The sequence below is a fragment of the Sphingopyxis sp. EU05-FHT14B03 genome (genome assembly GCF_058790875.1).
This window is the reverse complement of sequence record NZ_JBYTDC010000002.1, coordinates 1,324,776-1,437,649: the sequence shown is the minus strand read 5'-3', so window position 1 is coordinate 1,437,649 and position 112,874 is coordinate 1,324,776. Positions and strand designations below refer to the sequence as shown.

Sequence of the window (112,874 nt, the reverse complement as noted above, 5' to 3'; positions counted from 1 at the left end):
CGACGATCGTTTCTACGTCGCCAACGACGATGCCGGCCGCGCCGCCTATCTCAAGCTGGCGGGCGACTATCTCGACCGCATGCGCGCGCGGCTGCCCGAACAGTTCGGGCGGCTGCCCAAGGCCGACCTGATCGTCAAGCGCGTCGAGGCGTTTCGCGAGGAACCGGGCGGGGCGGCGCATTATTCGCCCGCCGCGCTCGATGGCTCGCGCCCGGGCATCTATTATGTCCACCTCGCCGACACGCGCGCGACCCCGATCTACGAGATCGAGGGCACGACCTATCATGAAGGCCTGCCCGGTCATCATATGCAGATCGCGCTTGCGCAGGAAATGACCGGCACGCCGCAGTTCCGGAACAATTATTTCTACGGCGCCTATGGCGAGGGCTGGGCGCTTTACGTCGAGCGGCTGGCCAAGGAGATGGGCTTCTACACCGATCCCTACAGCGATTTCGGGCGGCTGGGGCGCGAGATCTGGCGCGCGATCCGCCTGGTGGTAGACACCGGCATCCATGCCAAGGGGTGGAGCGAGGAACAGGCATTCACTTATTACAGCGCCAATTCGCCGCAGCCTACGGCCAAGATCCGCTCCGAAATCCGCCGCTATTTCGTGATGCCGGGGCAGGCGACCTCGTACAAGGTCGGCATGCAGCGCATCCTCGCGCTGCGCGAAAAGGCGAAGGCGGCGCTCGGCGACCGCTATGATCAGAAGCTGTTCCACGAGATCGTGCTGGGCCGCGGGTCGGTGCCGTTGCCGGTCCTCGAGGCGCAGGTCGACCGCTGGATCGCGAGTCCCGCCAAAGCATAGAACATCTTCGGTTAACTATATGCGGTCAGCTTTGTTTAAGATCCGGGGCACAGTGTCCCCGGGTCGACATATGATTGCCTGACTGCCCAAAATACTGATGACGCGCCTTATTTGCCGAACCGTCGCTCCACGCGAACGGTTCATCGCTCTTGGCGTATTCGTCCAATAGAGTCCGGGCCGACCCATGGTAGCCTGAGGCTCAATCAAAAAAGCTTTGGTCGCACAAACTTCGTCGCTTGCGTTTCGGCAAAGGGAGGTTGTGCAGTTATGTCCCAGAAATTCTCATGGTCGTTCAGCGGGGGCGCGCCCTCCGGTGCCGGCGTCAACAACAGCGGCAGCGCCGAGATCGACGCGATCACCAGCGCCGCGGTGACCCTCGTCAAGGCGATGCCCGCCGACCGCGATCTCGCGCTGCAGATCGACGATGTCGAAAAACTCGCCTTCTTCATCATGACCTCGTCGCTCAACGACGGCTCGGTCGATGTGAAGGCCGACAGCGCGACGCGTACCAAACTCACCGGCCCGCTGATCCTTTATGGCGAGGCGATCGCGCTGTTCGCGGGCGATCTCCAGACGCTCAGCCTCCGCAACAGTTCGGCGACCGACGCCGCCGAGATCACCATCCTGATGGGCTTCAAGCTCGACTGACTAGTTCGGTCCCGTGAGGGGCCGCCATCCGACTGGCGAAAAGGGAGTGCTGCCATGCCCGTGTCCGTGACCTATCCCGGTGTCTATATCCAGGAACTGCCATCGGGAGTGCGCACCGTCAGCGGCGTCGCGACCTCGATCGCGGCCTTTGTCGGGCGCGCGCTGCGCGGTCCGGTGAACCAGCCGCTGACCTGTTTCAACTATGGCGACTTCACCCGCCGCTTCGGCGGCCTGTGGGCGAGCGGGCCGATGTCTTATGCCGTCGACGATTTCTACGGCAACGGTGGCGGGCAGGCCGAGATCGTCCGCCTGTTCAAGCCCAACGCCCCCGATGACGACGGCATCGCATTGCTCGAAATCGGCGCGTTGGCGCTGCGCGCCGCAAGCCCGGGAAGCTGGGGCAATGCGCTGGCGGGCACCGCGACCCATCCCGATATCGCCGACCCGGTCGGTGCGGCGGCGGCGGCCCTCAAATATGGCCTCGACGTCGCCGACCTGTTCGACATCCGCGTCGAGGACAAGACGACCGGCGCGGTCGAAATCTTCCGCAACCTGACCGTCAAGGCCACCGGCGGCGCGCGCCGTTTCGACCGCGTGCTCGCCGCCGAATCGAGCCTCGTCCAGTGCCAGCTCAACATCGACGGCACCCCGAAGCTCGGCAACCGGCCGTCGAACAATGCGACCGGCGCCGGCGCCGACGGCAACGACGGCGCGGCGTTGCTCGACACCGACTATATCGGCGACGCCGCGACCAAGACCGGCATCTATGCGCTGAAAAAAGCCGACATCTTCAACCTGCTCTGCATCCCGCCCGACGAGCGCGACGGCACTTTGCCGCGCACGGTGAACGAGAAAGCGGCGCAATTCTGCAAGGACGAGCGCGCGGTCCTCATCGTCGATCCGCCCGCCGACTGGGACGACAAGCCCGACGAGGCGGCCGGGCTGGTCAAGACCAAGCAGCTCGACGGCGCGACCTCGGTGCTGTCGCTCTCCTTCGCCGACAATGCCGCGCTCTATTTTCCGCGCATCCTGCGCCGCGATCCCAAGCGCGGCGGCCAGATCGACAGTTTCGTCCCGTGCGGCGCGGTGGCGGGAATCATCGCCCGCACGGATACCAACCGCGGCGTCTGGAAATCGCCCGCCGGCATGTCGGCGACGCTGGCGGGGGTCGAGGGGCTGTCGGTCAAGCTGACCGACGAGGAGAACGGCCTGCTGAATCCGATCGGGGTGAACTGCCTGCGCAGCTTTCCCGGCACCGGACTGACGGTGTGGGGCGCGCGCACCCTGCGCGGGTCCGACCAGCTCTCCGACGACTATAAATATCTCGCGGTCCGGCGCCTCGCGCTGTTCATCGAGGAAAGCCTGTATCGCGGCACCCAATGGGTGGTGTTCGAGGGCAATGACGAACCTTTGTGGGCGCAGATCCGCCTGTCGGTCGGCACCTTCATGCAGCGATTGTTCAAGCAGGGCGCCTTTCAGGGGACCAGTCCGCGCGACGCCTATTTCGTCAAATGCGACGGCAGCACGACGACGCAGGACGATCGCAACCAGGGCATCGTCAACATCGTCGTCGGCTTCGCGCCGCTGCTGCCGGCCGAATTCGTCGTCATTTCCATCCAGCAGATCCGCAACGCGGCCTGACCCATAGGGGAGAGCGATCATGGCACCACCTTTCAGCGTCAACGCCGAGCGGCGCGACCCGTACAAGACGTACAAGTTCCGCCTCCGCCTGCCCGACGGCGCCTATCTCGCGGGGCTCAGCAAGATGAGCGCGCTCAAGCGCAGCACCGAAGTCGTCAAGTTCCGCGAAGGCGGCGACCCGTCGACCTCGCGCAAGTCGCCGGGCCAGACCGAATATGAAGCGGTGACGCTCGAACGCGGGGTCACCCACGACACGACGTTCGAGCAATGGGCGAACAAGGTGTGGAACTTCGGCTCGGGGCTCGGCGCCGAGGTCTCGCTCAAGGATTTCCGTAAGGACCTCGTCCTCGAAATCTACAACGAGGCGGGGCAACTCGCGCTCGCCTACCGGCTGTTCCGCTGCTGGCCCTCGGAATTTGTGGCTTTCCCCGACCTCGACGCCTCGGCGAGCGCGGTCGCGATCCAGACGCTCAAGCTGGAGAATGAGGGCTGGGAACGCGACTATGACGTCGCCGAGCCTGCCGAGCCGAGCTTCACCGAACCGACGTTGTAACCGATGCGCCGGTTCACCGCCCTGGAGCTGATCGAGATCAGCGAAAGCGGCGCGTCGCTGGGACCCGCCGGCCGCGGGCTGTTGTTGCTCGCCGCCGGAGGCTGGCCCCGCGATGCGGCCGAAGCGCTGCCCGTCGGCGCCCGCGACCGCGCCTTGTTCGCCCTGCGCGCCGCGCAGTTCGGGCCGCGGATGGAGGTCGCGCAGGCCTGCACCCATTGCGCTGAGACGATGGAGTTCGCGCTCACCGCCGCCGATCTCGGGCGCGACGCCGCGGCGGACGCGGGCGCCCTTGTCGCGACGGTCGATGGTGTCGCGGTCCGCGCGATCAGCGCCGGCGACCTCGCGGCATGCGAGCAGGGGGGCAATGCCGAGGCGGCGCGGCAAATCCTGCGCAGCCGCATCGCACCCGATGGCGACAAGATCGACGACGACCGCCTCGACGCCATTCTTGCCAATCTCGACCCCGATACCGAACTCGACATCGCGGTCGCCTGCCCGGCGTGCGGCGCCGAACAGGCGCTGGCCTTCGATATCGCCGCCTTTTTCTGGGACGAACTGATGCTGCGCGTGCCGCGATTGCTCGACGATGTCGCCGACCTCGCGCACGCCTTCCACTGGTCTGAACGCGACATCCTGGCGCTGACAGCGTCGCGGCGCAGCTTTTACCTGTCGCGGGTGCGCGCATGACCGGCCTGCTCGCCCGCATGGCGGCGCGCGCCACCGGAGACATGCCCGTCGCGGCGCCGCGCATCCCGACGCGCTTCGAACCGCTGCCCGAGGATAGGGGGCTGCCCCAACCCGCGTCCGCGCCGGATGAGGCGCCCGGGCCGCCGACGCTGCCATCCCCCGCCGCCATCCGGCCGATCTCTCCCGTGTCGGCGCCCGCGCCGGCGTCTGTCCCTCCCGCAGCGATGGCTGCCGAATCCGTGCCGCTGACGCCCGCTTCGATGCCCGCCGCCGCGTCGCCAGCTGCCATTCCGGCGGCGCCGATCGCCACGCCGGCCCCTGCGGCAGCGGTGCAGCGCCGCGCCGCGCCCGCGCCCCATGCATCCGGCCCGCCGCCCGCGCCCGCCGATGCACCGCGCCCGGTCGCGGGTGAGGCCCTCCCGGCGGTCGAAGCCGCGTCGTTGCCCGATGAGCACGCGCGTCCGCGTGCTGCGGTGCGGGTAGGGAGCACCACGATAAAGCCTCCCGCAAGCCCGGAAATGCAGCCATCTCCCCTCGACGCGGCCCCCTCTGTCGATCCGATTTACGCCGAAAACCGTCTGGTCCCGCCCGCCGCTGCCTTGTCGGATGCGGTGCCGCCGCTGACCGTCGCACCGGCGGGGCGAGACGCGAACTCGCACCATGACGCGCCCGAGTCCGCCAACCGCATCGTGCCCATCGAGATGTCGCGCCCCACCGATCGCGCCCCGGCGTTGCCCACACATCCCGCCGTTCCGCGCGCCGCTTCGCCGGCGCCCGTCGCCGCCCCGCCGGTGGTCGAAATCCATATCGGCAGCGTCGAGGTTCGCGCTGCGCCGCTTGCCGCCGCGCCCGCCGCGCCATCGGCACCGACATCGACCTCGCTCGACGCCTTCCTTGCGCAGGGGAGGGGACGATGAGCAATTTTCGCGCCCTCGCCGTGGTCACCGCGACGCTCGAACATGTGCTGCAGGATGCCGCGAACCAGGCGGTCGGGCAGGCCGATGTGCGCGTCGGCGCCCCGACCGCGAAGCTCGCCGAGGACGGCAGCCCGCTGATCAACCTCTTCCTCTTCCGCGTCCTGCCCAACACCCAGCATCGCAACGACCATTTCCCGTCGCGCGACGGCGGCGGCAATCAGCGCACCCGCGCGCGCATCCATCTCGACCTTCATTATGTGCTCAGCTTCTATGGCGATGCCGCCAAGTTCGAACCCGAGCGGCTGTACGGCGCCGCCGCGCTCGCGCTCGAACATGCGCCGGGCCTGTCGGTCGCCGCGATGGAGGCGGCGAGCGCCGATGCCGCGAACCAGACGATATTGGCCGCCGCCGATCTCGCCGCCGAGGGGCGGGCGATCGGTCTCGAACCCGAACAACCCTCGCTCGAGGACTGGTCGAAGCTGTGGTCGGTCTTCTTTCAGGTGCCCTATGCGCTGTCGGCGACCTATGTCGTGCGCAACGTCGCGATCGAGACGCAGGACGATCCCGGCCCGCCAACCCCGGTCGCGACCCCCGAAATCTTCGCGGCGCCGATGGGGCCGCTGCAAATCCGCAGCATCGGACCATCAGAGGGCCAGACCGGCCCCGCGCCATGGGGCGGCACGCTGCACCTCACCGGCACCGGCATCGCCCGCTTCGGCAACAGCCTGCGCATCGACGGCCAGCCGTTGACGCTCGATGAGGATGCGATCTCGGGCGACGCGCTCGCGCTGCCGCTCGACGCCGCACTGTTCGGCGGCGTCGTGCCCAGGGCGGGCGCGCATCAGCTTGAGGTGGTCGCTGCGCCGGTCGATCCCGCGATGCCCGAACGGCTGCGGCGCGGCTCGAACGTCGTCGCCTTCGCGATCCTGCCGGTTATGACCCAGGTCGCCGCGACGACCGGGCCGGGCAGCGTTGCCGGGCTGCGTTCGGGGACCGTTACCGTCGACATCGATCCGCCGCTGCGCGCCGGCCAGTCGGCGACCCTGCTGCTCAACGCCTTCGGCCCCGGCCAGCTCGGCAATGCCGCGATCGAGGTGGTCGCGCCTGCGGCCTTCCCAGCGAGCCAGCTAGACTTCGCCTTCACCGACCTCGTCGCCGGGGATTATCTCGCCCGCGTCGATGTCGACGGTTTCGCCTCGCAGCCCGAGGTCGGTATCGACCCCCAGCAACCCAACTTCGGCCGGATCATCGGCCCGCTGGTCGACCTGTCGTGACGGCAACGGCGAAATTGCGGCCGCTCGCCGATGCCTTTGCCGCTGTGGCGGGCTGGCTCGACGGCGGCAAGGCGGCGCCGCCGCGCACCCGCGCCGATGTGATCGCCGAACGCTTCGGACTCGACGCCTTCGGGCGCAACCTGTTGCTGCTCGGGGCCTGGGCCGCGCTCGATCCGGTCGCGGGCGACAGGATCGCGGCGCTGCACGGCGACCCGGGCCGCACCGTGCCGTCGCTCGGGCTGGCGCTGGTCAAACTGCCCGGCGCGAACTGGTCGGCGCTCGGCGCCGACGCGCCGCTGCGCGGTTTCGGCCTGATCCGCATCGACAGCCGCGAAGGACTTGGCGCGACACCCTTTTCGCTCGCCGAGGCGCTGCTGCTCGCGCTCGTCGACGCGCCGTCGCTGACCGAGGCACTGGCGCTGCAGGCGCGCCGCGTCGATCCGCCCGCAACCCTGTCGCCATCGCGCCAGCGCCTCGCCGATGCCGTCGCGCTGCGCATCGTCGGCGAACCCGACATGACGCTGCAACTCTGCGGCGCCGACCCGCTCGGCAAGGAACAGGCCGCCGCCGCGGCGCTCAAGGCGGCGAAGCGGCCGCTCTACGCCATCGGCGCCGCGGTGCTGCCCGGCGCGCCCGCCGATATCGCGCGGCTGGCACAATTGTGGCGCCGCGACCTGATGCTGACCGGCGGCGCGCTGTTCGTCGATGCCGACCGGCTGAGCGACCCCGCATCGCTCACGCTCTTCGCCTCGCTGGTCCAGCAGCCGCTGATCGTCGGTTCGCCCGACGCGCTGGCCCTCGGTCAGGCGCCGACCGTACGGCTCGACATGCCGCGGCTGACCGCGCAGGAACAAGTGCCGTTGTGGCGCGACCGGCTTGGTCCCTATGCGAAGAAGCTCAACGGGACCATCGAGCGGCTCGCCGGCCATTTCCCGGTGTCGCCCGAACTCGCCGAGAGTGTCGCCGCCGAACTCGCGGTGCTCGCGCCCAACCCGGCGGCGAAGCCAAAGAAGGGCGCGGCCAAGCTCGAGGACATCGCCTGGGATGCCGCGCGGCGCTTTGCCCGCCCGCGCATGGAGGATCTCGCGCGCCGCATCGACAGCGAGGCGAAGTGGAACGACCTCGTCCTGCCGCCGGCGCAAAAGGATGTGCTGAAGGCGATCATCGCGCAGGTCCGCAACCGCCCGACCGTGTACGAAACCTGGGGCTTCGCCAAACGCAGCGCCGGGCGCGGGCTGGGGATCAGCGTGCTGTTCTCGGGGCCGTCGGGGGCGGGCAAGACGCTCGCGGGCGAAATCCTCGGCGCCGAACTCGGGCTCGACGTCTATCGTATCGACCTGTCGTCGATGATGTCGAAATGGATCGGCGAGACCGAGAAGAACCTCCGCCGCCTGTTCGATGCCGCCGAGGAAGGCGCCGCGATCCTCCAGTTCGACGAGGCCGACGCGCTGTTCGGCAAGCGCGGCGAGATCAACGAAAGCCGTGACCGTCACGCCAATATCGAGGTCAGCTACCTGCTCCAGCGGATCGAGGAATATCGCGGGCTGTCGATCCTGACGACGAACTTCCGCTCGAACATCGACAGCGCCTTCCTGCGCCGGCTGCGCTTCATCATCGATTTCGATTTTCCGGGGCAGACCGAGCGCGCCGAAATCTGGCAGCGCATCTTTCCCCAATCGACCCCGCGCGCCGCGCTCGATTTCGACCGCCTGTCACAGCTCAACCTGTCGGGCGGCTCGATCCGCAACGTCGCGATGGGCGCCGCCTTCGCCGCCGCCGATCGCGGCCATGACGTCGGCATGGCGCATATCCTGTCCGCCGCGCGGCTCGAATATGAAAAGAGCGGGCGCTCGCTGACCAGCGCCGAACTCAAGGGATGGCTGTTGTGACCGCGCCGCAGCGCATCCGCCTGACGATCGACCGGCTGACGCTCGTCGGCGTCGCGCCCGGCGATGCGGCGGCGGTGCGCCGCGCGCTCGTCGCGGCGGTCGAGGCGCGGCTCGCCGGCGCCGATCTGGCGACGCTGACCGGCGACCGCTCGCGCCTGTCGCTGACCATCGCGCCGGTGCACGGTCCTGCCGCGCTCGGCCATGCGGCGGGACGCGCGATCGGCGGCCAATTGATGGGGGCGGGGCGATGAGCACCGCCCACGCCGTCGCCGCGAAGACCCATGCCGCGCCGAAAGCGGCCCCCCCGGTGATGCGCGCCGCCGCGCCGCAAGCCCGCTACGCACCGCCGCCGATCGCCTCGCTCGCCGCCATCCCCGCGGTGCAGCGCGAATGCGACGCTTGCGAGGCCGAGGACAAGGAACCCGGCCTTCAGCGCCGTACCAATGCGGCGGCGAGCGCGGCCTCGGTCCAGCGCAAATGCGCCGCCTGCGACAGCGAAGAGCAGGAAAGCGGCGTCCAGCCGCGGCTCGAAGTCGGGCCCGTCGGCGACCGCTACGAACAGGAAGCCGACGGCATCGCCGCGCAGGTGATGGCGATGCGCGATCCCGACACCGCGCCGGTGGATGCCTCGACGACCGGCGGCGCGGTGCAGCGGGCGTGCGGCGCCTGTTCCTCCTCGTCCGAAGAACCCCGCGCCCGCCGCTTCGCCGATCCGGAGGAGGAAAAGGCGGGCAAGGTCCGGGCCCGCCGCGACGGCGGCGACGAAACCATCGCGGCGTCGGATACCCAGCTGACCAGCGGCGGCAGCGAACTGCCCGCCGCGACGCGGAGCTTTTTCGAAAGTCGCATGGGCCGCGACCTCGGCGACGTGCGCGTCCACAGCGGCGGCGATGCGTCGGCGAAAAACGCCAGCATCTCGGCGCGCGCCTTCACTTACAAGAACCATGTCTGGCTCGGCGCCGGCGAAAGCGCCGCGCCCAGCTTCACGATGGCGCACGAACTCGCGCATGTGATGCAACAGACCGCGCCGGGGCCGGTCGGACCGGGCGTGGCCCGCCGTCCCGCCAGCGCGGCGCACGCGCGCGTCCGCCGCGCCAGCGTGCCCTTCTGGCTCCCCGCCGAATTCACGCTGCCGGGCGCGGCAGAGCCGGTGTCGGCGCTGATGACCAACACCGGCAAGCATCATGCCGCGGTCACCGCGCTCGCCAAGGCCAACAGCGGCTCGAATATCCTGACCGAGGTCATGATGCCCAACGCCAAGGCCGATGGCGCGGGTTGCGGACTCTGCGGCTTTGCCGACCTCTATCGCTCCGATCAGGGCACCGTCCCCGGCGTCGAGCTCGATTGCGGCAAGACCGAACCGCCGACCGCACCGAAAGCGGCGGCGGGCCTGAAAGTCTTCGATGCCACCACAACGTCGAGCTGCGCCTTCGCCGCGAAGGGAGCGGCGGTCGCGGGGGCCTCGACGGGCAGCGGGCGGGCGCCGACGCTGGCCGCCGGCGCGCCGGTCGGCAGCATCTCGGGCATCCAGCTTGCCGACATGAAGCCCGGTCACAATGAATCGGCGCGCGCCAAGGGCGTCGAGCAGATCAACAGCTATTTCGACGGCATGACGCTGGTGCGCGACAAGGCGCGCGCGGCTGGCGGCGCCAGCATCTACCAGTTCGGCAATCCGAAATTGATGCCGCAGACGCTGATGCCGAACATCCCGGGCAAATGGGATCCCAACCAGACGGGCGGCGACTGGCCGGTCAACAATATCCGGCTGCACATGGGGCCGCTCAACGATTTTTCGCCGCCGGGAATCAAGGGCCGCTGGTCGATCGCCAAGGACCCGATCAACAGCGGCATCTGGACCTATTTCCTCGCCCCCGAACCCGCCAGCCTCGCCGCCGCGATGAAGACGCCCGAGGCGAAGAAACATGGCGTGAAATCGGCCAAGGCCAAGATCGACAAGATCATCGGCTGCCTGACCGCGCCGCCGTCGAGCCGCAAGGCGGCGTGCAAGCGGCCGCTGCCCAAGGCGCATCGCCGCCCGCTCGCCCGTTCGGCCGCGCCCGTTCGCGTCCAGCGCAAGACCCCGGTGCCCAAGACCGACCATTTCAACCTCGAAAACTGGAACAATCTGCGCCGCGGCACGGCGGGGACCGGCAAGGGCGTCAGCCTCAAGACCCAACTCGACAAGGATTTCAAAAAGGACGTCCGCGAAAAGATCCGCTTCCAGGGGCGCGCCATCGAATCGATCGACTGGATGAAGAAGTCGCTCGGCGTCGAACGTCCCAAACCCAAGGATTCGGACGCCATGGTCGCGGGCCGCGACCTGCTCGAAAAGATGATGTTCTGGGCCGGCGAAACCCCGGTGGGCGACGTCGCGCGGATCTTCGGCGTCCTGCGCAAGACGCTCGGCGGCGTGTTCATCAAGGCGGCGCAGGCCTATGAAAAGGTCAAGGCGAAGTTCCACGCGACCTTCAAGGGCGCGCCGTTCAAGACGTCGAACAGCTCGCCCGCGGCGCAGGCCGCGATGCGGGTCGCCAAGGCGGTCTTCATGACGATCGGCAAGATCGTGATCGCCAAGACCACCTCCGCCGTCGTCAAATGCATCGAAAGCGGCTTCGTCAATTTCATCAAGTCCAAGGTCGAAGGCGGGCTCGAGGATCTTCTGGCCCAGGCCGCCGAAGCCGAAAAATTCATCACCCAGATCAAGGACGATATCTTCGCGACGATCGAGACCGAGTTCGGCGCGATCATCAAGCCGTTCAAGGACGAACTCGACGAGATCGTCAGCGGTGCCAAGATGATCGCCAGCATCACCGGCGCGGTGGTCGAGGCTATCAAGGTCGTCCGCCTCGGATTCTGCCTTGCCGGGCTTGGTGCGGCGGGGGTCGGCGCGATCGTCACCTGCATCCTGTCGCTGGCCGACTATGTCGCGTCGAAATTCGGCTATTCGCCGCTCGACTGGCTCGTCCAGCGGATGATGAAGAGCTGCCCCGCGCGCCAGGTCATGGCCAAGGCGATCCTCGCGGTCGACACGGTGCGCAAGCTGCCGACCGTGCTGGCGCAGAAGATCCTGACAAAACTCAAGGAGATCTTGCCCGCGCCGATCCAGCCGATGCTGTGCGACATCGACAAGATGGTGGCCGAGGACGTCGAGCTGAAGGACTATCAGTGCAAGACGGGCGCCGGCGACGAGTCCGACGGTGAAGGCGAAGGCGGCGGCAGCGGCGACGGCGGCGGACCGGCGGCACAGGAGGGCGATGCCGCCGATGGCGGCGGTAGCAAGGGCGAAGAGCAGGGCGGCGAGACGCCGGCCAAGGACAGCGGGCAAAGCGGATCGACCGGCACCCCCGGCATCGCGGGCGGCGGCGGCGAGGCCGAGAGCAAGGGCGGCGCGTCGCCGCCCGCGGGCACCAGCTCGGTCAAGGGCGGCACCGTCGTCACCGGCGATCCCAAGGTCGGTTCGGGCTTCATCGAATCGGGGATCAACTGGCAGCGCGCCTACAACAATGAAAATGTGAAGGTCCGCATCACGATCAACCTCGGCGACCGCATCATCCGCGACCAGCCCTGTACGATCCGCGTCGTCAACCTCGGCCCCGCCGAAGGCGGCGGCAAGCTCGCCTATTTCTACTTCCCCGACGATGCCGAACTGAAAAAGAGCGAAGGCACGTTCGTCATCACCTTGCCGGGTCAGGATCCCTATAACTGGAGCCCCAATCGCGGGCCCAAGCACAGCGCGGCTTTCCCGATCCGGGGGAGCGGGAAATGACCAACTTCCCCGGCTCCCCCAAAACGATCAAAGGCGCCATCGTCGGGCTCGACCTGTTCAACCCGCTCGCCTCGGTCGCGATCTTCCAATATAATCCCGAACAGATTTCACGCAGCCTGACGCCGCAATATTCGGAGGCCGGGGGCGGGCGTGCCGAGGCGCTGCGGCTCGCCGGGCCGCCGACCGAAACGATCAGCGCCAACCTCAGCCTCGACCTGATCGACCAGATGGAACGCGGCGACGCCGGGCCGCTCGGCGCCGGCATCACCGGCTATCTCGCGGCGATGGAAATGCTGGTCTATCCCAAATCGCTGCTCGTCGCGGCGAACCAGATATTGCTGCAGGTCGGCACGATGGAGGTGATCCCGCCGGTCGCCCCGCTCACCCTGTTCATCTACGGCTGGAAACGCGTCGTGCCGGTGAAGATCGAAAGCCTGTCGATCACCGAGACGATGCACGATCCCGACCTCAATCCGATCCGCGCCGACGTCGCCGTGTCGATGAAGGTGCTCACCTACAATGATCTCGCGGTCACCCACCCCGGCTTCTGGGCGTTCATGGCGCACCAGGTGGTCAAGGAGGTGCTCGCGACCGTCGCCAGCGTCGACAATGTCGGCGCGATGCTCGGCGGCGATGTGAAACTGTTCTGAAAGGCCACACCGCATGTTCACGCTCACCAGCCGTTATGCCCATCAGCCGGTGCTCGCCGCCGACCGCGGCGACGGGGTGACGGTGCGTTACGTGCTGCCGCGCATCCTGCCCGACCCCGCTGACACGCTGATCGCGACGCGCCACCGCGCCGTCGACGGGGACCGCATCGACCTGCTCGCCTGGCGCAACCTCGCCAGCCCGACCGCCTGGTGGATGATCGCCGATGCCAACCGGGTGACCCATCCCGCGGCGCTGCCCGGTCAGCCGGGCGACATCACGCTGATCCCGGTGCCGGGGACGGGAAGGGTAGCCGGATGAGCCTGCTCGGCAACATCCTCGGTATCCGCCTCAACCTGTTGATCGGGCCCAGCCCGGTCGCGCTGCCGGCGCCCGCCGACGTGATGAATGCGATCGCCGACCTCGAGGTCAAGCTGACCGACACCACCGAATCGGGCTTCAAGCTGTCGATCAACACCGGGCGCACCGGTCCGACCGATTTCCTCGAATCGCCGCTGATCATGCACCCGCAACTCCAGCGCGGCTGCCGCGCGATCGTCACCATGATCTTCGACGTCATTCCCTATGTGATCTTCGACGGGCTGGTGACCAAGCGCGAATATACGCCGGGCAACGGTTCGCGGTCGGGGGTGCTGACGCTGTTCGGCCGCGATCTCAGCATGGAACTCGACAAGGAGGTCAAGCAGACCGAGCATCCGGCGATGGACGAAACGATGATCGCGACGCTGATCGCGGTCTCCTATCCGCAATTCGGCATGCTGCCGATGGTGCTGCCGCCCAAATTCATCGACCCGCCGATCCCGATCGACCGGGTGCCGCAACAAAGCTGTTCGGACTGGGCCTATCTGCACCAGATGGCGCGCCGCCACGGCTATGAAACCTATATCGACCCCGGCCCGGTGCCGGGGATCAACACCCTCTATTGGGGGCCGCCGGTCAAGCCGGGGGTGCCGCAACGCACGCTGACGGTCGACATGGGACCGGGGTCCGACGCCTATGACGTCACGACGTCGGAGGACGACACCGTGCTGACCTCGGTCGAGACCAAGGTGCTCGACCGGATCACCGGGGTCGAAATGCCGGTGATCGCGCTCGTCGGCAGCAATCCGCCGCTCGGCGCAATCCCCGAAACCGTCGCGCGGTTCGGTTCGACGCGCAGCGAGCCGATCACCACCACCGGGCTCAACATCGGCCAGGCGATGGGGCAAGCCCAGGCCAAGATCGACGAAGGCGCGAAAAAGGCCTTCACCGTGTCGGGAACCCTCGATTCGACCCGCTACAACGCCGCGCTCAAGGCACGCGACCTGGTGTTCCTGCGCGGCGCCGGGCTCAGCTATGGCGGGCTCTACAAGGTGTCGGAGGTCCGCCACCTGATCAGGCCGGGCAGCTATGAGCAGCAGTTCATGCTGACCCGCGGCGACCGCCTGCCGATGGCGCCGATGGTGCTGCCATGAACCCCGCCGACGCCTGCCCGACCTTTTACGGCAAATATCGCGGCACGGTCGAAAACCCCGCCGACCTGCAGGGCATCGGCCGCATCCAGGTCAGCGTGCCGGGGGTGCTCGGCGACGGCACGCTCGCCTGGGCGATGCCGTGCCTGCCCGGCGCCGGCCCCGGTGTCGGCCTCTACGCCATCCCGCCCAAGGGCGCGAAAGTGTGGGTCGAGTTCGAGGGCGGCAATCCCGACTATCCGATCTGGTCGGGCGGCTTCTGGGATCTCGGCGACACCCCCGCGCCGCCGGGACCGGTCGGTTTCCTGACCAAGGCGTGGAAGGGGGAGAATTTCAGCCTCGAAATCTTCGACATCCCCGGCGCCCCGACGCTGACGCTCGAACTCACCACCGCGATGGGGCCCGCGAAGATCGAGGCCGATGCCACCGGGCTGACGATCACCCACGGCGCCAGCACGGTGAAGCTCGCGATCGACGGCGTGTCGATCAACGGCGCCAATTTGAAGATATTGCCATGACGATCCCGCTCGTCACCATGGCCTCGGTCGCCCAATGCCCACATGCCATCCCCGGCACCCTGCTGTCGTCGGCGTCGAAGGTGCTGGTCGTTGGCGCGCCGCCGCTGGTGATGGGCGACAAGGGCATGGTCGCGGGCTGCCCGTTCCAGCTTCCCGCGGGTCCGACGCCGTCGCCCTGCGTCACGCTGCAACTGCTCGGTGCGTCGAGCAAAGTGATGGTCGAGGGCAAGCCCGCGCTCAAGATGAACCCCGGCGACCTCGGCATCGCCGCGACCCAGGCGCCGCAGGGTCCGGTCGTGTGGGCGAGCGTCCAGACGAAGGTGCTCGCGCTATGACCCACTTCGGCTTTCCCTATCGCATCGACGCGAATGGCGGCACCGCGGGCGCGGCGCATGAGGCGCATATCCGCGAGATGATCGAGCTGTTGCTGTTCACGCGGCGCGGCGAGCGCGTCAACCGCCCCGATTTCGGTGCCGGGGTCAACGACCTTATCTTCTCCGAAAACGCGCCCGAACTCGCGGCGGCGGCGCAGCATATGGTGATGGCGGCGCTGCAACAATGGCTGTCGGGCGCGATCGAGGTACGCGGGGTCGAAACCGCCGCCGAGGACAGCCGCCTCGCGATCACCGTCCGCTACCGTCCGCTCGACGAGGCGCGCGAGCGCGTCGTCACCGTGGAGCAGGTGTTTTGACCGCCGCCTTCCAATATTGCGGCACCGAGCGTCGCCGCCAGCGCGTGGCCGAGGCTGCGATCGACACCGGCGGCGGGGTGCTGCTCAACGGCATCGACTATCTCGAGGTCGTCGACCGCGACGCGCCGACTCCTGAGCTGCGCCAGCGGCTGCTGACGCTCGTCTTCCTGCGCGACGACGGCGTTCTCGCGGCGGACGTGCCGTTGCTCGACGCCGACAATTTCCGCATCGACGGCGGCACCCGCGTCACCGGCATCCGCGTCACCGACGTCGCGGCGGGGCCTGTGGCGCACAGCCTGACGCTCACGCTCGACGCCGCGGGCGATTATTCGCCCTATCGGCTGTCGGTGCGGCTCGGGGCGGTCAATGACACGGTGCCGCCCTTCCTCGACCCGATGCTCGCCGCGCTCGATTTCAGCTTCAAGGCCGAATGCCCCTCGGCCTTCGACTGCGCCACGCCCGATGGGCCCGGCGCGCCGCGCGCCTTCGGCCCGCCGATCGACTATCTCGCCAAGGATTATGACAGTTTCCGCCAGTTGATGCTCGACCGCATGGCGGTCAGCCTGCCGGGCTGGACCGAACGCAGCCCCGCCGATCTTGGCGTCACGCTCGTCGAGGCGCTGGCCTATGCCGCCGACCAGACGAGCTGGTTTCAGGACGCGGTGGGGACCGAGGCGTTTTTCGGCCGCGCCCGGCTGCGCCAGTCGATCCTCCGCCACGCCCGGCTGCTCGGTTACAGCGCGTCCGAAGGCTGCAATGCGCGGGTGCCGGTGATGGTCACCGCGCGGTCGAATGTCACGCGTGCCGCGGGGCAGCCGCCGATCCTGCCCGTCGGCACCCGCCTGCTGACCAGCCCGACCGACCTTCCCGCGACCTTCGCGCCGGTCCAGCCGCGCGATCCCGAGATTTTCGAGGAACTGGTCGGCGGCGGCGCGCTGGTCTTCGAAACGCTGCAGGACCTGCGCTCGCTGCGTGTCGCGCGCAACGCGATGCGCCTCCACGACTGGGGCGATGCCGCCTGCTGCCTGCCCGCCGGGTCGACGACCGCCTTCCTCGTCGGCACCCGCGCCGCGCTCGGCCTCGCGCGCGGCGACCTCATCCTGTTCAAGGAACGCATCCCTTTCGGCGGCGGTGAGGCCGACCCGCCCGACCCGGCGCACCGCCAGCTCGTGCGGCTGTCCGCCGATCCGGTCGATGTCGTCGATCCGGTGATGGCCAAGGCGCTGGTCCGCATCCACTGGTTCGCCGACGACGCGCTGACCTTCCCGCTCAACCTCACCCCCAATGGCGCGCTGGCGCATGGCAACATCATCCTCGCCGACGAGGGGCGCACGATCGACTATGGGCTGACCCCGGCCCAGGCGCGCGAGGACGGTATCGCGGTCGGTGGCCCCGACCGCTCGGGCCTCGCGCCCGACGACGGCCCCGGCGCGCTGCTGCGCTACCGTCTTGCCGCCGACGCGATTGTCCATGGCGTCGGCTACGATGGTGAGGCCGCGCGCGGTCAGTCCGCGCGCGCGGCGCTTGCGCCCGCCGGCCAGCCGCTCGCCGCGGTCGAACTGGCCGGCGACGGCGAAAGCTGGCGCGCGGTGTCCGACCTGCTCGCCTCCGATCCCTTCGCCCCCGAATTCGTCATCGAGGCCACCGACGCCGCCCATTATGCGCGCTTCGGCGACGGCTCGGCGGGGCGGCGCCCCACCGACGGCGCCGCGATGACCGCGCGCATCCGCCATGGCGGCGGTCGGCGCGGCAACATCGGGATCAACGCGATCGCCCATGTCGTGACCGACGACGGCGGCGCAATCGCGGGCGTTCGCAATCCCTTGGCGGGTATCGGCGGCCGCGACCGCGAACCCGCCGCCGCGATCCGCATCGCCGCTCCGCAGCACTTTCGCAAACAACGCCGCGCCGTCACCCCCGCCGACTATGTCGCCGCCGCCGAGACGCACGCGCAAGTGCAGCGTGCCTATGGCGAACGGCGCTGGACGGGCAGTTGGAACACCATCTTCCTCGCGATCGACCGCCGCGGCGGCGGCGCGGTCGACGAGGCGTTCGAAGGCGCGCTGCGCGACCATCTCGCCGGCTATCGCCTCGCCGGCCACGACCTCGAAATCGTGCCGCCGCGCTTCGTGCCGCTCGACATCAGGCTTTTTGTCTGCGTCTGCCAGGACCATTATGCTGGCGATGTCGAGCGCGACCTGCTCGACATTTTCTCGGCGCGGCTGATGCGCGACGGGCGGCCCGGCTTCTTTCATCCCGACAATTTCAGCTTCGGCGACAATATCCTGCTCTCGCCGATCATCGCGCGCGCGATGCAGGTGACCGGGGTGCAATGGATCGGCACGCGCGACGGGGCAGGGTCGGTCAAGGGCCGCTTCGGGCGGCTCGACCAGCCCGCGATCGATTTTGCCGACGACGCCGAAATTCCGATCGCACCCAACGAGGTCGCGCGGCTCGACAATGACCCGACCTTCCCCGATTTCGGGCGCATCGCCTTTCTGATGGCGGGAGGACGCTGATGGCGCACAAGCCCCCCGCCAATATTTGCGGCGCGACCGATCGCGACGAAAAGCGCCCCGACAACCGCCCGGGGCTGGCCTCGATCGCCTATCGCATCGGCACCTATCCCGAATTCATCGACCGTATGTTGTGGCAATTGCCGCGCCAGACCGTGATCGACCCCGACAGCAAGGCCGCGCTCCAGCCGCTGGCGGATTTGCGCACGCGCGCGACCGACGATCCGACGATCGCGCTGTTCGACGGTTTCGCGGCGACGCTCGACGTGCTCAGTTTCTACAGCGAGCGCGTCGCCAACGAAGCCTATGTCGGCACCGCGACCCAGCGACGCTCGCTCGTCGAAATGGCGCGGATGATCGGCTACGAGCCTGCGCCCGGGGTCGCGGCGTCGGTCGCCTTGTCCTTCACCGTCGAGGCATCGGATGACCCTTATCGCGCCGTCGATATCCCGATCGGGGTCCAGGCGATGTCGGTGCCGACGCGCAAGGGCGAATTGCCGCAGGTCTTCGAAACCGTCGCCCCGATCACCGCGCGCGCCGAATGGAATGCGATGCCGGCGCGCACGCTCTACCAGCAGCCGCTGGCGCTGTTCCACGATAGCGGCAATCCCGCTCATGCCGACAACGGCAATATCTTCCTCTTCGACCTCGACAATAGTTTCAAGCTGCCGGTGCCGGGCGAGCCGCTGGAACCCGGGCAGGTGGCACCGCGCCTGTTCAGCGACGTCGCGGCGCTGGCGCCCTATCATCCGATCGAGGGCGACACCGACCTCGCCGGCGAACTCGCCGAACGGATCGCCGCCCATGCGCTGAATCCCGAGGTAGAGCCGGTGCTGCGCGCGCTGCCGGTCGACGAGATATATTTGCGCGGCACCGGGCTGGGGCTGCGGCCCGGCCAGCGTATCGTCGTTGTCGGGGTCATCGTCGCCGCCGATGACACGCGGCAGGTCGCGGCCTCGACGCTGCGCGTGGTCAGCGCGATCGACGATCGCGACTTTGGCGTCACCCGGCTCATCGCGACGCGCGGCGGCGAAACGCCCGACGCGGTGAAACGATCGCCCGGGCGCCGCTCGCCGCGTTTCAAACGGCTGGCGATGCCGACCGTGCGGCTCGCGTTCACCAGCGACACGGTGAAGACTGTCGTGCGCCAGGCGGTGTGGACCGGCCCCGCGCTGACCGCGCTGGTCAAGAGCCAGTCCTGGTCGCGCGTCAAGCTGATGCATCTCGTTCGCCGCCAGAAACAGGTCGACGCGCCGCAAACCTCCGAAGCGCGGCCGGGCCTCTATGTGCTGCGCGACGATTGCAGCTTCTTCGGCTCCGCCGCGCCCAAATATGCCTCGCTCCCCACCGGTCATGGCCATGGCGCCAGCTGGGATTCGGCCGACGTGGCGATCTGGACCGACAGCCAGGGCAACCTGCTGACCGGCGCCCATGTCTTCCTCGAACGCGAGGTGAAGGAGATCGTGCCCGACGGCTGGGCGGCGATCGAGACGCCCGACGGCGAGGCGATGGTGTTCCGCGTCGCGGCGGTGGCGACGCAATCGCGCGCCGACTTCGCGCTCACCGGCAAGAGCAGCGGGGTCAGCTTCCGCCAGCCCGACGGCAGCGCGCTTACGATCCCCGCGGCGGGCGACGCGTCGCCGCTCAACGACTTCCTGTTCCGCACCGCGCATCTCTTCGGCGCCAGCGCGCCGCTCGCCCTCGCCGGTACCCCGATCCGCGACGACATCGCCGCGGGCGCCGACGCGATCGACCTGGACGCTCTTTATCTCGACCTCGTCGATGGCCAGACGATCTCGATCGCCGGCGACCGCAGCGACGCCGACGGCCTCGCGGAAAGCGAGACGCTGACGGTCAGCGACGTCGTCCATATCGGCGGCTTCACCCGGCTGCTGCTCAAGAGCGGCCCCGAATACAGCTATCGCCGCCCGACCGTCACCGTGAACGCCAACATGGCCGCCGCGACTCATGGCGAGACCTATGAGGAGCAATTGGGCTCGGGCGATGCCGCGCAGATTTTCCAGCGCTTCAAGCTGACCAAGGCGCCGCTGACCTATGTCAGCGCCGAGACGCCGACCGGGCGCGCCTCGTCGCTCGCCATCCGCGTCGACGGGCTGCTGTGGCACGAGGTCGCGACGCTTTACGACGCCGGACCCGAGGACCGCGTCTATGCGGTGCGCGGCGAGGACGACGGCAACACATGGGTGCAGTTCGGCGACGGCCTCCGCGGCAGCCGGCTGCCGACCGGACAACTCAACATCATCGCCAGCTATCGCGCCGGCATCGGCCTCGCGGGCGAGGTCGCCGACGAGGCGATCATCCAGTTGAAGACCCGCCCGCTCGGCATCCGCTCGGTGGTCAACCCCAGCCGCGCGAGCGGCAGCGCCGCGCCCGAAAGCCTCGCCGACATTCGCCAGGGCGCGCCGCGCGACGTCAAGACACTGGGCCGCATCGTTTCGCTGATCGATTATCGCGATTTCGCCGCGAACTTCGCCGGGGTCGGCAAGGCTTTGGCGGCGCAGCTCTGGTCGGGCAGCCGCCAGCTCGTCCTGCTGAGCATCACCGGCACCAGCGACGTCATTCTCGACGACGACGCGCCGGTCATCGCCAACCTCCAGGCCGCCGCCGACGCCGCGCGCGACCGGTCGCACCGGCTCGTCGTGCTGCCCGCGGCGCGGCGCTTCTTCCAGCTGGCGGCGCGATTGTTCCACCACGCCGACCATCGCGCCGAGGATGTCGAACTCGCGGCGAGGGCGCTGCTCCTCGACACCTTCGGCTTCGCGCGCCGCAATATCGGACAGGTCGTCAGCGCCGCCGAAGTCATCGCGGCGCTGCAGGCGGTGCCCGGCGTCGTCGGGGTCGATCTCGACCAGCTCGCGCTGATCGTCGATGGCGGTGCGCCGGTCGGTGCGGCGAGCCTCGCGACCGTGCTCCCGGCACAGGGCGCGCGGCTGTTGGCCGCGACCGAAAACGCCGACTTCGCCGCCGCCGAACTCGTCACCCTGCTCGAAGCCGGCATCGCGCTGACCGTGGAGGCCGCCCGTGCATAATCGTCCGCCCGTGCCGCTGATCGAACTGCTGCCACAGCATCTGCGCAACCGCGACGCCGGCGAGGGCCGGGCGCTCGAAGCGCTGATGGGGCTGCTCGCCGGCGAGCTCGCGGTGGTCGAGCGCGACCTCGACCAGCTCTACGACAATTGGTTCATCGAAAGCTGCGAACCCTGGGTCATCCCCTATCTCGGCGCACTGATCGGCGCGCGGCCGATGCGCAGCTTCGGCGCCGGCGAGGTGGGCCTGCGCAGCTATATCGCCAACACCCTCGGCTATCGCCAGGCGAAGGGCACCGCCGCCGCGATCGAACAGATCGCGCGCGACGTCACCGGCTGGCCGGTCGTCGCGGTCGAATTTTTCCAGACGCTGATCTGGAGCCAGCACGTCAACCATGTCCGCCCCGGCGCGCTCGGCACCGCGTCGATCCGCGATGCCGAGGCCGCGCGGCTGACCGAAGGGGCGTTCGGCACCGCGTGCCACAGCGCTGCCGCCGGACCCGCGGACAGCCTGTCGGGGCGCCACGCGATCCCGCATGTCGGGCTGTTCATCTGGCGGCTCGACGCCTTTCCGCTCGGCTTCCTGTCGAACGCGGCGGCGGGCTATGTCGGCGGGCTGGTGCCGCGCGCCTCGGCGATCGGCCCGGGCTTCCGCCATTTCGACCCGCTCGGCGCCGACCGCGCGCTGTTCAACCGGCCCAAGGCCGACCGCTCGATCGCCGGGCGCGTCGATATGCGCATGGTCCCCGCGCCGCTCGACCGGCGGCTGCTCCACCGCGACCTCAACCGGCTCCGCGACGGCGGACAGAGCGGCTGGTTCGACGAAGCGCCGGTGCTCCGTATCCGCCTCGGCGGCGCCGAGGTGCCGCCCGAGCGGCTGCACAGCTGCAACCTCGAAACGCGTGACGATGGCGGCGGCAACCCGACCTGGCGGCGGCCCGAACAGGCCGGGCACGTCCTGTTCGACCCCGAACTTGGCCGCCTCGCGCTCCACGCCAGCGATCAGGGCAAGAGCGTCGAGACGAGCTGCGCCTTCGCCGCGCCGTTCCCCATCGGCGGGGGGCCCTACGACCGGACGGCCAGCGTCGCCGCCTGGCGTGAGGAACTCTTTGTCGAAGGCGCTACAGCGCCGTGGGTGATCGGCGTCTCGGCGCGCGCCGAGGACCAGACCGATAACCCGTTGCAGGGCGGGGTGGTGGTCGCGTCGCTCGCCGAAGCGATCGCCCGCTGGAATGCGGCGTCGGGCGCGGGCACGCGCGGGCTGATCCTGATGCTCGACAATGCGAGCTATGCCGAGGACCTCAGCGATGCCGCGCATATCCTGAAGATTCCAGCGGGCGCGCGGCTGGCGATCGCGGCGATGGCCTGGCCGACCGTCGAACGCGCCGGCGGGGTGATCGAACGCGACCTCACGGCGCTCGCGCCGATGTATCGCCGCCCGCATATCCGCGGCGACCTGCGCGTGCGCGGTATCGCGCCGGGGGCGGGGCAGGAGGCGGGACGGCTCATTCTCGACGGTCTGCTGGTCGAGGGCGAGGTGGCGATCATGGCGGGTGCGCTCGGCTCGCTCGATCTGCGCCATTGCACCATCGGCGCCTCGGCGGCGGGGCTGGCCAAGGGGCTGCGCGTCCTTTCGCAAAATGGCGAGCTGGCGATCGCTGTCGACCACAGCATCGTTGGGTCGCTCGCGCTCGGTTCGGCAGGGGGCGGGCTCAACGTCGCCGACTCGATTGTCGGCGAGGATCGCGACCTTCAGGCCGATCCCGACCTGCTCGCCCTCGCGGTCGATGCGTCCGCCGCGGACGCGGACATCGCGCGCAGCACGATCTTCGGACGGACCATAGTCCGCTCGATCGAGGCCGAGAACAGCCTGTTCCTCGGCACCGCGCGCGCCGCGCAGCGCCAGCGCGGCTGCGTGCGCTTCTGCTACGCGCCGCTCACCTCGCGGGTCCCGCGCCGCTACCGGTGCCAGCCCGACATGGTTATCGCCGACGCCGAGCAGGGCGCCCCGGCGCCCTTGCCCGAAGCCGAGAAGCGGCGCCTCGCGCGCAGCGTGACGCCGATCTTCACGGCCAGCGCTTTTCCCGCCAGCGCTTTCGGACAGCTCGCGCTCGCCTGTCCCGATGCGGTCGCGGCCGGCGCCTTCGGCGGCGCCGAAATGGGCGCCGGTTTCAGCGCCGGCGTGCCGTTCCGGCGCGCCAATCTTGACGACATGCTCGACGAATATCTGCCGTTCGGACTGGTGGCGGCACCCCTGTTCCAGACCTGAGGACAAAGACGATGACTGGCGATTTCACCCGCGACACCTTCCGCCCCGCCAAGGGGTACAGCAGCGTGCGGATGCAGCAGGGGCGGCTGTTCACCGACGCCGACTGGAATGAAGAGGGCGACATCCACCGCGGCGCGCTGCGCACCACCGCGCGCTCGGTGATCGGCGCCAGCGGTTTTCCGGAGGATGCGCCGGGCTTCGCCATCCTCGCCGGGGCGGGCGCGCAGACGTTGCTGATCGGCGGCGGGCAGGCCTATGTCGACGGCATCGGCCTGTCGCACGCCGCGCCGGTTCGGCTGGCGCTGACGCGGCAGTCGGGGGCGGGCGCGGCGACGCGCTGGCGCGTCGACAGCGGCGCGCGGGTGGCGGTCGGCGACTATCTGGTGCTCGCGGGCAACACGCTCGCGCAGGCGGTGCGCGTCGCGACGCTGCTCGACGATGTCGACGGTCTCCAGACCTTCAACGCCGCGGCGGCGCTGTCGGCGGCGAACGGCATCGCCGCCGACCTGTATCGCAGCGCCGAAAGTCAGCCCTTCTGGCCCGCCAATGCGCTGCCTCAGGCGCAGGGCGACTATCTCGCCTATCTCGACGTCTGGGAACGGCCGGTCACCGCCGCCGACGATCCGCTGATCCGCGAGAGCGCCTTCGGCGGCCCCGACACCGCGATCCGCGACCAGATCGTCTGGCAGGTCAAATTCGCGAGCTTTGCCGATCTGATCGCGGCGAATGCGGCGACCGCGCCGATCAGTTGCACCAGCTTCGCCCCCGGCTGGTCGCCCTTCGGCCCCGCGGCGGCGGGGCGGATGGCGGCGCGCGCCCGCGCCGCGGCGGCGGTAGCCGATCCGTGCGCGCTCCCCGCGACCGGCGGCTATCGCAGCCTCGAAAACCATCTTTACCGCATCGAGGTTCACAATGGCGGCGCGGCGGGCGGGCGCTGGAAATGGTCGCGCGACAATGGCACGCGCGAGGCGCGCTATGCCGAAATCGACAATGGCGCGTTGATCCTCGACAGCCTCGGCCCCGACGAGCCGAGCGCTCTTAAGCGCGACGATTGGGTCGAGATCGTCGACGAGGCCCGGCTGCTCAGCGGCCAGCCGGGCTTCTTCGCGCGCCTTTCGGATATCAACGGCACCCGCGCCAGCCTGGGCGAAATACGCCACCCCGACACGCTCGTCGCACTCACCGACGGATCGGGCGCCCCCGACCTTGGCGGACTGCCGGCGCGCGGCATCGTCCGGCGCTGGGAGGGTGGCTTGCCGGTCGACATCGTGCCCGGCGGCTGGGTGGCGGTCGAGCAGGGGATCGAGGTCTTCTTCGCCGCCGGACGGCTCGCGACCGGCGACCATTGGCAGATCCCGGCGCGCTCGCTCGCCGCGACGATCGAATGGCCGGCCGACGAGGCGACGGGGGCGGAGGCGCTGCTGCCGCCCAGGGGGATCGTCCATCATTATGCCGCGCTCGCGCTGGTCAACCGCGCGGCGAACGGCACATGGTCGGTCGGCAGCGATTGCCGCAACATCTTCCCGCCGCTCACCGCGCTGCGCAGCTTCCTCTACCTTGGCGGCGACGGGCAGGAGGCGATGCCGAACCCGCTCGCGCCAGCGACACGCCTGCCGCTCGCGGCGCCGTTGCGCGTCGGGGTGATCCGGGGCAAGACGCCGTTGCCGGGACTCGACGTCGAGTTCGAGATCACCGGTGGCGACGGTCGCCTTGGTCCAGAGGCCGACAATCTGAAGATGCGCAAGGCGACCACCGGTCCCGACGGGGTCGCGACGATCGACTGGTCGCTCGATGCCGCAATGCCGAACCAGCGCGTCATCGCGCGCCTGCTCGACGCCGCGGGCAATCCGACCCACCTGCCGATCCACTTCGACGCCAACCTCAGCACCGCCGCGGCGACCTCGTTCGATCCGGTGAACACCCCGGCGCTGGCGGGCGAGAATACGGTGCAAAAAGCGATCGAAAAGCTCGCGACGCTGACGCAGGTCGGCTGCTCGACCTATGTCATCACCGAAGGCAGCGACTGGGTCGCGATACTGAACTCGATCAAGGATGAAGAGGACGCCGCCATCTGCTTCCAGCGCGGCACCTATGAAACCGACGCGCGGGTCGAACTGACGGGGAAGGGGCACCTCACCATCCATGGCGCCGGTGCGGGGACGCGGATCGTCGCGCGGCGCGCCGAATGCGCGCTCCATTTCGAAGGGTGCAAGAGCGTGACGCTGCGCGACCTCGATGTCGCGGCGCCCGACGGATCGGGAGCAATCGGCAAGATCCAGTTCCGCCAGGGTGTGGTGACGATCCTCGATACACCGACGGTCGAAGTTTCGGGGCTGTCGCTGCGCTGCGGCGGCGGTGCGGAGACCGAGCGCACCGGCCTCGCGATCCGCGGATCGGACGAAAAGCCGCTCGATTCGGTGCATGTGACCAACAACCGGCTCGCGATCGGACTGGCGCAGGACGGCATTCTCGTCACCAATGCGGTCAGCACCGTCATCGCCGACAACGAACTGGCGGTGGTCGCCGGCAAGGCGGGGCTGACACCAGGGCAGCAGCTCGAAAATGCGCGCTGGCGCAAGCATGTGATCAACCTGCTCGTCGCCAATGCCGCCGAGGTCGAAGCCGAGGGTCGCGGGGACAAGCGCTTTTTCCGCGTCGGGACGCTCGTCGCCGAATTCGAATCGCCGATGCCGCAGGCCGAATGGGAAGCCCTCTATACCGCCGAGCCGCCGCGTTCCGATGAAAGCCGGACGATCGCGGGGGTCCAGTCCTATATCAAGCGGCTCAGCGATGTCGTCATCGCCGATGCCGACCGGGCGCCGACCTTTCGCCGCGCGATCCGCACGCTTGGAACGCGCATCGGCGACACGCGCATGGCGGCCCTCGACAACGAGGTGAAGCGCTCGCTGGTGCTGATCGGCGAGCCAGCGGCGCGCACCGAACGCGCGCGCGGCGAGGCGGCGAGCGGCGGCAAGGTGACCGTGCAGGTCGGGTCGGTCGCGGTCAGCTTCGATTCGCCGATCAGCCAGGGCGACTGGAACAAGGCGCTGGATTTGCGGCCCCCGCCCGAAAATGTCGATACTGGCAGGGCGTTGATCCGCTATCTTCAGCGTCTCGCTTCGCTGATGGCGTCCAATGACCGCTTCCGCGAAACGCTGCCGACCGCGGTCGCATGGTTCGGCCGCTTCACCAGCGATATGCCCAGTTACGCGCGGCAGGCGATCACCTGCGGCGGCGCGACGCTCACCACCGTGACGATTCGCGGCAACAAGGTTTTCGGTTTCCTGCGGGGTGTCCATGTCGGGGTCAGCCGGAACGACCCGAAAATGATCCGGGCCGGCACGGTCTCGATCGCCGACAATCACCTGTCGCTGCGCAAGCCGGGGGACGACGTCTATGTGTCGATGGGACTGTTCGTCGGCAATGTCGATACGCTGCGGATCCAGCGCAACACGCTCGATTGGGCGGGGCGCGGCGCCAGGACGCCAATCCAGCACGGCATCCGGGTGTGGGGCGACATCGGCACCTATCTCAAGATCGCCGACAATCGCATTTCGGTCGGCCGGATCGGCATCGCGGTGCAGCCGATTCTCGAATTCGAAAGTACCAGCCATTTCCTGTGGGTCGCGTCGGACAATCTGGTCGAGAATGTGTCCTCGAACAACGTGATCCGGGCGCCGGAGTTTCTGTTGCGCCGCGACAATCGACCCTGAAATTCTCGCCGGATTTCACGAATTTTCTTGAAATTTCTGCGAGAATCGGCCATGTTCCACTTGGCCTTGATTGATAAATCGGCAGTGTGATTTGGTGCCGTTAAGGGTTCGAGTCCCTTTTGGGGTCATGGGGCGAGTCCACAGGGGCTCGCCCTTACTCGTTGGGCCTCTTTCGCTCGCTATTCTGCCTTCTCGACCGACGGCGCCAGCCCGCGCGCGATCTTCGCCCAGGGATTGAGGTCGGGTTCGCCGACCTTGGACAGCCGGTTGCGGTCGCGGTGGAGGAAGGGTTCGTCGCGGCCCTTCACCAGCAGGGTCGTATCGATGACATAGCTCCATGTTCCATCATCATGGAACTCCACGGAAATCTCATAGGATTCGGTGGTGAAGGCCAGGTCGAGGAAAGTCGTCGAGCAAATGCCATATTCGGTTTGCCCGCGGGTCGCCTTGAGGACCAGCTTCGTCGCATCGGGCGCCGCATGCCCCGCCGCGATGGCGATCTGCCCGCGCGGGATCGCCAGCGTCTGCAGGATCAGCCCGGTCGCCGGTTCGTACAGCCAGTAACCGACCTGGTCGTGAAAGCTGATATCCTCCTCGCGCGTGTTGACGTGGAGGTGATAGCGCAGGCCATAGAAGAGCTGCGGGCCGTTCGCCTGGGGGTCGATCGGCTGCATCTCGATCCGCTCATAATAGTCCCGGGTTTCAGGGCCATCGGCCTTGGGATTGATATCGACCCCGCGCTGGCCCTCCCAGATCCCGGCGAGCCGCGCGAGCGGGCCGAGATTGGCCAGCGTCTCGGGGTCGACATCCTCGGGTTCGGTAAAAATATCGTCCGGTAATTCCACTGCTTGGCCCCCAAAGCTATTGTGACAACTCAGATATCTTCGACCAGCCGACCATAGAGATGTGGGCGACGATCGCGAAAGAACCCCATCCCCGCCCGGTGCTTCGCCGCGCGGTCGAGGTCGATCGTCTCGACCAGCACGCCGGTCTCGGCAGCGCCAAACTCCTGCGTCAGATCGCCCCATTCGTCGCTGATGAAGCTGTGTCCATAGAAGTTCGCCTCGCCCTCGGTCCCGATGCGGTTCGCCGCGATGACTGGCATGCAGTTCGACACGGCATGACCCTGCATCGCGCGGCGCCACATGCGGCTGGTGTCGAGGTCGGCGTCATAGGGCTCGCTGCCGATCGCGGTCGGATAGAAAAGCAGTTCGGCGCCCATCAACGCCATCGCGCGCGCGCATTCCGGATACCATTGGTCCCAGCACACCCCAACGCCGATCCGCGCGCCGAACACGTCCCACGCCTTGAACCCGGTGTTGCCGGGGCGGAAATAATATTTCTCTTCATAGCCGGGGCCATCGGGGATGTGCGATTTGCGGTACGTGCCCATGATGTCGCCATCGGGACCGATCATCGCCAGCGTGTTGTAATAATGATGGCCGTCGCGCTCGAAAAAGCTCGTCGGGATCGCGACCTTCAGCTTTGCCGCCAGCACCTGTATCGCAAGCACGCTCGGGTGCTCGGCGGTCGGCCGCGCGGTTGCGAACAGCGCCTCGTCCTCGACCTGGCAGAAATAGGGGCCTTCGAACAATTCGGGGGGCAGGATGACCTGCGCGCCCTTCGCCGCGGCTTCCTCGACGAGCGCGGTAACCGCCTCGATATTCGGCTCGACAGGGCCGGGCAGGGCGAGTTGAAGTGCGGCGACGGTAAGGGTGCGGGTCATTCGGGGATCCGTGATGGAAATCAAATCGAGCCGAATATAAGCGGCTTCGCGCGCGATGCTAGGCCGGAAGCTGCTGGCTCGAGCAATGGAAGCTGCCGCCGCCGGCGATGATGCCAAGCGCGGGCACCCCGACCGCGCGGCGATCGGGGAAGAGCGCAGCCAGTGCCTCGACCGCCGCCGCATCGTTCGCGACGCCATAGGTCGGCACCACCACTGTGCTGTTGCCGATGTAGAAGTTCATATAGCTCGCCGCCGCGATTTCGCCGTCGATCTCGACCCGGCCCGGCGAGGGGAGGTCGACGATCTCGACCCCACCGAATGCTGCGGCGCGCGCGCGCGCGTCGGCGTAGATATGCGCGTTGGGATCCTCATCGCCCTCGGCGACCGGGATCGCCAGCCGCCCTTCGCCGACGAAGCGCGCGAGATTGTCGACATGCCCGTCGGTATGATCGCCGACCAGCCCGTTGCCGAGCCACAGCAGCCGCTCGATGCCGAGCGACTGGTGCAACCGCGCCGCGATATCCTCGCGCGTCAGCGACGGGTTGCGGTTGCTGTTGAGCAGGCATTCTTCGGTGGTGACGCACAGGCCCGCGCCGTCGACGTCGATGCCGCCGCCTTCGAGCACCCAGTCGAGGTGCTGCGTCGGCAGGTCCGCGTGCGCGGCCAGGATCGCCCCGATCTCACGGTCGCCGGGCATCACGAACTTGTTGCCCCACCAGTTGAAGTCGAAATTGCGCACCTCGCGCTGGGTGCCGGTGCCGACGATGATTGGGCCGGTGTCGCGCAGCCAGATATCGCCGAAGGGGGCGACGAACAACTGCACGCCCTCATCGACGAGCGCCTCGGCGATATCGGCATTGTCATGGTCGCGGACGAGAAGATGCACTTTTTCGCCGCGCCCGCCGTCATGGACGGCGTTGGCAAAGGCGGCGACATCGCGCCGCGCCGCGTCGATCTGCCCCGACCATTCCTCGGCCATATGGGGAAAGCCGATCCAGACGGCGTCGTGGGGCGCCCATTCGGCGGGCATGCGCAATTTCATCGCGTGAAGGTCCTCTGCCTCGATGCCGACGGCATCGACCGTGTCATCCAGAACGCAGCAATCCAGAACGGCCTCTGCCATTCTGGATTGCCGGAACTTGAAGCCCCCCGCAACTGCGGAGGAGCGGTTGTCGTCTTTATTTGCCGGCGCGCGACTTGTCGCGGGCGGCGCGGAATTCGTCGCCCTTGACCCAGTTCGGCCATGCGTCGGTCATCCCGAGCATCCGCCCTGCAGCGTAATAAAGGCGCAGGTCCGACATCATGCCGTCCCAGTTGGTGATCGCCTCATATTCGTCGCCGGGCGCGTGATAGCGGTTCTTTTCATAGTCTTCGGAGGCCTTCTTGCCCGCCTCGACCCCGCCGACGACGAGGTCGTCGCCGCTGCCGAAGTTGAACATCGGGACGCCGAGCTTGGCGAAGCTGAAATGGTCCGACCGGTAATAGAAACCCTTTTCGGGGGTCGGTTCGGCCTTGATCACGCGATTGCTCATCTTGGCGAGCTTTTCGACATAGGCGTCGAGTTCGGACTTGCCGCCACCGACGACGACGATGTCCTTCGTCGGGCCGACCGCGTTGAGCGCGTCCATATTCACCCCGCCGACGGTCTGGGCGAGCGGGAAGATCGGGTTTTCGGCGTAGAATTTCGAGCCGAGCAGGCCCGATTCCTCGGCCGTGACCGCGAGGAACACGATGCTGCGGTCGGGCGCGCCGGCGGTCTTGAACGCCTGCGCCAGCGTCACCAGGCCGGCGATGCCGCTCGCATTGTCGACGGCGCCGTTGCAGATGTCGTCGCCGGCAACGGGCGTGCAGCGGCCGAGATGGTCCCAGTGGCCGGTATAGAGCACATATTCGTCGGGTCGCTTGGCGCCCGGCAGCACGCCAATGACGTTCCGCGACATCTTCTTGGCGATCTGGTTGTCGAAGGAGAAGTTCGCCTTCACGCCGGTCAGCGCGACGGACTTGAAGCCCTTCACCTTCGCCGCGTCGCGCAGCTTGTCGAAATCCTGGCCGGCGCTCGCAAAGAGTTCCTTGGCCTTGGCAAGCTGAATCCAGCCGTTGGCGACGGTCTGGCTGGCGCCGCCGTCCTTGCTCTCGGCGAGATATTGGGTCCCGGTGTTGCTCGATTCGACAACGTTCCAGCCATAGGCGGCGGGTTCGGTATCGTGGACGATCAGCACCGCCGCGGCGCCCTGCCGCGCCGCTTCCTCATATTTATACGACCAGCGGCCGTAATAGGTCATCGCGCGGCCGTTGAATTCGCCCTTGGCTTCCTTGGTCTGCCAGTCGGGATCGTTGACGAGGACGACGACGGTCTTGCCCTTCACATCGAGCCCGGCATAGTCGTTCCAACCCTTTTCGGGGGCGTTGATGCCATAACCGACGAAGACGACATCGCTGTCCTTGATCGCGGTCTTGGGCGTCACGCGATAGCTGAACGCGACATAGTCTTTTGCATATTGCGCGGTCACCGGGGTCTTGCCGCCGGTGAAGGTCAGCGGCGTCGCGTTCTGCGCGGTGATCTCGACCAGCGGGACGTCCTGCGTCCATTGGCCGTTGTTGCCGGGCTTCAGGCCCGCTTCCTCATATTTCTTGATGATATAGGCGACGGTCTTTTCCTCGCCCGGCGTTCCCGGTGCGCGGCCTTCATAGGCGTCGGACGACAATTCCTTGGTCACGTCCTGAAGCGTCTTCAGCGACAGTTCGGGGATCTGGACGTCGGGGATGGCGGTGGCGGCGGTATCGGTTGCCGTCTTGTCGCCGCCGCCGCACGCGGCAAGCGACAGAAGGGCCGCGAAGGCCGCGGCGGATCGGGGGGAACGCAGCATGGAATGTCCTTGAATGGTTTCGTTTGCGACGACCGGGCTTGTGCCAGCCGGGGCAGGGGGATGCAAGGGTGGGGGGGAATGCCCTATGTTACGCGGGTTTTGGGGCCTTGCCCGCGTTTTTGGATGCTGAATCAAATCAGCGGCCTTAAGAGGACTGCTTGGTAGGCGGTGCTCTATCGGCTTCTGACGCACTTGAAGAGGCAAAAAAGAATTCAGTTCAAGAGGCGATATGACGGAGAAAATAGACGAGTCGATCACTATCTTGGCTCCGCGCTTCCGTCCGGAACCGGGCACCGCCTATGCTGGTGTGGCATGCAAAAGCTGTGGATCGCCGATCATGATCGCCGACCTCAGCAGCGAGCCGTCCATCATTCCGCCGTCGTCTGTTCGATACACGAACTATCAGATCGTCTGTGCAGATGGGGAATGCCGACAAGTTCACAATTACGAACTAGCTGATATCGTGATGTTCCGCTGGCCGGGAGTGGCATCAACTCGACGGGTAGCCTCTTTGAAGGCTCCGTCATCTTGATGTAATTTTCGCACGTTGTCATTATGGCGACCGTCTGCCTCACATACTCTTCGACATGCGGCGCAAATCGGTTTGCGCCGAAAAACTTCTTGTGAATGGACTCGCGGAGCACGGTCAGCGCGGCGGCGTCGTATAACTGATCGCTGCGGCTCATTTCAGCCAGCAAAGCCCCAACCTCGCCGACTTTTGCCAAATCCTTATGCCCATCGGCATAAGCTCGCCGGATATGCCAAGCGAGCATATCTGCCGCTTGTAATCCCGGGGCCTGTTCGTCCGCGAGAAACGCTGGTTTCCTCTCAAAACGTGCGGCAAAATGCGCGTCGAGCGTCGGATGGTAGACGTCCCAATGCGCATTGAGCAGTGGCTCCTTGTCTATCTGCCTGTCAAAATAAAAGTCGATCGGGCCATCGTAATCGAGTGCGGTGGCCAATTTATCGGCTCGAGCAAGGATGCCGTCAAAAGAGAAAATATAAGGATCGTCGACGTCCCCGGAGATGCGTCCCTTGATGATTTCATTGAAGGCGTCGTGCAGTGTGACGACCGAAAGCCGACCCGTACAATGCGCCCGGATGATCCGCGCCAGACGCTCGCACTTGGCCTGCCGCTCCACCTGACCGATGCCGCGAAAATCGCCGTTACCGCGATACGCGTCCTTCATCTTGAAAACCGAGATGGCGGGAGGGGAATTAAGCTCGGCCATCCACGCCGCATCGAATGCGCGCCACGCAGCAGCGCTAGCGATGAGTCCGGCCATCACATAGACGGGTGGGTCGTTACGGCCGCTCTCATCGGCAAAAACGATCGCCAAACTGCCCTCCGCACGGGAACTTTCGATATGCCGCCTTGTGGCGAGCGAGGGCGCGAACCGCAAGCGGAGAACGGTGCCGCAGCCGTCGATCGGTCTCGGACGAAATAATGCTTTCCTAATATATCTCTCCATGCTCCAAACTGGCGGATGAAGCTCCTCCATTTCTCCGGTCCATCTTTTCCGTTCGCTCGGGTAACCGGCTCGCGCGAAGCGGCGCGTCGTCCGACAGCGCCGCCGCGTGATTGGGGTCCGACTTCCGCCCGAAAAACGATATTCGCGAATGAAGTTGCGCAGTTTTGCGCCGGTTTCTCGCCGAGGCCATTGCGCGCGTTCGGCAAGGTCGTCGGCCGGGCGCGAGACGTTGGCCGACCTGCCCGCTTGTGCTGCCGGAAATGCGATTTCAGTGTGAAGTTAGGCCGTTTTCCACCATTTTTGGGGATCGCCTTCCCCGCGCGCTTTCGCCTTGAACCGAACGCTTGGGATCGCGTGCCTTTGCGCCGGGGGTATCGGCCGCGTCGGCGGGCTGGATACGGCCGGTATCGCTTCCAGTGTGAAGTTCGGCAATTTTCTGCGGCTTTCCGCGAGCAGCCCTCGCGCCGACACGCCGATGCGGCCAAGAAAAAGGGCGGCCCGTTGCCGGACCGCCCCTTTGTTTCCTGCGATGAACCGCCGGATCAGCGCGAATAGAATTCGACGACCAGATTCGGTTCCATTTTCACCGGATAAGGCACTTCGTCGAGCGTCGGAACGCGGACATAGGTCGCCTTGGTGCCGTCGATGGCGAGATATTCGGGCAGGTCGCGCTCGGGCAGGCTCTGCGCTTCGGCGACCAGCGCCATTTCCTGCGCCTTCTTGCCGAGGGTGATTTCGTCGCCCGGCTTCACCAGGCGGCTCGCGATGTTGCACTTCACACCGTTCACATAGACGTGGCCGTGGCTGACGAGCTGGCGCGCCGAGAAGATCGTCGGGGTGAACTTCGAGCGATAGACGACCGCGTCGAGGCGGCGCTCGAGCAGGCCGATCAGGTTCTGGCCGGTATCGCCCTTCATGCGCGACGCTTCGAAATAGTTCTTCTTGAACTGCTTTTCGGTGATGTCACCGTAATAGCCCTTGAGCTTCTGCTTCGCGCGGAGCTGGATGCCGAAATCGGACACCTTGCCCTTGCGGCGCTGACCGTGCTGGCCGGGGCCATATTCGCGGCGGTTGACCGGGCTCTTCGGACGACCCCAGATGTTTTCGCCCATCCGACGGTCGAGTTTATACTTGGCGCTCTGGCGCTTCGACATATGTCGTCTCCAATATGCTGTGTGCCGAAGGATTTCGGCGGTTCCCGGGTCGCACCATATGGGCAGATGCCATATGCGACCGCCGCTTCACCGGGGTGCGGGGTCCATTGCGAAGGCGCGCGGTTAGACGGGGCAGTGGGGAAAGTCAAGCATTGCCGCACCGGCTCGACAGGCGGGAAAAAGCCGCTAAAGCCAGCGCGCATGACCGCTGCCAAATCTCCCGAACAGTGCGAAACGATGATCGATGTCCGTGCCGGGGTCGATCAGGTCGATCGTGAACTCGTCGCGCTGCTTGTCCGCCGGTTCGGCTATATGGACGCCGCAGCGCGCATCAAGACCGACCGCAATGTCGTCCGCGACGAGGCGCGCAAGGCCCAGGTGCTCGACAATGTCGCACACGCCGCGCAGGTGGCCGGGCTGGAACCCGACCGCCTGCGCGCGGTATGGGACGAACTGGTCGAGCAGTCTATCGCGTATGAAATGGTCCGTTGGGACCGGATTCGTACCGATCCGGCCTGACCCGCCGCGATCAGTTGGTGCTGTTGCCCGCGGGCTTTTCCGGAACCGTGTTGGCCGCGTCGATTGCGGCCTTCGGCGCTTGCACGGTGCGGCAGACCTTCTTGGGCACGCTGCTGCCCGTCGACTCGATCCGTTCGCAGACCTTCTTGGGTTTCGCCGGCTTGGCAGCCTGTCCGCTCGCGGGGCGTTCGGCGGTATCCGGACCGGTCGTCCCGGCGGCGGCCAGGGCGAGAGAGAGCAGCAATGTCATCATGGGTAGTCAAACTCCTAGCGAATATGGCCGACAGGACCTCTCCATATGCCGGCCAATTCCCCGAGCCGATTCATGAGGTCGATGCTATCCGTGATGCGGACAGCTTGTCCAGTCGTGGAAGGGGGTATGAGTAAAGGCGGCCAGGCAAAACGCATGGACCGCCTTTTCAATCGATGGGTTTGCTGAGCGATGCGCTTAGTTGTTGCCGCCGCCGCCAAGCGGCGAATCGCCGACGCCGACATTCTGCTTATAGCCTTGGTTGATCGCATCGATGTTCGCGGACTGGCTGGCGTCCCACTGTTCCTGGGTCTTGCAGACGCGGCGGCCGATCGAGCTGCCGGTCATCTTGGTGGCCTTGCAGATCTTTTTCGGCTTTTCGGGCTTCGCGGGCTGGGCGGTCGTCGCTCCGTCGACGGGCGGGGTTTCGGCGGCCGCGGCGGCGAGTGCAAGCGACAGGATGAGGGTCATCATGGGAAAGTAACTCCTGAAACGATTTGGCGCTCCTTAACGGTTTTTCGGCGTTCGGCCAAGAGCCGTTATGATGCCGTGCATCATCCTGATATCATTGTACGACCAGCCCGTCTTGGTGAGCGTGGTGCGTAATGTTCGGAGCGTCGCCGCGCGACGGTTTTCGGGAAAGAAATAGCCTGCTGCGTCGAGATCGCGCACGAAATGCTGGATCAGTTCTTCATATTCGGCATGCTCGGCGGTCGGCGCGAGTTCCGCGACGGGCGGCTGCGCCAGATCCTGACCCTTCGACCATTCATAGGCGAGCAGGATCACCGCCTGTGCCAGGTTGAGCGATCCGAATTCGGGATTGATCGGCACGGTGACGATGCTGTGCGCCAGCGCGACATCGTCGGTCTCCAGCCCCGACCGCTCGGCGCCGAAAACGAAGGCAGAGCGTCCGGCCGTCGCATGAACCTGCCGCGCCGCGGCTTCGGGGGTCAGCACGGGTTTGATCACGCCGCGCTTGCGGACGGTGGTCGCATAGATGTGCGTGCAGTCGGCGGTCGCCTCGGCGAGGCTGGCGAACACCTGCGCCTCGGCGAGCACGACATCGGCGCCCGACGCGGCGGGGCCGGCGTCGGGGTTGGGCCAGCCGTCGCGCGGGGTCACCAGCCGCAATTCGGTCAGCCCGAAATTGAGCATCGCGCGTGCCGCCTTGCCGATATTCTCGCCAAGCTGCGGGCGGACGAGGACGATGACGGGAGGCGGGGCGTCGGGGGCGGTTTGCTTGTTCACCCCTTGTGCGCCGCCTCGTTGATCGTCGAGGCGAATTCTTCGAAATCCTTCGCCTCGGTGAATTCGCGATAGACGCTGGCGAAGCGGATATAGGCGACGCTGTCGAAGCCCTTGAGGGCTTCCATCACCATGCCGCCGATCTGCGATGCCTTGACCTCATTGTCGCCCGAGGTTTCGAGCTGGCGCTGGATACCCGACACCAGCCGCTCGATGCGCGCGGCGTCGATCGGGCGCTTGCGGCAGGCGATCTGGACGCTGCGCATCAATTTCTCGCGGTCGAACGGTTCGCGGCCGCCGTCGGCCTTGAGCACCGCGACTTCGCGTAGCTGAATCCGCTCGAAAGTGGTGAAGCGCGCGCCGCAATCCTCGCATTGCCGCCGCCGCCGGATCGCCGCGCCGTCCTCGGTCGGACGGCTGTCCTTCACCTGGCTGTCTTCATGGCCGCAATAGGGACAACGCATCGGTCAGCGTTTCACCCGGCTGTAAAGCGCGATCGCGGCGCCCGCGAACAGGCCGACCGGCCAGCTGATGACGGGCAGCACGATCCCCGCGACGGCGCCGATCGCGCCGCCGGTCAGCACGGGCTTCGTCGAAGGATGCTGCATCCCCTGCTTGCCCATCGCCTTGACCTCTTCGATCGCGACTTCGACCAGCGTCGGCTCTTCGGGATTGGGACGGGCCATGGGTTCAGCCTTCGTAGATCGGGAAGCGTTCGCACAAAGCGCGGACGCGCTTGCGGACATCGGCCTCGACATCGGCGTCGCCATGCTCGCCCTTGTCGCGCAGCGCTTCGAGCACGTCGGCGACCATGTCGCCAATGTCCTCGAACTCGGCGATGCCGAAACCGCGCGTCGTGCCCGCGGGGGAGCCGACGCGGATGCCGCTGGTCTTGACCGGGGGCAGCGGGTCGAAGGGCACGCCATTCTTGTTGCAGGTGATTGCTGAGCGCTCGAGCGCCTCGTCGGCGTCGCGGCCGGTGATGCCGAGCGGGCGCAGGTCGATCAACGCCAGATGCGTGTCGGTGCCGCCCGCCACGACATCGGCGCCGCGCGCCTTCAGCCGGTTCGCGAGCGCCTGGGCGTTGGCGATCGTCGCCTTCGCATAATCCTTGAACTCGGGGCGCAGCGCCTCGCCGAACGCCACCGCCTTGGCGGCGATGACATGCATCAGCGGGCCGCCCTGCAGCCCCGGGAAGACCGCCGAATTGATCCGCTTGGCGATCGCCTCGTCGTTGGTCAGGACCATCCCGCCGCGCGGGCCGCGCAGCGTCTTGTGGGTCGTCGTGGTCACGACATGCGCATGTTCCATCGGCGAGGGATGCGCGCCGCCGGCGACGAGGCCCGCGAAATGCGCCATATCGACCATCAGCAGCGCGCCGACGTCATCAGCGATGGCGCGGAAACGCGCGAAATCGAGCGTGCGCGGATAGGCCGAGCCACCCGCGATGATGAGGGCAGGGCGATGTTCCTTCGCCAGCGCTTCGACCTGGTCGAAATCGACGAGATGGTCATCGGGGCGCACGCCGTACTGCACGGCGTTGAACCATTTGCCCGACATCGCGGGCGGGGCGCCGTGGGTCAGGTGACCGCCGGCGTCGAGGCTCATCCCCAGGATCGTCGCGCCGGGCTTGGTCAGCGCCAGCATCACCGCGCCATTCGCCTGCGCACCCGAGTGCGGCTGGACGTTGGCGAAATTGCAGTCGAACAATTTCTTGGCGCGGTCGATCGCCAGCGTCTCGACCTCGTCCGACGGCGCGCAGCCCTGATAATAGCGGCGGCCCGGATAGCCCTCGGCATATTTGTTGGTGAACACCGACCCCTGCGCTTCGAGCACCGCCTTGGAGACGATGTTTTCCGAGGCGATCAGCTCGATCTGATAGCGTTCGCGCTCCATCTCATGTTTCATCGCCGCTGCGACCGCGGGGTCGACCGTGTCGACGCCGTCGGTGAAATATCCGGCCGATTTGATGGGCTTGGCGAGCGTGTCTGTAGTCATCGGCTGGTCTCCAGTTGGGCCAAATTGAAGGGAGGCTTGGAAAGCTTGTCGACGCGGCGCGCGTGGCGGTCGCCGGCGAAATCGGTGGTCAGGAACGCGTCGAGGCACGCCTTGGCCATATCGATTCCGGTCAGTCGCGCGCCCATCGCGATGACGTTCGCGTCATTGTGCTGGCGCGACAGGCTGGCCGAGAGCGGTTCGGACACGAGTGCGCAGCGGCACGCCGGGTTGCGGTTGACCGAGATCGAGATGCCGATACCCGAACCGCAGAGTGCGACGCCCTTTTTGGCCCGACCGCTCGCGACGGCTTCGGCCAGGGCGTAGCCATAATCGGGATAATCGACGCTGTCGGGGCCGTTGGTGCCCAGGTCCTCGACCTCGTGGCCCTGCTCGCGCAGCCAGTCCGCAAGCTGGGCTTTCAGCTCATAAGCGGCGTGATCGGAGGCAATGGCGATGCGCATGATGCGGCTCCCGCAAGGCTGGAGGGAATCGATGAGCGGCCTTTAGGCGAAGGCGCTGCATATGGCCATAAGCGAGGTGGCAAATTTGTGACGCAGCCGATAAAGCCTCGCCATGTCCGACACGATCATGTCCGTGCTGATGCTCACCGGGGCCGTTTTGACCGGGGGCGCCATCTATATTTTCCGCAAGGGCGATCGGCGCCGTGCGCTGCTGATGCTCGTCGCGGCGCTCGTGATGTTCGCCAATGTCGCGGTCTGGCTGGTACCGGTCAAGGAAACGTCAGCGAGCAGCGGCGCCGAATGAGCGACGACTGCGTCCACCGCGGCGATGGGCGCTTTTGTCCCGACTGCGGCAAGGATTTGCGCCCGCTAGCCATCGACCGCCGCGCGGTACTCGGAGAGCTCGCCGAAAATTGGTGGGAAAAGGGCGTGCTTCACACGCTGGTCGGACTGTTCCGCCAGCCGGGCATACTGATCCGCCGCTATATCGAGGTGGATCGCGACCTTCTCGTCAAGCCGATTCCCTATGTCGCGGTGATCCTTGCGGTCAATTATCTGGTCCGCGCGCGCGTCCTGCCGGGAAGCGATACCACCACCATCGGCCTGATCGAAAAACTGCGCAACGAGCCCGTCATCCTGCCGCTGATCATTGCCCTGACCTCGTCGCTGGTGCTCCATTTCATCTTTTATCGCCGGTCGCCGGCCGGCTTTTTCGGAACGACGGTGATGCGCCTTTATGTCGTGGCGCAAGCGACGCTCCTGATGCTTCTCGCCGACCTGCTGATGGAGGTCTTAACATCCGAGCGCGGAATGGAGCGCGTCTCGATCCGCTATGCCCTGGGACTCGGTTTCAATATCTTCGCGGTGCGGCAATTTTACGCCGGTGAGGGACGCGGCAGTTGGATCCGCGCGGTCGCCGCCGTGATTGGCTGCGAACTCGCGCTGATCCTGTTCATCTTCATGCCCGCATCGCTGATCGACAAGGCCGGGTTTTTCTAGCTCTCAGCGGATCGGCGAATCGGGAGCGAGCCGCATATCCAGATAGTTATCGAGCGACTTCATCAACTGGTCGAGCTCATGCTCGAAAAAGTGATTGGCACGCGGGATCTCGTCGTGATGGATCGTGATGCCCTTTTGCGTGCGCAGCTTGTCGACCAGCTTCTGCACCGCGCTCGGCGGCACGATCTCGTCCTGGCCGCCCGCGACGATGATGCCGGAGGAGGGGCAGGGGGCGAGGAAGCTGAAGTCATACATGTTCGCCGGCGGCGCGACCGACAGGAAGCCGCGGATTTCGGGGCGGCGCATCAAAAGCTGCATGCCGATCCACGCGCCGAAGCTGAAGCCCGCGATCCACGTCGTCTGCGCCTCGGGATGGATCGACTGCACCCAGTCGAGCGCCGACGCGGCATCGCTCAACTCGCCGATGCCATTGTCGAACGTGCCCTGGCTGCGGCCGACGCCGCGGAAGTTGAAGCGCAGCACCGCGAAGCCGCGTGCGACGAAGCTCTTGTACATCGCCTGGGTGATGCGGTCGTTCATCGTGCCGCCGCCCTGCGGATGCGGGTGCAGGATCAGCGCGACCGGCGCGCGCGGGCGCGGCGGGGGCGAGAAACGGCCTTCGATACGGCCTTCGGGGCCGGGGAAAATCACGTCGGGCATGGGCGCACCTCTTATGTTTTGGGCTCGGAGCCGAATCGCCGGAGCGGCGGGGTGGCGGAGCGAAGGCGCGGCCTATATAGAAATTGGGTGGCAAGTTGCAACTTTTGCGAATTACTCGCAATAAGTAGTGATTTGGCGCCTCCCATTTTTCCGTTTGTGTCGAGCGAAGTCGAGACACGCGAAGGCGTGCGCGACCTCAAGGTGTCTCGACTTCGCTCGACACAAACCGGATTTGAGGGCAGATGCGCCCGATGATCTACCTCGACTATCAAGCGACCACCCCGCTCGCTCCCGAGGCGCGCGAAGCGATGCTGCGCTGGCTGGCGGGCCCCGGTGACGGCGATGGTTTCGCCAATCCGTCGAGCACGCACAAGGGCGGTCGCGCCGCTGCCGCCGCGGTCGAGGTCGCGCGCGATCAGGTCGCGGCGCTGCTGCCGAAGGGCGGGCGCGTCTTCTTCACCTCGGGCGCGACCGAGGCGCTCAACTGGGCGCTGCTGCGCGGCGCGGAGGTCATGCCCGGCGGGGTCGCGGGGCTGAGCATCGAACATGCCGCGTCGCTGCAATGCCTCGAACGGTTGAACGCCGCGATCCTGCCGGTCGATGGCGAGGGCGTCGCGCTGCCTCCCGACACCGCGTCGATTCCCGAAAACGGCATCGTCGCGGCGATGCTGGTGAACAACGAGGTCGGCACCATCCAGCCGGTCGGTGATTTCGCCGCCGCCGCCCATGCGAAGAACAGCCTGCTGCTCTGCGATGCGGTGCAGGGCTATGGCCGCGTCGCCATTCCCGACGGCCCCGACCTGATCGCCATCTCGGCGCACAAGATCCATGGCCCCAAGGGCATCGGTGCGCTGTGGGTCAAGGACGGAGTCGACCTGCCGCCGCTGATGTTCGGCGGCGCGCAGGAACAGGGCATGCGCTCGGGCACCGTCTCGCCCGCGCTGTGCGCCGGGTTCGGCGCCGCGGCGGCGCTTGCGGCCGAGCGGTTCGATGCTGACGCGGCGCATGTCGAACGCCTCTGGTCGATCGCGCGCGCGATGCTGCCCGAATGGGCGATCAACGGGTCGGTGGCGCATCGCTACCACGGTAATCTCAATGTCCGCCGCGAGGGCGTCAACGGTCTTCGCCTGATGTCCGACGCGCGCAATATCGCCTTCTCGCTTGGCAGCGCGTGCGGCAGCGGGTCGGGCAAGGTCAGCCATGTGCTGCGCGCGATGGGCGTGAGCGAAGCCGCCGCGCGCGCGTCGATCCGTCTCGGCTGGGGCCGCTACACGACCGAGGCCGAGTTGCGCGACGGACTCGACGCGATCAAACAGGCCGCACGGCTGCAGGGGGGCAATTGATGCGCGTCACCTTCATCCACGCCGACGGGAAAGGACGGACCGAGGTCGAGGCCGCGCCGGGTTCGATCCTGCTCGACGTCGCGCAAGCGCATCTGATGCCGCTCGAAGGGACTTGCGAGGGTCAGATGGCCTGCTCGACCTGCCATGTCATCGTCGCCAAAGAAGATTTCGACCGTTTGCCTGATGCGACCGAGATGGAAGAGGATATGCTCGACCTCGCCGCCGGTGCACGGCGCACCAGCCGCCTTGCGTGCCAGATTGTGCTGACCGAAGCGATGGACGGGCTGACCGTCCATATTCCGTCCGAAAGCCGCAACATGCAGGGGCCGCGCTAACCTTGCCCCGTTCGTCACCCCGGACTTGATCCGGGGTCCCACTCAGCGACGTCGAAGAAGCGGGACCCCGGATCAAGTCCGGGGTGACGATCATGTTGATCCCCACCGCGCTTGCATTTCTCCGCTGCCCCCGCCATATGCGCGCCGGGAGTCGGGCGGACGTGGTCTTCGCCAACCCGGTCAGGTCCGGAAGGAAGCAGCCGCAACGAATTCGCCGCGGGTCGTTCCGGCTCCCACCCATTTCCCCCTTCGACAAGCGCGCCGACCGTCCCTAATACGGATCGCATGAGCGATTCCGCCGACGACGAACCACCGATGCTGGGCATGGATTTGCCGACCACCACGGCGCCCGCTTCGAGCGGCCCCTACCGCGTCCTCGCGCGCAAATATCGCCCGCAAACCTTTGCCGAACTGATCGGTCAGGACGCGATGGTGCGCACGCTCGGCAATGCGATCGCGCGCGACCGGCTGGCGCACGCCTTCCTGATGACCGGGGTGCGCGGGGTCGGCAAGACCTCGACCGCGCGGCTGATCGCCAAGGCGCTGAACTGCATCGGCCCGGACGGGCAGGGCGGGCCGACGATCGACCCCTGCGGCATCTGCGAACCATGCCGCGCGATCACCGAGGGCCGCCATATCGACGTGATCGAGATGGACGCCGCGTCGAACACCGGCGTCGACGACGTGCGCGAGATCATCGAGGCGGTGCGCTACGCCGCGGTGTCGGCGCGCTACAAGATCTACATCATCGACGAAGTGCACATGCTGTCGCGCAACGCGTTCAACGCGCTGCTGAAAACGCTCGAAGAACCGCCGCCACACGTCAAATTCCTGTTCGCGACGACCGAGGTCAACAAGGTCCCGGTGACGGTGCTGTCGCGCTGCCAGCGCTTCGACCTCCGCCGCATCACCCCCGACATGCTGTTCAGCCATTTCAGCTCGATCCTCCAGAAAGAAGGCGTCGAGGCCGAAGCGCCCGCGATCTGGCTGATCGCCAACGCCGCCGAAGGCTCGGTGCGCGACGGTCTGTCGATCCTCGACCAGGCGATCGCGCACGCCGACCTCGATGGCGGCGGCATGATCGGCGCGGCGCAGGTGCGGGTCATGCTCGGCCTGTCGGACCGCTCGTCGATCGCGAATTTGATGGCGACGATCCTCGAGGGCGATGCCGGCGCCGCGATTGATCTCGCGCGTGGCCAATATGCGCTGGGGATCGAACCCGTCGCGATGGTGCGCGGGCTGATGGACCTGACCCATGCGATCACGCTGGCCAAGGTGTCGCGCCACGACGATCCCGCGCTCGCCGAGGCCGACCGCGAACGGATCGGTGACTGGGCGCAGAAGCTGGGCTTCGCGCCGCTCAACCGGCTGTGGCAATTGCTGCTCAAGGGCCATGACGAGGTGCTGCGCGCCAACAATCCGCTCGAGCATCTGGAAATGCTGCTGCTGCGGGTAATCTATGCCGCCGCGATGCCCGATCCGGGCGAGCTCGCGAAGCTGCTCGAAACCGGCCATTTCCCCGCGACGCCACTGCCTGCGCCCGCCGCGCCGGCGCAGGATGCGACCGCGCAGGCGCCCGAACCGGTCGCCGCTGAAACCGTGCCGCCCGCCGAGACGCCCGCTTCGGCGCTCACCGTGGCGCAAATCCACCAATTGCTCGAAAGCACCGGCAATCATCGCCTCGCGGTCGACGTGCACGATCATCTGCGGATCATCACCCTCGAACCCGGCGCGATCGTCTTTGTCCCCGTCGCAGCGCTCGACGGCGGCTTCGCGCGCGACCTTGGCGACGCCTTGCTTTCGGCCACCGGCAGCCGCTGGCAGGTGCGCAGCGGCGAGGGCGAGGGGCGGCCGAGCCTCGGGCAGGTGCGCGCCGCGACGCTCGCCGACAACGACCAGCGCATCCGCGAACTGCCCGTCGTCAAGGCCGCATTGGCGGCTTTTCCTGACGCGAGGCTTGTCGAGGGCGACGAGACGCGGCATAGGTCCGCTCCATGAAATCGATGGAAGAAATGCTCAAGGCGGCGCAGCAAGCCGCCGAAACCGTACAGGCGCAGATGGCGGAGGCGCAGTCGAAGCTCGACAGCGTCGAGGTCGAAGGCATCTCGGGCGGCGGACTCGTCCGCATCACCGCGAGCGCCAAGGGCCGTATCAAGGCGATCTCGATCGACGACAGCCTGATGGTTCCTTCGGACAAGCAGATGCTCGAAGACCTGCTCGCCGCCGCGTTCAACGACGCGCGCGAAAAGGCCGATCAGGCGAGCAATGCCGAAATGGGCAAGATGACGAGCGGCCTGCAACTGCCGCCGGGCTTCAAACTGCCGTTTTGATCTCTCGTCGCCCCCGCGAAGGCGGGGGCCGCTATCGTTTTGCGCAGCGAGGCTGGCCGGGCTGCCAACGGCCCCCGCCTTCGCGGGGGCGACGGCAAAACCTCCCGTTCAGCGCAGCGACATTGAATGCGCGGCAAGTTACGCCATATTAGCGGTTGAAGACCCTATAAGAAGGACGGCGTGCCGGTTGCGGGCGCTTGTCCAGGAGCCATGATGAGCCAGACTTTCCCCCTGTTGCCGCTGCGCGACATTGTTGTTTTCCCGCATATGATCGTGCCGCTGTTCGTCGGCCGCGATCGCTCGGTCGCCGCGCTCGAAGTCGCGATGGAAGCCGATAAGGAAATTTTCCTCGTCGCTCAGCTCGATCCGGGCGAGGATGATCCGCAGCGCGACGACCTCTATGACGTCGGCGTCATCGCCACCGTGCTCCAGCTGCTGAAGCTGCCCGACGGCACCGTCCGCGTCCTCGTCGAGGGCAAGGAGCGCGCCAAGCTCGTCGCGCTCGAAAATGACGACAAGGCGGTGGTCGCGCGCGTGACGCCGATCGCCGATGCCGAGGACGACAGCGTCGATACGGCGGCGCTGATGCGCTCGGTCGTCGACCAGTTCGAAAATTACGCCAAGCTCAACAAGAAGATGCCCGCCGAAACCGCGGTGCAGCTGTCGCAGATCGAGGACGCCTCGCGCCTTGCCGACTCGGTCGCGGGCAATCTCAACATCAAGGTTTCCGACAAGCAGGCCCTGCTCGTCGAGGGCCAGCCCGCCAAGCGCCTCGAAATGGTCTTCGCCTTCATGGAGGGCGAACTCGGCGTGCTGCAGGTCGAAAAGAAGATCCGCGGCCGCGTCAAGCGCCAGATGGAAAAGAGCCAGCGCGAATATTATCTCAACGAGCAGTTGAAGGCGATCCAGCGCGAACTCGGCAACGACAATGGCGAGGGCGGGGACGACCTCGCCGAACTGGCGGCCAAGATCGAGGGCATGAAAATGTCCAAGGAAGCCAAGGCAAAGGCGCAGGCCGAAATGAAGAAGCTGCGCGGCATGGCGCCGATGTCGGCCGAGGCGACCGTCGTGCGCAATTATCTCGACACGCTGATCGGCCTGCCGTGGGGCAAGAAGTCGAAGCTGAAAAAGGATATCGCGGCGGCGCAGGCGGTGCTCGACAACGACCATTATGCGCTCGAAAAGGTCAAGGACCGGATCGTCGAGTATCTGGCGGTCCAGGCGCGCACCAACAAGCTGAAGGGGCCGATCCTCTGCCTCGTCGGCCCGCCGGGCGTCGGCAAGACCAGCCTCGGTAAGAGCATCGCGAAAGCGACCGGGCGTGAATTCATCCGCCAGTCGCTCGGCGGCGTGCGCGACGAGGCCGAAATCCGCGGCCACCGCCGCACCTATATCGGCTCGCTGCCGGGCAAGATCGTGACGAACCTCAAAAAGGCCGGCACGATGAACCCGCTGTTCCTGCTCGACGAGATCGACAAGCTGGGCCAGGATTTCCGCGGCGATCCGGCTTCGGCGCTGCTCGAAGTGCTCGACCCCGAACAGAATGGCAAGTTCCAGGACCATTATCTGGAGATCGACGTCGACCTGAGCGACATCATGTTCGTGACGACGGCGAACTCGCTCAACCTGCCGCAGGCGCTGCTCGACCGCATGGAGATCATCCGGCTCGAAGGCTATACCGAGGACGAGAAGGTTGAGATCGCCAAGCTCCACCTGATCGCCAAGCAGATCGAGGCGCATGGCCTGAAGGCCGGCGAGTTCGAGCTGACCGACGAAGGCTTGCGCGATCTCATTCGCTATTACACCCGCGAAGCGGGCGTCCGCACCCTCGAACGCGAGATCGCCAAGCTCGCGCGCAAGGCGCTGCGCCGCATCCTCGAAGGCAAGATGGAGAGCGTCGTCGTGACGCCCGACAATCTCGCGGATTATTCGGGGGTGCGAAAATACAAGCATGGCATGGGCGACCTCGAGGACCAGATCGGCGCCGTCACCGGCCTCGCCTGGACCGAGGTCGGCGGCGAATTGCTGACGATCGAGGCGGTCACCGTGACCGGCAAGGGGCAGGTCCGCACCACCGGCAAGCTCGGCGAAGTTATGACCGAATCGGTGCAGGCGGCGCTGTCGTTCGTGAAGGCGCGCGCGCCGAGCTATGGCATCAAGCCGAGCCTGTTCGCGCGCAAGGACATCCACATCCACCTGCCCGAAGGCGCGGTGCCGAAGGATGGTCCGTCGGCGGGCGTCGGCATGGTCACCGCGATGGTCTCGACGCTGACCGGCATCGCGGTGCGCCGCGACGTCGCGATGACCGGCGAAGTCACGCTGCGCGGCCGCGTACTGGCGATCGGCGGGCTCAAGGAAAAGCTGCTCGCGGCGCTTCGCGGCGGCATCACGACGGTGCTGATTCCCGAGGAAAATGAGAAGGATCTGGTCGAGATTCCCGCCAACATTACCGGCGGACTCAACATCATACCCGTCAGTCATGTCGACCAGGTGCTCGCCGAAGCGTTGGTCAGCCCGGTCGAACCGATCGAATGGACCGAGGCCGACGAACTGGCGACCTCGCCCCCCGTCGCCACGGCAACCGACCCGGAGACAGCGATTCGCCATTGACCGCGGTTGAGCGTGACCGCTTTTCGTCGCAAAAACGTCATTTTGACGCGTTTTTGCCCCTTTTTTGCTTTGACAACGGGGGGGCAAAGCGCGTTAGTGACGCGCCATGGCACCGCCATGAATCATTCAACCAACAAATCACAGGGGTTCCTTAGGCATGAACAAACAAGACCTGATCGCCGCCGTCGCTGACTCGAGCGGCCTGACCAAGGGTGACGCGAGCAAGGCGGTCGAAGCTGTTTTCGACGCGATCACGGGTTCGCTGAAGAAGGGTGGCGAAGTCCGCCTCGTCGGTTTCGGCACGTTCGCCGTCAGCAAGCGCAAGGCCTCGACCGGCCGCAACCCGCGCACCGGCGAAACGATGACCATCGCGGCATCGAACCAGCCGAAGTTCAAGGCCGGCAAGGCCCTCAAGGATGCCGTCAACTGATCGGCAGCACCTTTTGCTGAAAACATTTCGGGTCGCGGCGAAAGCTGCGGCCCGTTTTGCATCGGCCCCGTTCTGCATCGGGCAGGCCAATGCTGTCGAAAGCCCGTTGCATTCACCGCCGCAGCGGCTATGGACGTCCGGCTTTCGGACGCGGCATCGCCGCTTCGGTCCGGAAGGGCGCGTAGCTCAGTGGTAGAGCACACCCTTCACACGGGTGGGGTCGCAAGTTCAATCCTTGCCGCGCCCACCATGACCCCGGAGGCGGACTCCTTGCTGACCGGGTCATTCATCGCCTATTCAATGCGTTCGCATTAGGAATCCGGCCATGTTCCGCACTCTCACATTTTCGCTGGCCTCGGCCGTCCTGCTTGCTTCCGCGGCGCCCGCCGTCGCACGCGGCGATCGCGACCAGGATCAGCTGCGCGACGCCGCGGCGCAGGGGCAGGTGGTGCCGCTGGGCAAGCTGATCGCCGACGTCCGTTCGCGGCCGCCCTATCGCGACATGACTTATCTCGGCGGCCCGCAGTTCGACCAGCAGCGCATGATCTATGCGCTCAAATTCATGGACGGCAGCCAGGTGGTCGTCGTCTATGTCGATGCCCGCACCGGCCGGATCGTCGGCCGCAAGCCCTGAAATCTTCCCGAACGACATTTGCGATGACCGCCGCGAGTGGTACACAGCAGCAAAGCGGCCGGGGATAACCGGCTCGCGCTAGGAAAGGCGTTTGAATGCGGATTTTGATTGTCGAAGACGAACCCACGCTCGGCCCGCAGTTGAAGGCGACGCTGGAGGGTGCGGGCTATGCCGTCGACCTCGCCACCGACGGCGAGGACGGCCATTTCCTCGGCTCGACCGAAAGCTATGACGCCGCGATCCTCGACCTTGGCTTGCCCGAAATCGACGGGCTCACCGTGCTCGACCGCTGGCGCAAGGAAAAGCGCAATTTTCCCGTGCTCGTGCTGACCGCGCGCGGCAGCTGGTCGGACAAGGTCGCGGGCCTCGACGCCGGCGCCGACGATTATCTCGCCAAGCCGTTCCAGACCGAGGAACTGATCGCCCGCCTGCGCGCGTTGATCCGCCGCGCGGCCGGCAACGCGTCGAGCGAGCTGATCGCGGGCAAGGTGCGCCTCGATACGCGTTCGGGCCGCGTGACGCTCGACGGCGAGCCGGTCAAGCTGACGGCGCAGGAGTATAAGCTGCTGTCGTACCTGCTCCATCACAAGGGCAAGGTGGTGTCGCGTACCGAGTTGATCGAACATATCTATGATCAGGATTTCGATCGCGATTCGAACACGATCGAAGTGTTCGTGACGCGCATCCGCAAGAAACTCGGCGCCGACATCATCACGACGATCCGCGGCCTGGGTTACCAGCTCGACGATCCGCAGGGCTAAGCCGTGGCCGAGGCCGATGTTCCGGCCATCGTAGCCGACACCGACGCCGCGAAGCCGCAGGCGCTGACGAGCCGGATCACCGGCTCGCTTGCGCGGCGCATGATCGCGATCGCTGCGATCTGGATTTCGGTGCTGTTGATCGGCGGCGGGTTCGCGCTCGACCGGGTGCTGACCGGTGCGATCACGCGCAACTTCGATTCGAACCTCGAATATGTGCTGCTCAGCATGATCCGCTCGTCGGAAATCGGCCCCGACGGCGAGGTCCGGATGATTGAGCCGCTCGGCGATCCGCGTTTCCTCGAACCCTATAGCGGCCTCTATTGGCAGATCAGCGGCGGGCGGCAGGAACCCTATCCCTCGCGCTCGCTGTGGGAACGGCGGCTCGACACGTCGGACAAGCACGACGACCAGCAACTCCATGTCTATGACAGCAACCAGTTCCCCGACGAGGAATTGCGCGTCGCCGAGCGCGACGTCATGCTGCCCGGCAGCAAAACCAAATGGCGGTTCCAGATCGCCCAGTCGCGCGAGGTGCTGCAGGTGCAAACGCGGGCGGTGCGGGCGACGCTGATCCCGAGCCTCGGCCTGCTGGGGCTGGGGCTCATCATCCTCGCGGCGCTCCAGACCTTCTATGGCCTCTGGCCCCTGCGGCACATCCGCCGGGCGATCGCCGCGATGCGCGGCGGCCAGCAACGCCGCGTCGTGGCGCCGCTGCCGCTCGAGGTGCAACCGATCGTCGATGAATTGAACGCGCTGCTCGCGCATAACGAGAAACAGGCCGAAGAGGCGCGGCTCCACGCGGGCAACCTCGCCCATGCGCTGAAGACGCCGCTGACCGTGCTCGTCAACAGCGCGACCGGTAACAAATCGGATCTTGCCGATACGGTCCGGCGCGAGGCGGCGACGATGCAGCGCCAGGTCGAACACCACCTCGCGCGCGCGCGCGCGGTCGGGCGGCGCGGTGCGGCGCAGGCGCGCGCCAACGTCCGTGACAGCGTCGACAGCGTGTCGCGCGCCGTGGCCTTGCTCTATCCCGATGCACGGCTCGACGCATCGGGCGACAAGGAACTGATCGTGCGGGTCGAGCGGCAGGATCTCGACGAACTGATCGGAAACCTGCTCGAAAATGCCGCAAAATACGGCGGCGGCAGCGTGTTCGTCACCGTCCAGCGCGAGGGTGGCATGGTGGAAATCCTTATCGAGGATGACGGTGCGGGCATCTCGCCCGCCGACCGCGACCGGGTCATCGACCGCGGCGTGCGGCTCGACAGCGGCAAGCCGGGAACGGGCCTCGGCCTTGCGATCGTGCGCGACGTGGCGGAGATTTACGGCGGCAGCATCGCGCTCGAAGAGAGCGAGGATTTAGGGGGGCTGCTGGTACGGCTCAGGCTGCCGGCGGGGTAGGCAGGAGGCCGTTTGGGGTGGTAGCGGACGCTTATGTCATCGTCATCCCGGGCTTGACCCGGGACCCGCCTTCCTTCTTTCGCTGCCGGTTCAAAGACAAGGCAGGCCCCGGGTCAAGCCCGGGGTGACGTCAATGGAACGACAGCAATCGGTCGTTTCCTGCCCTTGGCGAAATAGGACCGGCAGCGGAAATTGCCGCTTTCCTAAATTATTTCACTGTGTCAGCCTTCGATCCGCCCTTTGACTTGTCGATCACAGCGCCCCGCTTCGCGATGCGCCTGGATACCAAGCCTTAACAAGCCTTAAAGCGACAAAGGAGACAGTTTCCCCCTCAACGTCCGTCGCTTTTGTCGCTTTAAGCCGCCGTAACCTCCAGTCCGCGCTGCACGCCCGGCCGCGCCAGTCCCGCATCGAGCCAGCGCTGGACATGCTCGAATCGCGCGAAGCCGACGATTTCGGCGGCGTCATAGAAGCCGATCAGATTACGTACCCAGCCGAGCAGCGACATGTCAGCGATGCTGTAGCCTTCATCGATAATCCACTCGCGATCCGCGAGCCGGTCGTTGAGCACGCCGAGCAGCCGCGCCGATTCCGCCGCGTAGCGGTCGCGCGGGCGTTTGTCCTCAAAGTCCTTGCCGGCGAATTTGTGGAAGAAGCCGAGCTGGCCGAAGATCGGTCCGGCGCCGCCCATCTGCCACATCAGCCACTGAATCGTTTCATAGCGCGTCGCCGGGTCGGGCGAGAGGAACTGGCCCGACTTGTCTGCCAGATAGATCAGGATCGCGCCCGATTCGAACAGCGCCAGCGGCTTGCCGCCGGGGCCGTCGGGATCGTAGATCGCGGGAATCTTGCCATTGGGATTGAGCGCGAGGAACGCCGGGTCGTGGCTTTCGTTCGCCATGATGTCGATGCGGTGCGGCTCATAGGGAAGACCGCTTTCCTCGAGCATGATCCCGACCTTCACGCCATTCGGCGTCGGGGCGGAGAAAAGCTGGAGCCGGTCGGGATGCTGCGCGGGCCATTTGGCGAAGATCGGGTGCGTCACGCCCCTTGCTCCTGCTTGGCCTTCTGGTGATGGCGGATCACCTCCTCGATGATGAAGCGCAGGAATTTTTCGGTGAAATCGGGATCGAGATCGGCATCGCGAGCCAGTTCGCGCAGCCGGCCGATCTGGCGTTCCTCGCGCGCCGGGTCGGCAGGGGGCAGGCCGCCCTTCGCCTTGAGTTCGCCGACCGCCTTGGTCACCTTGAACCGCTCGGCGAGCATATAGACGAGCGCCGCGTCGATATTGTCGATGCTCTGGCGATAGCGGCTGAGTTGGTCGTCCATGCGCGGCTCCTCTGATGCCCGGCACGCTTGGCACTGCGCAGGGGCGCAAGGCAAGCCGAAAGTCGTTGCAAATTCACCCCCGCACGGCCAAGGCTCGCCGCGTCATGAGTGCTGAAATCCACCGTCTTCACGGCGAAAAGCCCCCCTCGCTCGACCCGATGATGGCGCTCGTCGCCGCCGACATGAACGAGGTCAATGCGGTCATCCTCGACCGCATGCAGTCCGAAGTGCCGCTGATCCCCGAACTCGCCGGCCATCTGATCGCCGGCGGCGGCAAACGGATGCGCCCGATGCTGACGCTCGCGTGCGGCAAGTTGCTCGACTATCCGGGCCGCCGCCACTGCAAGCTCGCCGCGGCGGTCGAATTCATCCACACCGCGACCCTGCTCCACGACGATGTCGTCGACGGATCGGACCTGCGCCGTGGCCGCAAGACCGCGAACCTGATCTGGGGCAACAGCGCGTCGGTGCTGGTGGGCGACTTCCTGTTCAGCCGGGCCTTCGAGGTGATGGTCGAGGACGGCTCGCTCAAGGTCCTCAAGATATTGTCGCGCGCTTCGGCGGTGATCGCCGAGGGCGAGGTCAACCAGCTCTCGGCGCAGCGCCGCATCGAAACGAGCGAAGACCAGTATCTCGCGATCATCAACGCCAAGACCGCCGAGTTGTTCGCGGCGGCGTGCAAGATCGCCGCGGTCGTCGCCGAACGCGACGATACGACCGAGGCGGCGCTCGACAGCTATGGCCGCAACCTCGGCGTCGCCTTCCAGCTCGTCGATGACGCGATCGACTATGTCTCCGACGCCGAGACGATGGGCAAGGGCGTCGGCGACGACTTTCGCGATGGCAAGGTGACATTGCCGGTGATCCTTGCCTATGCGCGTGGCAATGCCGAAGAGCGCGACTTCTGGAAACAGGCGATCGTCGGCCACCGCAGCTCGGACGAGGACCTCGCTTATGCGACCTCGCTGCTCCACAAGCACGACACGATCGCCGACACGCTGGCGCGCGCGCGCCACTATGGCCAGCGCGCCGTCGATGCGATCGGCGGCTTCCGCGCCAGCCAGGCTAAGGCGGCGCTGACCGAGGCGGTCGCCTTTGCGGTCGCCCGCGCTTATTGAGGAGCGGTCATGGCGATGATGGGTCCCGCGGCCGAAAGCCCCGACGCCTATATCGCCGCCTTGTCGGGCTGGCAGCTCGAGCTTTGCACGATGCTCCGCGCCGCCGTGATGCGGGCTGCGGCTTTCGAAGAGACGATCAAATGGACCAATCTCGTCTTCCTGGCGAATGGTCCCTGCATCCTGATCCGTGCCGAGGAGAAACGCGTGCTGCTCGGCTTCTGGCGCGGCAAGAGGCTGCGCGAGATCGAGCCGCGCATCAAGGCGAGCGGCAAATATGAGCTTGGCAATCTCATCATGACCGAAGAGACGGTCATCGATGTCGCGGTCGTCGAACGGCTCGCGGCGGAGGCCTATCGGCTTAACTTCGATCTCGGCAATCCGTCGACAAGGACATGAGCCTGACCCTGCCGATCGACGCGGTGCTGCCCGACATCATGGCGGCGCTGACGCTCAAGCCCAATGCCGTCGTCGTTGCCCCACCGGGCGCGGGCAAGACGACGCGCGTCGCGCCTGAAATCCTCAAACAGCCCTGGTGCAAGGGCGTCGTGTGGTTGCTCTCGCCCCGCCGCCTCGCCGCGCGCGCCGCCGCCGAGCGTATCGCCGAGGAGACGGGGACGAAGGTGGGCGGTCTCGTCGGCTATGCGACGCGCCTCGACAGCAAGCAGTCGAAGGACACGCGGCTGCTGGTGATGACGCCGGGGCTGTTCCGCAACCGCATCCTTGCCAATCCCGAGCTGACCGGGGTCACCGCGGTGCTGTTCGACGAGGTGCATGAACGCAGCCTCGACGGCGATTTCGCGCTCGCGCTCGCCATCGACGCGCAACAGGGGCTGCGCGACGATTTGCGGCTCGTCGCGATGTCGGCGACGCTCGACGGTGCGCGTTTCGGCGCGCTGCTCGGCAATGCGCCGGTCGTGAAGAGCGAGGGCAAGATCTGGCCGCTCGATCTGCGCCACATCGGCCGCCGCGCCGAGGACCGGCTCGAGGTCAGCGTCCTCGCGGCCGTGCGCAAGGCGCTTGCCGACGAGCCCGAGGGCGACATGCTGACCTTCCTGCCCGGTGCCGGCGACATCGAACGTGCGGCGACCGCGGTCGAGGAGACGCGGCTGCCGCTCGTTGTCCACCGGCTGCACGGCCAGATCGACCCGGCGCTGCAACGCGCGGCGCTGGTTCGCGACGCGAACGGCAAGCGCAAGCTGATCCTCGCAACGAGCATCGCCGAGACCAGCCTGACGATCGAGGGGGTGCGCATCGTCATCGACGCCGGCCTGTCGCGGCGCCCGCGCTTCGACAAGGCGGCTGGCATCGCGCGGCTCGTCACCGAACGCGCCAGCCAGGCCTCGGCGACCCAGCGCGCGGGCCGCGCGGCACGGCAGGGGCCGGGCGTTGCCTACCGACTGTGGGAGGCGGCGGCGACGACGGGCATGCCGCCCTTCGATCCGCCCGAAATCCACGAGAACGACCTGATGCCCGTCGTGCTCGACTGCGCGAGCTGGGGCATCGTCGATCCGCGCCAATTGGGCTGGCTCGACCCGCCGTCGCCCGCCGCGATCGCCGAGGCGAAGACGCGGCTGCAGGCGATCGGCGCCTTGGCGGCCGACGGGCGGATTACGCCGCATGGCCATGCGCTGGCCGCGATCCCGCTGCCGGTGCCGCTCGCGCATATGATCCTCGACGCGGCGGCGGCGGGCGAGGCCGAACTCGCCGCGCGGCTCGCGGTGTTGCTGACCGAACCGGGACTCGGCGGGCGCGGCGTGGATGTCGAGGCGCGGCTCCAGCGCTGGAAAGGCGCGAAAGGCGACCGCGCCGAAGGGGCCTGGCGGCTGGGGCGCCGGCTCGCCGCGCTGGCGGAAAAACGCGTCGAGGACAGCGCGCCGCTGACCTCGCGCTCGGTCGGCGGCTGGATCGCGACCGCCTGGCCCGACCGCGTGGCGCGCCAGCGCGCCGGCCAGCGCGGCGAATATCTCAGCGTCGGCGGTCGCGCCTATAAGCTCGACCCGCTCGATCCGCTCGCGGGTAGCGAATGGCTGGCGATCGCCGATGCGCAGGGCCATGCGGCGGGCGTGCGCATCCTCGCCGCCGCACCGATCGCGCAGATCGAGGTCGAGGCGATCTTCGCCGATCGCATCGTCGCCCATTCGGCGAGCAGCTATGACGCATCCAACGACCGCGTCGATCATCGCCGCGAACGCCGGCTCGGCGCCATCGCGCTGGCCAGCGGCAAGGCCGGGCGCGACGAGGGCGCCGGGGACGACGCGGCGCTGCGCCTGACTGCGGTGCGCGACAAGGGGCTCGGGCTGATCGGCTGGGGTCCGGCATCGCAGGCGCTGCGGCTGCGCGCCTCCTTCGCGGGCATCGACGCGCTGTCGACCGCCGCCCTCGCCGACAGCCTCGATATCTGGCTCGCGCCGCTGCTGCCCGGATGTCGGGGGCTGCGCGATATCGGCGACAGAAAGCTCACCGATGCGCTGATGGCGCTGCTCGACTGGCCGGCGCGGCAATTGCTCGAAAAGCGCGCGCCCGACGTTTATGCGACGCCGGCGGGCAGTCGCCATGCGATCGACTATGGCGCCGACGGCGGGCCGCAGGTGTCGGTGCGGGTGCAGGAGATGTTCGGGCTGGCGCGCCACCCCGCCGTCGGCGAACCGCCGGTACCGCTGGTCCTCGCGCTGACCTCGCCCGCGCACCGCCCGATCCAGACCACCCGCGACATCGCGAGCTTCTGGAGCGGCAGCTGGCACGAGGTCGCGCGCGAAATGCGCGGCCGCTACCCCAAGCATAGCTGGCCCGACGACCCCGCGACGGCGCGACCGACCCTGTTGACCAAGGCGGCGCAGGCGCGAAGGGATGGGCATTAGATCGTCGCCCCCGCGAAGGCGGGGGCCGCTGGCGGTGTGGCGCAAGGCCGACAACGGCCCTCGCCTGCGCGGGGGCGACGGCTTTCCTCTTTTCGTCGCCCCCGCTTGGCGCTAAGGCGCGGCAACAGCGCCATCCAAGGACGAGACTATGAAAGCCCGCATTTTCCAGAAGCCCAAGAACGCCATGCAGTCGGGCCGCGCAGGCACGCAGCGCTGGGTGCTGGAATTCGCCCCCGCCGAGGCGCGCAAGGCCGATCCGCTGATGGGGTGGGCGGGCAGCGGCGACACCCAGCGTCAGCTCAAGCTGGGCTTTGCGAGCCGCGACGAGGCGGTGGCCTATGCGACGCGCGAAGGCATCGACGCGGAGGTTATCGCGACCCCGGCGCGCACGCTCAAGATCCAGGCCTACGCCGACAATTTCCGCTGAGGCTTAAATCACAGCTTCGTCATTGCGAGCGAAGCGAAGCAATCCAGGGCGGTTTACGCCTACTCTCTGGATTGCCGCGTCGCTTCGCTCCTCGCAATGACGCGGCTTGGTTACTCCGCGTCCGGCTGCAGCAGCTTGTGCAGGTGGACGACGACATATTTCATTTCGGCATCGTCGACGGTGCGCTGGGCGGCGCTGCGCCATGCCTTTTCGGCGGCCTTATAGTCGGGATACAGGCCGACAACGTCGAGATTGTGGAGGTCGACGAAGTCGAGGCCCTGCGGGTCGCTGACGCGGCCGCCGAAGACCAGGTGCAATTTGCTCATCTTGGTTTCCTAGCGCTGGTAGACTGGGGAGGGGATGCGGGCGCCCCTATTCCGCTACGCGCCAATAGGCAAGCAAGCTGTCCGCTTCCTGTCTTACGCGTCCTTGTCGCCGCCGCCGCTCTTGGGCAGCAGCGCGCCGAGCAGCGCACCGATCGCTACCGCACCCGCGACGAGCGCGATCGGCTGCTTTTCGGCAACATCCTTGAGCTTCGAATTGGCGCGCTTCGCCTGCGCCTTGCCCTTGGCGAGCGCTTCGCCGGCGGCTTCGCGCGCGACGCCGGCCTGTTCGGCGCCCTTGGCGGCCAGCTCGTTCGTCGCGGCGCGGGCGCGGCCATAACCGTCCTGGATGCGCGCCTTCGCCGCCTCGGCGGTCAGCTTGGCGCTTTCGGCGGTCTTCTGCGCAACTTCACTCACTTTGGCGGTGGTTTCCCGGGCGGTTTCACTGAGCGGCTTCATTCTGGTCCTCCGTAATTTCACGATCTTCACCCACATCGCCTTGATCGGGGCGTAGCTTGTCGAGGCCCGCTTCGGCGAGATCGCGCAGGCGGCGGCCGAGGCGGGGGGCATGCTCCCGGATCGGGTCGCGGAGCAGCCAGGCGATCCCCGCCGCCGCCGCAAGAGCGATCGGCAAGCGATTGTTCCTGAACTGTTTTTGTACCGCCTCCGCGGTGTCGTCGACCTTGGCGCCGAGGCGGTATTTGCCGCGGTTGTAGAGCGACTTCGGCTTGAAGGCCTCGCCCGCCGCGCCGAGCTTGCGCTGCAATTCGGCGCGCTGGATCATCGATCGGCGCGCGGCGTTGATCAGGCGGGTTCGCGATGGGCGCATCAATCATCTCCCCGCGCAAGAAAATCGTCGCGGAACGCGGCTTTGACATCGCCATAGCTGAGTTTCGCCCGCCAGCCCGCAAAGGCGGCGACGAGGAGCAGCGCCGAGACGACGATCAGCGTCGCGAGCAACGGCCCGACCTGGACGGCCAGCACGAGGATCGCGCCGAACGCCAGCGCGAGCATCGCGACGACGAGCGCGCTTCCCGCGACAAAACCCCAGGCCGAGGTCCAGCCGACGCCATGATAGGCGAGCGCGCCGCGCGCCTTGAGCAGCGCTACCTCGGCCTCCGCCGCCGCCTGCAGATTGTCGACGACGTCGCCGACGATCTTTTCCAGCGGCACCGGCGGCGGGGCGACCGGGCGCCCGTCGGGCGCATAGCCGTGGCTCACGCGGTTGAACGCGCCCTCTTCGGACGGGGCAGGGGTGTCAGGCTTTGGCGGTGACATTGCGAATGGCTGGGTTTCAGTCGCTGCTCGAACCCTTGAGCAGGCGTGCCAGCACGAAGCCGAGCACCGCTGCGGCACCGACCGACACAGCCGGGTTCTTCTTGACCAGATCCTTGGTCGCGGCGGCGAGTTCGTCGAGGTCCTTCTTGTCGAGCGAGGTGGCCAGGCCGGCGACGGTCGAGGCGGCCGAGCGGGCGTAGTCGCCATATTGCTTGCCGAATTTGCTGTCGACGGTGCCGGCGCTGTCCTCGAGCATCTTGGCGAGGCTGCCGACGGCTTCGGCGGCCTTGTCCTTGCCCTTGGTCGCCGCGTCGCGGGCCTTGGTCGAGGCCTGGCCGGCGAGGTTGCTCGCGTCGGCCTTCAGCGAGGCGGCTTTTTTCGAGGCTTCGCTCTTGATCGTCGCGCCGGTGGCGGCGAGCTGGTCGCGGATCGGATGCTCGGCACTCTTGGCCGCCGCGGGCTTGCGCGCGGGCGCGGCCTTGGTCGCGGCGGGCTTGGCGGGCGCCTTGGCAGCGGGCTTCTTGGCGGCGGGAGTAGCGGCTTTGGCCATCGGTTCGTCCTCTTCTCTTATACGAAGCGCGGCTTTGCCCGCCGCGCCTGTCCCTGTCTCTGCGATAATATAGCAACAGGCGATGAATGGTTCCATAGCGCGGCAAAATTCCCCCAAAAATAGCGACGCGCACGGTTGCACTAAGGGCAGGGCGCCGATAACAGGCGGGCGCCTTTCCAACCGGCCCATATGGTGCCGCCAGCAGGACGATCCTCCATGACCGCCATCATCGACATTCACGGCCGCGAAATCCTCGACAGCCGCGGCAACCCCACCGTCGAAGTCGATGTGCTGCTGGAGGATGGCAGCTTCGGCCGCGCCGCGGTGCCCTCGGGCGCCTCGACCGGCGCGCATGAAGCGGTCGAACTGCGCGATGGCGACAAGGGACGCTATCTCGGCAAGGGCGTGACCAAGGCGGTCGCCGCGGTGAACGGCGACATCGCCGACGCGCTGATCGGCCTCGATGCCGAGGACCAGCGCGAACTCGACCAGATGATGATCGACCTCGACGGCACGCCGAACAAGAGCCGCCTCGGCGCCAATGCGATCCTCGGGGTCAGCCTCGCCGCTGCCAAGGCCGCCGCCGACGCGCGCGGCCTGCCGCTCTACCGCTATGTCGGCGGCGTCTCCGCCCGCACGCTCCCCGTTCCGATGATGAACATCATCAACGGCGGCGAGCATGCCGACAACCCGATCGACGTGCAGGAATTCATGATCATGCCCGTCGGCGCCGGCAGCATCGCCGAAGCGGTGCGCTGGGGCAGCGAAATTTTCCACACGCTGAAGAAAGGCCTGTCGGCGAAGGGCCTCGCGACCGCGGTCGGCGACGAGGGCGGCTTCGCCCCGAACCTCGCCTCGACGCGCGCCGCGCTCGATTTCATCGCGGCGTCGGTCGACGAAGCCGGGTTCAAGCTCGGCACCGACGTCGTGCTCGCGCTCGATTGCGCCGCGACCGAATTCTTCAAGAACGGCAAGTACGAGATCAGCGGCGAAGGCCTGTCGCTCAGCCCCGAACAGATGGCCGCCTATCTCGCCGCGCTCGTCAACGACTATCCGATCAAGTCGATCGAGGACGGGATGAGCGAAGATGATTTCGTGGGCTGGAAGGCGCTCACCGACCTCGTCGGCGACAAGTGCCAGCTCGTCGGCGACGATCTGTTCGTCACCAACCCGCTGCGGCTGGAGCAGGGGATCAAGGACGGCCTCGCCAACTCGCTGCTCGTCAAGGTCAACCAGATCGGCACGCTGTCGGAAACGCTCGACGCGGTCGATATGGCGCACCGCGCGCGCTACACCGCCGTGATGTCGCACCGTTCGGGCGAGACCGAGGATGCGACGATCGCCGACCTCGCGGTCGCGACCAACTGCGGCCAGATCAAGACCGGCAGCCTCGCGCGTTCGGACCGGCTCGCGAAATACAACCAGCTGATCCGCATCGAGGAAGAGCTGGGCGACATGGCGCGTTACCCGGGGGCGGCGATTTTCGGGTGAGCGGCTTCCGCGTTGGAGGACGGCAGGCGCTACAGGGTGCCGCATTCGGGTAGCGGTGGTCCATGGCTAAAGGTGGTTCCCCCGTTATGGCCCCCACCCTCGATCATGACTTCGTATGAAATACCTTCCGCAAGGGGAGGCACAAGACCGCCACCAAGCCAGCCCGCAGGAACATCGCCATATAATATGATGTCGGACCTGAAAGGTTCGTATCGCCCGGCGTTCGTCGGCGCGTAGGTCGACCATATACGCGTCCACGACTTGTCCCCGCTGTCGGAGGCAAGGACGGTCAGCCTGTCCATCTGCGGCGCTTCCTTGGAGGGCATCGTGATATGAAAGCCGGTTCGTCCGGCTTGCTGACAGACGTCGACGATGATCCGGGGCGGCTGGCAGGAGGATAGCGTCGCGGTCGCCATCATCATCGCCGCAATCTTGCTCGGGTTCATCGCGCATCGCTCGTCGTCTGGCCGCCCACGTTCGCCCCTCACTCCCCCTTCAGATATTTGTCGAACCACCCGATCGTCCGGCGCAGCGAGTCCAGCTGGTTCTCGCGCTTCTGGAAACCATGACCCTCCTCGGGGTAGAAGATCGTCTCGACGATATTGCCCTTGGCCTTGAGCAGGTCGTGAACCTCCTGCGCCTGGCCGCGCGGCACGCGGATGTCATTCTCGCCCTGGATCGTCAGCAGCGGTGCCTTCGCTGCCTTCATATAGGTCAGCGGCGAGGCGGCGTCGTAAACCGCGCCATCCTTTTCCGGCGTGCCGAGCAGGCTGCGCTGATAGGCTTTCAGGAACTCGTCCTGGTCGCGGTACATGGTGCGCCAGTTGATGATGCCGAACCATTGCACCGCCGCCGCGAATTCGCCGGGGGTGCGGCCGATCGCCATCAGCGTCATGAAACCGCCGTAGGAGCCGCCGAAGATGCCGATCTTCTTGTCGTTCACATAGCCCGACTGGACGAGGAAGGCCTTGGCCGCCACGGTGTCCTTCAGGTCGCCGCCGCCGAGGTCCTGGAAATTGGCTTCCTGGAATTTCTTGCCATAGCCGGTCGAGCCGCGGAAATTGGGCTGGATCACGACATAGCCGCGCGTCGCGAACGCGGTGGCGTAGCGCGAGAAGCCGTCCTGCGACTGGCCGGTCGGGCCGCCGTGCGGCATCACGATCGCGGGGTTGCTGCCATCGCGTTTCAGGTTGAACGGCATCGTCACCACCGCGCTGATCAGTGTGCCGTCGAAGCTTTTGTAGGTCACGATCTGCGATTTGGGCAGCGTCGCGGGGGCGAGGCTGGCCATCGCCAGCGGCACCACGGGCACCGCCTTGTTCGCGCCGAGGTCATAGGCATAGAGCATCGTCGGCGAATCCGCGCCGCTGCGCGTCACGAACATCTTCGACCCGTCGGGCGAGATCGCGGTGAGTCCGGGGATCGACGCGCGGCCGGGATCGAGCGCCAGCTCGGTCTTGGTCATGGTCGAAAGGTCGACCCGCGACAAGGTCGAACGCCCGTCGTTGTTGGTGCGCACGAACATCGCCTTGCCGTCGGGGGTGACGATATCGCTCGTTTCCTCCCACGGGGTCTTGGGCAGTCCCTGCCATTTTTTCGTCGCGACGGTGTAGGCCGTGGCATGCGGCTGGCCGGTGCCTTCGTCGGTGGTCACCGCCAGCACCGCGCCGTCGGGGGTCGCGCCGCTCGCGGCATAGATGGTCTTGGGCTTGCCGAGCAACTGCGTCGCGGCGCCGCTCGCAACGTCGACGCGCCAGATCTCGCTCGCCGACCCGTCGACGAGGCTGCGGTTGGCGATGATCGCCTTGCCGCCATCGACCCATGCAGCGGGCGCCCAGCTGAACTGCGGGTCATTTTCGGCGGTCAGGTTGCGGATCTTGCCGCCCGCATCCATCACCGCGAGATTGCTCTGCCCCTCGCTCTTGAGCTTGGTCGACAGCGCGACGAGGCCGCCGGTCGGGCCGGTGAGCAGCCCGCTTTCGCTGCGGTCGGGCGTGTTGGTCAGATTCTCGACCGCGCCGCCGACGGTGGGCACGCGATAGATGTCGTAATATTCGTTCCCGCCGGCATCCTGCGTGAAATAGAGCCACTGGCCGTCGCGCGTCGTCGCCAGCCCCGATTGCGCGTCGTCGGACTGGGTGAGCTGCACCGGCCAGCTGCCGTTGGCATCCATGCGCCAGATGTTGACGCGGCCGGTCAGGTCGGTGGCGATGAAAATCTGTTTGCCGTCGGCGCTCCACACCGCATCGTACAGCGCGCGGGTGACGCCGATATCGTCGAGCGGCACCGGCTTCGCGTCGGGATTGGCGGGCGAGGCGATCGTCCGCGGATCGGTGACCGGACGGTCGGGGGTCGCAACCTGGGCGAAGACGGGCGCGGCGGTGGCGAGCAGTAGGACGGTGAGAATCGAGCGCATCGGTGAACTCCCTGTTATATGATGCGCAGACTATCGTGTGGAAAAGCAAAGTATAGCCGCTTGACCCGGCGAATCACTTGTGATTCAAGGGCTGGGATGACGCAGCGCCACAAAGTACGGAAATCGGTGAACCGGGCCATAGGTCCCACCGTCGCCGTGATCGCGGTGCTGGCGATGATCGGCTATGCGATCTTCGGCCCGACCGGGCTCTATGCCTGGGGCGACTACGGCCAGTCGGTCGAGAAGCAGCGCGTCGTCCTCGCCGAGCTGACCAGGAAGCAGAATGAGCTGAAGAACCGGGTCAATCTGCTCGACCGCCGCCGCGTCGATCCCGACCTGGCCGAGGAATATGTGCGCGAGAAGCTCGGCGCCTATCACCCCGACGAGGTGATCATTCCGATGGACCCCGCCGAAAAGCCCTGATCGGTCGTCATTGCGAGGAGCCGAAGGCGACGCGGCAATCTCCAGCCGCCGGCATTGCGCAAGGTTGCGAGCTGTAGATTGCTTCGCTCCGCTCGCAATGACGGGTGTTGGGTCGGCTCGATTGCTGCACCCTTGTTGCATAGCTATCCTTGGACCCCTTGGGGGCCAAGCGGGCGTTGCCAAGTGCGGCGCGGCTCTCCTATAGGGAAGCCCTGCCGTAACGGCTAACCGCAAAGGAACCCGCCTTGGCCAAAGCACCCGTGCGCAAGACTGCTGCGCCGAAAAAGCCCGCCCCAAATGCTGCCGCAACCCCCGCGCCCGCGACCAATCGCGACCGCCCGCAAGACCCCGCGCCCTATGACGCGACGCCGGCGGAGCTGGAAACATTCTACCGCGAAATGCTGCTGATCCGGCGTTTCGAGGAAAAGGCGGGGCAGCTGTACGGGCTCGGGCTGATCGGCGGTTTCTGCCACCTTTATATCGGCCAGGAAGCGGTGGCGGTCGGACTCCAGTCGGCGCTCGACGGCGACAAGGACAGCGTCATCACCGGCTATCGCGACCATGGCCATATGCTCGCTTACGGGATCGATCCCAAGGTCATCATGGCCGAGTTGACCGGCCGCGCCGCGGGGATCTCGCGCGGCAAGGGCGGCTCGATGCACATGTTCAGCGTCGAGCATAAATTCTATGGCGGTCACGGCATCGTCGGGGCGCAGGTGTCGCTCGGCACCGGGCTGGCTTTCGCGCACAAATATCGCGGCGACGGCGGCGTCGCCATGGCCTATTTCGGCGACGGCGCGTCGAACCAGGGCCAGGTCTATGAAAGCTTCAACATGGCCGAGCTGTGGAAGCTGCCGATCATCTTCGTGATCGAGAACAACCAGTACGCGATGGGCACTTCGGTCAACCGCTCGTCGGCCGAGGACCAGCTTTATCGCCGCGGCGAAAGCTTCCGCATCCCCGGGATGCAGGTCGACGGCATGGACGTGCTCGCGGTGCGCGGCGCCGCCGAGGCAGCGCTCGAATGGGTGCGCAGCGGCAAGGGGCCGGTGCTGATGGAACTCAAGACCTATCGTTATCGCGGTCACTCGATGTCCGACCCCGCCAAATATCGCAGCCGCGAGGAAGTCCAGGCGGTGCGCGACAAGAGCGATGCGATCGAGCATCTGAAAAAGCTGATGCTCGACGCCGGGATCAGCGAGGACAAGATCAAGGATATCGACAAGGAGATCCGGCAGGTCGTCGCGGACTCGGCGGACTTCGCCGAGAGCGCGCCCGAACCCGAGTTGCATGAACTTTATACCGACGTGCTGGTGGAGCAATATTGATGCACCGTTTCGTCATTGCGGCGGTGGTTGGTTTGGCGGGCGCTGTTCCCGCCATGGCCGAGCTGCCGGCGTCGTACGACGCGGAGAAGGTTGCAGCTTGCGTGCCGCAAACAGTAGACGAAGCCGTCGCATGCCTGAAGTCCACGCTGTCTCCGGCGGATTTCACGATGCTGGCCGACCGAGAGGCCTCGAGGCGATTCCGCGGACATCTCGATGAAATGCTGCGGGTGCAGTGGAAATTGCGCGATCCCGAAACGCCGCTCGTCCAGTATATGAACCGGCATGGCATCTACGGTTCGGCAGTTGGTGCCCCGGCGATCATCATCGGCGCCTTGCAGGCTGACGCCCATGGTGCACGCCTAAACTACAAGGCGGTGGCGGCCGCCATTCAGGCCGCTCCCGTCCTGCCCGACCCGGGGCCACCGCCTCAGGGAACCTTTGACGGACCGGTTGGCTCGGAGACGCTGCCGATGTCCGAGTGTAGCGAAATGAAATTGCCGCCGGGTGCGGTATTGTCGAAATGCCTCCGCTTGGCCGACGGGACCATGACGGCGCTGGTAGCGATGAAAGAAGATCAAGCGATGACCGAGGTTTCCAATGGCAATTGAACTGAAAATGCCGGCGCTGTCGCCGACGATGGAAGAGGGCACGCTCGCCAAGTGGCTCGTCAAGGAAGGCGACACGGTGAAGTCGGGCGACATCCTCGCGGAGATCGAGACCGACAAGGCGACGATGGAATATGAAGCGATCGACGAGGGCGTGATCGCGTCGATCCTGGTCGCCGAGGGCACCGACAATGTGAAGGTCGGCACCGTGATCGCGACGATTTCGGGCGAGGGGGAGGAAGCGGCGGCGCCTGCCGCGGCTGCCGCGGCTGCCGCTCCGGCGCCTGCTCCGGTCGAGGAAGCCAAGGCCGCTGCGCCGGCCCCGGCACCCGCACCCGCGGCGGAAAAGCCCGCCGCGGTCGAGCGCGCCTCCGACCCCGCGATCCCCGAGGGGACCGCGATGGTCAAGACCACCGTCCGCGAAGCGTTGCGCGACGCGATGGCCGAGGAAATGCGCAAGGACGACCGCGTCTTCGTGATGGGCGAAGAAGTCGCCGAATATCAGGGCGCGTACAAGGTGACGCAGGGGCTGCTCGAGGAATTCGGCGCGCAGCGCGTCGTCGACACCCCGATCACCGAATATGGCTTTGCCGGCCTCGGTTCGGGCGCCGCGATGGGCGGGCTCAAGCCGGTCATCGAGTTCATGACCTTCAACTTCGCGATGCAGGCGATCGACCACATCATCAACTCGGCGGCCAAGACCAACTATATGTCGGGCGGCCAGATGCGCTGTCCGATCGTGTTCCGCGGGCCGAACGGGGCCGCGAGCCGCGTCGCCGCGCAGCATAGCCAGAATTTCGCGCCCTGGTACGCCAGCGTCCCCGGCCTGATCGTGATCTCGCCCTATGACTCGGCCGATGCCAAGGGACTGATGAAGGCGGCGATCCGCAGCGAGGACCCGGTGGTCTTCCTCGAGAATGAGCTGCTCTACGGCCGCAGCTTCGACGTGCCGGCGGTCGACGATTTCGTCCTGCCGATCGGCAAGGCGCGGATCATGCGTGCGGGGACCGACGTCACCATCGTCAGCTACTCGATCGGCGTCGGGCTCGCGCTCGAAGCCGCCGACGCGCTCGCCGCCGAGGGCATCGACGCCGAGGTCATCGATCTGCGCACGCTGCGCCCGCTCGACACCGTCACCGTGCTCGCCAGCCTCAAGAAGACCAACCGGCTGGTCGTCGTCGAGGAAGGCTGGCCGACCTGCTCGATCGCCAGCGAACTCGCGATGGTCGCGATGGAACATGGCTTCGACGACCTCGACGCCCCGGTAGCGCGCGTGTGCAACGAGGATGTGCCGCTGCCCTATGCCGCGAACCTCGAAAAGCTCGCGCTCGTCGATACGCCGCGCGTGATCGCGGCGGTGAAGGCGGTTTGTAACCGTTGACCGCCTGAGCCCTCGTCATTGCGAGGACCCCGGACTTGATCCGGGGGAACGAAGCAATCCAGAGCAGGCGTAAACCGCCCTGGATTGCTTCGCTTCGCTCGCAATGACGATGCGGTGGTGGTAGCGCGCGTCGCATGACCGACGCCGCTGCTCCCGAATTTCTGCTCTACCCCGACATCCGCGATCCGCGCGTGATGGTCGCGGTGCCGCGCGACCGGCGTGCGGCGATGACGGCGCTGTGGGGATTGGCCGAACGGCTCACCAATTTGCTGATCGAAACGCGCGAGCCGCTGATCGGCCAGATCAAGCTCGCCTGGTGGCGCGACATGATGGTCTTGCTCGCCGCCGATCCGGCGGCGCTGCCGAAGGGCGAACCTTTGCTCGCCGAACTGCAGGCGACCTGGGCGGGGCAGGGCGGGCTCGATACGCTCGCCGACGCGGCCGAGGCGATGTTGCTTGCCGAGGATGAAGCATCGCGCGGCGCGGCGGCGATGGCGTTCGGCACGGCGCTGTTCACCTTGTCGGGCGGTGGCACCGGTACGCGCTGGGGCTTGCTGTGGGGGGCGGTGGTGCAGTCGGAGGAAGAGGATGCGCATTATCTCTTCGCCGCGGCGCGCGCGGCACCCGTTCCAACGGGCGCCGCCTTCGTGGGCCGGCGCGCCCTGCTGATGCTCGACCGCTGGGCCGCTTCCATCGCCGCCGCGGACGGCGAACGGCGCTGGCGGAGCGAGGGACTGTTGCTGTTTCGCGTCGGGCTGATCGGCCGCTGACGAATAAAATGCGCCGGGGCTGGAAATGGCGCCGGCAAACATCTATCTTGTGCGGTACATAATAGGGTCGCAGGGGACGATTGATGTTCAACGGGCTGGTCGCCTATCTCGATTCGATCAAGGCGCGTGACCCCGCGCCGCGCTCGCGTTGGGAAATCCTGCTCTATCCGGGACTGCTCGCGGTCGGCATGCACCGTATCGCGCACTGGCTGTTCGAGGCCGACCTGTTTTTCCTCGCGCGCTTCGTCAATCATTTTGCGCGCTTCCTGACCGCCATCGACATTCATCCCGGCGCCAAGATCGGACGGCATCTGTTCATCGACCATGGTTTCGGCGTCGTGATCGGCGAGACGGCGGAGATCGGCGACAATGTCTCGATCTATCAGGGCGTGACGCTCGGCGGCACCGATCCCGCCAACGGCATCGGCGGCAAGCGCCACCCGACGCTCGCGAACGACGTCATCGTCGGTTCGGGCGCGCAGATCTTGGGTCCGGTCATGGTGAACGCGCGGGCGCGGATCGGCGCCAATGCGGTGGTGGCGAAGGATGTGCCCGAAGGCGCCGTGATGGTCGGCATCCCGGCGCGCTCGACCCTCGTCGACGCCACCGAATATGCCCGCGAATTCGTGCCCTATGGCACCTGCAACGAGACCTTCGATCCCGCGACGCAAAAGGTCGAGCTGCTCCAGTGCCAGCTTGAACAGCTGCAGAAACAGCTCGCCACGCTGATCGCCGAACGTGACGCCGCCACCGACCCCGCACCGCGCAAGGGACGCAGCCGCGCCTGATGGGGATCGTCACCCCCTGGCCCTACACCAGCTCCTTGCCGCAGCAGACGGCGTTTGATCGCCGGGAATTGACGCGTATCCTCGATCTTTACGGGCGCATGGTCGCCGCCGGGAAATGGCGCGACTATGCGATGGATTTCCAGCGCGACGTCGCGGTCTTCTCTTGTTTCCGTCGCGCGTCCGAACGGCCCGAATATCGCATAGAAAAACGCCCCGCCTTGCGGAGCCGGCAAGGCATGTGGGCCTTGGTCTCCGAAGCCGGGGCGATTTTGAAACGCGGGGACGAGCTTGCCAATGTGCTCGCCCCCGTCGAGCGCAAGCTTATGAAGCTGGTACCGGACTGACCGGCCGCACCGTCGCGGGCAACTGGTCGGCGAGGCCCGTGGGCAGGAACCCGACCACCACGCTCCGCGCATTCTGCCAGAAGGCCGAGAGCAGCAGCAGCGCCGATCCGATGACGAAGGCGGTGAGCGCGACATTGAGCTCGACCGCGCCGAAGGTCTGGAACAGCTGGGTCAGCGCGAACAGCACATAGGCGAGGGCGGAGACGAGCAGCGCGCGGCGGTCGATCGCCAGCGCGATCAGGCCGAAGGCGATATAGATGCCGATCACCATCACGGCGGCGCCGCTGCTGATGTCATGCCCCTGGGTGACGCCGAGCAGGTGGAAGATCGGGTGGGCGATCATCGGCGCGGCGAGCAGGTGGAGCCAGAAGGCGACGTCGCTGCGCCGCGTCTGGCGCACCCGGTCGCTGCGGTCCCACCACATGGCGAGCGCGAAGATGCCGAGCCCGGCGACCAGCACCAGCGACATGAACAGGTTGATCGGCGGTTCGTCGCCGCCGACGGCGGCGAGCACCAGCGCCACCGCAGTGCCGGCGAGCGCGGCGCTGCCGGCCGCGACGGTGATCGGGACCATGAAGCGTTTCCAGTGGAACCAGGTCGCCGTCGCGGTGATCAGCGCCATGCCTGCGGCGACGACCGCCATGGTCGCTTCAGCAGGATGGTTGCCGAAAATCGCCTCGCCATGCTCGACGAGGAAGCCGACCATCGAGCCGAACACGCCCGCCGCGAAAGCGAGGACGAGGACGATGCTGGGAAGCGCCATGCGGCGCTGGCGGGTGAAATATTCGGCGAGACCCCAGGCGGTCGCGGCGACCCCGATGCCGGCGAGCGCCGGGTGGATCGACTGGCCGATCCAGCCCACCGCGACGAGCAGGATCACCGCCGCGATGCTGACGAAGATGTCGTTGAAACCGGTGATGAGGCGGAATGATTCCTCATCCGCTCCGGGAGCGGCGCGCACCGACGCGATATGGGCGCGGAAAGCCGCAGCGGCCTCCGGCGTCATCACCTTTGCGTCGACCGCTGCTTGCAGGTCGCTTTCGCTATACATTGGGGTCGTCCTTCTGTCCGATCCCCTTGCCCCACGGCGTGTATGGCACAACTGTGTTAGTGGTGCAATACGATAAATCAGGTGAAGATATGCGCCGCCGTCAGGCGCTCGCGCTGTGCTGCGGTGACGCGGGCGACGAGGCGCAGCGCGAGCGGATAGAGGATCAGATTGATCACCGAATTGACGATGGCGAGGATGATCGCCTCGCGCTTTTCGTCGGGGGTGACGGCGTCTGCGGCGGCCATGCCGAGGAGTGTTCCGACGGCGATTGAAAAGGACCACAGGCCCCACCAGAGGATTAGCAGCGTCTGACCGGCGCGGACGCCCTCGGTGTCGCCGCCGTGGCTGAGGGCCCAGATCTGGCGCATCGCCTGATAGGGTTTGAAGAAATTGGCGATCGGGACGAAATGCCAGCCCACCGACCAGGCCGGGGTGAAGCCGAAGCCCGGGGCTCGCGCCGCCTTGACGTTGGCGGCCGCGCGATAGGTCCACATGCAGAAGACGACGAAGGTGGTGAAGGCCAGCAGCCCGTCGCTGACCGACACGCCGAGATACAATGCGTTGAGCCCGACCACGGGCGCATCCTCGTCGAGCGAGACCCGCCCGTTCAGTTCGGCGATCTGGCCGACGCACGCCAGGGCGAGGACGATCCAGCCGAAGGCGAGCAGGTTCCGCAGGAGCCTGCCGCGGCGCTGGAGGAGGGCGATGCCGTCGCCCAAGGTCATGTCCGTCATAGGCCCCTCGCGATCGGCGGCCCCGATGGGGCGCCGATGCGAAGAACGCCTATCAGGGTCAGCCCAGCGCTTGCAATGCCCGCATCACCGCCATCGACTGTTCGCTGCCGGACTGGGGCACGGTTTCGCCGTTGCGGTCGATGATCTTATCCCACGCCGCGGCGACGCCCTCGGGGGTGCGTTCACCCTCGGGCAGCGCGATGCCGGGGGTCATGGTGACATAGGCGGCGTGGAAGGCGCCGGCGCCGGCGCCGATGATCATGTTCGTCGGGGCGTCCTCGCTGACCAGATAGAGCGCGGCGGGGACGACATTCTCCGGCGTGAACTTTTCGAACAATTCGGCGGGGAAGATGTCCTCGGTCATGCGCGTGCCGGCGACCGGGGCGATCGTGTTGCAGCGGATGTTGTACTTCGCGCCTTCAAGGTGGAGCGTCTTGGTCAGCCCGGCGAGGCCGAGCTTCGCCGCGCCATAATTGGCCTGGCCGAAGTTGCCGTAAAGGCCGGTCGACGAGGCGGTCATCAGCAGGCGGCCATAAGCCTGCTCGCGCATCGTGTCCCATACCGCCTTGGTGACGTTGGCGCTGCCGCTGACATGCACCTTCAGCACCAGGTCGAAATCGGCGGGTTCCATCTTGGCGAAGCTCTTGTCGCGCAGGATGCCGGCGTTGTTGATGACGATATGGACGCCGCCCCAGGCTTCCTTGGCCTTGGCGACCATTTCGACCATCTGGTCATATTCGGTGACGCTGCCGCCGTTCGACATCGCGGTGCCGCCGAGCGCCTTGATTTCCTCGACCACCTGCAGCGCGGCGTCCGAATGGCCGGTGCCGTCGCGCGCGCCGCCGAGGTCGTTGACGACGACCTTCGCCCCGCGGCGCGCCAGTTCGAGCGCATAGGCGCGGCCGAGCCCGCCGCCGGCGCCGGTGACAATGGCAACGCGTCCGTCAAATTTGATCGTCATGATGGTCTCCCGAAGGGGCGATCCCGATAGGTTGCCCGAAAAAACTGGCCCGTCCTTAGCCGTTCGCCGCTTTCAGGCAAGGGGTGATCGGAAAAGCGTCCGTTGCAACGAAAATGTCACGCAAATGACGTGCAACTGTCATAGAGCCGTCATAACAGCGCCACGAGTTTGTCACCCTTTCGCAACGGAGCAAATCCCCATGCGCCACTTCCTGCTCGCCACCGCGGGCTTCCTTTTGCCTCTTGGCGCGCCCGCCCTCGCTGCCGAACCGGTCCAGGGACCACCGAGTCCGGCGCCTGCCGCGAGCGACCCCGAGCCCGCCAAGGCGCCCGCGAAAAAGTCGGAATGGGAATTCAAGCCGCGCTGGCGCCTGCAATATGACTTCGCCAATGTCAGCGGCCCGGCGGGGCTGGCGGGTACAGGAAATTCGGAAGAAATCCGCCGCGCCCAGCTTGGCGTCGATATCAAGATGCCCGGCGGCTTTTCGGCGCGGGTCGAGGGCGAGTTCACCGCCGACCCGATCGAATTCGTCGACGCCTATGTCGCGTGGAACGGCGACGGCATCAATGTGACCGCGGGGCAGCAGAAATTCTTCACCCCGCTCGACGATATGACGAGCGACCTCAACACCAGCTTTACCGAACGCGCGGCGCTGGTCACGGCGTTCAACTTTTCGCGACGCACCGGCCTGTCGGCGGGCTATGCCAAGGGCGATTTCCAGATCAACGGCGGGGTCAGTACCGATCCGCTGATCCAGCTCGACGATGTCGACGACAACAGCCAGGCGGCGCATATCCGTGCGGTGTGGATGCCGAAGTTCGGCAAGACCAATGTCCATTTGGGCGCCGCCTATCACTGGAAGCATCGCCAGGATTCCGAGCTGGTGCCGGTGCGCTATCGCCAGCGTCCGCTCGTCCATTCGACCGAGACGCGCTATATCGCGACGCCCGGCCTGCTCGCCGAACGCGAGCAGACCTATGGCGTCGAGGCGGCGGCGGTGAACGGCCCGTTCCATTTCGCCAGCGAAGCCTATTGGCAGCATGCGAGCCGCGACGGGGCGAGCGACCCGACCTTCTTCGGCGCCTATGCCGAGGTCGGCTTCTTTCTGACGAAAGGCGACAGCCGGCCGCTGAAGGGCGGGCAGTTCGGCGCGATCAAGCCGAAAAAGCCGCTCGGCGACGGGGGCATCGGCGCGGTGCAGGTCAATGCGCGCTACGATTATCTCGACCTCAACGATGCCGGGATCACCGGCGGCACGCAAAAGGGCTATATGGCGTCGATCATCTGGTCGCCGACCAGCTGGATGCGGCTGATGGCGCAATATGCGCGGCTGAACTATCGCGACGCGGCGATCGCGGTGGCGGGCGACCGCGATTACGGCGTCGACGTCGTGGGTGCGCGGGTGCAGTTCACTTACTGAGGTTACAAACAAATACGCCGTCATTGCGAGCGCAGCGAAGCAATCCAGAGCGGTTTACGCAGGCTCTGGATTGCTTCGCGTCGCTCGCAATGACGATGAAAGGGATCAACCCTTGCCGGCATCCAGCGCATAACCCGCCGAACGCACGGTGCGGATGATGTCCGCAGTGCCCGGCAGGTTGATCGCCTTGCGCAGACGGCGGATATGCACGTCGACCGTCCGCAGCTCGATGTCGCTGTCCTGTCCCCAGACGCTGTCGAGCAATTGCCCGCGCGAAAAGACGCGGCCCGGATGCTCCATGAAATGGCGCAGCAGGCGGAATTCGGTCGGCCCCATGTTCACGATCTGCCCGCCGCGCACCACCTTGTGCGCGACCGAGTCGAGTTCGATGTCGGCATAGGTGAGCATTTCGCCGGCGAGCGCGGGGCGCAGGCGGCGGAGCACCGCCTGGACGCGCGCGACCAGCTCGCGCGGGCTGAACGGCTTGGTGACATAATCGTCGGCGCCGGTCTCCAGCCCGCGAATGCGATCCTCTTCCTCGCCGCGCGCGGTGAGCATGATGATCGGCACATTCGCCGATTTCGGGTTGCGGCGCAGGCGGCGGCAGACCTCGATCCCGGGCAGGCTTTCGATCATCCAGTCGAGCAGGACGATGTCGGGGACGCGTTCCTCGACGAGGATCAGCGCCTGTTCGCCGTCGGGGGTCTGGCGCACCGAAAAGCCCTCGCGAGCGAAATGCCACACGATGAGTTCGGCGATCGCTTCGTCATCTTCGATGAGAAGCAGGTCGGGCTGCGGCATCAGCCTTGCTCCTGTTCCGCGGCGCCGTCCTCGGGCTGCTCGCCGCGTTCGCGTTCGTCCATCTGGCCGCCGGTCACGACATAATAGACCATCTCCGCGATGTTGGTCGCATGATCGCCCATGCGTTCGAGGTTCTTGGCGACGAACAGCAGGTGCGCGCTTTCCGAGATATATTTCGGATTTTCCATCATGAAGGTCACGAGGGTGCGGAAGATGCTGTTGTAGAAATCGTCGACATTCTTGTCGCGGACGGTCACCCGCACCGCGAGTTCGGCGTCGCGCGCCGCGAAGCTGTCGAGCGCGTCGTGGATCAGCTCGGCGACGATGTTCGACATCGAGATCAGCAGCGGGATCGCCTCGATCGACCGCGTCTGGTCCATCAGCGCGACGCGCTTGGCGATATTCTTGGCATAATCGCCGATGCGCTCGACGACCGACACGATCTTCAGCGCCGCGATCATCTCGCGCAGATCGTCGGCCATCGGGGCCCGAAGGGCGATGGTCTGGACCGCGAGCTGTTCGACTTCGCTTTCGAGCGCGTCGATCTTCTTGTCGTCGCGCACGACCTGTGCCGCGAGTTCGAGGTCGCCCATGTTGAGCGCGGTCATCGCCTGGAGCAGCGCCTGTTCGGCGCGGCCGCCCATCTCGCTGATCAGACCGCGGAGGCGGTTGAGATCCTCGTCGAACGCCTTGACCGTATGATCATTCACAATCGCCATCGTTCAGTCCTTCAGGGCCGGGGCTTAGCCGTAGCGGCCGGTGATATAGTCCTTGGTGCGTTCCTGCTTCGGGTTGGTGAAGATGTCGGTGGTCTTGCCATATTCGACCAGCGTCCCGAGGTGGAAGAAAGCGGTGCGCTGCGACACGCGGGCCGCCTGCTGCATGTTGTGGGTGACGATCACGATCGCGAAACGCCCGCGCAATTCGTGGATCAGCTCCTCGATCTTGGCGGTCGCGATCGGGTCGAGCGCCGAGCAGGGCTCGTCCATCAGGATGACTTCGGGATCGACCGCGATCGCGCGCGCGATGCACAGGCGCTGCTGCTGGCCGCCCGACAGCGCGGTGCCGCTTTCGCCGAGCCGGTCCTTGACCTCGTCCCACAGGCCGGCGCGCACCAGCGCGCGTTCGACGACGACGTCGAGATCGGCCTTGTTCGGCGCGAGGCCGTGGATGCGCGGGCCATAGCCGACATTGTCATAGATCGACTTGGGGAAGGGGTTGGGTTTCTGGAACACCATGCCGACGCGCGCGCGCAGCTGCACGACGTCCATCGACGGCGCATAGATGTCCTCGCCGTCGAGTTCGATGCGGCCGGTCACCTTGGCGCTGGCGACGGTGTCGTTCATGCGGTTCAGCGAGCGCAGGAAGGTCGACTTGCCGCAGCCCGACGGGCCGATGAAGGCGGTGACCAGGTCGGTACCGACATCGATCGACACGTCGTTGATCGCCTGTTTCTCCCCATAGAAGACGTTGACGCCTTGCGCCTTCATCTTGGGATCGAGAATCGTGAGGTCTTCTTGGGTCATGATCACCAGCGTTTTTCGAATTTGTTGCGAAGATAGATCGCGAGGGCGTTCATCGACAGCAAAACGATGAGCAGCACGATGATCGCGGCGGAGGTTTTTTCGACGAAGCCGCGGTCGACCTCGTCCGACCAGAGGAAGATCTGCATCGGCAGCACAGTTGCGGGCGAGCACACGCCGCTCGGCACGTCGCCGATGAAGGCGCGCATGCCGATCAGCAGCAGCGGCGCGGTCTCGCCCAGCGCGCGCGCCATGCCGATGATCGTGCCGGTGAGGATGCCGGGCAGCGCGAGCGGCAGGACATGGTGGAACACCACCTGCACCGGGCTGGCACCGACCCCGAGCGCGGCGTCGCGGATCGAGGGCGGCACCGACTTGATCGCGTTGCGGCTGGCGATGACGATCACCGGCATCGTCATCAGCGCCAGCGTCAGCCCACCGACGAGCGCGCTCGCCTGGCAAATGCCGAACCAGTTGATGAACACCGCGAGCGCGAGCAGGCCGAAGATGATCGAGGGCACCGCCGCGAGGTTGTTGATCGACACCTCGATCAGGTCGGTCCAGCGGTTCTTCGGCGCATATTCCTCGAGATAGAGCGCGGCGAGCACGCCGGTCGGGAAGGCGATGAGGAAGGCGATCAGGATCGTCAGCACCGACCCCTTCAATGCGCCCCAGATGCCCGCGACCGCGGGGTCGGTGGCGTCGGCGTTCCTGAAGAAGGGCCAGTGGATGCCCGTCGACAGCTTGCCGTCGCGTTCCAGCGCATCGACCTTCGCGCCGAGTTCGCCCTTGGCGCCCTCCTTGGCGGCGATGTCGACCGTGCTCGACGTCGGCAGGTGGAACACCGTCGCGCCCTTCAGCAGGACGGGATCGGCCTTGATCGCGGTGCGGACTTCCTTCCACGCATTTTCGCTGATCATCGCCGACCCGCCGTCGCCCAGCGCTTCGTCGGCGGCAAAGGCGACGATGTCGGCGAGGCCGGCGCCCGCGATCACCTGGTCGGCGTCGGCATCGCCCAGCCGCGATGCGTCGACGGTCAGCGGCATCGCCTTGAAATCGACCGGCACTTCGACATTGGTGTAGGTGAAGCCGCGCAGGCCGTTGCCGACCATCGTGAACAGCAGGAAGGCGAGGAACAGGCCCGATAGCAGCACCGCGCCCAGCCCGAGCAGGCGGAACCGGCGCTCGGCGGCATAGCGCCGGGCGATGCGGCCCTGCATCGCGCCGCCCTTCCAGTCGGTGGGGGAGGTTCTATCACTCATAAGCTTCGCGATACTTTTTGACGATGCGCAGGGCGACGATGTTGAGCAGCAGGGTCACGACGAACAGCACGAGGCCGAGCGCGAAGGCGGCGAGCGTCTTGGCGCTGTCGAATTCCTGGTCGCCGGTGAGCAGCTTGACGATCTGCGCGGTCACCGTGGTGACGCTGGCAAAGGGATTGGCGGTCATGTTGGCGGACAGGCCCGCCGCCATCACCACGATCATCGTCTCGCCGATCGCGCGGCTGACCGCGAGCAGGATCCCGCCCATCACGCCGGGCAGCGCGGCGGGGATGAGCACCTGGCGGATCGTCTCGTTCGGGGTCGCGCCGAGCGCGAGCGATCCGTCGCGCATCGCCTGCGGCACCGCGTTGATGCTGTCGTCGGCCATCGAGGAGACGAAGGGGATGATCATCACCCCCATCACGATGCCCGCCGCCAGCGCGCTTTCGGTCGAGGCGTTGGGGATGCCGATCATCACCGCGAATTCGCGCAGCGCCGGCGCGACGGTCAGCGCGGCGAAATAGCCGTAGACGACGGTCGGCACGCCCGCGAGGATCTCGAGGCACGGCTTGACCCAGCGGCGCACGCGCGGGTTGGCATATTGGGTCAGATACACCGCGCTCATCATGCCGATCGGGATCGCGACGATCATCGCGATGATCGCGCCGATCAGCACCGTGCCCCAGAACAGCGGGATGCCGCCGAAGGTGTCTTTCACCGGCGCGCCGCTGGTCGGCGCCCAATTGGTCCCGAACAGCAGTTCGGCCGGCGAGACGAGGCGGAAGAAGCGGATCGATTCGAACAAGAGCGACAGCACGATGCCGAAGGTGGTCAGGATCGCGACGAGCGACGCCACCAGCAACAGCAGCATGACGATCTTTTCGACCCGCGTCCGGGCGCGGAAATCGGGTTTGATCCGCGTGAAGGCGTAAAGCCCGCCCGCGAGCGCGAGCGCCAGCATCGCGGCGATGCCGATCCATGCATAGGTGTGGCTCGCATCGGCATAGGGTTTGACCAGCGGCGCCGCGGCGGGGATGCGCACCGCCGCCTGCCTGCCCGTCGCGACGTTGCGCGCGTCGGACAATATCGCACCGCGTTCGAAGCCGAAGGCGGGCAGCTCTTTCGCCGCCTCGCTCGCCAGCACCGTGTTGGTCACCAGCCCGGGCGACACCGCGCTCCACACGGCAAGGAACAGCGCGGCGGGGGCGAACAGCCACAGCGCGACATACCAGCCATGATATTGCGGCCGCGAATGAAGCTTGGCGCCCGCGCGGCCCGCGAGCATCGACGAGCGCGCGCGGCCGGCCAGCCAGCCGATCAGCGCGAGGCCGGCGATCAAAAGCAAAAGGGCGGCGGCGTTGAAGGTCACTTGGTCCTCGTTATCATGCGGCCCGCCGCGACCCAAAGCGGGCGGGCGTGGCAATTTCGTGACTCAACCGGATAAATCCGGAACCACCCTATCCGTTCGTGTCGAGCGAAGTCGAGACACGCATGGCGCAGACGTGTCTCGACTTCGCTCGACACAAACGGAAGGTGGGTGAGCCTTCCCAAAAAGCGGCGGCCGTTCCGGGCATGAGGACCCATCCCCGGCCGCCCGCGGGAGGAACCTACTTCAGTTCGGCGCCGTTCAGCGCCGTCATCCCCTTGGCATTCGCCGCGGCGGTCGCGGCGATGTCCTTGGGCGACACGATCAGGCCCTTGGCGGCGAGGTAGCCGCCTTCGCCCGAACCTTTGAGGAATTCGGCGACATATTCGGCGAGGCCGGGGATCACGCCGACATGCTTCTGCTTGACGTAGATGTACAGCGGGCGCCAGCCGGGATAGCTGCCGTCGGCGATCGTGGTGTAGGTGGGCGACACGCCCTGCACCGGCACCGCCTTGATCTTGTCCTTGTTGGCGTCGAGATAGCTGAAGCCGAAGATGCCGAGGCTGGTCGGGTTCTTGTCGAGCTTCGAGATGATGAGGTTATCATTCTCGCCCTGTTCGACATAGAAGGGGGCGCCGCGCAGCGCGGTGCAGGTCGCTTCGTGCTTGTCCTTGTCGCTGTCCTTCAGCGCCTTCATCGCGGGATTGGCGTCGCAGCCCTTGCCGAGGATCAGCTCCTTGAACGCGTCATAGGTACCGCTGGTCGACGGCGGGCCAAAGACCGAGATCGCGACCGCGGGAAGGGCGGGGTTGACGTCCTTCCACGTCTTCGCGGTGTTCGGCTTGCCATAGGGGTTGGCGGCGAGCGCCTTATAGACATCCTCTTCGGACAGCTTGAAGCCGGGGCCGCGTGCGGCTTCGCCCAGCGCGATGCCGTCGATGCCGATCTGGATTTCGACGATGTCGGTCACGCCATTCTTGGCGCAGGCGTCGAATTCCTTTTTCTTGATCCGGCGCGAGGCGTTGGCGATGTCGGGGGTGTCGCCGCCGACGCCCGAACAGAAACGCTCGAAGCCGCCACCGGTGCCGGTGCTGTCGATCTTCGGGGTCTTGTTGCCGGTCGCCTCGGCGAATTTCTCGCCGACGGTGGTGGCAAAGGGATAGACGGTCGAGGAACCGACCGCGCTGATATAATCGCGCGCCGCGCCGCCCGAGGAGGCCTGGTCCTGGCACGCGGAAAGCGCCAGAGCGCACGTCGCGGCGCCGGCGATAAGGGCGAATTTCTGCAGCATTTGAGAATGTCCTGTCGGGGGTCGCTAACGGACCGAGCCACCACCCCCGCGGCGACTCGCTGAGTGGCCAATGGGGGTTTTGTGTGACGTGTTTGTGACAGGGATTGTCATGGAAGTGTCATGGAACGACTTCCGTCGGCAAGCGTGAGACGACTCTTTATTCCTTGCGCAATGACAGCTATCCAAGGCCTGTCGAGGGGGTGTGCGCAATGTCCGACAATGATAATCGTCGATACCTAACGGCTCTTCCAAGTCCTAGCTCAAAGCGGGCGCTAAAATTGTTTGGCTCAGATGATGGTGCTGCATCAGGATACTTTTCTTTTCCAGATTTGGCCAAATGCCCTCCTGCAGGGTGTTCTAAAGGGCCAAAAACGCTTTTCAGGCTGGTCGATAACGAGTCGCTAAGTGCCGCAGATTTTCGAACCCCCGAAGAGCTTGGAAAGCACCCTGACGGGGATACTTGCTCGAGGCGGGCACTATCGACTTTTAACAGCATTGCTAACGCGGACGCGCTGCGAAAAGCTGTAAATTTTTTCAGCGAACATTATATTGCCGAGGGTGTCGTGCCTTCGGACGCGGGGCCAATGAAACGGACATCTAGTCGTGCCGGCCATTGGTCATGGTGGCCTGCGCCTGGGGTGACGCGGCATGCCTTTTTTGAGGTGGTCTCATGAAACTGCCCAACTTAGACCCGACTGGAGGTGATCTAAGGATCGCATCCGTTCTCGTAGAATATGATGGGCCGCAAATATTTATTGCCCAAAATACGGGCAAATCTCTCTTCATCGCGATGCATGCTCTTCCCGATGGTCAATATGACCGTTGGATGTTCTGTCGTATTTCGAGCCCACGGCTGAAGAGATACGAAAGGGGCGAAGAATCACTTAGGAAAATATTCGAGAATCCAGAATTCTCTGAGCCGATAATCGTCTCATATTTGAATGGAGATCTAATCGGTATAAATCAGTTCCCAGAGTATTCTGAAATATATCCGTTGCTTCCGCATCAAGACTCTTTTTTGATAAGTAATAATGAAAATTTTGATCTAGAATATCTGATAGATTTATCGGTTTCTCGTGAGGAAGGTTTAGAAATTTTGATAGATAGGTCGTCTTCCCCCCTTTGGGAGATGGATCCAAAGGTTGTTGATTATTTATCAAAACGGAGAACCTCTGTTATATCGGCTGCGCAAGTGACTCGTAGAACCGTCCTTGATTTGGCCTTTTCTGTCGGTAAGGGGAGGACGGATTACCCCATTAAGAATTTGGGTTCAGTGTTGAACTCGACTCAAAATCTATTCGACTCACTCACACTTTCTGATGACGATGCGCAAGGCCGGGGTCCGATCGCCAATCGGATCAAGTCGGAAACTCAGTTGCTAGCTGTTGCCAGCTTTCCATCTTCTTTTGGATTGCGAGTAGAATCTGCGGCAGGCGATTTGACAGGTGATGGACGATTGAAGCTAGCTTTAGAAAAATTTGTGGCTTTGATTTGGTCTGTCAACAATTCTGAACAGTTTGAGCTCAGAGTTCGGGCCGTTCCGAAGCGTTCGCAAAGGCACTTCAAGGCATTTGCGAAGGCTGTTCGAGGAGGGAAGTCTGATATCACTATTATTTCAGCAAGTCCGGATCAGATTTCGGAATCTCGTGCGTATCTGTCAAGGCATGATGTGGAATGGCTCGATAAAAAGCTATCAAAAATAGTGGATGATGTCGAACGAGATTTCTATTTTGAAGGAAGGTTGACAGGGTTTAGCTTAAAAAGGAGATTCTTTGTTCTATCTAACGATGATATAGAATACAGTGGCAGAATAGACAAAAATATTATTCAGAAGATTGATGATAAACGCGTAAATCACTTGCATCGTGGCAGAATAATAGAAAAAGTTATCATTGGAGAGGCTACTGGAGAAGAGGTATTTAGCTACGAACTTGTCGACATAGAAGAAGTTGATTGAATTTTAAGTGATCCTCATCACCGGCCACGTCATCCTCACCCCCGAGCATCGCGAGCGCATGATCGCGCTCGGCGTCGAGCATAGCGCGCGGTCGCGGGGCGAGCCGGGGTGTCTGGCGCACAACTGCCATATCGATGTCGAACACCCCGACCGTCTGATGTTCGTCGAGGCGTGGGAGAGCATCGACGCGGTGCGCGCCCATTTCGCGGTGCCCGCGTCGGGCGCCTTCGTCGCCGAAATGCGCGCCCTGTCGCCGCAGCCGCCGGCGATCCGCATCTACACCGCCGACGACATCACCGCGAAGCTGATGGGCTAGGAGCGGAACTTCCGCCCAAAGCGTGGGAGTAGCATATTTCGTCGTCATGCCGGGCTTGACCCGGCACCCGCCTTGCCCTTCAGAACAGGCAGGCCCCGGATCAAGTCCGGGGTGACGAGGGAAGCACGGGGGTTTCGGGGCATATGAGCGGGTTCGAATTCGTCTTTTCGCTGTTCGGGCTGATCCTCGGCCTTGCGCTCGCCGAGGGGCTGGGCGGGCTGGCGCGTGCGCTCAAGGCCAGCCACCGCGTCCGCATCGGCTGGCCGACCGCCTTGCTCGGGCTGTTCGTGTCGTGCGACGTCGTCACCTTCTGGATGTACGGCTGGGCGGTGCGCGACCTGATCCCGATCAGCTGGCCGGTGCTGTTCGGCGGCTTCCTCGTCACCGCGCTCTATTATGTCGCGGCGTCGCTGGTCTTTCCCGACGATCCCGAGGAATGGAGCGACCTCAATGCCCATTTCGACAAGCACCGCCGCAAAGTGATCGGCGCGCTGCTGCTCTGCAATGTGGCGCTGTTCGCGACGGTTATCTGGCTCGACGGCTTTCCGCCGCTGACCCTGCGCAGCCTGGTGATCGCCTGGAGCTTCTTCCCCGTGTCGGCGCTGGCGATCGCGGCGAAGGATCGGCGCGTGACGCTGGGCTGCCTGGTATGGCTGATCGCGCTCTACCCGCTCTCGGCGGTGTGGGGCGCGGGCGGGTGAGGAAGCGCCCTCTCATCCGTTTGTGTCGAGCGAAGTCGAGACACGCTGACACCTTGCAGACGTGTCTCGACTTCGCTCGACACAAGCGGGAACAATAGAAAACCCCTCCCTTTGCGGGGGAGGGGTCTCAAATCATCAAAGCGCGACGAGGTTGACGGCGCTGGTCTTGCCCTTGCGCGGGTCGGTTTCCTCGTCGTAGCTGACCTTCTGATTGTCCTTCAGGTCGCCAAGGCCCGAGCGTTCGACCGCCGAGATGTGCACGAAGACGTCACCGCCGCCGCTGTCGGGGGTGATGAAGCCATAGCCCTTGGTGCTGTTGAACCATTTGACGGTACCGGTAGCCATTTTTAGATATCTCCACGAACTGCGTGGACGATATGCCGACGCGTTGCCGCAGCCTTTTGCCATAAGATGAACGGAAAGCCAGCGAGAAATGGCGATGGCATGGTGTGTGTCAGGTGGGGACGATATCCCCCTCCCACTTGTGGGAGGGGCCAGGGGAGGGCCTGTTTCGCCGATAGGGAAGGTCACAGACCCTCCCCAAACCCCTCCCTGAAGGGAGGGGCTTCAAATTACTTCGCCGCCGCAAGCATCGGCGCCAGATATTGCCCCGTATAGCTGCGCGGGTTCTTCGCGACCTGCTCGGGGGTGCCCGCCGCGACGACCTCGCCGCCCTTGACCCCGCCCTCGGGGCCCATGTCGACGATATGGTCGGCGGTCTTGATGACGTCGAGATTATGTTCGATCACGATCACGCTGTTGCCCTGTTCGACCAGCGCCTGCAGCACTTCGAGCAATTTGCGGACATCCTCGAAATGCAGCCCGGTGGTCGGCTCGTCGAGGATGTAGAGCGTCTGCCCGGTCGAGCGCCGCGACAATTCCTTGGCCAGCTTGACGCGCTGCGCCTCGCCGCCCGACAGCGTCGTCGCCTGTTGCCCGACCTTGATGTACCCCAGGCCCACGCGGACGAGCATCGCCATCTTCTCGCGGATCGACGGCACCGCCTTGAAGAACTCCGCCGCATCCTCGACGGTCATGTCGAGCACGTCGGCGATGCTGTGGCCCTTGAACTTCACCTCGAGCGTTTCGCGGTTGTAGCGTTTGCCGTGGCACGTCTCGCACGTCACATAGACGTCGGGCAGGAAGTGCATCTCGATCTTGATCAGCCCGTCGCCGGTGCAGGTCTCGCAGCGCCCGCCCTTGACGTTGAAGCTGAAACGCCCGGGCTTGTACCCGCGCGCCTGGCTTTCGGGCAGCCCCGCGAACCAGTCGCGAATGATCGTGAAGGCGCCGGTATAAGTCGCGGGGTTGCTGCGCGGGGTGCGGCCGATCGGCGACTGGTCGATGTCGATGACCTTGTCGCAATGCTCCAGCCCCTTCAGGCTGTCGTGCGGTCCCGCGATCATCCGCGCGCCGTTGAGCACGCGCGCCGCGCTGGCATAGAGCGTGTCGATGATCAGGCTCGACTTGCCGCTGCCCGACAGGCCGGTGACGCAGGTGAAGGTGCCGAGCGGGATCTTGACCGTCACATTGTCGAGATTGTTGGCGCGCGCGCCCTTGAGCACGAGGTCGAAGCCATTGCCCTTGCGGCGGTGCTTCGGGATTTCGATCTTCTTCGCGCCGGTGAGATAGGCTGCGGTGAGACTGTTTTCGTTCGCGAGCACCTGTTCGAGCGTGCCCTCGGCGACGATTTCGCCGCCGTGGAGGCCCGCGCCGGGGCCCATGTCGACGATATAATCGGCGTGGCGGATCGCATCCTCGTCATGTTCGACGACGATCACCGTGTTGCCGAGGTCGCGGAGACGCTTGAGCGTCGCGAGCAGCCGGTCGTTGTCGCGCTGGTGGAGGCCGATGCTCGGTTCGTCGAGGACGTAGAGCACCCCCGACAGGCCGCTGCCGATCTGTGAGGCGAGGCGGATGCGCTGGCTTTCGCCGCCGCTGAGCGTCCCGCTGGTGCGGTTGAGATTGATATAATCGAGCCCGACATTGTTGAGGAAGCCCAGCCGCGCGTTGATTTCCTTCAGGATCGCCTTGGCGATCTGCTGCTGGGTGTCGTTCAGTTTTTCGTCGAGGGTCGAGAACCATTCGAGCGCGTCGGCGACCGAGCGCTGCGCCGACAGGCTGATGTCCTCGCCGGCGATCTTTACCGCGAGCGGTTCGGGGCGCAGGCGTGCGCCATGGCACGTCTCGCACGGCTGCGGGGTCTGATATTTGCTCAGCTCCTCGCGCATCCACGCGCTTTCGGTCTGGAGCAGGCGGCGGTTGAGGTTGCCGATGACGCCTTCGAACGCCTTGTGCGTCGTATAGCTGCGGCGGCCGTCCTTGAAGGTCAGCTCGACGGGCTTGCCGCCGGTGCCATAGAGGATGACGAGTTGCACCTCGCCGGGCAGGTCCTGCCAGGGCGTCGTCAGGTCGAAACCATAGGCTTTGCCCAGGCTTTCGAGCACTTGCATATAATAAGGCGAGGGCGGGTTCGATTTCGCCCACGGCACCACCGCGCCCTTCTTCAGGCTCAGCGCATGGTTGGGTACTACAAGGTCTGGGTCAAACTCCTGCCGCTCCCCCAACCCATCGCACGCCGGGCAGGCGCCTTGCGGCGCGTTGAAGCTGAACAGGCGCGGCTCGATCTCGGCGATGGTGAAGCCCGAGACGGGGCAGGCGAACTTCTCCGAAAAAATCAACCGGTTCGCGGGGATGCCCGCGCCCTTCATCGCGCCGCCGGTGTCTTCTTCTTCGCGGCCCGGCACAGGACCGTCGGCGAGGTCGACATAGGCGAGCCCTTCGGCGAGCTTCAGCGCGGTCTCGAAACTGTCGGCGAGCCGCGTGCCGAGGCCTTCGCGCACCGCGATGCGGTCGACGACGACCTCGATGTCATGCTTGTATTTCTTGTCGAGCGCGGGCGCCTCGCCGATCTCGTAGAATTCGCCGTCGATGCGGACGCGTGTGAAGCCGTCCTTCTGCCACTGCGCGAGTTCCTTCTTATACTCGCCCTTGCGGCCGCGCACGACCGGGGCGAGCAGATAGGCGCGCGTGCCCTCGGGCAATTCCATCACGCGGTCGACCATCTGGCTGACCGTCTGCGCGCTGATCGGCTCGCCGGTGGCGGGCGAATAGGGAATGCCGACGCGCGCCCAGAGCAGGCGCATATAGTCGTAGATCTCGGTCACCGTCGCGACCGTCGAGCGCGGGTTGCGCGACGTCGTCTTCTGCTCGATGCTGATCGCCGGCGACAGGCCGTCGATATGCTCGACGTCGGGCTTCTGCATCATTTCGAGGAACTGGCGGGCGTAGGCGGAGAGCGACTCTACATAGCGCCGCTGCCCCTCGGCATAGATGGTGTCGAACGCCAGCGACGATTTGCCGCTGCCCGACAGGCCGGTGATGACGACCAGCGCATCGCGCGGCAGGTCGACGTTCACGCCCTTCAGATTATGCTCGCGCGCACCGCGCACGGAGATGTGGGTGAGACTCATGGGAGGGGTGTGTTCCAGATTTGTTCTTTGCGCGCAAGGGGGCGCGTGTCGCCGTAGAGATGGTGGCTCAGTAGAAATACGCAAGCGGCGTGATTTGGCGTTTTGGTCCTATACCGACCACCGCGATTGGCATTCTTCTCTTACCTAAGGGTGGAGGATTGCGGATGCGGGTCCGGACGGCGTGCCTGAAGTATAAATGCCGCAGCGACGACCACAGGTCGTTCGCCCACGCATGGCGATGATCCGCGGTGTTCGGGGCCTTGCCATCGGAATTGTGGCCACCGCGCTTACGGGATGCACCGTCATCAATGTGGGCGCCGGGGAGCAGGTCGACATGCTCGCCGTGGGCGTCGTCCGCGTTCGCGTGCCGGCTGTGGCCGATGGGCTGGTCGCGGTCGAACGCAGCGGCGTGGGATTGGGTTGGGACTCCCTCCCTGGCGGTGGCGCCTATCTGGGATGGAGCGAGGGGAAGTGGGTCATCGCCGACCCGGCGAAATGTCAGTTGCTCGTCATCGTTCGGACGAACGCGCAGGCGGACAACGCGAAGTCGATCCTGAGCAAATTGGAGGGGGAATCGCCATGCATCGTCGATCAATCGGATTCATCGCCGCGCTGAGTACCTTGCCGCTTTTGGGCGGCTGCGTGCAGGCAACACGGCACAGCAATACACTTGTTTTTGGCACGAACACCTCCTTCGGTATCAAGGTCGGAACCGACACTGCGCAAGTGCCGACGATCATCGTTGGGTATGACCGGCAAGAGGCCGTCATCATGCCGCTGGTCGCGAACACCGAGGAAGCCGCAGATGCGGCAATGAACCGTCTGTCGCCGTGCGATCTGACACAAGGCGTCCGCGTTGACGGTGACGCGGAGTTTGCGGTTCACCCATGCTCGCTGGTGGCGACCAACGGATCCGCGCAAGATGCCTATTCTGTTCTCGCCAGTTTCGGTGCGAGTTACGATGCGACCGGAACGAGCGCAAAAGGGGGACTCGCCCAATATTTTTCGACCGGGATCGCTGCGCAGATACTCGCGCTGAAGGGCGGCGCAGCTTTGGTGGCAACTGGCGAAGCCGCTGAGGCTTCGGCTCAAACGCCGGCAAGCGCCGGCCTGGCAGCGCTCATAACGGGAAATTCCAACTATGCGCGGGGCATCGCTGAAACCGAAGCAAGCATTCCCTTGGAGAAAGAGGTTCTCAAGAAAATCCGTGCGACGGATCAAGGAAACTTGGTGAACAGCCTCACCAATTTCGAGAATGCGCTCGGGATTTCCAGCGGAGCTGTAACCGCGTGCAAAGGGCGAAGCCCTTCAGATTGCGCCGATCTCGTCGAAGCGCGCGACCTTTATGCCGATTCGCGGCTGAGCACTATGGCGGACAAAGTGACAAGCGCTTTGGCGGCTTGGTCGACGCCCTGAGGCGAACTGCTGTTGTTGGCGGATGTAGAAAGGAGACCGACTATGACGGACCTGACACGGGTATATGCCTTTGACACGTTAGAGGCCGCGGCTATGGAAGCGGGCAGATGGAAGGCGCGGCAATATAATGTCGCGTTGGTCGGACCCACCGATGCGATCCGATTGGCCAAATCGGACGAAGACCCGACGGAATGGGAGTCCGGTGCCGCAGCCGATTGGTATCTGGTCATCGCGAGCAAGGCGCCGGTGGAAGTGCTTGCCGCCAAGAAAAAGGACTAGGATTCAGATAGCCGCGCGCAGGTTTGATCTTCGATACGCCGGGGAATTTCCATAAACATGCAAGTGGCTTCGACCAGCGGCGGTCCATTCGATTGACCGTCTCCGCGAACAAGCGGACAACCGCTCCATAGTCCGCCGCCCATCAGGAACGGGCCGGCGCACGAAAGGAGCTGGGGAATGAAGAAATTTTTGACGGGGGCCGCGGGCCTTGCGATTGCCGCTACGCTGGTTGCGGTGCCAGTATCGGCGAACGACATGGCGCCCTTCGCTTCGCTGAAGGCCGAGGCGGGCGAGGCGTCGGCGAAGGATGAAGCGTCGCTCAAGGCGCTGACTTTCGGCAGCTGGGGCGTCGATCTCGGCGCGCGCGACACATCGGTGAAGCCGGGCGACGATTTCGACCGTTTCGCCAATGGCGGCTGGTTCGCCAAGACCGAAATCCCGGCCGACCAGGCGTCGGCGGGGGTCGATTACGATGTGTATAATCTGACCCAGCGCCAGCTGCGCCAGGTCGTCACCGGGGCGCCGGGGACGAGTCAGGTCGGGGGATTGTACCAGAGCTTCACCGACGAGGCGCGGGTCGAGGCGCTCGGCGCCAAGCCGCTGATGGCCGATCTCGCGCACGTCGCGGCGATCAAGGACAAGGCCGAAATGGCGCGCTTCATGGGCGCGTCGCAGGGCGCGTTCGGTATGACGATCGTCGGCGGCGGACCCTATGCCGACACCGACGATCCGACGGTCAACGTGCTGTGGCTGGGGCAGGGCGGGCTCGGCCTGCCCGAGCGCGAATATTATCTCGACGACCAGTTCAAGCCGCAGCGCGACGCGTACCGCGCCTATATCGTCCGCACGCTGGGCATGACGGGGACCAAGAACCCCGAAGCCGCCGCCGACGCGATCCTGGCCTATGAGACCGAGATCGCCAAGGTCAGCTGGAAGATCGCCGACCGCCGCGACATCGGCAAGATCAACAACCCGATGTCGTCCGCCGAACTCGCCGCCTATGCGCCCGGGCTCGATTGGGATGCGTGGTTCGCGGGGGCGGGGATCGCGCCGCAAAAGCGGATCATCGTCAACGAGACGACCGCGATCCGCGACATCGCCGCGCTGTACGCCAAGACACCGCTCGATACGCTGAAGCTGTGGCAGCAATTCCATGTCGCCAATCAGGCGGCGCCCTATCTGTCGAAGGCGTTCGTCGACAGCCGCTTCGATTACACCAAGGTGCTGAGCGGGGTCAGCGAACTGCGTCCGCGCTGGAAGCGCGGGCTGACCCTTGTCGATGGCAGCCTTGGCGAGCTGGTCGGCGAAACCTATTCGCACGAATATTTCCCCGCGAGCGCCAAGGCGAAGATGGAGACGCTCGTCGCCAACCTGAAGCTGGCGATGGGCGACCGGATTCGCGCCAACGGCTGGATGGCACCCGCGACCAAGCAGGCGGCGCTGACGAAGCTTGAGCGGATGGACGTGATGGTCGGCTATCCCGACAAATGGCGCGATTATTCGGGGCTGAAGATCGATCCGGCGGACCTTTACGGCAATGTGAAGCGCAGCGGTCAGTTCGAATATGCCTATGGCCTGTCGGACCTGAACAAGCCGGTCGACCGCAAGAAATGGTCGATGAACCCGCAGGAGGTGAACGCGTATAATGGCGGGCTGGAGAACAAGATCGTGTTCCCGGCGGGCATCTTGCAGGCTCCCTATTTCAGCGAGAGCGTCGACGATGCGGTCAATTACGGCGCGATCGGCGCGGTTATCGGGCACGAGATCGTCCATGGTTTCGACGACCAGGGGCGCAAGATCGACGCCAATGGCGCGGTGCGCGACTGGTGGACGCCCGAGGATGCTGCGCGTTTCGACGCCGCGGCCAAGGCGTTCGGGGCGCAATATGCGACCTATGAGGCGGCGCCCGGGGCGTTCATCAACCCCGACCTGACGATGGGCGAGAATATCGCCGATCTCGCGGGGCTGGAGGTCGCGTACGACGCCTACCACCGCTCGCTGGGCGGCAAGGAAGCGCCGGTGATCGACGGGCTGACCGGCGACCAGCGCTTCTTCCTCGCCTTCGCCCAGGCCTGGCGCGACAAGGCGCGCGAGGATTCGATCAAGCAGCAGGTGGCGAGCGATCCGCACAGCCCGGCGCGCTGGCGGATCATCGGGCCGGTGCGCAATGTCGATGCCTGGTATACTGCGTTCGGCGTCGATGCCGGGGCCAAATATTATTTGAAGCCTGCGGATCGCACCAAGATCTGGTAAAGACCTACTCGGACAAGGCGGGGGCGGCGGTCGGCCGTCCCCGCAGCGCCATCACGCCCAGCGACAGCGCCGCGCCGACGATGACGAACAGCGCGGGAAAGCCTCCGAGCACCGACATCATGCGGATGCCGTCGAGCCCAGCCGCCGCGACGAGCACCATCGCGACCAGCCCGACGGTGACGCCCCAGACGATCTGGATCCACAGCGGCGCTTCGGGGCGCTCGGGGGTGATGCCGTGCGTCGACAGCGCGCTCATCGCTGACACATTGGCGTCGGCGCCCGCGACGTAAGACAGGAAGATCGCGAACAATACGATCGCGGTCACGACCGATCCGCCGCCGAGCGCGTCGAACAGGCGGAACAGCACGGGGTCGGGGCCCTGCGTCGACAGGATCGCATAGAGGCTGGCGCCGCTTTGCTGGTCGAGGACGATCGTCGCGCCGGCGATCGCGGTCATCCACACCGCGCCGAACAGAGCGGGGAGGATCAGGTTGAACAGGATGAAGGCGCGGACGCTGTAGCCGACCGCGAGGCGGCCGAGGAACAGCGCGGTCACCGGCGCCCAGGCGAACCAGTTCGCCCAGTTGAAGATCGTCCATTGCCGGTGCCAGTCGCGGTCGACGTCGAGCCCGAGGTTGCGCGGCACGAAGGTGCCGACATAGTCGGCGCCGCCGCGCAGCGACAGGCCGAGCATCTCGGCGGTCGGTCCGGCGAGAAGCACGAAGGCGATGATCGCGAAGAAAATCCAGGTGTTGAGTACCGACAGCCCGGCGATGCCTTTCTGCAGGCCCGTCGCGGCGGAGATGAGGAAGCTGGCGACGATCGCGATCATGATGCTCCAGCGCAAACCCGCGCCGCCAGCAAAGCCGCCGAGTCCTTCGATCCCGCCCGCGAGCGCCAATATGCCGGCGCCCATCGACGCCGCCATACCCGCGACGAGCGCATAAAGGCAGATGATGTCGATCGCCGATCCGACGGGGCCGTGGGCGCGCCGGCCGATCAGCGGCGCGAACAGCGACGACAGGCTGAACGGTTCGCCGCGGTTGTAATAGACGAGCGCGAAGGCGAGCGCGGCGACGGTGTAAATGCCGTAGGGTGTCAGCGTCCAGTGCAGGAACATCGTCGACATCGCGAAGGCCGCGGCGCCGTCGCTGCCCGGTTGCAGCCCGAGCATTGCGGGCGGGGTGTTGAGGTGGAACAAGGGCTCGGCGGCGCCCCAGAACAGGATGCCGGTGGCGATGGTGGTGCACAGCATGACCGCGAACCAGCGCCAGCGGCCGAGCAGCGGCTTCGCATCGGGGCCGCCGATGATCGTCCTGCCAAGCGGCGACACGGCGACGGCGGCGAGCAGGACGAGGAAAGCGACCCCCGCCACCGCGAAGACCGGGCCGAGCCAGAGGAGGACCCAGTCGTTGATCGCGACCTCGGCCTCGAAAAAGGCCGCGCGCTGCCACAGGCTGAACCCCACCGCCGCCGCGAGGATAGCGAGCGGTACGAAGAAGACCGGGCGGTTGATGCGGCGCGGCAGTGCGGCTGGCAAAGGCTGGTGTCGCTTGACAGGGGGAAGGGGCGCCCAGCATGACGTGGCGGGCGCGATCGGTCAAATCCGGGCGGAACGGCCAGCGTGCATGCGCGTTTGAATCGACGGACAAGTCTCGCAAGGAGAGCTTCGATGACCAGGAAGATTTTGACGGCGGTTGGCGCATTGGCACTGATCGCCGGGACGCAGGCCGCGGCGTTTGAGCCGCTGCCCGACGGCACCACGACCGAGGAACGGGCCAGCACCGCGCGGCTCAACGCCGAACAACGCGCCCGCGCCGAGGCCGAGCGGGCCGCTTATGAACAGCAACTCGCCACCATCGCGCAGCAGGAAGCCAATTCGCAGGCGACCTTCGCGCAGGAAACCGCCGACTATGAAGCGGAAAAGGCGCGGGTTGCCGCGATGTCGGCCGAAGAGCGGATCAAGTGGGAGGCCGACGTCGCAGCATGCAAGGCCGGCGACACGACGCGTTGTGCGCCGCCCGCGGTGCCGCCGCAGCCCTGACCGCGGACCAGTCACCATGGCCCGCCTTATTGCGGGGGCGCGGTTCCGACCGGCGGCATCTCGGCCGAAGGCGTCGTTGCCATCACGATGGGCGGCGCGCCGCTTTCCGGTTGTGACGACGCCGGGGGTGAGGGCGGCTGTGCCTGTGCGGTGGGGACAGGCGACTGCATCACGATAATCTTCGCAGCGTCGGGATCGTCGAAGCTGCCGCCGTAGCGATAATCGTCGGCCGGTTCGTCGGCATAATCGATCGCGACGGCGCCGAGTTCGCGAAATTCGCCGTCCATTCGGTCTTCGCGGGCGAATTTCGCGCGCATGCCCGATCCATATCCCTCGCCGCAGCCATCGCAAGGCACGACCGGCCGGGTTTCGACCCGCAAGGCGTCGGGGTTGCCGGTGAGCTCGGCATAAGAGGCGCCGTCATCGTTGCCGCCCTTCATTCCGCCGGTCGCCACCTGCCCAAGCAACAGGCCACCGATGGCGCCGAAGCCGGCGATCCCCAGCCACGCCAGGATTTTCAGCGGTGCCCCTTTTTCGGTCATGGCCGACAAACGCGGCGGGATCGTTCGGGTTGCATCGTCGATCGTGTGCGCCTCTGGCCATTCGTCGACGACCGAACGCGCTTCGTCTGCCAATCGAGCGCTCGTTCCAGCCGGTCGAACCCCGACTGCGCGGCGCGGGAAAAGCCCATATCTCTTCAAATGCGGGATACGGGGGCGGTGGCCTTCCCCGGTCCAGGTCCTCGTATCCCGCATCCCCCAAGAGAGGACTCCCCCATGGCGAAACTGACCCTGATCCTGCTGGCAGTGCCCCTGGCACTCACCAGCATCTCCGTTCCTGCCGCCGCGCAGGAGAAGAAAAGCGTCGTCGTCCGCTACGACGATCTCAACCTTTCCGGCGCATCGGGCCGCGACCGGCTGACCACCCGCGTCAAGATGGCGGTGCGCGAAGTGTGCGACACCCGGCTGGCGCAGGGGCTTCGCGCCCAGCAGAAAGCGCGCGAATGCGCCAACGACACGATGAAGGATACCGATGTGAAGCTGGCCAGCCTGTTCAACGGCGCCGGCACCGCGGTGGCCGATCGCGGCTCGGTGACCGTCGCCGCGCCCTGACGATGTCCCACGGCCCGACGGCCGGCAAAGGGCGGCCATGCTCCGGCATGGCCGCTTTTTTCTTTGCCCGTCGCTGTCCGGGCCCGGGAATCCTGCGACGAACCGAAGCTTTTGGCGACGAAAAGATTTGCGGCGCCGCGACGCTATGGGCAATAGCCGATTCAGCTTGTTTTTTCGGGGGAAATTGGGGTGGCGGAAATTATTGGCGGTCCGGGTAACGAGACGCTGAGCGGCACTGCGGATGCCGATACGATCATGGGCAATGGCGGCAATGACGTCATCTATGGCAAGGGCGGCGCCGACACATTGTCGGGTGGCGACGGCGACGACGAGTTCATCTACGGCGGCGGCGATGTGGCGCCGGGCGAAACGATCGACGGGGGCGCGGGTTTCGACAAGATCCGCATAAACGGCGGAACCGTCGATCTGTCCACGCTGGTCCTGACGAGCATCGAGGGGATCGAATCGACCCCCAACGGCAACACCCGCGTCGCCGCGGAGCAGCTCGACTCCATGCAATGGCTGTACGGCGGGTTCCAGCTGACGAATGGCGGCACCATGTCGTTCAGCGGAACGAAGATTGCCAGCAGCAGCGTGTTCAGGCTGGCGAACGCCGACACGGTGTTCGACATGACCGGCATGCTTCCTCTCGACCCCGGCAACCCGACCGGCGCGTTCGTCATCGGCGGCACGGCGAGGGACCAGATCACCGGCGGCGATCGCAACGATACGCTTTGGGGCGGCGCGGGCGACGACATTCTCGTCGGCGGCGGCGGAACGGACTATATCTACGGCGGCGAGGGGGTCGACATCGTCCGCGGCGGGGACGGCAACGACTTTCTCCAGTTTCGCAGCGATGCCGAAATCCGCGCGGGCGAGACCTATGACGGCGGCGCCGGCATCGATACGCTGGAATTCATCGGCAGCAACTTCGGCGGCCATATCGATCTCAGCGCGATGACGCTGACGGGGATCGAGCGGATTACCGGGGGCGGCGATCTCACGATGCTGATTTCGCAGGTCGCCGACCTGACCGAGGTCAGCCACAGGATCAGGCTGGCGGACGGCGGGATCTTGTCGCTGGCCGACGCGACGCTGCAGACGATCATCACGACGTCGAACAATGCGACGACGGTCGACGCGAGCGGGGCCGTCGGCGGTTCGCTCCAGCTGCAGGGTGGGACCGCCGTCGATACGGTCATCGGAACCGCCTTCGCCGATGTGATCGCGGGCGGCGGCGGCAACGACATCCTTTCCGGCGGTGGCGGCGACGATCGCATCGAAGGCGGGCTCGGCCAGGACCAGCTGAGCGGCGGCGCCGGCGACGATGTGTTCGTTTTCAGGGCGGCCGACCAGATCCAGGCCGGCGAGGTGATCGCCGGCGGCGACGGCAACGACCGGATCGAAATCGCCTCGTCCCAGTCGGGGCGGTTCGACTTCAGCCAGGCGACCGTCACGGGCATCGAAGAAATCGTGCAGAACGGCTCCTACGAGGTCGCGTTGGCGGCGAGCCAGCTCGATACAATATCCTATATCCGCGGCGTATTCTTCGTGTTGGGCGGCGGGATCTCGCTCTTGGACGGGCTCGATGCCGACAACAGCATCCTGATCGCCGGCGACGTGGCGACAACGCTCGATGCGCGCGGTTCGACCGGTTTCCTTCGCCTTCAGGGCGGCGCGGCCGGCGACACGTTGATCGCCAACAACAACGGGTCTTGGCTGGAAGGCTTTGGCGGCGACGACCGGCTGACCGGCGGCACCGGCGTTGACCGTCTCGACGGCGGCGAGGGCAATGACGAACTGGCCGGCGGCATCGGGAATGACGAGCTTTACGGCGGCGGGGGCATAAACCGGCTCGACGGCGGCGAGGGCAACGACACGCTCTATGTCGAGATCAACGGTTTCTCGGGCGCACACACGCTGGCGGGCGGTGCGGGGCAGGATACGCTCTGGATCACTGCTCCGAATGTCGACATTTCCGCATCGACCGTGACCGGCATCGAAACGCTCCGGTCGAACGGCGGCGGCAACATCACCGCCTCGGCCGCGCAGATCAATGGTTTCTCGTCGCTGATGGCTCACGCCACCGATATCCACCTGTCGACTGGCGGGACCATAAACCTGAACGGTAAGACGGTCACCGAGACCTATTTCTATTTTTCCGACAGCGCGACCGTCTTCGACGCGCGCGGCGTGCTGGGCCAGGCGCGCTTCAATCTTCACGGCGGTGCCGGGGCGGACACGATCATCAGCGGCAGTGGCCATGACGGCGTGTACGGCGGCGCGGGCAACGACGTCCTCGATGGCGGCGACGGCGACGATGTCGTGATCGGCGGCGCGGGACGCGATACGGTGCGCGGGGGCCAGGGCAACGACGTGTTCTTCATCGAAGCCGCGTCCGATCTCGTCGCCAGCGAAGTCTATGACGGCGGCGCCGGAACCGACCGGTTGCAATTCTTCTTCGGCGATCTCAACGTCAATATCTCGAACATCACCTTGACCGACGTCGAGGAGATTCAGATGCATTTTGGCGGGCGGCTGTCGTTGACGGCCGCTCAGCTCGATAATGCGACCAATATTTATGGCGGAAGTTTCGTTCTGACCACCGCGGGGTCGGTGTCGATGGCGGGCGTCGCTTCGACCGGCGCAGTGTTTTTCCTGTCCGATTTCGGAAACAGCTTCGACCTGACCGGCTATCTTCCCGGGCTTGGCAATGTGACGGGCGGTGCCGGGATGGATGTTATTACCGGGGCCGGCGGCCGGGACCTGCTGTCCGGCGGTGGCGGAAACGATGTGATCTTCGGCGCTGGCGGAAATGACCAGTTGATCGGCGGCGTCGGGGAAGATCATTTGCATGGCGGCACTGGCGATGACACCTATTTCGTCGACTCGCTGAACGATATCATCTTCGAAAATACGAACGAAGGGAATGACACGGTCGTTTCGACCTCTTCATTCTATCTTTACGCTGGCGTCGAGAATCTGTTCCTCAATCCGACTCCAGGCGCGAATATCTTCGGGGTCGGCAACGAGCTTGCCAACACGATCCTCGGCAACGAAGGCGAAAATCTGCTGATTGCAGGCGCGGGCAAGGATGTTGTCCGCGGCGGCGGCGCGCGCGACGCGATCTTCGGCGAGGACGGCGACGACCAGCTGTTCGGTGACGAGGGGATCGACTATCTTGTCGGCGGGACCGGCAACGACGTCATCGACGGCGGAGCCGACGCGGACGAGATTTATGGCGAGGACGGCAATGACACGCTGATCGGCGGGACGGGCTTCCACACCGACATCCTCGTCGGCGGCATCGGAAACGACATCTTGCGCGGCGACAGCACGCTCGGCGATTACGACCTGCTCTATGGCAATGAGGGCGACGACCGCTTTTACGTCGATACGCCCCACGATCTGGTGTTCGAGCAGGCGGGGCAGGGCGTCGATACGGTCTATGCCAATATTCAGGGTGCCGGCTATTATCTCTATGCCAACATCGAGAATCTGGTGCTGGAGGGCAACACGCCGTTCGGCGTCGGCAATAACCTCGACAATCGTATCACGGGCAATGCGACCGGCAACTATCTGCTCGGCGGCGCGGGGAACGATGTATTGAACGGGATGGGCGGCAACGATGTGCTGTTCGGTGAAGCCGGCAACGACATTTTCGTCTTTACCCCAGGTTCGGGCGCCGACGTCATCGGCGACTTCACGCGCGGGCAGGATCGCATCGACCTCAGCGCGCTTGGCATCACCGGGCTGGGCCAGATCAGCGGCGGCTTTGTGCAAGACGGCAATGTCGGCGCGATCCTGCTCGCGTCCGGCGACGTGATCGTGCTGCACAATGTCCAGATGGGCACGCTCACGGCGGGCGACTTCATTTTCGCCAGCGGTTCCGCGAAGGTGGCCGACTTGTCGGATAAGGCGATGGATGCCCTGCAAATGTTGGAATTCGGTAGCGATGCCGCGCTGTTCGGCGCCGATCAGGGGGCCGAAATCTGGCTGAGCTACCTCAATCGCGAGGCCGTGATGTTCGGGTAGCCGGCGGCAGGTCAGTTCTGCATGATCGCCTTGACGTCGTGGAGGTAAGTGCGTCCGATACGGTGGACGCCGCCTTCGCCCAGATCGACGCTCCAGGCGCCGTCGCCATGATGTTTGAGCCCGACGATACCCTCGCGGCGGATCATCTTAGACCGGTGGATACGCATGAACTGGTCGGGGTCCATGCGCGCTTCGAGCGACTTGATCGTCTGATGGATCAGCCAGCTGCGCGCGCCGACGTGGAGCCGCATATAGTCGCGTTCGGCCTCGATCAAATCGACCTGGCCGGCGTCGATGCGCAGCATCTCGCCGCGGTTCTGGACCCAGAATTCGCCGATCCACTTGCTCTTGGGTGAGCGGGTGCGGTCGGTCGTGCGCCATTCGCGTACACGGCCCAACGCGCGGCCGAGCCGGTCGGGGGATACCGGCTTGAGCAGATAGTCGACCGCCGCGACGTCGAAGGCGGCGACGGCATATTGGTCGAAGGCGGTCACGAAGATCACCGCCGGCGGATTGTCGAGCTGGTCGATCGCGGCGGCGACGTCCAGACCGTTCAGGCCCGGCATCGCGATGTCGCAGAGTACGAGGTCGGGCGCGAGCGCATCGACCAGCCGTAGCGCCGAGGCGCCATCGGTCGCGGTGCCGACCAGCGACACGCCCTCCTGTTGCCCGGCAAGGATCTGGAGCCGTTCGATCGCGAGCGGTTCGTCGTCGACGATCAGGGTTCTCAACGTCTGGATCATTTCTTCAGCACCCCTGCCTGGCGAACGGCAGCCACAGCGAGACGACGAAGCCGCCATCGTCCGACTTGCCCCATTCGCAGCCCGCGGTCGGGCCATAGCGCGTCATCAATCGCTCGCGCACATTGCCGAGACCCAGGCCGGTGCCGGGTTCGGGAACCGGCGCCGCTGAATCGACATCGTTTTCGATACGCAGCACCAGCAGGCCATATTCGGCGCTGGCGGTCAGGCGGATCGCGATCGTGCCCTTGCTGGGCGCGACGCCATATTTTATCGCATTCTCGATGATCGGTTGCAGGATCAGCACCGGAACGCACGCATGCTCCAGTTCCTTCGGCATTGTCACCTCGACGTGCAGCCGGTCGGGAAAGCGCGTCTGTTCGATATCGAGATACAGCCGCTGGAGCGCGATTTCCTCGTCGAGGCTGACGAGCTGCTCGGGGTCGATCGCGAGGCTCGAGCGCAGGAAGGAGGCGAGGTTCATGATCATCGTCTCGGCCTCGGCCTTCGAGCCGCGCAGGACGAGGGTCGACAGCGAGTTGAGCGTGTTGAACAGGAAGTGTGGATTGACCTGATAATGGAGCGCACGAAGCTGCGCGGTCTGGGCCTCGATCCGATAGCTGTCGGCGCGGCGTTCGACCGCGTGCATCTCGTTCGCATAGCCGAAGGCGACATAGAGCGCCGCCCACACCGCGAAGAAGAAATACCAGCGGATCGAGCTGTCGAGGATCAGCACCGTTTCCCATGCGACCGGATATTTTTCCTGTACCTCGGCGATGATCGTCTTGGTGTCGGGGCCGGGAAACCAATAGTAAAAGACCAGCAGGTTGATCGTCGCGTAGAGAACCACCAGCGGAATCGCCGTCCCCAGAGCGGCGGCCAGCCTGGCACCGAAACTCTTTGGCTGCACGCGCTGGAGCAATTGATAGAGGACGAAGGTGCACAGAATGCCCGCGACGACGACGATCGCGCGCCGGCCGACGAACTCCCATTGGTCGGGGGCGCCGGTGAGCAGCGCGAGCCCGGTGGTGATGAGGAAATAGAGCATCCACATCGCGAGGATCGAACCGATCGCGACGCGCGGATTGACGCGGGCGTCGGAGGCGCGCCAGTCGGGCGCGGCGGCGAGGAATCTGGCGCGGCGATCGCTCTGGGCCAGTTTGCGGTCGGACATGTTCATTGGCGCCCTCCTATCGCAGCCCACGCAATAGCGCGAGTCGTCACCTGACCGCCAGTCGAAGGCGGGGGGAGGTTGGTCGAAAGCGCGGCCCGGCTCAATCGGCCGCCGCTGGCGCTCTCATCGCGCCGCGCCAGCCGCCGCGCCGGTACACCGCCCATGCCATCGCGAGCGAGGCAATCGAGGACAGCGGGAAGCTCCACCACAAGATGTCGCTGCCGATCAGCGGGTAGCCGAAATAATAGATGCCGAGGCGAATCGGGAACATCGACAGGAACAGGATGATCAGCGGCGGCACCACCGAACCGTTGGCGCGCAGCGTGCTGATGAGGACGATCGTCGTGCCGAAGGGCAGGAAGGTCCAGGTCGCGATATACTGGATGTTGCGCGCGACATCGATCGCGTCGCTGCCGCTGCCGAGGAACAGCGCGAGCGCGGCGCGGTCGAAGAGCAGCAGCAGGACAATCAACACCCCGGTCATCGCGAGATTGATCGCGATCCCGCTGTTGGTGACCGACGACACGCGATCCCAGCGCCCGGCGCCGATATTCTGCGCCGCCATCGAGCTGACCGCGGCGCCGACCGCGAGCGCGGGCATCTGGATATAGTTCCACAGCTGCAGCGTCGCGCCATAGGCGGCGGCGGTGACGAGCCCCTCGCGGTTGACCAGCCCGACCATGACGAGGCCGGCCCCCGAAATGACGAGCATCTGGGCGCCCATCGGCAGGCCGCGGCCGATTATGAAGCGCAGCTCGCTCCATTTGGGGAGCAGGTAGGACAGTTCGTGCCCGCGCAGGCGCAGGACATGGTTCTTCGCATAGAACCAGCCGATCATGCCGATCAGCGCGATCGTGCCGGCAACGGCGGTCGCCAGCGCGCTGCCAGCGATGCCGAGGCGCGGGAAAGGGCCGAGGCCGAGGATGAGGATCGGGTTGAAGGCGATGTCGAGCACCACGGCGAGGATCATGAAGCGCAGCGGCGTCACCGCATCGCCGGCGCCGCGCGAGGCCATCATCAGCGTCACCGACAGCATTGAGGCGGGCACGGCGAGGAAGGTCACGCGCAGATAGTCGTGCGCGAGCGCAAAAGCCTCGGGCGGGGTTTTCAGCCAATGCAGTATCTGATCGGACGCGAACCAGCCGACGATCGCGATGACCACCGAGAAGATCAGCGCGAGGCCGATGACGCCGCCGGTCGCCCGGCGCGCAGCGTCGACGTCGCCGCGGCCCATCGACTGGCCGATGAGCACGGTCGCCGCCATGCCGAAGCCGAAGAAGGCGCCGAACATCAGGAACATGATGATGTTGGCGTTGGCGGTCGCCGCGAGTGCGCTTTCGCCGAGGAACTGGCCGACCCAGATGGCGTTGACCGAACCCGACAGCGTTTGGAGAATATTCGACGCCAGCGTCGGCAGCGCGAAGAGGATCAGCGTTTTGGCGATCGGCCCCGTCGTCAGGTCCATCCGCCCGCCGCCGCGTGCGGTCTGGCGCGGCGGAACGGGATTGGCCGCCGGGTCGGCGGCGGCCGCAACCGGCGTCGGCGTGACGGGTGCCTCGCCGTCGCTCACCCCAGGCGGGCCAGCGCGGCGGTCAGGCGATCGGCCTCGGCGTCCTTCGCGGCATGATCGGCGCGCGCTTTTTCGACCGCTTCGGGCTTGGCACGCTCGACGAAGGACGGATTGTTCAGGCGGCCGGCGAGGCCGTCGCGTTCCTTCGCCGCGGCGGCGAACGCCTTGGTCAGGCGGTCGCGTTCGGCGGCGATGTCGATCACGCCTTCAAGTGGGACGGTGATGGTCTCGCCTTCGACGACGAGCTGCGCCGACGCACCGGCGGGCGCGGGGTCGAAGCTGACGGCTTCGAGCCGCGCGAGGCGGTCGAGCTGCGCCGCGAGCTTGTCGGTGCGGGTCCTGAGCGACGGCGGGAAGTGTGCGGTGAGGCGGGCGCCCGGCGGGAGGCCGAGTTCGGCCTTGGCGGTGCGCAGTTCGCCGACGAGCTTGATCAGCCAGTCGATGTCGGCGCTCGCCCCGGCATCGCGTGCGACGTCGGGTGCAGGCCATTTGGCGGTGATCAGCGGATAGTCGGCGCGGTCGCCGAGCCCGGTCCACAGCTCTTCGGTGATGAAGGGCATGAAGGGGTGGAGCATCACGAGGATCTGGTCGAGCACCCAGCCGGCGACGGCCTTGGTCTCGTCGTCGATCGCGCCCCTCTCGACTTCGCTCGAGACAGGCTTGATCAGCTCGAGATACCAGTCGCAGAAACGGTCCCACGCGAAGCTGTAGATCGTGTTCGCGGCTTCGTCGAAGCGGTAGTCGGCGAGCGATTTGTCCATCGCCGCGACGGTTGCGGCGACCTCGCCGATGATCCAGCGGTTGACCGGCAGCGTTGCGGCGGGGGCTTCGAAGCTCGTCGAGGCCGAAATGCCATTGGCTTCGCAGAAGCGCGCGGCGTTCCACAGCTTGGTCGCGAAATTGCGATATCCGGCAAGGCGCGCGTCATCCATCTTGATGTCGCGGCCCTGGCTTTCCATCGCCGCCATGAAAAAGCGCAGCGCGTCGGCGCCATATTGGTCGATCAGCCCCAGCGGGTCGACGACATTACCCTTCGACTTCGACATCTTCGCGCCGTCGGGCGCGCGGACGAGGCCGTGGAGATAGAGCGTCTTCCACGGCACGTCGCCCATGAACTCCATCCCCTGCATCGCCATGCGCGCATCCCAGAAGAAGAGGATGTCGAAGCCCGAGATGAGGACGTCGTTGGGGTAGTGGCGTTTGAGCAGGTCGGTATTCTCGGGCCAGCCGAGCGTCGCGAACGGCCAGAGCGCGGAAGAGAACCAGGTGTCGAGGACGTCGGCATCGCGCCAAATTGGCACCGACTTCCTGAGATCAAATTCGCTGTTGAGCAACATGGTCATCGCAGCAAGTCGATCTTCGCAAACGACGATCTCACGGTCGCCCAGCTTGCCACTGTAATAGCTTTTCGCCGCTTCAACGGCGCCGTCTTCAGTTTCGTTCACAAAAACATGGTCCGACAGCAACGTCGAGTTAGCCGTCGCGAAGTCTTCGCTCACATCAAATGAAAGATCAGGCCAGTTGGGTGATAACTTTTCGTCGTCGGCGTAAGCTTCCGGCCCATACCATGCCGGAATCCGGTGACCCCACCACAGTTGGCGCGACACGCACCAGGGCTGGATATTCTCCATCCAGTTGAAGAAGGTCTTTTCCCATGTCTTGGGGACGATGTTGATGCGCCCGTCGCGCACCGCCGCCATCGGCGGCTGTGCGAGGGTTTCGGCGTCGACATACCATTGGTCGGTCAGCCAGGGCTCGATCACCACGCCGCCGCGGTCGCCGAACGGCGTCTGGATCGTGCGCGGCTCGGCGTCATGCTCGCCGCCGTCCTTGTCGACGTGCGCGATGAGGAAGCCCGCGTCCTTCATCCGTGCGACGACCAGTTCGCGCGCGCCATCGACACCATCACGCTTGAAGCGGTGGAGGCCGATATATTCGGCGGGGATCAGCCCGTCGGCGGTCTGGATGACGTTCGCGTCGCCGTCGAGCATGTTGAGCATCTCGCCGGGCTTGAAACCCGCGCGCTTGCCGACGTCGAAGTCGTTGAAATCATGCCCCGGCGTGATCTTCACCGCGCCCGAGCCGAGTTCGGGGTCGGCATGTTCGTCGGCGACGATCTTGAACCGGCGCCCGGTGATCGGCTGGAGAATGTCCTTGTCGATCACGCTCTGGTAGCGCGCATCGTCGGGGTGCACCGCGACCGCCATGTCGGCGAGCATCGTTTCGGGGCGCGTCGTCGCGACCTCGATATAGTCGCGCCCGTCATCGAGGGTGACGCCATCGGCGAGCGGATATTTGAAGTGCCAGAAGCCGCCCTGAATTTCGTGCGTTTCGACCTCGAGGTCCGAAATCGCGGTCTTGAGCTTCGGGTCCCAGTTCACCAGCCGCTTGTCGCGGTAGATCAGCCCCTTTTTGTGGAGGTCGACGAACACCTTGACCACCGCGGCGGTGAAATGCGGGTCCATGGTGAACTGCTCGCGGCTCCAGTCCATCGAACAGCCGAGGCGGCGGAGTTGGCCGGTGATCTGGCCGCCGCTTTCCGCTTTCCACTGCCAGACCTTGTCGATGAAATCCTCGCGGCTGTAGTTGGTGCGCTTGTCCTGCCGCGCTTCGAGCTGGCGTTCGACGACCATCTGGGTCGCGATGCCGGCATGGTCCATGCCAACGACCCACAGCGCGTCCTTGCCGCGCAGACGTTCGTAGCGGACGAGCACGTCCTGCAGCGTGTTGTCGAGCGCATGGCCGATGTGCAGCGCGCCGGTGACGTTCGGCGGCGGATTGACGATCGTATAGGGCGTCGCGTCGGGGCGCGCGGGGCGAAACAGCCCGCGGCTTTCCCACTCATGGGCCCATTTCGCCTCAATTGCGGCGGGATCGAATGTTTTTTCCATCGGCATAATGCGCCGCGCTTTGCCAGCCATGGTGCGGCGCGGCAAGGGGGAACCATCCCATTCTCGTCATGGCGGACGCGAAGATCGTCGCCCCCGCGAAGGCGGGGGCCGTTGTCGGCCTTATCCCCCCTCGCTGCGTAGAACTCCAGCGGCCCCCGCCTTCGCGGGGGCGACGTAGAATGCCTATTTCTTCAGATAGCTGCCGAGCCAGTCGAACACCGTGCCATACCATTGCACGCTGTTCTGACCCTTCAGCACCCAATGATTCTCGTCGGGGAAGACGAGCAGTTGCGACGGAATGCCGCGGCGCTGGAGCGCGGTGAAGCTGGCGATGCCCTGCGTATAGGGGATGCGGAAATCCTTTTCGCTGGTGATCACCAGCATCGGGGTCTTCCACTTCGCGACATGGTTCACCGGGTTCCATTTTTCATATTCTTCGGGAACGTCGTAATAGGTGCCGCCATGCTCCCACTCGTCGAACCATAGTTCCTCGGTTTCATAGGCCATGGCGCGGGCGTCGAAGACGCCGTCGTGCTGGACGAGGCATTTGAAGCCGTCGGGCCATTGGCCCGCGATCCAGTTGGTCATGTAACCGCCATAGGAGCCGCCGAGCGCACAGGCGTTGGTTACGTCGAGCGAGGTATCCTGCCTACCGGCGGCGGCGAGGCCGAGCTTGAGGTCTTCAAGCGGCTTGCCGCCCCAATCCTTGTTGATGCTGTCGGTGAAGGCCTGACCGTAGCCGGTCGAGCCGTGGAAATCGATCGTCACCGCGGCATAGCCGGGTGCCGAGAAGAGCCGCGGGTTCCAGCGCGTCGACCAGCCGTTGCCGAAGCTCGACTGCGGACCGCCGTGGATCAGGAAGGCGACTGGCAGCTTGCCGGTCGCGCCAGCGGGCTTGACGATCTGGCCCCAGACGGTGTCGCCATTGGCGCCCGCGAACTGCAGCCGCTTGACGTCGACCGGGTCGATCTCGGCCATTTGCGCCTTGTTGACTTCGGTCAGCCGGGTAACCTTGCCCTTGGCGTCGCGGACGAACAGGTCGGTCGGGTCGGCGATGCTGTTGCGGCTGTAGAGCAGGGCGCCGCCCGGCAGCGGGGTGACGTCGCCGATATTGCCTTCCCACTGGTCGGTGGTGGCCTTGAGCTTTTCTACCTTGCCGCTCTTCACGTCGACCTTGAACACCGGATGGTCGAGCACATCCTGCGCGGTGACATAGAGCGACTTGCCGTCTGGCGCCCAGGCGATCGAGGCGACCGAGCGATCCCAGGCGTCGGTCAGCTTGCGCGTCTCGCCGGTCGACAGGTCGCGCAGCATCAGCACCTGGCGGTCGGCCTCATAGGTCGGGCGCGCCATTGCCGCGTAGGCCAGAAACTTGCCGTCGGGCGAGGGGGTGGGCAGGGTATCGGTCGCCGCATTCGCCTCGGTCAGATTCTGCGGCATCATCCGGCTGTCGACCAGCCAGCTGTAGATATCGAGGTTGGTCGACATCGGCTCATTCCGGTCGGCCTTGCGCAGCGTGAAATAGACGGTGCGGCTGTCGGTGCCCCAGGCGAGTTCCTCGCCGCCGCCGAAGGGTTTGGACGGGCTATCGCCGGTCACGCCGGCGTCGACCGCGCGCTCGGTCGTCGCCTTGCCGCCCACAAGGTTGAAGACGAAGGGGCGGCTGTGGGTGCCCGGCGTCTCCCATTCGTCCCAATGGCGGACGAAGCCGACGCCGTCCTTGTACAGGCGGCCGGTGCCGGGGCCGGGCAGCGCGCCCTTGTCCTTGGCGTCGCAGCCGAAGGTCGTGCATTCCTTGGCGATGTCGCCCCAGGCGAGCAGCTTGGTGCCGTCGGGCGAAATCTTGAAGCCCGAAACGTCCGCCTTGGTATCGGTCACCTGCACGGCCGGCGTGTTCATTGACTGGAGGTCGATGCGCCAGATCTGGCTCTTTCCCGAAGCGTTGGAGAGGAAGAACAGCATGCCGTCCTTGTGGAAGGCCGGGTCAGTTTCATTCTTGCCCGCGGTATCGGCGATCCGGACCGGCGCGGCATCCTTGGCGTTGCGATCGACGACCCACAGTCCGGTCGAGCGCTTATACGTCTCGGGCGCGGTCTCGGTCATCTGATAGACTACCCATCGTCCGTCGGGCGAGGCGGTCGGCGCGGCGACGCGCTTGAGCGTCGCGAGGTCGACTTCGGTCATCGGCCGGGCGAGGGCAGGGGTGGAGAGAGCGGCGGCGAGCGCGATCGCGCTGGGCAGGATGAAGTTACGCATGCAACGGCTTTAGCGATGCGGCGGGCGCGTTCAAGGACGAAGCGGCCGTCGCCGCCGTCCCTTTTTCGAGGCGACGGAAAAGCGGGCTTGCCGACGACAAATCAATCCTCTCTGGCTTTGTCGGCGCCCTGGCGCCATCGGCCCGCGCTCGAAGGAGAATTGCGTGTCGAAGCCCGAGCCGAGTCGTTTGTTCATTCCGCTGCTCGCCGGCGCGAGCCTGCGCGACCGGATGATCGGCAGCATCGGCGCGTTGATGGGCATCGGCCTTGCCGGGCTGATCTGCGCCGCGATGTTTCCGGCGTCGATGCCGTGGATCATCGCGCCGATCGGGGCGTCGGCAGTGCTGTTGTTCGCGGTGCCATCGAGCCCGCTCGCGCAGCCATGGTCGATCGTCGGGGGCAATGCCATCTCCGCGATCGTCGGCATCGTCGTGGCGCAGGCGATATCGACCCCGGCACTCGCCGCCGCGCTGGCTGTGTCGACCGCGATCCTGGTGATGTCGCTGCTGCGCTGCCTCCATCCCCCGGGCGGCGCGGTCGCACTGAGCGCGGTGCTCGGCTGGTCGACCTTTGGCAGCCATGTCGTCGACTTCCTCGTGCCGGTGCTGATCAATTCGCTCGTCCTCGTCGCGATCGGCATGTTTTTCCACCGCTTTTCGGGGCACAGCTATCCGCATCGCGCGCGGCCGGTGGACGGGAAGGCGCTGGTTCCCGCGCCGTTGGGCCTGCAAATGGCGGACATCGACGCCGCGCTCGACGATCTGGGCGAGACCTTCGACATCAGCCGCGAGGATCTGGCGCTGTTGCTCGAGCGGGCAGAGGTTCACGCGGCGTCGCGCATGGGCAAGCGCCAAGACGCCTAGGGCGCGCTTTCGGTCTCTTCCTTGCCGGGCTTGTCGCACTGCTTGCGGCTTTTGGCCATTGTCTCGGACTTGCGCCATGCCGAGCGGAACAGACGGTCGCGTTCGGCTTTCGCGCCAAGATCGTAGCGTGCCTGTGCGACCGGGCGGCCCATGGTGTCGCGTAGCGATAACGTGACAGCGGACCCGGTTTCCAGGCGTTCATAGGGATCGCCATCCCAGTCGGTGTCGTCGAGCTGCGCCGAGGCATAGCGAAAGGGGGTTCCGCCGATCTTGTAGGCAACGCCGAACGGTTCGGGCTCGACGCTCCAGCTGTCGCCGCCGTCCAACAGCACCCACATGGTCAGTCGCCGAAGCGCGCCGCCGGGACCGCCGACGCTCGACACGTCGCCGATCGCGCTGGTCAATTCGCCGATCGCCTCGGCGTCCGCATCGTCATATTGGATCACGAGGCCGGGTTGGCCCAAATCCTGATATTGCGGCGTGCTGGCGTCGAGCATCGGCGGCGCCCAGCTGACCGAGCGCGACCATATCTCGCCGTCGCCGTCGACCTGTGCGGTGATATCGACATGCGCGCCGCGGCTGCCCTTGGCGCTGGCCGTGCAGATCCATTCGTCGTCGCCATATTGCGCCGCCGCGGGCGTGGAGGTGGTGAGCAGCGCGGCGACGACCAGCGCGCGGATCATCGGATCAGCACTCCGCCCTTCATCACATGATCGATCTTTTCGAGCGCGCGGATGTCGGTCAGCGGGTCGGCCTTGACCGCGACCATGTCGGCATAGCGCCCCGGCACGAGGACGCCGATGTCGGTGCGGCCCATTTCCTCGGCGGCGCGGCCGGTGGCGGACTGGATCGCCTGCATCGGCGTCATGCCATAGCGCACCATATAGGCGAACTGGCGGGCGTTGAGGCCGTGCGGATAGACGCCGGCGTCGGTCGCGAAGCCGATATTGACCTGCAACTCGACCGCGCGCTTGAACGCCGCACGCTGGGCATCGGTGGTCTCGCGGTTCTTGCGCAGATATTCGGCGGGCCAGCCCTCTTTCGTTCCGATGTCGTCGATATAATCGCCGTTGTAGATGTCCATCGCGAGCCAGGTGCCGTGCTGCTTGGCAAGGCGGAGCGTCGCTTGGTCGGCGAGGCTGGCATGTTCGATGCTGTCAACCCCCGCCTCGATCGCATTGCGGATGCCGATCGCGCCATGGGCGTGCGCGGTGACGCGTTTGCCGCGGGCGTGGGCGACCTTCACGATCGCACGGAGCTGCTCGGGCGTCAGTTCGGGGGCGCCGGGTTCGGTGCCGATCGCGAGCACCGCGCCGGTCGCGATCGTCTTGATGAAATCGGCGCCATGGTCGAGCAGGTAGGTCGTTTTAGCGGCCGCTTCCTCGGGCGTCGCCGCGACGCCGAGGCGCATGTCGGCGGGCAACTGATCGTTCGGGACGACGCCGTTGAGTTCGCCGCCGCCGCCGGGGATGGTGAGATAGGCGCCGGCGGCCCACATGCGCGGACCCGGCACGTCGCCACGCTCGATCGCATTGCGCAGCGTCACGTCGGTGAGGCCGCGATAGGTGCCGACGTCGCGGACGCTGGTGAACCCGGCGTCGAGGGTCACGCGGGCGTTGCGCGCGCCGACGAGCGCGGTTTCGGCGGGCGACGCCTTCATCGGCGCGGCGAGGTCGGCGCTCTGGCCAAGGTCGGCGAGGTGGGTGTGGAGGTCGATCAGGCCCGGCAGCACGGTGTAGGCCGACCAGTCGATCACCCTGGCGCCGTCGGGCGCCTTGCCGCACGGTGCAACCTCCTTGATCCGCTCGCCCTCGACCGTGATGCAGTGGCCGGTGCGCACCTCGTCGGTGACGCCGTCGATCAGCCGCCCCGCCGTGACATACAGCGTTTCCGCTGCGGCCGGGGCCGATGTCGCCAGAAGGGTCGCCGCTGCGGCGGCGATCAGATGGCGGCGCTGAAGGTGTCGCACTGGCGGGGGTCCCCGGTCTGCAGGCCGCGGCGCAGCCAGCTCATGCGCTGTTCGCTCGTGCCGTGGGTGAAGCTTTCGGGGACCGGGCGCTGGCCCGCCGAGCGCATCAGCGTGTCGTCGCCGATCGCATTGGCGGCGGTCATCGCTTCTTCCAGGTCGCCGGGCTCCATCACGGGTTGGCCGGCGCTGTTGCGCGCGCGGTTCGCCCAGACCCCGGCATAACAATCGGCCTGCAATTCCATGCGCACCTGATAGGCATTGCCCTCGGCCTGTGAGGCGCGTTGCTGTGCCTGACGGACCTTGTCCGAAATACCGGTGATCGTCTGGATATGGTGACCGACTTCGTGCGCGACGACATAGGCCTGCGCGGCATCGCCCGCGGCGCCGAAACGCTGCGCCAGTTCGTTGAAGAAGGCGGTGTCGAGATAGACGCCCTGATCGGCGGGGCAATAGAAGGGGCCCATCGCCGCCTGCGCCGCGCCGCAGCCCGACCGGTTCTGGTCGGTGAAGAAATTGAGCGTCGGGCGCTGGTAATTGCTGATAAGATTGCCCCACACCTGATGCGTTGAGCCGAAGACATTGCACGCGAATTTTTCTGCCGCCGTGTCGCAGGCGACATTGGTGCCGCCGCGGCTGTCGGCCTGCGGATCGACGGTACCGCCGCCGCCCGACAACATATTCATGCCGCCACCGAAAAACATGAAGGCGAGCGCGCCGAGCAGGAGGATCGTGCCGCAGCCCATCTTGCGCCCGAGCAGCATCGGGAGCAGTCCGATGAGCAGCCCGCCCATGCCGCCGCCGCCCCCGCCGCCGCCAAATCCGCCGCCACCGCGGCCGAGGTCGCGGATATCGTCGCCGGGATCATAATCGTCGAGGCGCATTTCGGGGGTCTCCAGCGCAAAAGTCAGGTCCTGTCCGTTTGTGGCAGTAGCCCGCCGCAATTGGAAGGGGCTTCGCATCGTCCGCCTTGCAATGCGCCGTGTTGCGGTGCACCAATCAGCGCCCCCGACCGAAGGATGCCCCCGAGTCCATGCCGCGCCGCGCTGCCAAAGCCGCCTTGCCTTTGCCCGACCTCGTCGTGCTGGTGCTGCAGGGTGGCGGCGCGCTCGGCGCCTATCAGGCGGGGGTTTATGAGGCGCTGATCGAGCTTGGGATCGAACTCGACTGGGTGGCGGGGATTTCGATCGGTGCGGTCAACGCAGCGATCGTCGCGGGCAACAAGCGTGACGAGGCGGTGGGCAAGTTGCGGGAATTCTGGGACGGCGTGTCGTCGGCGCTGCCGTCGCTGCCGATCCCCGACAACGACATCGCGCGCGAATGGAATCACCTCGCTGCGGCGGGGCAGGTGATGGCGTTCGGGGTACCGGGATTCTTCACCCCGCGCTGGCCGCCGCCGGCGCTGGCCGAGCGGCAGACGCCCGGCGCCGTGAGCTTCTACGACACGGCGCCGCTGGTCGCGACGCTCGACCGGCTGGTCGACTGGGACCGGCTGAACGACGGCAATGTCCGGCTGTCGGTCGGTGCGGTCGCGGTCGAGACCGGGAATTTCCGATACTTCGATACCAAGAGCGAGCGGATCGACGCGCGGCATATCCTCGCATCGGGCGCGCTGCCGCCGGGGTTGCCGCCGATCGAGATCGACGGGACATGGTATTGGGACGGGGGGCTGGTGTCGAACACCCCGCTCGAACATGTCGTCGAGGCGGCGCATGAGGATATGCTGGTGTTCCAGGTCGACCTGTTCCCGGCGCGCGGCGAGCGGCCGCACGATCTGGAAGAAGCCTGGTCGCGCGAGAAGGATATCCGGTTTTCGAGCCGGACGCGGCGGATTTCGGACGGACTGGTGCGGCGGCGCAAGGAGCATCGGTTGATCGATCGGATGTTGGCGAAGTTGCCGCCGGGCGTGAGCGAGCTGCCGGAGGTTCGGGCGGTGCGCAAGATGGTCGATTGCAAGGCGCTGAATGTCGTGCAGCTGGTGCATAACCCCTTGAAATGGCAAACGGGTGCGCGCGATTTCGAATTCTCGCGCACCGCCGTCGAGGCCAATTGGGCGCAGGGCAGGGAGGCGGTCGAGGCGGCGATGAAGGACGGGCATTTGCTCGCGGAAAGTATCGCCGAGGGGCGGTCGGAGAGCTTCGCGGTGCAATCGGACGGTCTGGTTCCGAAACGGACCGCGGAAAATACAGGGTAAAATCTCCCCCCAACAAAGGAATTCATCATGCACCTGAAAGGCAAAACCGCCCTTGTCACCGGCTCGACGTCGGGCATCGGGCTCGGCATCGCCAAGGCGTTCGCGGCGGCGGGCGCGAATATCATCATCAACGGCTTTGGCGAGGCGGCGGCGATTGAGGCCGAGCGCGCGGCGCTGGAGGTGTTGAACGGCGGCAAGGCGGCCTATGACGGCGCCGACCTGACCAAGCCCGACGCGATCGAAGACATGTTCCAGCGCGCCGACAAGGATTTCGGCGGGGTCGACATCCTTGTGAACAATGCCGGCATGCAGTTCGTGTCGCCGATCGAAGACTTCCCGGTCGAGAAATGGGACATGATCATCGCGCTGAACCTGACCGCGTCGTTCCACACGATCCGCCATGCGGTTCCCGGGATGCGCAAGAAGGGCTGGGGGCGGATCATCGGCACCGCCTCGGCGCACTCGCTCGTCGCCTCGCCGTTCAAATCGGCCTATGTCACCGCGAAGCACGGGCTGGCGGGGCTAACCAAGACGGTCGCGCTGGAAGTCGCCGATGCGGGGATCACCGCGAACTGCATCAGCCCCGGCTATGTGTGGACGCCGCTGGTCGAGAACCAGATCCCCGACACGATGAAGGCGCGCAAGATGACGCGCGAGCAGGTGATCAACGACGTGTTGCTCGCGGGTCAGCCGACCAAGCAGTTCGTGACGATCGAACAGGTCGCGGCGCTGGCGGCGTTCCTGACACGCGACGAGGCGGCGAATATCACGGGGGCGAATTTGAGCGTCGATGGCGGGTGGACGGCGGCGTAATCGCTAACCCTCTCCCCTTGAGGGAGAGGGTTGCGAAGACTTGGTAGCTTGCTGCCTAGTCGAAGCTGGGTGAGGGGTTGCGGTCGCAAGCGACCGCGCGAGCCAAAGGCTCGCGACCCCTCATCCAACTGCGGCTAGTTCGCTTCGCTCACAAGCCTTCGTATCCTTCTCCCTCAAGGGGAGAAGGAATTTGCATCCGCCTTGAGCATTCTCCCTTCGCCCCCTAAGGGTAACGCCGAACCGGACAGGAGAGACGGAGCAATGTGGGGTCGTACATCGATAATCGGGGGCATTCTGGCGGCGTCGACGCTCGCCGCGTGCAACACGGTGCCGAAAATTCCGCCGTCGGTCGCTGACGTGCCGCCGCCCGCGACCGAGGGCGGCTGGCGTTCGACCGCGACCGAGCAGGACAAGGCGCGCGTCCGGAACTGGTATTCGAGCTGGGAAGCCGCGCTGGCCGATGCGCGCGCCAAGGGGTTCGGGGCGCAGATCGACCGCGAGGGCATCCTGCTGCACCCGACCGCGGCGCTGCCCAATCCGCACCTGCCCGCGGGCGATTACAAGTGCCGCACGATCAAGGTCGGCGCCAAGAGTGGCGGGACGCTCGGCTATATCGCCTATGGCTGGTTCCGTTGCCGCGTGGCGGCCGAACAGGGGATTTCGAGCCTGGTCAAATTGACGGGGTCGCAGCGGCCGGTCGGGCTGATCTTGCCCGACAATCTGACGCGGCAGGTCTTCCTCGGCACGCTCGAACTCGGCGACGAGAAGATGGCGGTCAATTACGGCAGCGACCGGATGCGCGACATGGCAGGGCTGGTCGAGCGGATCGGCGACAATCGCTGGCGGCTGGTGCTGCCCGCGCCGGCATATGAATCGCTGGTCGACGTGATCGAACTGGTGCCGGAAAGCTGACAACCATTATCAAAACGAGCCTATAATCCCCGTTCGACACGAACGGATAACCAAGGCCATCATGGCTTGAAACAGGGGAATAAGATGCGGATTTTGCTGGCGGGCGTGGCAGCCCTTGCGCTTTCGGCTGTGGGTGCGGTTTCGGCGGCGGCGCAGACCGCCGACCCGGCGATCCAGGCCGAGATCAAGAAGGACATGCCGTCGCTGATGGCGATCTATGCCGACCTGCACGCCAACCCCGAACTCAGTTTCATGGAGGTCCGCTCGGCGGGCATCATGGCCGCCGAGGCGCGCAAGCTGGGCTTCAAGATCACCGAAAAGGTCGGCGGCACCGGCATCGTCGCGGTGATGGAGAATGGCCCCGGCCCGGTGGTGCTACTGCGCGCCGACATGGACGGGCTGCCGGTGATCGAACAGACCGGGCTGCCCGGCGCGTCGAAGGTGCGGGTGACGACCAAGGAAGGCGTCGAGACCGGCGTGATGCACGCGTGCGGCCACGACACGCATATGACCGCCTGGGTCGGCGTCGCGCGGCGCATGGCGGCGAACAAGGGCAAATGGTCGGGCACGCTCGTGATGATCGGCCAGCCCGCCGAGGAACGCGGCGCGGGCGCGCGGATGATGCTCGAGGACGGGCTGTATACGCGCTTTCCCAAGCCGCAATATGCGCTCGCGTTCCACGATGCGGCGCAGTTTCCCGCCGGGCAGATCGGCTATACGCCGGGCTATGCGCTCGCCAATGTCGACAGCGTCGATATCCTCGTGAAGGGGGTTGGCGGGCACGGCGCCTATCCGCAGACGACCAAGGACCCGATCGTGCTGGCGAGCCGCATCGTCGGCGCGCTGCAGACGCTCGTGTCGCGCGAGATCAGCCCGCTCGACAGCGCGGTGGTGACCGTCGGCAGCTTCCACGCGGGGGCCAAGCATAATATCATTTCGGACGAGGCGAAGCTGCAGCTGACGGTGCGCAGCTATTCGGACGAGGTGCGCAATCATCTGCTCGACGGCATCGCGCGTATCGCGAAGGGCGAAGCGATCGCGGCGGGCATGCCCGATGACAAGATGCCGGTGGTGAGCGTGCAGAAGGACGAATATACCCCCGCGACCTTCAACACCGTCGATTTCACCGAGGACATGGCGGCGTTTCTGAAGACGCAGTTCGGCGAGGCACGGGTGACGAAGATGCCGCCGGTGATGGGCGGCGAGGATTTCAGCCGCTATTCGCGCGACGCGAACAAGGATGTGAAAAGCCTGATCATCTGGGTCGGCGGCGTCCCGCGCGCCGAATATGACGCGGCGCAAAAGGCGGGGAAGAGCCTGCCGAGCCTGCACTCGCCCTTCTGGGCGCCCGAGGCGGATACGGTGATCGAGACCGCGACCGAGGCGCTGACGGGGATGGCGATGAAGTTGATGGGGAAGTGAGGGGGCTTTTGGGTAACCAATAGTCGGGGTTAGCCCGCTGCAATGCTGGTCTTTTTGTTCAAGGATTTGAGGGCGTCGGCGCCGACGATCGTGGCGAACACTGACGATACTAGGGTGCTATCGATCGGGCTTCCGGATAGCCATGAGAGAAGGTGCATAATTCCGAACGTCATGGCCGGCGCTACGACCGTAAGCTTTGCGCCTTCTTTGATGAGTAGCGCGAGCCGTTCCTTATCGCGCTCGATCCTCTCCACCGCTTCGCGGGAAACTGCGCCGCTATCGATTATATTCAAAAGTTCACCGAGCTGCCGATGCAAATCACGTAGGCAATCTATCGCATCGGCTGTGATTGGGTCGTTAAAGCGCTCTCTTTCGACTATGTTAGCTAGAGTATC

General features: G+C 65.8%; 106 protein-coding genes, 1 tRNA gene and 1 other RNA gene (2 of these 108 cut by a window edge). 63 read left to right on the top strand and 45 right to left on the bottom strand.

The genetic code is table 11. The features are described 5' to 3' along the window. The 20 genes from AC3WS4_RS16145 to AC3WS4_RS16050 all read left to right on the top strand — a co-directional run. Window positions 1-808: the end of a DUF885 domain-containing protein gene (locus AC3WS4_RS16145; protein ID WP_492739233.1), read on the top strand. Its footprint begins 1,016 nt before the window's first position; only the last 808 of its 1,824 coding nucleotides appear in the window; its start codon lies off the left edge, out of view; its stop codon occupies window positions 806-808. A 267-nt stretch (window positions 809-1,075) separates the two neighbouring features. Continuing rightward, a complete protein-coding gene (locus tag AC3WS4_RS16140; RefSeq protein ID WP_492739234.1) occupies window positions 1,076-1,456 on the top strand; it encodes a hypothetical protein in 381 nt (126 codons plus the stop codon). 54 nt (window positions 1,457-1,510) lie between these two features. Continuing rightward, on the top strand, window positions 1,511-3,097 hold the full coding sequence (locus tag AC3WS4_RS16135) for a phage tail sheath family protein (RefSeq protein WP_492739235.1): 1,587 nt from the start codon (window positions 1,511-1,513) through the stop codon (window positions 3,095-3,097). Between the two features lie 19 nt (window positions 3,098-3,116). Continuing rightward, window positions 3,117-3,650 carry a phage tail protein gene (locus AC3WS4_RS16130; protein ID WP_056350605.1) on the top strand — a complete coding sequence of 178 codons (534 nt, stop codon included), beginning with the start codon at window positions 3,117-3,119 and terminating at the stop codon, window positions 3,648-3,650. Window positions 3,651-3,653: 3 nt separating this feature from the next. Beyond that, on the top strand, window positions 3,654-4,337 hold the full coding sequence (locus AC3WS4_RS16125; RefSeq protein WP_492739236.1) for a hypothetical protein: 684 nt from the start codon (window positions 3,654-3,656) through the stop codon (window positions 4,335-4,337). Next, the gene (locus AC3WS4_RS16120) at window positions 4,334-5,254 is read left to right on the top strand and encodes a hypothetical protein (RefSeq protein ID WP_492739237.1); all 921 of its coding nucleotides are present in this window, start codon (window positions 4,334-4,336) and stop codon (window positions 5,252-5,254) included. The genes AC3WS4_RS16125 and AC3WS4_RS16120 overlap by 4 nt, the downstream gene beginning before the upstream one ends. Continuing rightward, the gene (locus AC3WS4_RS16115; protein WP_492739238.1) at window positions 5,251-6,528 is read left to right on the top strand and encodes a Pvc16 family protein; all 1,278 of its coding nucleotides are present in this window, start codon (window positions 5,251-5,253) and stop codon (window positions 6,526-6,528) included. Before AC3WS4_RS16120 ends, AC3WS4_RS16115 begins: the two co-directional genes overlap by 4 nt. After that, a complete protein-coding gene (locus AC3WS4_RS16110; RefSeq protein WP_492739239.1) occupies window positions 6,525-8,417 on the top strand; it encodes an ATP-binding protein in 1,893 nt (630 codons plus the stop codon). The genes AC3WS4_RS16115 and AC3WS4_RS16110 overlap by 4 nt, the downstream gene beginning before the upstream one ends. Beyond that, entirely contained in the window at window positions 8,405-8,668 is a 264-nt protein-coding gene (locus AC3WS4_RS16105) for a hypothetical protein (RefSeq protein ID WP_492742881.1), read from the top strand. Before AC3WS4_RS16110 ends, AC3WS4_RS16105 begins: the two co-directional genes overlap by 13 nt. Then, window positions 8,665-12,183, top strand: coding sequence for an eCIS core domain-containing protein (locus AC3WS4_RS16100; protein WP_492739241.1), 3,519 nt, complete (start codon window positions 8,665-8,667; stop codon window positions 12,181-12,183). Before AC3WS4_RS16105 ends, AC3WS4_RS16100 begins: the two co-directional genes overlap by 4 nt. After that, complete coding sequence (locus AC3WS4_RS16095) at window positions 12,180-12,833, top strand: SH2 domain-containing protein (protein ID WP_056350620.1); 654 nt, start codon at window positions 12,180-12,182, stop codon at window positions 12,831-12,833. The genes AC3WS4_RS16100 and AC3WS4_RS16095 overlap by 4 nt, the downstream gene beginning before the upstream one ends. Before the next feature lie 13 nt (window positions 12,834-12,846). After that, window positions 12,847-13,152, top strand: coding sequence for a hypothetical protein (locus tag AC3WS4_RS16090; RefSeq protein WP_056350622.1), 306 nt, complete (start codon window positions 12,847-12,849; stop codon window positions 13,150-13,152). Continuing rightward, a complete protein-coding gene (locus AC3WS4_RS16085; RefSeq protein WP_492739242.1) occupies window positions 13,149-14,306 on the top strand; it encodes a hypothetical protein in 1,158 nt (385 codons plus the stop codon). The genes AC3WS4_RS16090 and AC3WS4_RS16085 overlap by 4 nt, the downstream gene beginning before the upstream one ends. Further along, window positions 14,303-14,821 (top strand): phage baseplate assembly protein V, encoded by a 519-nt coding sequence (locus tag AC3WS4_RS16080; RefSeq protein ID WP_492739243.1) that lies wholly within the window; start codon window positions 14,303-14,305, stop codon window positions 14,819-14,821. Before AC3WS4_RS16085 ends, AC3WS4_RS16080 begins: the two co-directional genes overlap by 4 nt. After that, on the top strand, window positions 14,818-15,156 hold the full coding sequence (locus AC3WS4_RS16075; protein ID WP_056350627.1) for a hypothetical protein: 339 nt from the start codon (window positions 14,818-14,820) through the stop codon (window positions 15,154-15,156). Before AC3WS4_RS16080 ends, AC3WS4_RS16075 begins: the two co-directional genes overlap by 4 nt. Beyond that, window positions 15,153-15,512, top strand: coding sequence for a GPW/gp25 family protein (locus AC3WS4_RS16070; protein ID WP_187142184.1), 360 nt, complete (start codon window positions 15,153-15,155; stop codon window positions 15,510-15,512). Before AC3WS4_RS16075 ends, AC3WS4_RS16070 begins: the two co-directional genes overlap by 4 nt. After that, window positions 15,509-18,031, top strand: coding sequence for a baseplate J/gp47 family protein (locus tag AC3WS4_RS16065; protein ID WP_492739244.1), 2,523 nt, complete (start codon window positions 15,509-15,511; stop codon window positions 18,029-18,031). The genes AC3WS4_RS16070 and AC3WS4_RS16065 overlap by 4 nt, the downstream gene beginning before the upstream one ends. Continuing rightward, window positions 18,031-21,078: a putative baseplate assembly protein gene (locus AC3WS4_RS16060; protein WP_492739245.1), complete on the top strand. Its 3,048-nt coding sequence runs from the start codon at window positions 18,031-18,033 to the stop codon at window positions 21,076-21,078. The genes AC3WS4_RS16065 and AC3WS4_RS16060 overlap by 1 nt, the downstream gene beginning before the upstream one ends. Further along, window positions 21,071-23,344: a hypothetical protein gene (locus AC3WS4_RS16055; protein ID WP_492739246.1), complete on the top strand. Its 2,274-nt coding sequence runs from the start codon at window positions 21,071-21,073 to the stop codon at window positions 23,342-23,344. Before AC3WS4_RS16060 ends, AC3WS4_RS16055 begins: the two co-directional genes overlap by 8 nt. An 11-nt stretch (window positions 23,345-23,355) precedes the next feature. After that, entirely contained in the window at window positions 23,356-27,057 is a 3,702-nt protein-coding gene (locus tag AC3WS4_RS16050; protein ID WP_492739247.1) for a DUF6519 domain-containing protein, read from the top strand. A gap of 179 nt (window positions 27,058-27,236) precedes the next feature. On the opposite strand, the gene AC3WS4_RS16045 is transcribed toward AC3WS4_RS16050, so the two are convergent. From AC3WS4_RS16045 to AC3WS4_RS16025, 5 genes are all read right to left on the bottom strand, one after another. Then, entirely contained in the window at window positions 27,237-27,902 is a 666-nt protein-coding gene (locus AC3WS4_RS16045; RefSeq protein ID WP_492739248.1) for an FABP family protein, read from the bottom strand. Window positions 27,903-27,931: 29 nt separating this feature from the next. Beyond that, window positions 27,932-28,783 carry an N-carbamoylputrescine amidase gene (gene aguB, locus AC3WS4_RS16040; RefSeq protein ID WP_492739249.1) on the bottom strand — a complete coding sequence of 284 codons (852 nt, stop codon included), beginning with the start codon at window positions 28,781-28,783 and terminating at the stop codon, window positions 27,932-27,934. 58 nt (window positions 28,784-28,841) lie between these two features. Beyond that, a complete protein-coding gene (locus AC3WS4_RS16035) occupies window positions 28,842-29,825 on the bottom strand; it encodes an agmatine deiminase family protein (protein WP_492739766.1) in 984 nt (327 codons plus the stop codon). A 136-nt stretch (window positions 29,826-29,961) separates the two neighbouring features. Continuing rightward, the gene (locus AC3WS4_RS16030; RefSeq protein WP_492739250.1) at window positions 29,962-31,650 is read right to left on the bottom strand and encodes a M28 family metallopeptidase; all 1,689 of its coding nucleotides are present in this window, start codon (window positions 31,648-31,650) and stop codon (window positions 29,962-29,964) included. A gap of 368 nt (window positions 31,651-32,018) precedes the next feature. Continuing rightward, window positions 32,019-32,990 carry a DUF3800 domain-containing protein gene (locus AC3WS4_RS16025; RefSeq protein WP_187142095.1) on the bottom strand — a complete coding sequence of 324 codons (972 nt, stop codon included), beginning with the start codon at window positions 32,988-32,990 and terminating at the stop codon, window positions 32,019-32,021. Window positions 32,991-33,137: 147 nt separating this feature from the next. Here AC3WS4_RS16025 and AC3WS4_RS16020 point away from each other — a divergent pair, with 147 nt between their 5' ends. Continuing rightward, window positions 33,138-33,677, top strand: a complete 540-nt coding sequence (locus tag AC3WS4_RS16020; RefSeq protein WP_492742879.1) for a hypothetical protein — start codon at window positions 33,138-33,140, stop codon at window positions 33,675-33,677. On the opposite strand, the gene rpsD is transcribed toward AC3WS4_RS16020, so the two are convergent. Next, the gene (gene rpsD, locus AC3WS4_RS16015; protein WP_056350649.1) at window positions 33,665-34,276 is read right to left on the bottom strand and encodes a 30S ribosomal protein S4; all 612 of its coding nucleotides are present in this window, start codon (window positions 34,274-34,276) and stop codon (window positions 33,665-33,667) included. The two genes, AC3WS4_RS16020 and rpsD, sit on opposite strands and share 13 nt — an antisense overlap. Before the next feature lie 201 nt (window positions 34,277-34,477). Here rpsD and AC3WS4_RS16010 point away from each other — a divergent pair, with 201 nt between their 5' ends. Beyond that, window positions 34,478-34,795, top strand: coding sequence for a chorismate mutase (locus AC3WS4_RS16010; protein ID WP_492739251.1), 318 nt, complete (start codon window positions 34,478-34,480; stop codon window positions 34,793-34,795). Between the two features lie 10 nt (window positions 34,796-34,805). Here the strand turns inward: AC3WS4_RS16010 and AC3WS4_RS16005 are convergent, their stop codons facing one another. The 7 genes from AC3WS4_RS16005 to rpiB all read right to left on the bottom strand — a co-directional run bounded on the left by AC3WS4_RS16005 (window position 34,806) and on the right by rpiB (window position 38,749). Continuing rightward, a complete protein-coding gene (locus AC3WS4_RS16005) occupies window positions 34,806-35,048 on the bottom strand; it encodes a hypothetical protein (RefSeq protein ID WP_056350653.1) in 243 nt (80 codons plus the stop codon). A gap of 195 nt (window positions 35,049-35,243) precedes the next feature. Further along, entirely contained in the window at window positions 35,244-35,519 is a 276-nt protein-coding gene (locus tag AC3WS4_RS16000; RefSeq protein WP_492739252.1) for a hypothetical protein, read from the bottom strand. A gap of 33 nt (window positions 35,520-35,552) precedes the next feature. Continuing rightward, a complete protein-coding gene (locus AC3WS4_RS15995) occupies window positions 35,553-36,200 on the bottom strand; it encodes an RNA methyltransferase (RefSeq protein ID WP_492739767.1) in 648 nt (215 codons plus the stop codon). An 89-nt stretch (window positions 36,201-36,289) separates the two neighbouring features. After that, complete coding sequence (gene nrdR, locus AC3WS4_RS15990) at window positions 36,290-36,754, bottom strand: transcriptional regulator NrdR (protein ID WP_056350659.1); 465 nt, start codon at window positions 36,752-36,754, stop codon at window positions 36,290-36,292. A gap of 3 nt (window positions 36,755-36,757) precedes the next feature. Further along, window positions 36,758-36,976 carry a hypothetical protein gene (locus AC3WS4_RS15985; protein ID WP_056350661.1) on the bottom strand — a complete coding sequence of 73 codons (219 nt, stop codon included), beginning with the start codon at window positions 36,974-36,976 and terminating at the stop codon, window positions 36,758-36,760. 4 nt (window positions 36,977-36,980) lie between these two features. Further along, window positions 36,981-38,288 (bottom strand): serine hydroxymethyltransferase, encoded by a 1,308-nt coding sequence (gene glyA, locus AC3WS4_RS15980; protein WP_492739253.1) that lies wholly within the window; start codon window positions 38,286-38,288, stop codon window positions 36,981-36,983. Further along, window positions 38,285-38,749 carry a ribose 5-phosphate isomerase B gene (rpiB, locus tag AC3WS4_RS15975; RefSeq protein WP_492739254.1) on the bottom strand — a complete coding sequence of 155 codons (465 nt, stop codon included), beginning with the start codon at window positions 38,747-38,749 and terminating at the stop codon, window positions 38,285-38,287. Before rpiB ends, glyA begins: the two co-directional genes overlap by 4 nt. Window positions 38,750-38,861: 112 nt before the next feature. On the opposite strand from rpiB, the gene AC3WS4_RS15970 reads away from it, so the two are divergent. Continuing rightward, on the top strand, window positions 38,862-39,053 hold the full coding sequence (locus AC3WS4_RS15970; RefSeq protein WP_056350667.1) for a hypothetical protein: 192 nt from the start codon (window positions 38,862-38,864) through the stop codon (window positions 39,051-39,053). Beyond that, the gene (locus AC3WS4_RS15965) at window positions 39,050-39,748 is read left to right on the top strand and encodes a DUF3667 domain-containing protein (protein WP_492739255.1); all 699 of its coding nucleotides are present in this window, start codon (window positions 39,050-39,052) and stop codon (window positions 39,746-39,748) included. Before AC3WS4_RS15970 ends, AC3WS4_RS15965 begins: the two co-directional genes overlap by 4 nt. Before the next feature lie 3 nt (window positions 39,749-39,751). Here AC3WS4_RS15965 and AC3WS4_RS15960 read toward each other — a convergent pair whose 3' ends face one another. Further along, window positions 39,752-40,408 carry an alpha/beta hydrolase gene (locus AC3WS4_RS15960; protein WP_037510410.1) on the bottom strand — a complete coding sequence of 219 codons (657 nt, stop codon included), beginning with the start codon at window positions 40,406-40,408 and terminating at the stop codon, window positions 39,752-39,754. 251 nt (window positions 40,409-40,659) lie between these two features. Between AC3WS4_RS15960 and AC3WS4_RS15955 the strand changes: the two genes are divergently transcribed. The 11 genes from AC3WS4_RS15955 to AC3WS4_RS15905 all read left to right on the top strand — a co-directional run bounded on the left by AC3WS4_RS15955 (window position 40,660) and on the right by AC3WS4_RS15905 (window position 50,255). Beyond that, on the top strand, window positions 40,660-41,751 hold the full coding sequence (locus AC3WS4_RS15955) for a cysteine desulfurase family protein (protein WP_492739768.1): 1,092 nt from the start codon (window positions 40,660-40,662) through the stop codon (window positions 41,749-41,751). Continuing rightward, the gene (locus tag AC3WS4_RS15950; RefSeq protein WP_492739256.1) at window positions 41,748-42,086 is read left to right on the top strand and encodes a 2Fe-2S iron-sulfur cluster-binding protein; all 339 of its coding nucleotides are present in this window, start codon (window positions 41,748-41,750) and stop codon (window positions 42,084-42,086) included. The genes AC3WS4_RS15955 and AC3WS4_RS15950 overlap by 4 nt, the downstream gene beginning before the upstream one ends. Window positions 42,087-42,229: 143 nt before the next feature. Further along, an RNA gene (gene ffs / locus AC3WS4_RS15945) (signal recognition particle sRNA small type) lies at window positions 42,230-42,327 on the top strand. A gap of 44 nt (window positions 42,328-42,371) precedes the next feature. After that, window positions 42,372-44,084 carry a DNA polymerase III subunit gamma/tau gene (locus tag AC3WS4_RS15940; protein ID WP_492739257.1) on the top strand — a complete coding sequence of 571 codons (1,713 nt, stop codon included), beginning with the start codon at window positions 42,372-42,374 and terminating at the stop codon, window positions 44,082-44,084. After that, complete coding sequence (locus tag AC3WS4_RS15935) at window positions 44,081-44,416, top strand: YbaB/EbfC family nucleoid-associated protein (protein ID WP_492739259.1); 336 nt, start codon at window positions 44,081-44,083, stop codon at window positions 44,414-44,416. Before AC3WS4_RS15940 ends, AC3WS4_RS15935 begins: the two co-directional genes overlap by 4 nt. A gap of 213 nt (window positions 44,417-44,629) precedes the next feature. Then, window positions 44,630-47,026, top strand: coding sequence for an endopeptidase La (gene lon, locus AC3WS4_RS15930; RefSeq protein WP_056352192.1), 2,397 nt, complete (start codon window positions 44,630-44,632; stop codon window positions 47,024-47,026). Window positions 47,027-47,183: 157 nt separating this feature from the next. After that, window positions 47,184-47,456, top strand: coding sequence for an HU family DNA-binding protein (locus AC3WS4_RS15925; protein WP_037510426.1), 273 nt, complete (start codon window positions 47,184-47,186; stop codon window positions 47,454-47,456). Between the two features lie 175 nt (window positions 47,457-47,631). Then, window positions 47,632-47,706, top strand: a tRNA-Val gene (locus AC3WS4_RS15920). 75 nt (window positions 47,707-47,781) lie between these two features. Then, complete coding sequence (locus tag AC3WS4_RS15915; protein ID WP_056350678.1) at window positions 47,782-48,090, top strand: hypothetical protein; 309 nt, start codon at window positions 47,782-47,784, stop codon at window positions 48,088-48,090. A gap of 95 nt (window positions 48,091-48,185) precedes the next feature. Beyond that, window positions 48,186-48,851: a response regulator transcription factor gene (locus AC3WS4_RS15910; protein ID WP_492739262.1), complete on the top strand. Its 666-nt coding sequence runs from the start codon at window positions 48,186-48,188 to the stop codon at window positions 48,849-48,851. 99 nt (window positions 48,852-48,950) lie between these two features. Further along, the gene (locus tag AC3WS4_RS15905; RefSeq protein ID WP_492739769.1) at window positions 48,951-50,255 is read left to right on the top strand and encodes a sensor histidine kinase; all 1,305 of its coding nucleotides are present in this window, start codon (window positions 48,951-48,953) and stop codon (window positions 50,253-50,255) included. Between the two features lie 355 nt (window positions 50,256-50,610). Here the strand turns inward: AC3WS4_RS15905 and AC3WS4_RS15900 are convergent, their stop codons facing one another. Beyond that, window positions 50,611-51,300, bottom strand: coding sequence for a glutathione S-transferase N-terminal domain-containing protein (locus tag AC3WS4_RS15900; protein WP_492739263.1), 690 nt, complete (start codon window positions 51,298-51,300; stop codon window positions 50,611-50,613). After that, window positions 51,297-51,584 carry a chorismate mutase gene (locus tag AC3WS4_RS15895; protein ID WP_056350687.1) on the bottom strand — a complete coding sequence of 96 codons (288 nt, stop codon included), beginning with the start codon at window positions 51,582-51,584 and terminating at the stop codon, window positions 51,297-51,299. Before AC3WS4_RS15895 ends, AC3WS4_RS15900 begins: the two co-directional genes overlap by 4 nt. A gap of 104 nt (window positions 51,585-51,688) precedes the next feature. On the opposite strand from AC3WS4_RS15895, the gene AC3WS4_RS15890 reads away from it, so the two are divergent. The 4 genes from AC3WS4_RS15890 (at window position 51,689) to AC3WS4_RS15875 (ending at window position 55,987) form a co-directional block, all read left to right on the top strand. Further along, entirely contained in the window at window positions 51,689-52,702 is a 1,014-nt protein-coding gene (locus AC3WS4_RS15890; protein ID WP_056350689.1) for a polyprenyl synthetase family protein, read from the top strand. A gap of 9 nt (window positions 52,703-52,711) precedes the next feature. Then, window positions 52,712-53,098 carry a DUF1801 domain-containing protein gene (locus AC3WS4_RS15885; RefSeq protein ID WP_492739265.1) on the top strand — a complete coding sequence of 129 codons (387 nt, stop codon included), beginning with the start codon at window positions 52,712-52,714 and terminating at the stop codon, window positions 53,096-53,098. Continuing rightward, window positions 53,095-55,560 carry an ATP-dependent helicase HrpB gene (hrpB, locus tag AC3WS4_RS15880; protein WP_492739266.1) on the top strand — a complete coding sequence of 822 codons (2,466 nt, stop codon included), beginning with the start codon at window positions 53,095-53,097 and terminating at the stop codon, window positions 55,558-55,560. Before AC3WS4_RS15885 ends, hrpB begins: the two co-directional genes overlap by 4 nt. A 148-nt stretch (window positions 55,561-55,708) precedes the next feature. Further along, complete coding sequence (locus tag AC3WS4_RS15875) at window positions 55,709-55,987, top strand: ETC complex I subunit (RefSeq protein WP_056350694.1); 279 nt, start codon at window positions 55,709-55,711, stop codon at window positions 55,985-55,987. A 110-nt stretch (window positions 55,988-56,097) separates the two neighbouring features. Here the strand turns inward: AC3WS4_RS15875 and AC3WS4_RS15870 are convergent, their stop codons facing one another. From AC3WS4_RS15870 to AC3WS4_RS15850, 5 genes are all read right to left on the bottom strand, one after another. Next, the gene (locus AC3WS4_RS15870; protein ID WP_187142079.1) at window positions 56,098-56,313 is read right to left on the bottom strand and encodes a DUF4170 domain-containing protein; all 216 of its coding nucleotides are present in this window, start codon (window positions 56,311-56,313) and stop codon (window positions 56,098-56,100) included. Between the two features lie 93 nt (window positions 56,314-56,406). Further along, entirely contained in the window at window positions 56,407-56,769 is a 363-nt protein-coding gene (locus AC3WS4_RS15865) for a hypothetical protein (RefSeq protein ID WP_056350698.1), read from the bottom strand. Further along, window positions 56,753-57,094 carry a hypothetical protein gene (locus AC3WS4_RS15860; protein ID WP_492739268.1) on the bottom strand — a complete coding sequence of 114 codons (342 nt, stop codon included), beginning with the start codon at window positions 57,092-57,094 and terminating at the stop codon, window positions 56,753-56,755. Before AC3WS4_RS15860 ends, AC3WS4_RS15865 begins: the two co-directional genes overlap by 17 nt. Window positions 57,095-57,138: 44 nt before the next feature. Further along, window positions 57,139-57,588: a phage holin family protein gene (locus tag AC3WS4_RS15855; RefSeq protein ID WP_056350700.1), complete on the bottom strand. Its 450-nt coding sequence runs from the start codon at window positions 57,586-57,588 to the stop codon at window positions 57,139-57,141. A gap of 16 nt (window positions 57,589-57,604) precedes the next feature. Next, window positions 57,605-58,138, bottom strand: coding sequence for a hypothetical protein (locus tag AC3WS4_RS15850; RefSeq protein ID WP_492739270.1), 534 nt, complete (start codon window positions 58,136-58,138; stop codon window positions 57,605-57,607). A 216-nt stretch (window positions 58,139-58,354) separates the two neighbouring features. Here AC3WS4_RS15850 and eno point away from each other — a divergent pair, with 216 nt between their 5' ends. Further along, window positions 58,355-59,629 (top strand): phosphopyruvate hydratase, encoded by a 1,275-nt coding sequence (gene eno, locus AC3WS4_RS15845; RefSeq protein ID WP_492739272.1) that lies wholly within the window; start codon window positions 58,355-58,357, stop codon window positions 59,627-59,629. A 29-nt stretch (window positions 59,630-59,658) separates the two neighbouring features. Here the strand turns inward: eno and AC3WS4_RS15840 are convergent, their stop codons facing one another. Beyond that, window positions 59,659-60,075: a hypothetical protein gene (locus tag AC3WS4_RS15840; RefSeq protein ID WP_492739274.1), complete on the bottom strand. Its 417-nt coding sequence runs from the start codon at window positions 60,073-60,075 to the stop codon at window positions 59,659-59,661. Between the two features lie 38 nt (window positions 60,076-60,113). Continuing rightward, a complete protein-coding gene (locus AC3WS4_RS15835; protein ID WP_492739275.1) occupies window positions 60,114-62,045 on the bottom strand; it encodes a S9 family peptidase in 1,932 nt (643 codons plus the stop codon). Between the two features lie 96 nt (window positions 62,046-62,141). On the opposite strand from AC3WS4_RS15835, the gene AC3WS4_RS15830 reads away from it, so the two are divergent. From AC3WS4_RS15830 to AC3WS4_RS15800, 7 genes are all read left to right on the top strand, one after another. Then, complete coding sequence (locus AC3WS4_RS15830) at window positions 62,142-62,468, top strand: FtsB family cell division protein (RefSeq protein WP_492742877.1); 327 nt, start codon at window positions 62,142-62,144, stop codon at window positions 62,466-62,468. Between the two features lie 245 nt (window positions 62,469-62,713). Then, a complete protein-coding gene (gene pdhA, locus AC3WS4_RS15825) occupies window positions 62,714-63,796 on the top strand; it encodes a pyruvate dehydrogenase (acetyl-transferring) E1 component subunit alpha (RefSeq protein ID WP_056350712.1) in 1,083 nt (360 codons plus the stop codon). After that, entirely contained in the window at window positions 63,796-64,404 is a 609-nt protein-coding gene (locus AC3WS4_RS15820; protein ID WP_187142072.1) for a hypothetical protein, read from the top strand. Before pdhA ends, AC3WS4_RS15820 begins: the two co-directional genes overlap by 1 nt. Beyond that, complete coding sequence (locus tag AC3WS4_RS15815) at window positions 64,394-65,782, top strand: pyruvate dehydrogenase complex E1 component subunit beta (protein WP_492739278.1); 1,389 nt, start codon at window positions 64,394-64,396, stop codon at window positions 65,780-65,782. Before AC3WS4_RS15820 ends, AC3WS4_RS15815 begins: the two co-directional genes overlap by 11 nt. A 134-nt stretch (window positions 65,783-65,916) precedes the next feature. Continuing rightward, the gene (locus tag AC3WS4_RS15810) at window positions 65,917-66,552 is read left to right on the top strand and encodes a hypothetical protein (RefSeq protein ID WP_492739279.1); all 636 of its coding nucleotides are present in this window, start codon (window positions 65,917-65,919) and stop codon (window positions 66,550-66,552) included. An 83-nt stretch (window positions 66,553-66,635) separates the two neighbouring features. After that, window positions 66,636-67,340 (top strand): serine O-acetyltransferase, encoded by a 705-nt coding sequence (gene cysE, locus AC3WS4_RS15805; protein WP_492739281.1) that lies wholly within the window; start codon window positions 66,636-66,638, stop codon window positions 67,338-67,340. After that, a complete protein-coding gene (locus tag AC3WS4_RS15800) occupies window positions 67,340-67,684 on the top strand; it encodes a DUF2794 domain-containing protein (RefSeq protein WP_431591810.1) in 345 nt (114 codons plus the stop codon). Before cysE ends, AC3WS4_RS15800 begins: the two co-directional genes overlap by 1 nt. On the opposite strand, the gene AC3WS4_RS15795 is transcribed toward AC3WS4_RS15800, so the two are convergent. The 3 genes from AC3WS4_RS15795 to AC3WS4_RS15785 form a co-directional block, all read right to left on the bottom strand. After that, window positions 67,662-68,735 (bottom strand): hypothetical protein, encoded by a 1,074-nt coding sequence (locus tag AC3WS4_RS15795; protein ID WP_492739283.1) that lies wholly within the window; start codon window positions 68,733-68,735, stop codon window positions 67,662-67,664. The genes AC3WS4_RS15800 and AC3WS4_RS15795 overlap by 23 nt on opposite strands. A gap of 77 nt (window positions 68,736-68,812) precedes the next feature. Continuing rightward, window positions 68,813-69,469, bottom strand: coding sequence for a DUF4328 domain-containing protein (locus AC3WS4_RS15790; RefSeq protein ID WP_492739285.1), 657 nt, complete (start codon window positions 69,467-69,469; stop codon window positions 68,813-68,815). Between the two features lie 58 nt (window positions 69,470-69,527). After that, the gene (locus AC3WS4_RS15785) at window positions 69,528-70,430 is read right to left on the bottom strand and encodes an SDR family NAD(P)-dependent oxidoreductase (protein WP_056350726.1); all 903 of its coding nucleotides are present in this window, start codon (window positions 70,428-70,430) and stop codon (window positions 69,528-69,530) included. A gap of 199 nt (window positions 70,431-70,629) precedes the next feature. Between AC3WS4_RS15785 and AC3WS4_RS15780 the strand changes: the two genes are divergently transcribed. Further along, the gene (locus AC3WS4_RS15780; RefSeq protein ID WP_492739288.1) at window positions 70,630-71,850 is read left to right on the top strand and encodes an OprO/OprP family phosphate-selective porin; all 1,221 of its coding nucleotides are present in this window, start codon (window positions 70,630-70,632) and stop codon (window positions 71,848-71,850) included. A 105-nt stretch (window positions 71,851-71,955) separates the two neighbouring features. Here AC3WS4_RS15780 and phoB read toward each other — a convergent pair whose 3' ends face one another. The 6 genes from phoB to AC3WS4_RS15750 form a co-directional block, all read right to left on the bottom strand. After that, complete coding sequence (gene phoB / locus AC3WS4_RS15775; RefSeq protein WP_056350731.1) at window positions 71,956-72,651, bottom strand: phosphate regulon transcriptional regulator PhoB; 696 nt, start codon at window positions 72,649-72,651, stop codon at window positions 71,956-71,958. Further along, window positions 72,651-73,370 carry a phosphate signaling complex protein PhoU gene (gene phoU / locus AC3WS4_RS15770; protein ID WP_056350733.1) on the bottom strand — a complete coding sequence of 240 codons (720 nt, stop codon included), beginning with the start codon at window positions 73,368-73,370 and terminating at the stop codon, window positions 72,651-72,653. The genes phoB and phoU overlap by 1 nt, the downstream gene beginning before the upstream one ends. Window positions 73,371-73,394: 24 nt before the next feature. Further along, entirely contained in the window at window positions 73,395-74,177 is a 783-nt protein-coding gene (gene pstB / locus AC3WS4_RS15765; protein WP_187142330.1) for a phosphate ABC transporter ATP-binding protein PstB, read from the bottom strand. Between the two features lie 2 nt (window positions 74,178-74,179). Beyond that, entirely contained in the window at window positions 74,180-75,436 is a 1,257-nt protein-coding gene (pstA, locus tag AC3WS4_RS15760) for a phosphate ABC transporter permease PstA (RefSeq protein WP_492739293.1), read from the bottom strand. Continuing rightward, the gene (gene pstC / locus AC3WS4_RS15755; protein ID WP_492739295.1) at window positions 75,429-76,805 is read right to left on the bottom strand and encodes a phosphate ABC transporter permease subunit PstC; all 1,377 of its coding nucleotides are present in this window, start codon (window positions 76,803-76,805) and stop codon (window positions 75,429-75,431) included. Before pstC ends, pstA begins: the two co-directional genes overlap by 8 nt. Before the next feature lie 238 nt (window positions 76,806-77,043). Next, complete coding sequence (locus tag AC3WS4_RS15750; protein ID WP_492739296.1) at window positions 77,044-78,093, bottom strand: substrate-binding domain-containing protein; 1,050 nt, start codon at window positions 78,091-78,093, stop codon at window positions 77,044-77,046. A 670-nt stretch (window positions 78,094-78,763) separates the two neighbouring features. Here AC3WS4_RS15750 and AC3WS4_RS15745 point away from each other — a divergent pair. The 3 genes from AC3WS4_RS15745 to AC3WS4_RS15735 all read left to right on the top strand — a co-directional run bounded on the left by AC3WS4_RS15745 (window position 78,764) and on the right by AC3WS4_RS15735 (window position 81,067). Beyond that, complete coding sequence (locus AC3WS4_RS15745) at window positions 78,764-80,050, top strand: DUF6575 domain-containing protein (RefSeq protein WP_492739297.1); 1,287 nt, start codon at window positions 78,764-78,766, stop codon at window positions 80,048-80,050. 7 nt (window positions 80,051-80,057) lie between these two features. Next, window positions 80,058-80,366, top strand: a complete 309-nt coding sequence (locus AC3WS4_RS15740; RefSeq protein WP_492739298.1) for a putative quinol monooxygenase — start codon at window positions 80,058-80,060, stop codon at window positions 80,364-80,366. A 143-nt stretch (window positions 80,367-80,509) separates the two neighbouring features. After that, a complete protein-coding gene (locus AC3WS4_RS15735) occupies window positions 80,510-81,067 on the top strand; it encodes a hypothetical protein (RefSeq protein ID WP_492739300.1) in 558 nt (185 codons plus the stop codon). A gap of 135 nt (window positions 81,068-81,202) precedes the next feature. Here the strand turns inward: AC3WS4_RS15735 and AC3WS4_RS15730 are convergent, their stop codons facing one another. Continuing rightward, window positions 81,203-81,412, bottom strand: a complete 210-nt coding sequence (locus AC3WS4_RS15730; protein ID WP_056350749.1) for a cold-shock protein — start codon at window positions 81,410-81,412, stop codon at window positions 81,203-81,205. Window positions 81,413-81,639: 227 nt separating this feature from the next. Continuing rightward, window positions 81,640-84,540, bottom strand: coding sequence for an excinuclease ABC subunit UvrA (gene uvrA, locus AC3WS4_RS15725; RefSeq protein WP_492739302.1), 2,901 nt, complete (start codon window positions 84,538-84,540; stop codon window positions 81,640-81,642). Between the two features lie 232 nt (window positions 84,541-84,772). Between uvrA and AC3WS4_RS15720 the strand changes: the two genes are divergently transcribed. The 4 genes from AC3WS4_RS15720 to AC3WS4_RS15705 all read left to right on the top strand — a co-directional run bounded on the left by AC3WS4_RS15720 (window position 84,773) and on the right by AC3WS4_RS15705 (window position 88,488). Further along, window positions 84,773-85,156: a hypothetical protein gene (locus AC3WS4_RS15720; protein ID WP_492739304.1), complete on the top strand. Its 384-nt coding sequence runs from the start codon at window positions 84,773-84,775 to the stop codon at window positions 85,154-85,156. Continuing rightward, window positions 85,120-85,956 carry a hypothetical protein gene (locus tag AC3WS4_RS15715; RefSeq protein WP_492739305.1) on the top strand — a complete coding sequence of 279 codons (837 nt, stop codon included), beginning with the start codon at window positions 85,120-85,122 and terminating at the stop codon, window positions 85,954-85,956. Before AC3WS4_RS15720 ends, AC3WS4_RS15715 begins: the two co-directional genes overlap by 37 nt. A 42-nt stretch (window positions 85,957-85,998) precedes the next feature. After that, window positions 85,999-86,235, top strand: a complete 237-nt coding sequence (locus tag AC3WS4_RS15710; protein ID WP_492739307.1) for a hypothetical protein — start codon at window positions 85,999-86,001, stop codon at window positions 86,233-86,235. 177 nt (window positions 86,236-86,412) lie between these two features. After that, window positions 86,413-88,488 carry a M13 family metallopeptidase gene (locus AC3WS4_RS15705; protein WP_492739309.1) on the top strand — a complete coding sequence of 692 codons (2,076 nt, stop codon included), beginning with the start codon at window positions 86,413-86,415 and terminating at the stop codon, window positions 88,486-88,488. Between the two features lie 4 nt (window positions 88,489-88,492). Here the strand turns inward: AC3WS4_RS15705 and AC3WS4_RS15700 are convergent, their stop codons facing one another. Further along, on the bottom strand, window positions 88,493-90,028 hold the full coding sequence (locus tag AC3WS4_RS15700; protein WP_492739311.1) for a BCCT family transporter: 1,536 nt from the start codon (window positions 90,026-90,028) through the stop codon (window positions 88,493-88,495). Between the two features lie 132 nt (window positions 90,029-90,160). Between AC3WS4_RS15700 and AC3WS4_RS15695 the strand changes: the two genes are divergently transcribed. Next, window positions 90,161-90,532, top strand: a complete 372-nt coding sequence (locus AC3WS4_RS15695; RefSeq protein WP_056350762.1) for a hypothetical protein — start codon at window positions 90,161-90,163, stop codon at window positions 90,530-90,532. Between the two features lie 26 nt (window positions 90,533-90,558). Here the strand turns inward: AC3WS4_RS15695 and AC3WS4_RS15690 are convergent, their stop codons facing one another. Further along, window positions 90,559-91,167 carry a hypothetical protein gene (locus AC3WS4_RS15690; protein WP_492739316.1) on the bottom strand — a complete coding sequence of 203 codons (609 nt, stop codon included), beginning with the start codon at window positions 91,165-91,167 and terminating at the stop codon, window positions 90,559-90,561. 141 nt (window positions 91,168-91,308) lie between these two features. On the opposite strand from AC3WS4_RS15690, the gene AC3WS4_RS15685 reads away from it, so the two are divergent. Together AC3WS4_RS15685 and AC3WS4_RS15680 are read left to right on the top strand one after the other, a co-directional pair. Further along, window positions 91,309-91,644, top strand: a complete 336-nt coding sequence (locus tag AC3WS4_RS15685; RefSeq protein ID WP_492739317.1) for a UrcA family protein — start codon at window positions 91,309-91,311, stop codon at window positions 91,642-91,644. Between the two features lie 189 nt (window positions 91,645-91,833). Beyond that, a complete protein-coding gene (locus AC3WS4_RS15680; protein WP_492739319.1) occupies window positions 91,834-95,679 on the top strand; it encodes a beta strand repeat-containing protein in 3,846 nt (1,281 codons plus the stop codon). Between the two features lie 11 nt (window positions 95,680-95,690). On the opposite strand, the gene AC3WS4_RS15675 is transcribed toward AC3WS4_RS15680, so the two are convergent. The 5 genes from AC3WS4_RS15675 to AC3WS4_RS15655 all read right to left on the bottom strand — a co-directional run bounded on the left by AC3WS4_RS15675 (window position 95,691) and on the right by AC3WS4_RS15655 (window position 104,310). After that, complete coding sequence (locus AC3WS4_RS15675; RefSeq protein ID WP_056350771.1) at window positions 95,691-96,422, bottom strand: LytR/AlgR family response regulator transcription factor; 732 nt, start codon at window positions 96,420-96,422, stop codon at window positions 95,691-95,693. A gap of 4 nt (window positions 96,423-96,426) precedes the next feature. Continuing rightward, complete coding sequence (locus AC3WS4_RS15670; protein ID WP_056350773.1) at window positions 96,427-97,599, bottom strand: sensor histidine kinase; 1,173 nt, start codon at window positions 97,597-97,599, stop codon at window positions 96,427-96,429. A gap of 94 nt (window positions 97,600-97,693) precedes the next feature. Further along, a complete protein-coding gene (locus tag AC3WS4_RS15665) occupies window positions 97,694-99,058 on the bottom strand; it encodes an MATE family efflux transporter (protein WP_492739770.1) in 1,365 nt (454 codons plus the stop codon). A gap of 101 nt (window positions 99,059-99,159) precedes the next feature. Further along, a complete protein-coding gene (locus AC3WS4_RS15660; RefSeq protein WP_492739322.1) occupies window positions 99,160-102,060 on the bottom strand; it encodes a valine--tRNA ligase in 2,901 nt (966 codons plus the stop codon). A 177-nt stretch (window positions 102,061-102,237) separates the two neighbouring features. After that, window positions 102,238-104,310, bottom strand: coding sequence for a S9 family peptidase (locus AC3WS4_RS15655; protein WP_492739324.1), 2,073 nt, complete (start codon window positions 104,308-104,310; stop codon window positions 102,238-102,240). Between the two features lie 163 nt (window positions 104,311-104,473). On the opposite strand from AC3WS4_RS15655, the gene AC3WS4_RS15650 reads away from it, so the two are divergent. Then, the gene (locus AC3WS4_RS15650) at window positions 104,474-105,172 is read left to right on the top strand and encodes an HPP family protein (RefSeq protein WP_492739326.1); all 699 of its coding nucleotides are present in this window, start codon (window positions 104,474-104,476) and stop codon (window positions 105,170-105,172) included. Here the strand turns inward: AC3WS4_RS15650 and AC3WS4_RS15645 are convergent. The 3 genes from AC3WS4_RS15645 to ypfJ are packed head-to-tail and all read right to left on the bottom strand — an operon-like array spanning window position 105,169 to window position 108,022. Further along, window positions 105,169-105,855: a hypothetical protein gene (locus AC3WS4_RS15645; protein WP_492739327.1), complete on the bottom strand. Its 687-nt coding sequence runs from the start codon at window positions 105,853-105,855 to the stop codon at window positions 105,169-105,171. The genes AC3WS4_RS15650 and AC3WS4_RS15645 overlap by 4 nt on opposite strands. Next, a complete protein-coding gene (locus tag AC3WS4_RS15640; RefSeq protein WP_492739329.1) occupies window positions 105,852-107,141 on the bottom strand; it encodes a metal-dependent hydrolase family protein in 1,290 nt (429 codons plus the stop codon). Before AC3WS4_RS15640 ends, AC3WS4_RS15645 begins: the two co-directional genes overlap by 4 nt. After that, window positions 107,114-108,022 carry a KPN_02809 family neutral zinc metallopeptidase gene (gene ypfJ, locus AC3WS4_RS15635; protein WP_056350782.1) on the bottom strand — a complete coding sequence of 303 codons (909 nt, stop codon included), beginning with the start codon at window positions 108,020-108,022 and terminating at the stop codon, window positions 107,114-107,116. Before ypfJ ends, AC3WS4_RS15640 begins: the two co-directional genes overlap by 28 nt. Before the next feature lie 149 nt (window positions 108,023-108,171). On the opposite strand from ypfJ, the gene AC3WS4_RS15630 reads away from it, so the two are divergent. The 4 genes from AC3WS4_RS15630 (at window position 108,172) to AC3WS4_RS15615 (ending at window position 112,479) form a co-directional block, all read left to right on the top strand. Next, a complete protein-coding gene (locus AC3WS4_RS15630; RefSeq protein WP_492739330.1) occupies window positions 108,172-109,332 on the top strand; it encodes a patatin-like phospholipase family protein in 1,161 nt (386 codons plus the stop codon). A 27-nt stretch (window positions 109,333-109,359) separates the two neighbouring features. After that, on the top strand, window positions 109,360-110,145 hold the full coding sequence (locus AC3WS4_RS15625) for a 3-hydroxybutyrate dehydrogenase (protein WP_492739331.1): 786 nt from the start codon (window positions 109,360-109,362) through the stop codon (window positions 110,143-110,145). Between the two features lie 261 nt (window positions 110,146-110,406). After that, window positions 110,407-111,057 carry a DUF4893 domain-containing protein gene (locus AC3WS4_RS15620; protein WP_492739333.1) on the top strand — a complete coding sequence of 217 codons (651 nt, stop codon included), beginning with the start codon at window positions 110,407-110,409 and terminating at the stop codon, window positions 111,055-111,057. 84 nt (window positions 111,058-111,141) lie between these two features. Next, window positions 111,142-112,479: an amidohydrolase gene (locus AC3WS4_RS15615; RefSeq protein WP_492739334.1), complete on the top strand. Its 1,338-nt coding sequence runs from the start codon at window positions 111,142-111,144 to the stop codon at window positions 112,477-112,479. Window positions 112,480-112,508: 29 nt separating this feature from the next. Here AC3WS4_RS15615 and AC3WS4_RS15610 read toward each other — a convergent pair whose 3' ends face one another. Continuing rightward, window positions 112,509-112,874 carry the end of a hypothetical protein gene (locus tag AC3WS4_RS15610; protein ID WP_492739335.1) on the bottom strand. 468 nt of this gene lie beyond the right edge of the window, so the window shows 366 of its 834 coding nt (coding positions 469-834); the start codon falls outside the window, past its right edge — the gene reads right to left on this strand; it ends in the stop codon at window positions 112,509-112,511.

Excerpts from the sequence above, each read along its gene's own strand:
- AC3WS4_RS15870 (WP_187142079.1), bottom strand. The coding sequence starts at position 56,313 with ATGAGCAAATTGCACCTGGTCTTCGGCGGCCGCGTCAGCGACCCGCAG.
- AC3WS4_RS15705 (WP_492739309.1), top strand. The coding sequence starts at position 86,413 with ATGAAGAAATTTTTGACGGGGGCCGCGGGCCTTGCGATTGCCGCTACG.
- AC3WS4_RS15735 (WP_492739300.1), top strand. The coding sequence starts at position 80,510 with ATGAGCGGGTTCGAATTCGTCTTTTCGCTGTTCGGGCTGATCCTCGGC.
- AC3WS4_RS15780 (WP_492739288.1), top strand. The coding sequence starts at position 70,630 with ATGCGCCACTTCCTGCTCGCCACCGCGGGCTTCCTTTTGCCTCTTGGC.
- AC3WS4_RS15910 (WP_492739262.1), top strand. The coding sequence starts at position 48,186 with ATGCGGATTTTGATTGTCGAAGACGAACCCACGCTCGGCCCGCAGTTG.
- AC3WS4_RS15625 (WP_492739331.1), top strand. The coding sequence starts at position 109,360 with ATGCACCTGAAAGGCAAAACCGCCCTTGTCACCGGCTCGACGTCGGGC.
- AC3WS4_RS15695 (WP_056350762.1), top strand. The coding sequence starts at position 90,161 with ATGACCAGGAAGATTTTGACGGCGGTTGGCGCATTGGCACTGATCGCC.
- AC3WS4_RS16120 (WP_492739237.1), top strand. The coding sequence starts at position 4,334 with ATGACCGGCCTGCTCGCCCGCATGGCGGCGCGCGCCACCGGAGACATG.
- AC3WS4_RS15665 (WP_492739770.1), bottom strand. The coding sequence starts at position 99,058 with ATGGACCTGACGACGGGGCCGATCGCCAAAACGCTGATCCTCTTCGCG.
- AC3WS4_RS16000 (WP_492739252.1), bottom strand. The coding sequence starts at position 35,519 with ATGATGACCCTCATCCTGTCGCTTGCACTCGCCGCCGCGGCCGCCGAA.
- AC3WS4_RS15750 (WP_492739296.1), bottom strand. The coding sequence starts at position 78,093 with ATGCTGCAGAAATTCGCCCTTATCGCCGGCGCCGCGACGTGCGCTCTG.
- AC3WS4_RS16130 (WP_056350605.1), top strand. The coding sequence starts at position 3,117 with ATGGCACCACCTTTCAGCGTCAACGCCGAGCGGCGCGACCCGTACAAG.
- AC3WS4_RS16005 (WP_056350653.1), bottom strand. The coding sequence starts at position 35,048 with ATGATGACATTGCTGCTCTCTCTCGCCCTGGCCGCCGCCGGGACGACC.
- pstA (WP_492739293.1), bottom strand. The coding sequence starts at position 75,436 with ATGAGTGATAGAACCTCCCCCACCGACTGGAAGGGCGGCGCGATGCAG.
- AC3WS4_RS15830 (WP_492742877.1), top strand. The coding sequence starts at position 62,142 with ATGACGCAGCGCCACAAAGTACGGAAATCGGTGAACCGGGCCATAGGT.
- AC3WS4_RS16030 (WP_492739250.1), bottom strand. The coding sequence starts at position 31,650 with ATGCTGCGTTCCCCCCGATCCGCCGCGGCCTTCGCGGCCCTTCTGTCG.
- AC3WS4_RS16050 (WP_492739247.1), top strand. The coding sequence starts at position 23,356 with ATGACTGGCGATTTCACCCGCGACACCTTCCGCCCCGCCAAGGGGTAC.
- AC3WS4_RS15655 (WP_492739324.1), bottom strand. The coding sequence starts at position 104,310 with ATGCGTAACTTCATCCTGCCCAGCGCGATCGCGCTCGCCGCCGCTCTC.
- AC3WS4_RS16140 (WP_492739234.1), top strand. The coding sequence starts at position 1,076 with ATGTCCCAGAAATTCTCATGGTCGTTCAGCGGGGGCGCGCCCTCCGGT.
- AC3WS4_RS15720 (WP_492739304.1), top strand. The coding sequence starts at position 84,773 with ATGGCGATGATCCGCGGTGTTCGGGGCCTTGCCATCGGAATTGTGGCC.
- AC3WS4_RS16135 (WP_492739235.1), top strand. The coding sequence starts at position 1,511 with ATGCCCGTGTCCGTGACCTATCCCGGTGTCTATATCCAGGAACTGCCA.
- AC3WS4_RS15895 (WP_056350687.1), bottom strand. The coding sequence starts at position 51,584 with ATGGACGACCAACTCAGCCGCTATCGCCAGAGCATCGACAATATCGAC.
- AC3WS4_RS15935 (WP_492739259.1), top strand. The coding sequence starts at position 44,081 with ATGAAATCGATGGAAGAAATGCTCAAGGCGGCGCAGCAAGCCGCCGAA.
- AC3WS4_RS15885 (WP_492739265.1), top strand. The coding sequence starts at position 52,712 with ATGGCGATGATGGGTCCCGCGGCCGAAAGCCCCGACGCCTATATCGCC.
- uvrA (WP_492739302.1), bottom strand. The coding sequence starts at position 84,540 with ATGAGTCTCACCCACATCTCCGTGCGCGGTGCGCGCGAGCATAATCTG.
- AC3WS4_RS15925 (WP_037510426.1), top strand. The coding sequence starts at position 47,184 with ATGAACAAACAAGACCTGATCGCCGCCGTCGCTGACTCGAGCGGCCTG.
- AC3WS4_RS15970 (WP_056350667.1), top strand. The coding sequence starts at position 38,862 with ATGTCCGACACGATCATGTCCGTGCTGATGCTCACCGGGGCCGTTTTG.
- AC3WS4_RS15645 (WP_492739327.1), bottom strand. The coding sequence starts at position 105,855 with ATGATCCGCGCGCTGGTCGTCGCCGCGCTGCTCACCACCTCCACGCCC.
- AC3WS4_RS15915 (WP_056350678.1), top strand. The coding sequence starts at position 47,782 with ATGTTCCGCACTCTCACATTTTCGCTGGCCTCGGCCGTCCTGCTTGCT.
- AC3WS4_RS15985 (WP_056350661.1), bottom strand. The coding sequence starts at position 36,976 with ATGGCCCGTCCCAATCCCGAAGAGCCGACGCTGGTCGAAGTCGCGATC.
- AC3WS4_RS15620 (WP_492739333.1), top strand. The coding sequence starts at position 110,407 with ATGTGGGGTCGTACATCGATAATCGGGGGCATTCTGGCGGCGTCGACG.
- AC3WS4_RS16095 (WP_056350620.1), top strand. The coding sequence starts at position 12,180 with ATGACCAACTTCCCCGGCTCCCCCAAAACGATCAAAGGCGCCATCGTC.
- aguB (WP_492739249.1), bottom strand. The coding sequence starts at position 28,783 with ATGACCCGCACCCTTACCGTCGCCGCACTTCAACTCGCCCTGCCCGGC.
- rpiB (WP_492739254.1), bottom strand. The coding sequence starts at position 38,749 with ATGCGCATCGCCATTGCCTCCGATCACGCCGCTTATGAGCTGAAAGCC.
- AC3WS4_RS15850 (WP_492739270.1), bottom strand. The coding sequence starts at position 58,138 with ATGGCCAAAGCCGCTACTCCCGCCGCCAAGAAGCCCGCTGCCAAGGCG.
- AC3WS4_RS15790 (WP_492739285.1), bottom strand. The coding sequence starts at position 69,469 with ATGACGGACATGACCTTGGGCGACGGCATCGCCCTCCTCCAGCGCCGC.
- AC3WS4_RS15865 (WP_056350698.1), bottom strand. The coding sequence starts at position 56,769 with ATGAAGCCGCTCAGTGAAACCGCCCGGGAAACCACCGCCAAAGTGAGT.
- AC3WS4_RS15675 (WP_056350771.1), bottom strand. The coding sequence starts at position 96,422 with ATGATCCAGACGTTGAGAACCCTGATCGTCGACGACGAACCGCTCGCG.
- AC3WS4_RS15820 (WP_187142072.1), top strand. The coding sequence starts at position 63,796 with ATGCACCGTTTCGTCATTGCGGCGGTGGTTGGTTTGGCGGGCGCTGTT.
- AC3WS4_RS15715 (WP_492739305.1), top strand. The coding sequence starts at position 85,120 with ATGCATCGTCGATCAATCGGATTCATCGCCGCGCTGAGTACCTTGCCG.
- phoU (WP_056350733.1), bottom strand. The coding sequence starts at position 73,370 with ATGGCGATTGTGAATGATCATACGGTCAAGGCGTTCGACGAGGATCTC.
- AC3WS4_RS15660 (WP_492739322.1), bottom strand. The coding sequence starts at position 102,060 with ATGCCGATGGAAAAAACATTCGATCCCGCCGCAATTGAGGCGAAATGG.
- glyA (WP_492739253.1), bottom strand. The coding sequence starts at position 38,288 with ATGACTACAGACACGCTCGCCAAGCCCATCAAATCGGCCGGATATTTC.
- AC3WS4_RS16105 (WP_492742881.1), top strand. The coding sequence starts at position 8,405 with ATGGCTGTTGTGACCGCGCCGCAGCGCATCCGCCTGACGATCGACCGG.
- AC3WS4_RS15875 (WP_056350694.1), top strand. The coding sequence starts at position 55,709 with ATGAAAGCCCGCATTTTCCAGAAGCCCAAGAACGCCATGCAGTCGGGC.
- AC3WS4_RS16100 (WP_492739241.1), top strand. The coding sequence starts at position 8,665 with ATGAGCACCGCCCACGCCGTCGCCGCGAAGACCCATGCCGCGCCGAAA.
- cysE (WP_492739281.1), top strand. The coding sequence starts at position 66,636 with ATGTTCAACGGGCTGGTCGCCTATCTCGATTCGATCAAGGCGCGTGAC.
- AC3WS4_RS15810 (WP_492739279.1), top strand. The coding sequence starts at position 65,917 with ATGACCGACGCCGCTGCTCCCGAATTTCTGCTCTACCCCGACATCCGC.
- AC3WS4_RS15960 (WP_037510410.1), bottom strand. The coding sequence starts at position 40,408 with ATGCCCGACGTGATTTTCCCCGGCCCCGAAGGCCGTATCGAAGGCCGT.
- AC3WS4_RS15940 (WP_492739257.1), top strand. The coding sequence starts at position 42,372 with ATGAGCGATTCCGCCGACGACGAACCACCGATGCTGGGCATGGATTTG.
- AC3WS4_RS16125 (WP_492739236.1), top strand. The coding sequence starts at position 3,654 with ATGCGCCGGTTCACCGCCCTGGAGCTGATCGAGATCAGCGAAAGCGGC.
- AC3WS4_RS15670 (WP_056350773.1), bottom strand. The coding sequence starts at position 97,599 with ATGAACATGTCCGACCGCAAACTGGCCCAGAGCGATCGCCGCGCCAGA.
- AC3WS4_RS15785 (WP_056350726.1), bottom strand. The coding sequence starts at position 70,430 with ATGACGATCAAATTTGACGGACGCGTTGCCATTGTCACCGGCGCCGGC.
- AC3WS4_RS15745 (WP_492739297.1), top strand. The coding sequence starts at position 78,764 with ATGAAACTGCCCAACTTAGACCCGACTGGAGGTGATCTAAGGATCGCA.
- AC3WS4_RS16060 (WP_492739245.1), top strand. The coding sequence starts at position 18,031 with ATGGCGCACAAGCCCCCCGCCAATATTTGCGGCGCGACCGATCGCGAC.
- AC3WS4_RS15955 (WP_492739768.1), top strand. The coding sequence starts at position 40,660 with ATGATCTACCTCGACTATCAAGCGACCACCCCGCTCGCTCCCGAGGCG.
- AC3WS4_RS15965 (WP_492739255.1), top strand. The coding sequence starts at position 39,050 with ATGAGCGACGACTGCGTCCACCGCGGCGATGGGCGCTTTTGTCCCGAC.
- AC3WS4_RS16010 (WP_492739251.1), top strand. The coding sequence starts at position 34,478 with ATGACCGCTGCCAAATCTCCCGAACAGTGCGAAACGATGATCGATGTC.
- phoB (WP_056350731.1), bottom strand. The coding sequence starts at position 72,651 with ATGCCGCAGCCCGACCTGCTTCTCATCGAAGATGACGAAGCGATCGCC.
- AC3WS4_RS16075 (WP_056350627.1), top strand. The coding sequence starts at position 14,818 with ATGACGATCCCGCTCGTCACCATGGCCTCGGTCGCCCAATGCCCACAT.
- AC3WS4_RS15835 (WP_492739275.1), bottom strand. The coding sequence starts at position 62,045 with ATGCGCTCGATTCTCACCGTCCTACTGCTCGCCACCGCCGCGCCCGTC.
- AC3WS4_RS15800 (WP_431591810.1), top strand. The coding sequence starts at position 67,340 with ATGGGGATCGTCACCCCCTGGCCCTACACCAGCTCCTTGCCGCAGCAG.
- AC3WS4_RS16020 (WP_492742879.1), top strand. The coding sequence starts at position 33,138 with ATGAAGCTCCTCCATTTCTCCGGTCCATCTTTTCCGTTCGCTCGGGTA.
- AC3WS4_RS15630 (WP_492739330.1), top strand. The coding sequence starts at position 108,172 with ATGCCGCGCCGCGCTGCCAAAGCCGCCTTGCCTTTGCCCGACCTCGTC.
- AC3WS4_RS16070 (WP_187142184.1), top strand. The coding sequence starts at position 15,153 with ATGACCCACTTCGGCTTTCCCTATCGCATCGACGCGAATGGCGGCACC.
- AC3WS4_RS15710 (WP_492739307.1), top strand. The coding sequence starts at position 85,999 with ATGACGGACCTGACACGGGTATATGCCTTTGACACGTTAGAGGCCGCG.
- AC3WS4_RS15615 (WP_492739334.1), top strand. The coding sequence starts at position 111,142 with ATGCGGATTTTGCTGGCGGGCGTGGCAGCCCTTGCGCTTTCGGCTGTG.
- eno (WP_492739272.1), top strand. The coding sequence starts at position 58,355 with ATGACCGCCATCATCGACATTCACGGCCGCGAAATCCTCGACAGCCGC.
- rpsD (WP_056350649.1), bottom strand. The coding sequence starts at position 34,276 with ATGTCGAAGCGCCAGAGCGCCAAGTATAAACTCGACCGTCGGATGGGC.
- AC3WS4_RS16090 (WP_056350622.1), top strand. The coding sequence starts at position 12,847 with ATGTTCACGCTCACCAGCCGTTATGCCCATCAGCCGGTGCTCGCCGCC.
- AC3WS4_RS16080 (WP_492739243.1), top strand. The coding sequence starts at position 14,303 with ATGAACCCCGCCGACGCCTGCCCGACCTTTTACGGCAAATATCGCGGC.
- lon (WP_056352192.1), top strand. The coding sequence starts at position 44,630 with ATGAGCCAGACTTTCCCCCTGTTGCCGCTGCGCGACATTGTTGTTTTC.
- AC3WS4_RS15995 (WP_492739767.1), bottom strand. The coding sequence starts at position 36,200 with ATGCTCAATTTCGGGCTGACCGAATTGCGGCTGGTGACCCCGCGCGAC.
- AC3WS4_RS16085 (WP_492739242.1), top strand. The coding sequence starts at position 13,149 with ATGAGCCTGCTCGGCAACATCCTCGGTATCCGCCTCAACCTGTTGATC.
- hrpB (WP_492739266.1), top strand. The coding sequence starts at position 53,095 with ATGAGCCTGACCCTGCCGATCGACGCGGTGCTGCCCGACATCATGGCG.
- AC3WS4_RS16115 (WP_492739238.1), top strand. The coding sequence starts at position 5,251 with ATGAGCAATTTTCGCGCCCTCGCCGTGGTCACCGCGACGCTCGAACAT.
- AC3WS4_RS15815 (WP_492739278.1), top strand. The coding sequence starts at position 64,394 with ATGGCAATTGAACTGAAAATGCCGGCGCTGTCGCCGACGATGGAAGAG.
- AC3WS4_RS15905 (WP_492739769.1), top strand. The coding sequence starts at position 48,951 with ATGATCGCGATCGCTGCGATCTGGATTTCGGTGCTGTTGATCGGCGGC.
- AC3WS4_RS16035 (WP_492739766.1), bottom strand. The coding sequence starts at position 29,825 with ATGAAATTGCGCATGCCCGCCGAATGGGCGCCCCACGACGCCGTCTGG.
- AC3WS4_RS15860 (WP_492739268.1), bottom strand. The coding sequence starts at position 57,094 with ATGATCCAGCGCGCCGAATTGCAGCGCAAGCTCGGCGCGGCGGGCGAG.
- AC3WS4_RS15840 (WP_492739274.1), bottom strand. The coding sequence starts at position 60,075 with ATGAACCCGAGCAAGATTGCGGCGATGATGATGGCGACCGCGACGCTA.
- nrdR (WP_056350659.1), bottom strand. The coding sequence starts at position 36,754 with ATGCGTTGTCCCTATTGCGGCCATGAAGACAGCCAGGTGAAGGACAGC.
- AC3WS4_RS15855 (WP_056350700.1), bottom strand. The coding sequence starts at position 57,588 with ATGTCACCGCCAAAGCCTGACACCCCTGCCCCGTCCGAAGAGGGCGCG.
- AC3WS4_RS15685 (WP_492739317.1), top strand. The coding sequence starts at position 91,309 with ATGGCGAAACTGACCCTGATCCTGCTGGCAGTGCCCCTGGCACTCACC.
- AC3WS4_RS15890 (WP_056350689.1), top strand. The coding sequence starts at position 51,689 with ATGAGTGCTGAAATCCACCGTCTTCACGGCGAAAAGCCCCCCTCGCTC.
- pstB (WP_187142330.1), bottom strand. The coding sequence starts at position 74,177 with ATGACCCAAGAAGACCTCACGATTCTCGATCCCAAGATGAAGGCGCAA.
- ypfJ (WP_056350782.1), bottom strand. The coding sequence starts at position 108,022 with ATGCGCCTCGACGATTATGATCCCGGCGACGATATCCGCGACCTCGGC.
- AC3WS4_RS15730 (WP_056350749.1), bottom strand. The coding sequence starts at position 81,412 with ATGGCTACCGGTACCGTCAAATGGTTCAACAGCACCAAGGGCTATGGC.
- AC3WS4_RS15795 (WP_492739283.1), bottom strand. The coding sequence starts at position 68,735 with ATGTATAGCGAAAGCGACCTGCAAGCAGCGGTCGACGCAAAGGTGATG.